The 113,052-nt window shown below is 69.0% G+C and carries 104 protein-coding genes (2 of these 104 cut by a window edge); 57 read left to right on the forward strand and 47 right to left on the reverse strand.

Annotated features, from left to right (window positions below; genetic code table 11):
* The 9 genes from purF to ACO073_RS13520 form a co-directional block, all read right to left on the reverse strand.
* Positions 1-818: the 5' portion of an amidophosphoribosyltransferase gene (gene purF / locus ACO073_RS13480; RefSeq protein ID WP_421997967.1), read on the reverse strand. It extends 643 nt beyond the left edge of the window; the window shows 818 of its 1,461 coding nt (coding positions 1-818); it begins with the start codon at positions 816-818; its stop codon lies beyond the left edge, outside the window.
* Between the two features lie 46 nt (positions 819-864).
* On the reverse strand, positions 865-1,566 hold the full coding sequence (locus ACO073_RS13485) for a CvpA family protein (RefSeq protein ID WP_421997968.1): 702 nt from the start codon (positions 1,564-1,566) through the stop codon (positions 865-867).
* A gap of 17 nt (positions 1,567-1,583) precedes the next feature.
* Positions 1,584-3,050, reverse strand: a complete 1,467-nt coding sequence (gene radA, locus ACO073_RS13490; RefSeq protein WP_421997969.1) for a DNA repair protein RadA — start codon at positions 3,048-3,050, stop codon at positions 1,584-1,586.
* A gap of 1 nt (position 3,051) precedes the next feature.
* Positions 3,052-3,909 carry a protein-L-isoaspartate O-methyltransferase family protein gene (locus tag ACO073_RS13495; protein ID WP_421997970.1) on the reverse strand — a complete coding sequence of 286 codons (858 nt, stop codon included), beginning with the start codon at positions 3,907-3,909 and terminating at the stop codon, positions 3,052-3,054.
* Positions 3,910-3,911: 2 nt separating this feature from the next.
* Positions 3,912-4,685: an ABC transporter ATP-binding protein gene (locus ACO073_RS13500; RefSeq protein ID WP_421997971.1), complete on the reverse strand. Its 774-nt coding sequence runs from the start codon at positions 4,683-4,685 to the stop codon at positions 3,912-3,914.
* Positions 4,685-5,464 (reverse strand): MlaE family ABC transporter permease, encoded by a 780-nt coding sequence (locus ACO073_RS13505; RefSeq protein WP_421997972.1) that lies wholly within the window; start codon positions 5,462-5,464, stop codon positions 4,685-4,687. The genes ACO073_RS13500 and ACO073_RS13505 overlap by 1 nt, the downstream gene beginning before the upstream one ends.
* On the reverse strand, positions 5,461-6,600 hold the full coding sequence (gene alr / locus ACO073_RS13510; protein ID WP_421997973.1) for an alanine racemase: 1,140 nt from the start codon (positions 6,598-6,600) through the stop codon (positions 5,461-5,463). The genes ACO073_RS13505 and alr overlap by 4 nt, the downstream gene beginning before the upstream one ends.
* 77 nt (positions 6,601-6,677) lie before the next feature.
* Entirely contained in the window at positions 6,678-8,210 is a 1,533-nt protein-coding gene (locus tag ACO073_RS13515) for a replicative DNA helicase (protein ID WP_421997974.1), read from the reverse strand.
* Positions 8,211-8,312: 102 nt separating this feature from the next.
* On the reverse strand, positions 8,313-9,554 hold the full coding sequence (locus tag ACO073_RS13520) for a class I SAM-dependent methyltransferase (protein ID WP_421997975.1): 1,242 nt from the start codon (positions 9,552-9,554) through the stop codon (positions 8,313-8,315).
* Between the two features lie 178 nt (positions 9,555-9,732).
* On the opposite strand from ACO073_RS13520, the gene ACO073_RS13525 reads away from it, so the two are divergent.
* Positions 9,733-10,767 (forward strand): Fe(3+) ABC transporter substrate-binding protein, encoded by a 1,035-nt coding sequence (locus ACO073_RS13525; protein ID WP_421997976.1) that lies wholly within the window; start codon positions 9,733-9,735, stop codon positions 10,765-10,767.
* Here the strand turns inward: ACO073_RS13525 and ACO073_RS13530 are convergent.
* From ACO073_RS13530 to rpsF, 4 genes are all read right to left on the reverse strand, one after another.
* Complete coding sequence (locus ACO073_RS13530; protein WP_421997978.1) at positions 10,742-12,382, reverse strand: ABC transporter permease; 1,641 nt, start codon at positions 12,380-12,382, stop codon at positions 10,742-10,744. The genes ACO073_RS13525 and ACO073_RS13530 overlap by 26 nt on opposite strands.
* An 84-nt stretch (positions 12,383-12,466) precedes the next feature.
* Entirely contained in the window at positions 12,467-13,102 is a 636-nt protein-coding gene (rplI, locus tag ACO073_RS13535) for a 50S ribosomal protein L9 (RefSeq protein ID WP_421997979.1), read from the reverse strand.
* Positions 13,103-13,117: 15 nt separating this feature from the next.
* The gene (rpsR, locus tag ACO073_RS13540; protein WP_085933286.1) at positions 13,118-13,351 is read right to left on the reverse strand and encodes a 30S ribosomal protein S18; all 234 of its coding nucleotides are present in this window, start codon (positions 13,349-13,351) and stop codon (positions 13,118-13,120) included.
* Complete coding sequence (gene rpsF / locus ACO073_RS13545; protein WP_421997980.1) at positions 13,348-13,800, reverse strand: 30S ribosomal protein S6; 453 nt, start codon at positions 13,798-13,800, stop codon at positions 13,348-13,350. Before rpsF ends, rpsR begins: the two co-directional genes overlap by 4 nt.
* A gap of 255 nt (positions 13,801-14,055) precedes the next feature.
* Between rpsF and fabD the strand changes: the two genes are divergently transcribed.
* The 10 genes from fabD (at position 14,056) to ACO073_RS13595 (ending at position 23,308) form a co-directional block, all read left to right on the forward strand.
* Positions 14,056-14,997 (forward strand): ACP S-malonyltransferase, encoded by a 942-nt coding sequence (fabD, locus tag ACO073_RS13550; RefSeq protein ID WP_421997981.1) that lies wholly within the window; start codon positions 14,056-14,058, stop codon positions 14,995-14,997.
* Between the two features lie 11 nt (positions 14,998-15,008).
* Positions 15,009-15,746 carry a 3-oxoacyl-[acyl-carrier-protein] reductase gene (gene fabG, locus ACO073_RS13555; RefSeq protein ID WP_421997982.1) on the forward strand — a complete coding sequence of 246 codons (738 nt, stop codon included), beginning with the start codon at positions 15,009-15,011 and terminating at the stop codon, positions 15,744-15,746.
* 132 nt (positions 15,747-15,878) lie between these two features.
* The gene (locus tag ACO073_RS13560) at positions 15,879-16,118 is read left to right on the forward strand and encodes an acyl carrier protein (RefSeq protein WP_092820995.1); all 240 of its coding nucleotides are present in this window, start codon (positions 15,879-15,881) and stop codon (positions 16,116-16,118) included.
* Positions 16,119-16,145: 27 nt separating this feature from the next.
* Positions 16,146-17,402 carry a beta-ketoacyl-ACP synthase II gene (fabF, locus tag ACO073_RS13565; RefSeq protein ID WP_421997983.1) on the forward strand — a complete coding sequence of 419 codons (1,257 nt, stop codon included), beginning with the start codon at positions 16,146-16,148 and terminating at the stop codon, positions 17,400-17,402.
* Positions 17,403-17,415: 13 nt separating this feature from the next.
* Positions 17,416-18,441 (forward strand): endolytic transglycosylase MltG, encoded by a 1,026-nt coding sequence (gene mltG, locus ACO073_RS13570; RefSeq protein WP_421997985.1) that lies wholly within the window; start codon positions 17,416-17,418, stop codon positions 18,439-18,441.
* Positions 18,442-18,444: 3 nt separating this feature from the next.
* Positions 18,445-19,155: a molecular chaperone DnaJ gene (locus ACO073_RS13575; RefSeq protein WP_421997987.1), complete on the forward strand. Its 711-nt coding sequence runs from the start codon at positions 18,445-18,447 to the stop codon at positions 19,153-19,155.
* A gap of 73 nt (positions 19,156-19,228) precedes the next feature.
* Positions 19,229-20,104 carry a UTP--glucose-1-phosphate uridylyltransferase GalU gene (gene galU, locus ACO073_RS13580; RefSeq protein ID WP_421997988.1) on the forward strand — a complete coding sequence of 292 codons (876 nt, stop codon included), beginning with the start codon at positions 19,229-19,231 and terminating at the stop codon, positions 20,102-20,104.
* Between the two features lie 4 nt (positions 20,105-20,108).
* Positions 20,109-21,425 carry a UDP-glucose dehydrogenase family protein gene (locus tag ACO073_RS13585; RefSeq protein ID WP_421997989.1) on the forward strand — a complete coding sequence of 439 codons (1,317 nt, stop codon included), beginning with the start codon at positions 20,109-20,111 and terminating at the stop codon, positions 21,423-21,425.
* Positions 21,426-21,449: 24 nt separating this feature from the next.
* A complete protein-coding gene (pgmG, locus tag ACO073_RS13590) occupies positions 21,450-22,856 on the forward strand; it encodes a phosphoglucomutase/phosphomannomutase PgmG (protein ID WP_421997990.1) in 1,407 nt (468 codons plus the stop codon).
* A gap of 14 nt (positions 22,857-22,870) precedes the next feature.
* The gene (locus ACO073_RS13595; protein WP_421997991.1) at positions 22,871-23,308 is read left to right on the forward strand and encodes a gamma-glutamylcyclotransferase family protein; all 438 of its coding nucleotides are present in this window, start codon (positions 22,871-22,873) and stop codon (positions 23,306-23,308) included.
* Here the strand turns inward: ACO073_RS13595 and ACO073_RS13600 are convergent.
* A complete protein-coding gene (locus ACO073_RS13600) occupies positions 23,277-24,677 on the reverse strand; it encodes a serine hydrolase (protein ID WP_421997993.1) in 1,401 nt (466 codons plus the stop codon). The genes ACO073_RS13595 and ACO073_RS13600 overlap by 32 nt on opposite strands.
* 190 nt (positions 24,678-24,867) lie before the next feature.
* Between ACO073_RS13600 and ACO073_RS13605 the strand changes: the two genes are divergently transcribed.
* The 4 genes from ACO073_RS13605 (at position 24,868) to ACO073_RS13620 (ending at position 28,831) form a co-directional block, all read left to right on the forward strand.
* Complete coding sequence (locus tag ACO073_RS13605) at positions 24,868-25,578, forward strand: hypothetical protein (RefSeq protein ID WP_421997995.1); 711 nt, start codon at positions 24,868-24,870, stop codon at positions 25,576-25,578.
* Between the two features lie 297 nt (positions 25,579-25,875).
* Complete coding sequence (clpS, locus tag ACO073_RS13610) at positions 25,876-26,292, forward strand: ATP-dependent Clp protease adapter ClpS (protein WP_421997996.1); 417 nt, start codon at positions 25,876-25,878, stop codon at positions 26,290-26,292.
* 38 nt (positions 26,293-26,330) lie between these two features.
* The gene (clpA, locus tag ACO073_RS13615; protein ID WP_421997997.1) at positions 26,331-28,655 is read left to right on the forward strand and encodes an ATP-dependent Clp protease ATP-binding subunit ClpA; all 2,325 of its coding nucleotides are present in this window, start codon (positions 26,331-26,333) and stop codon (positions 28,653-28,655) included.
* Positions 28,652-28,831, forward strand: coding sequence for a hypothetical protein (locus ACO073_RS13620; protein ID WP_421997998.1), 180 nt, complete (start codon positions 28,652-28,654; stop codon positions 28,829-28,831). The genes clpA and ACO073_RS13620 overlap by 4 nt, the downstream gene beginning before the upstream one ends.
* Positions 28,832-28,925: 94 nt before the next feature.
* On the opposite strand, the gene ACO073_RS13625 is transcribed toward ACO073_RS13620, so the two are convergent.
* The 5 genes from ACO073_RS13625 to ACO073_RS13645 all read right to left on the reverse strand — a co-directional run bounded on the left by ACO073_RS13625 (position 28,926) and on the right by ACO073_RS13645 (position 39,166).
* Positions 28,926-30,101 (reverse strand): GNAT family N-acetyltransferase, encoded by a 1,176-nt coding sequence (locus ACO073_RS13625; protein WP_421997999.1) that lies wholly within the window; start codon positions 30,099-30,101, stop codon positions 28,926-28,928.
* An 88-nt stretch (positions 30,102-30,189) separates the two neighbouring features.
* Entirely contained in the window at positions 30,190-33,303 is a 3,114-nt protein-coding gene (locus tag ACO073_RS13630; RefSeq protein ID WP_421998000.1) for an efflux RND transporter permease subunit, read from the reverse strand.
* Positions 33,304-33,309: 6 nt separating this feature from the next.
* Positions 33,310-34,452 (reverse strand): efflux RND transporter periplasmic adaptor subunit, encoded by a 1,143-nt coding sequence (locus ACO073_RS13635; RefSeq protein WP_421998001.1) that lies wholly within the window; start codon positions 34,450-34,452, stop codon positions 33,310-33,312.
* The gene (locus tag ACO073_RS13640; RefSeq protein WP_421998002.1) at positions 34,449-35,096 is read right to left on the reverse strand and encodes a TetR/AcrR family transcriptional regulator; all 648 of its coding nucleotides are present in this window, start codon (positions 35,094-35,096) and stop codon (positions 34,449-34,451) included. Before ACO073_RS13640 ends, ACO073_RS13635 begins: the two co-directional genes overlap by 4 nt.
* 380 nt (positions 35,097-35,476) lie before the next feature.
* The gene (locus ACO073_RS13645; protein ID WP_421998003.1) at positions 35,477-39,166 is read right to left on the reverse strand and encodes a vitamin B12-dependent ribonucleotide reductase; all 3,690 of its coding nucleotides are present in this window, start codon (positions 39,164-39,166) and stop codon (positions 35,477-35,479) included.
* Positions 39,167-39,467: 301 nt separating this feature from the next.
* Between ACO073_RS13645 and ACO073_RS13650 the strand changes: the two genes are divergently transcribed.
* The 4 genes from ACO073_RS13650 to ACO073_RS13665 are packed head-to-tail and all read left to right on the forward strand — an operon-like array spanning position 39,468 to position 40,969.
* A complete protein-coding gene (locus ACO073_RS13650; RefSeq protein WP_421998005.1) occupies positions 39,468-39,818 on the forward strand; it encodes an NADH:ubiquinone oxidoreductase subunit NDUFA12 in 351 nt (116 codons plus the stop codon).
* 10 nt (positions 39,819-39,828) lie between these two features.
* A complete protein-coding gene (gene mlaD, locus ACO073_RS13655) occupies positions 39,829-40,278 on the forward strand; it encodes an outer membrane lipid asymmetry maintenance protein MlaD (protein WP_421998006.1) in 450 nt (149 codons plus the stop codon).
* Complete coding sequence (locus ACO073_RS13660; RefSeq protein WP_421998007.1) at positions 40,278-40,508, forward strand: hypothetical protein; 231 nt, start codon at positions 40,278-40,280, stop codon at positions 40,506-40,508. The genes mlaD and ACO073_RS13660 overlap by 1 nt, the downstream gene beginning before the upstream one ends.
* Positions 40,505-40,969 carry a DUF2155 domain-containing protein gene (locus ACO073_RS13665; RefSeq protein WP_421998008.1) on the forward strand — a complete coding sequence of 155 codons (465 nt, stop codon included), beginning with the start codon at positions 40,505-40,507 and terminating at the stop codon, positions 40,967-40,969. Before ACO073_RS13660 ends, ACO073_RS13665 begins: the two co-directional genes overlap by 4 nt.
* On the opposite strand, the gene aat is transcribed toward ACO073_RS13665, so the two are convergent.
* The 5 genes from aat to ACO073_RS13690 all read right to left on the reverse strand — a co-directional run bounded on the left by aat (position 40,906) and on the right by ACO073_RS13690 (position 44,552).
* Positions 40,906-41,553, reverse strand: coding sequence for a leucyl/phenylalanyl-tRNA--protein transferase (gene aat / locus ACO073_RS13670; RefSeq protein WP_421998010.1), 648 nt, complete (start codon positions 41,551-41,553; stop codon positions 40,906-40,908). The two genes, ACO073_RS13665 and aat, sit on opposite strands and share 64 nt — an antisense overlap.
* Before the next feature lie 156 nt (positions 41,554-41,709).
* On the reverse strand, positions 41,710-43,053 hold the full coding sequence (gene accC, locus ACO073_RS13675; RefSeq protein ID WP_421998011.1) for an acetyl-CoA carboxylase biotin carboxylase subunit: 1,344 nt from the start codon (positions 43,051-43,053) through the stop codon (positions 41,710-41,712).
* A 12-nt stretch (positions 43,054-43,065) separates the two neighbouring features.
* The gene (gene accB, locus ACO073_RS13680; RefSeq protein WP_421998012.1) at positions 43,066-43,521 is read right to left on the reverse strand and encodes an acetyl-CoA carboxylase biotin carboxyl carrier protein; all 456 of its coding nucleotides are present in this window, start codon (positions 43,519-43,521) and stop codon (positions 43,066-43,068) included.
* Between the two features lie 21 nt (positions 43,522-43,542).
* On the reverse strand, positions 43,543-44,013 hold the full coding sequence (aroQ, locus tag ACO073_RS13685; protein ID WP_421998013.1) for a type II 3-dehydroquinate dehydratase: 471 nt from the start codon (positions 44,011-44,013) through the stop codon (positions 43,543-43,545).
* A 77-nt stretch (positions 44,014-44,090) separates the two neighbouring features.
* Positions 44,091-44,552 (reverse strand): MarR family winged helix-turn-helix transcriptional regulator, encoded by a 462-nt coding sequence (locus ACO073_RS13690; protein WP_421998014.1) that lies wholly within the window; start codon positions 44,550-44,552, stop codon positions 44,091-44,093.
* A 70-nt stretch (positions 44,553-44,622) separates the two neighbouring features.
* Between ACO073_RS13690 and hppD the strand changes: the two genes are divergently transcribed.
* The 5 genes from hppD (at position 44,623) to ACO073_RS13715 (ending at position 50,127) form a co-directional block, all read left to right on the forward strand.
* The gene (gene hppD, locus ACO073_RS13695) at positions 44,623-45,708 is read left to right on the forward strand and encodes a 4-hydroxyphenylpyruvate dioxygenase (RefSeq protein ID WP_421998015.1); all 1,086 of its coding nucleotides are present in this window, start codon (positions 44,623-44,625) and stop codon (positions 45,706-45,708) included.
* Between the two features lie 16 nt (positions 45,709-45,724).
* Complete coding sequence (locus ACO073_RS13700; protein WP_421998016.1) at positions 45,725-46,873, forward strand: homogentisate 1,2-dioxygenase; 1,149 nt, start codon at positions 45,725-45,727, stop codon at positions 46,871-46,873.
* Between the two features lie 106 nt (positions 46,874-46,979).
* Complete coding sequence (locus ACO073_RS13705; protein ID WP_421998018.1) at positions 46,980-47,972, forward strand: fumarylacetoacetate hydrolase family protein; 993 nt, start codon at positions 46,980-46,982, stop codon at positions 47,970-47,972.
* Between the two features lie 29 nt (positions 47,973-48,001).
* Positions 48,002-48,646: a maleylacetoacetate isomerase gene (maiA, locus tag ACO073_RS13710; RefSeq protein ID WP_421998019.1), complete on the forward strand. Its 645-nt coding sequence runs from the start codon at positions 48,002-48,004 to the stop codon at positions 48,644-48,646.
* Positions 48,643-50,127 carry a hypothetical protein gene (locus ACO073_RS13715; RefSeq protein WP_421998020.1) on the forward strand — a complete coding sequence of 495 codons (1,485 nt, stop codon included), beginning with the start codon at positions 48,643-48,645 and terminating at the stop codon, positions 50,125-50,127. Before maiA ends, ACO073_RS13715 begins: the two co-directional genes overlap by 4 nt.
* 27 nt (positions 50,128-50,154) lie before the next feature.
* Here ACO073_RS13715 and ACO073_RS13720 read toward each other — a convergent pair whose 3' ends face one another.
* Complete coding sequence (locus ACO073_RS13720) at positions 50,155-50,925, reverse strand: DsbA family protein (protein WP_421998021.1); 771 nt, start codon at positions 50,923-50,925, stop codon at positions 50,155-50,157.
* 15 nt (positions 50,926-50,940) lie between these two features.
* A complete protein-coding gene (locus ACO073_RS13725; RefSeq protein WP_421998022.1) occupies positions 50,941-52,320 on the reverse strand; it encodes a M48 family metalloprotease in 1,380 nt (459 codons plus the stop codon).
* Positions 52,321-52,369: 49 nt separating this feature from the next.
* On the opposite strand from ACO073_RS13725, the gene ACO073_RS13730 reads away from it, so the two are divergent.
* From ACO073_RS13730 to ACO073_RS13745, 4 genes are read left to right on the forward strand one after another with little or no spacing between them, the layout of a single operon-like run.
* Complete coding sequence (locus tag ACO073_RS13730; protein ID WP_421998023.1) at positions 52,370-53,689, forward strand: gamma-glutamyltransferase; 1,320 nt, start codon at positions 52,370-52,372, stop codon at positions 53,687-53,689.
* A gap of 3 nt (positions 53,690-53,692) precedes the next feature.
* Positions 53,693-54,844 carry a pyridoxal phosphate-dependent aminotransferase gene (locus ACO073_RS13735; protein WP_421998025.1) on the forward strand — a complete coding sequence of 384 codons (1,152 nt, stop codon included), beginning with the start codon at positions 53,693-53,695 and terminating at the stop codon, positions 54,842-54,844.
* A complete protein-coding gene (locus ACO073_RS13740; protein ID WP_421998027.1) occupies positions 54,841-55,824 on the forward strand; it encodes a DUF3298 domain-containing protein in 984 nt (327 codons plus the stop codon). The genes ACO073_RS13735 and ACO073_RS13740 overlap by 4 nt, the downstream gene beginning before the upstream one ends.
* Complete coding sequence (locus ACO073_RS13745) at positions 55,805-56,776, forward strand: lysozyme inhibitor LprI family protein (RefSeq protein WP_421998028.1); 972 nt, start codon at positions 55,805-55,807, stop codon at positions 56,774-56,776. The genes ACO073_RS13740 and ACO073_RS13745 overlap by 20 nt, the downstream gene beginning before the upstream one ends.
* 135 nt (positions 56,777-56,911) lie before the next feature.
* On the opposite strand, the gene ACO073_RS13750 is transcribed toward ACO073_RS13745, so the two are convergent.
* Complete coding sequence (locus ACO073_RS13750) at positions 56,912-57,391, reverse strand: nuclear transport factor 2 family protein (RefSeq protein ID WP_421998029.1); 480 nt, start codon at positions 57,389-57,391, stop codon at positions 56,912-56,914.
* Between the two features lie 76 nt (positions 57,392-57,467).
* Between ACO073_RS13750 and ACO073_RS13755 the strand changes: the two genes are divergently transcribed.
* The gene (locus ACO073_RS13755) at positions 57,468-58,628 is read left to right on the forward strand and encodes an acyl-CoA dehydrogenase family protein (protein ID WP_421998030.1); all 1,161 of its coding nucleotides are present in this window, start codon (positions 57,468-57,470) and stop codon (positions 58,626-58,628) included.
* 11 nt (positions 58,629-58,639) lie between these two features.
* The gene (locus ACO073_RS13760) at positions 58,640-59,683 is read left to right on the forward strand and encodes an acyl-CoA dehydrogenase family protein (protein ID WP_421998032.1); all 1,044 of its coding nucleotides are present in this window, start codon (positions 58,640-58,642) and stop codon (positions 59,681-59,683) included.
* A gap of 11 nt (positions 59,684-59,694) precedes the next feature.
* Here the strand turns inward: ACO073_RS13760 and ACO073_RS13765 are convergent, their stop codons facing one another.
* The 7 genes from ACO073_RS13765 to ACO073_RS13795 all read right to left on the reverse strand — a co-directional run bounded on the left by ACO073_RS13765 (position 59,695) and on the right by ACO073_RS13795 (position 67,136).
* On the reverse strand, positions 59,695-61,674 hold the full coding sequence (locus ACO073_RS13765) for a response regulator (RefSeq protein ID WP_421998033.1): 1,980 nt from the start codon (positions 61,672-61,674) through the stop codon (positions 59,695-59,697).
* The gene (locus ACO073_RS13770) at positions 61,671-63,422 is read right to left on the reverse strand and encodes an ATP-binding protein (protein ID WP_421998035.1); all 1,752 of its coding nucleotides are present in this window, start codon (positions 63,420-63,422) and stop codon (positions 61,671-61,673) included. The genes ACO073_RS13765 and ACO073_RS13770 overlap by 4 nt, the downstream gene beginning before the upstream one ends.
* Positions 63,419-64,405, reverse strand: coding sequence for an ATP-binding protein (locus tag ACO073_RS13775; protein ID WP_421998036.1), 987 nt, complete (start codon positions 64,403-64,405; stop codon positions 63,419-63,421). The genes ACO073_RS13770 and ACO073_RS13775 overlap by 4 nt, the downstream gene beginning before the upstream one ends.
* Positions 64,406-64,413: 8 nt before the next feature.
* The gene (locus ACO073_RS13780; RefSeq protein WP_421998037.1) at positions 64,414-64,815 is read right to left on the reverse strand and encodes an ATP-binding protein; all 402 of its coding nucleotides are present in this window, start codon (positions 64,813-64,815) and stop codon (positions 64,414-64,416) included.
* Complete coding sequence (locus tag ACO073_RS13785; RefSeq protein ID WP_421998038.1) at positions 64,799-65,188, reverse strand: STAS domain-containing protein; 390 nt, start codon at positions 65,186-65,188, stop codon at positions 64,799-64,801. Before ACO073_RS13785 ends, ACO073_RS13780 begins: the two co-directional genes overlap by 17 nt.
* A 2-nt stretch (positions 65,189-65,190) precedes the next feature.
* Positions 65,191-66,054, reverse strand: coding sequence for an STAS domain-containing protein (locus ACO073_RS13790; protein ID WP_421998039.1), 864 nt, complete (start codon positions 66,052-66,054; stop codon positions 65,191-65,193).
* Between the two features lie 188 nt (positions 66,055-66,242).
* Positions 66,243-67,136: an NAD(P)-dependent oxidoreductase gene (locus ACO073_RS13795; protein WP_421998040.1), complete on the reverse strand. Its 894-nt coding sequence runs from the start codon at positions 67,134-67,136 to the stop codon at positions 66,243-66,245.
* A gap of 69 nt (positions 67,137-67,205) precedes the next feature.
* Between ACO073_RS13795 and ACO073_RS13800 the strand changes: the two genes are divergently transcribed.
* The 3 genes from ACO073_RS13800 to ACO073_RS13810 are packed head-to-tail and all read left to right on the forward strand — an operon-like array spanning position 67,206 to position 70,159.
* Positions 67,206-68,225, forward strand: a complete 1,020-nt coding sequence (locus ACO073_RS13800; protein WP_421998041.1) for a LacI family DNA-binding transcriptional regulator — start codon at positions 67,206-67,208, stop codon at positions 68,223-68,225.
* Between the two features lie 9 nt (positions 68,226-68,234).
* Positions 68,235-69,014 carry an SDR family NAD(P)-dependent oxidoreductase gene (locus ACO073_RS13805; protein WP_421998042.1) on the forward strand — a complete coding sequence of 260 codons (780 nt, stop codon included), beginning with the start codon at positions 68,235-68,237 and terminating at the stop codon, positions 69,012-69,014.
* Between the two features lie 59 nt (positions 69,015-69,073).
* The gene (locus ACO073_RS13810) at positions 69,074-70,159 is read left to right on the forward strand and encodes a TRAP transporter substrate-binding protein (protein ID WP_421998043.1); all 1,086 of its coding nucleotides are present in this window, start codon (positions 69,074-69,076) and stop codon (positions 70,157-70,159) included.
* Positions 70,160-70,346: 187 nt separating this feature from the next.
* Here the strand turns inward: ACO073_RS13810 and ACO073_RS13815 are convergent, their stop codons facing one another.
* Complete coding sequence (locus ACO073_RS13815; protein ID WP_421998045.1) at positions 70,347-73,211, reverse strand: Rne/Rng family ribonuclease; 2,865 nt, start codon at positions 73,209-73,211, stop codon at positions 70,347-70,349.
* 528 nt (positions 73,212-73,739) lie between these two features.
* Here ACO073_RS13815 and ACO073_RS13820 point away from each other — a divergent pair.
* The 3 genes from ACO073_RS13820 (at position 73,740) to prfB (ending at position 78,308) form a co-directional block, all read left to right on the forward strand.
* A complete protein-coding gene (locus ACO073_RS13820) occupies positions 73,740-74,582 on the forward strand; it encodes an N-acetylmuramoyl-L-alanine amidase family protein (RefSeq protein ID WP_421998046.1) in 843 nt (280 codons plus the stop codon).
* A 49-nt stretch (positions 74,583-74,631) separates the two neighbouring features.
* Complete coding sequence (locus tag ACO073_RS13825) at positions 74,632-77,082, forward strand: penicillin-binding protein 1A (RefSeq protein WP_421998047.1); 2,451 nt, start codon at positions 74,632-74,634, stop codon at positions 77,080-77,082.
* A gap of 103 nt (positions 77,083-77,185) precedes the next feature.
* A protein-coding gene (gene prfB, locus ACO073_RS13830; RefSeq protein WP_421998048.1) for a peptide chain release factor 2 occupies positions 77,186-78,308 on the forward strand; the annotation gives its coding sequence in 2 pieces (ribosomal slippage) (positions 77,186-77,254 and positions 77,256-78,308; 1,122 coding nt in all).
* A 38-nt stretch (positions 78,309-78,346) separates the two neighbouring features.
* Here the strand turns inward: prfB and ACO073_RS13835 are convergent.
* Genes ACO073_RS13835 through ACO073_RS13845 form a run of 3 tightly spaced genes read right to left on the reverse strand, consistent with a single transcriptional unit; the run spans position 78,347 to position 80,261 of the window.
* Positions 78,347-78,832 carry a hypothetical protein gene (locus ACO073_RS13835; protein WP_421998050.1) on the reverse strand — a complete coding sequence of 162 codons (486 nt, stop codon included), beginning with the start codon at positions 78,830-78,832 and terminating at the stop codon, positions 78,347-78,349.
* Between the two features lie 41 nt (positions 78,833-78,873).
* A complete protein-coding gene (locus ACO073_RS13840) occupies positions 78,874-79,959 on the reverse strand; it encodes an LLM class flavin-dependent oxidoreductase (RefSeq protein ID WP_421998051.1) in 1,086 nt (361 codons plus the stop codon).
* Positions 79,956-80,261 (reverse strand): hypothetical protein, encoded by a 306-nt coding sequence (locus ACO073_RS13845; protein WP_421998052.1) that lies wholly within the window; start codon positions 80,259-80,261, stop codon positions 79,956-79,958. Before ACO073_RS13845 ends, ACO073_RS13840 begins: the two co-directional genes overlap by 4 nt.
* Positions 80,262-80,357: 96 nt before the next feature.
* Here ACO073_RS13845 and ACO073_RS13850 point away from each other — a divergent pair, with 96 nt between their 5' ends.
* A complete protein-coding gene (locus ACO073_RS13850; protein ID WP_421998053.1) occupies positions 80,358-80,987 on the forward strand; it encodes a MarC family protein in 630 nt (209 codons plus the stop codon).
* Between the two features lie 14 nt (positions 80,988-81,001).
* On the opposite strand, the gene ACO073_RS13855 is transcribed toward ACO073_RS13850, so the two are convergent.
* Both ACO073_RS13855 and ACO073_RS13860 read right to left on the reverse strand, forming a co-directional pair.
* Entirely contained in the window at positions 81,002-81,394 is a 393-nt protein-coding gene (locus ACO073_RS13855; protein ID WP_421998054.1) for an avidin/streptavidin family protein, read from the reverse strand.
* 136 nt (positions 81,395-81,530) lie between these two features.
* On the reverse strand, positions 81,531-83,141 hold the full coding sequence (locus ACO073_RS13860; protein WP_421998055.1) for a GMC family oxidoreductase: 1,611 nt from the start codon (positions 83,139-83,141) through the stop codon (positions 81,531-81,533).
* A gap of 138 nt (positions 83,142-83,279) precedes the next feature.
* Between ACO073_RS13860 and ACO073_RS13865 the strand changes: the two genes are divergently transcribed.
* From ACO073_RS13865 to ACO073_RS13905, 9 genes are all read left to right on the forward strand, one after another.
* Complete coding sequence (locus tag ACO073_RS13865; RefSeq protein WP_421998056.1) at positions 83,280-84,479, forward strand: MFS transporter; 1,200 nt, start codon at positions 83,280-83,282, stop codon at positions 84,477-84,479.
* The gene (locus ACO073_RS13870) at positions 84,476-85,450 is read left to right on the forward strand and encodes an aldo/keto reductase (RefSeq protein ID WP_421998057.1); all 975 of its coding nucleotides are present in this window, start codon (positions 84,476-84,478) and stop codon (positions 85,448-85,450) included. The genes ACO073_RS13865 and ACO073_RS13870 overlap by 4 nt, the downstream gene beginning before the upstream one ends.
* 73 nt (positions 85,451-85,523) lie before the next feature.
* Positions 85,524-86,366 carry an amidohydrolase family protein gene (locus tag ACO073_RS13875; protein WP_421998058.1) on the forward strand — a complete coding sequence of 281 codons (843 nt, stop codon included), beginning with the start codon at positions 85,524-85,526 and terminating at the stop codon, positions 86,364-86,366.
* A 181-nt stretch (positions 86,367-86,547) separates the two neighbouring features.
* Positions 86,548-87,393 (forward strand): GntR family transcriptional regulator, encoded by an 846-nt coding sequence (locus ACO073_RS13880; protein ID WP_421998060.1) that lies wholly within the window; start codon positions 86,548-86,550, stop codon positions 87,391-87,393.
* The gene (locus ACO073_RS13885) at positions 87,359-88,141 is read left to right on the forward strand and encodes an ABC transporter permease (RefSeq protein WP_421998062.1); all 783 of its coding nucleotides are present in this window, start codon (positions 87,359-87,361) and stop codon (positions 88,139-88,141) included. Before ACO073_RS13880 ends, ACO073_RS13885 begins: the two co-directional genes overlap by 35 nt.
* Before the next feature lie 2 nt (positions 88,142-88,143).
* Positions 88,144-88,959 (forward strand): ABC transporter ATP-binding protein, encoded by an 816-nt coding sequence (locus ACO073_RS13890; RefSeq protein WP_421998064.1) that lies wholly within the window; start codon positions 88,144-88,146, stop codon positions 88,957-88,959.
* Between the two features lie 28 nt (positions 88,960-88,987).
* Entirely contained in the window at positions 88,988-89,995 is a 1,008-nt protein-coding gene (locus tag ACO073_RS13895) for an ABC transporter substrate-binding protein (protein WP_421998066.1), read from the forward strand.
* Between the two features lie 18 nt (positions 89,996-90,013).
* Positions 90,014-91,636, forward strand: a complete 1,623-nt coding sequence (locus tag ACO073_RS13900) for a GMC family oxidoreductase (protein ID WP_421998068.1) — start codon at positions 90,014-90,016, stop codon at positions 91,634-91,636.
* Between the two features lies 1 nt (position 91,637).
* A complete protein-coding gene (locus ACO073_RS13905; RefSeq protein ID WP_421998070.1) occupies positions 91,638-92,777 on the forward strand; it encodes a mandelate racemase/muconate lactonizing enzyme family protein in 1,140 nt (379 codons plus the stop codon).
* Positions 92,778-92,787: 10 nt separating this feature from the next.
* On the opposite strand, the gene ACO073_RS13910 is transcribed toward ACO073_RS13905, so the two are convergent.
* The 5 genes from ACO073_RS13910 to ACO073_RS13930 all read right to left on the reverse strand — a co-directional run bounded on the left by ACO073_RS13910 (position 92,788) and on the right by ACO073_RS13930 (position 99,515).
* Positions 92,788-94,203 carry an amidase gene (locus ACO073_RS13910; RefSeq protein WP_421998072.1) on the reverse strand — a complete coding sequence of 472 codons (1,416 nt, stop codon included), beginning with the start codon at positions 94,201-94,203 and terminating at the stop codon, positions 92,788-92,790.
* Between the two features lie 4 nt (positions 94,204-94,207).
* Positions 94,208-94,402 carry a hypothetical protein gene (locus ACO073_RS13915; protein ID WP_421998074.1) on the reverse strand — a complete coding sequence of 65 codons (195 nt, stop codon included), beginning with the start codon at positions 94,400-94,402 and terminating at the stop codon, positions 94,208-94,210.
* Positions 94,403-94,624: 222 nt separating this feature from the next.
* Positions 94,625-96,079: an FAD-dependent monooxygenase gene (locus ACO073_RS13920; RefSeq protein ID WP_421998076.1), complete on the reverse strand. Its 1,455-nt coding sequence runs from the start codon at positions 96,077-96,079 to the stop codon at positions 94,625-94,627.
* A 17-nt stretch (positions 96,080-96,096) separates the two neighbouring features.
* On the reverse strand, positions 96,097-96,561 hold the full coding sequence (gene bcp, locus ACO073_RS13925) for a thioredoxin-dependent thiol peroxidase (RefSeq protein WP_421998078.1): 465 nt from the start codon (positions 96,559-96,561) through the stop codon (positions 96,097-96,099).
* Positions 96,558-99,515 carry a bifunctional [glutamine synthetase] adenylyltransferase/[glutamine synthetase]-adenylyl-L-tyrosine phosphorylase gene (locus ACO073_RS13930; RefSeq protein ID WP_421998080.1) on the reverse strand — a complete coding sequence of 986 codons (2,958 nt, stop codon included), beginning with the start codon at positions 99,513-99,515 and terminating at the stop codon, positions 96,558-96,560. Before ACO073_RS13930 ends, bcp begins: the two co-directional genes overlap by 4 nt.
* 88 nt (positions 99,516-99,603) lie before the next feature.
* On the opposite strand from ACO073_RS13930, the gene ACO073_RS13935 reads away from it, so the two are divergent.
* The gene (locus tag ACO073_RS13935; RefSeq protein ID WP_421998082.1) at positions 99,604-102,768 is read left to right on the forward strand and encodes a DUF3971 domain-containing protein; all 3,165 of its coding nucleotides are present in this window, start codon (positions 99,604-99,606) and stop codon (positions 102,766-102,768) included.
* A gap of 18 nt (positions 102,769-102,786) precedes the next feature.
* Here the strand turns inward: ACO073_RS13935 and tyrS are convergent, their stop codons facing one another.
* On the reverse strand, positions 102,787-104,040 hold the full coding sequence (gene tyrS / locus ACO073_RS13940; RefSeq protein WP_421998084.1) for a tyrosine--tRNA ligase: 1,254 nt from the start codon (positions 104,038-104,040) through the stop codon (positions 102,787-102,789).
* Positions 104,041-104,131: 91 nt separating this feature from the next.
* Between tyrS and ACO073_RS13945 the strand changes: the two genes are divergently transcribed.
* On the forward strand, positions 104,132-105,214 hold the full coding sequence (locus tag ACO073_RS13945) for an anhydro-N-acetylmuramic acid kinase (protein WP_421998086.1): 1,083 nt from the start codon (positions 104,132-104,134) through the stop codon (positions 105,212-105,214).
* A gap of 400 nt (positions 105,215-105,614) precedes the next feature.
* Here ACO073_RS13945 and ACO073_RS13950 read toward each other — a convergent pair whose 3' ends face one another.
* Positions 105,615-106,289, reverse strand: coding sequence for an alpha/beta hydrolase (locus ACO073_RS13950; protein ID WP_421998088.1), 675 nt, complete (start codon positions 106,287-106,289; stop codon positions 105,615-105,617).
* Positions 106,290-106,541: 252 nt separating this feature from the next.
* Between ACO073_RS13950 and ACO073_RS13955 the strand changes: the two genes are divergently transcribed.
* The 9 genes in view from ACO073_RS13955 to iscX are tightly spaced (at most 25 nt apart) and all read left to right on the forward strand, a layout consistent with a single transcriptional unit that may run on beyond the window.
* A complete protein-coding gene (locus tag ACO073_RS13955; protein ID WP_421998090.1) occupies positions 106,542-107,027 on the forward strand; it encodes an Rrf2 family transcriptional regulator in 486 nt (161 codons plus the stop codon).
* 11 nt (positions 107,028-107,038) lie between these two features.
* Positions 107,039-108,154, forward strand: a complete 1,116-nt coding sequence (locus ACO073_RS13960; protein ID WP_421998092.1) for a cysteine desulfurase family protein — start codon at positions 107,039-107,041, stop codon at positions 108,152-108,154.
* Between the two features lie 18 nt (positions 108,155-108,172).
* Entirely contained in the window at positions 108,173-109,411 is a 1,239-nt protein-coding gene (locus ACO073_RS13965; protein WP_421998093.1) for an IscS subfamily cysteine desulfurase, read from the forward strand.
* Between the two features lie 25 nt (positions 109,412-109,436).
* A complete protein-coding gene (iscU, locus tag ACO073_RS13970) occupies positions 109,437-109,838 on the forward strand; it encodes a Fe-S cluster assembly scaffold IscU (RefSeq protein WP_421998094.1) in 402 nt (133 codons plus the stop codon).
* A 6-nt stretch (positions 109,839-109,844) separates the two neighbouring features.
* Entirely contained in the window at positions 109,845-110,252 is a 408-nt protein-coding gene (locus ACO073_RS13975; protein ID WP_421998095.1) for a HesB/IscA family protein, read from the forward strand.
* A gap of 5 nt (positions 110,253-110,257) precedes the next feature.
* Positions 110,258-110,776 carry a Fe-S protein assembly co-chaperone HscB gene (hscB, locus tag ACO073_RS13980; protein ID WP_421998096.1) on the forward strand — a complete coding sequence of 173 codons (519 nt, stop codon included), beginning with the start codon at positions 110,258-110,260 and terminating at the stop codon, positions 110,774-110,776.
* Between the two features lie 3 nt (positions 110,777-110,779).
* Positions 110,780-112,687 (forward strand): Fe-S protein assembly chaperone HscA, encoded by a 1,908-nt coding sequence (gene hscA, locus ACO073_RS13985; protein WP_421998097.1) that lies wholly within the window; start codon positions 110,780-110,782, stop codon positions 112,685-112,687.
* Positions 112,688-112,701: 14 nt separating this feature from the next.
* Positions 112,702-113,037: a ferredoxin family 2Fe-2S iron-sulfur cluster binding protein gene (locus tag ACO073_RS13990; protein ID WP_421998098.1), complete on the forward strand. Its 336-nt coding sequence runs from the start codon at positions 112,702-112,704 to the stop codon at positions 113,035-113,037.
* 9 nt (positions 113,038-113,046) lie between these two features.
* Positions 113,047-113,052, forward strand: the beginning of a protein-coding gene (iscX, locus tag ACO073_RS13995) for a Fe-S cluster assembly protein IscX (RefSeq protein ID WP_421998100.1). 201 nt of this gene lie beyond the right edge of the window; 6 of the gene's 207 nt are visible here — the first part of the coding sequence; the start codon lies at positions 113,047-113,049; the stop codon falls past the right edge of the window.

Genomic DNA, 113,052 nt, shown 5'->3' on the forward strand with positions numbered 1-113,052 from the left:
ACGCCGATGCCCTCGACCCGCGAATCCGGACGGGCGAAGTAGATGTGCTCGAACACGCAGAAGCGGTGCTTCTGGCGGGTGAACGGCTTGATCGAGCGCAGGCCCGTCCCGTCGACGATCACGATCTCGCCGGGCTCGACGTCGCGCACGAAGCGGGCGCCGATGATGTCCAGCGCGCAGCTCTCCGAGGTCAGGATCCAGGCGTCCTCGAGGCGGCCGATGACGAGCGGCCGGATGCCCATCGGGTCGCGCACGCCCAGCAGCTCGTCGTTGGTCAGCAGCAGCAGGGAGTAGGCGCCCTTGACCCGCCCCAGCGCGTCGATCACGCGATCGACCACGGTCGAGTAGTCGGAGCGGGCGATCAGGTGGTTGATGACTTCGGTGTCGGTCGTCGACTGGAACAGGCAGCCGATCCGCACCAGCTCCTTTCGCAGCAGGTAGGCGTTGGTGAGGTTGCCGTTGTGGGCGAGGGCCAGGCCGCCGAAGTCGAAGTCGGCGAAGATCGGCTGGATATTGCGGTCGGACGAGCCGCCGGTCGTGGCGTAGCGGTTGTGGCCGATCGCCGAGTAGCCGGGCAGCTTGGCGATGACCGACTGCTCGCCGAAAATGTCGCCGACCAGGCCGGCGGCGCGGTGATTGTGGAATTTCTTGCCGTCGAAGGTGACGATGCCCGCGGCTTCCTGGCCGCGGTGCTGCAGGGCGTGCAGGCCCAGCGCCGTATGGGCGGCAGCATCTGACGTCCCGAAGATGCCGAACAACGCACATTCCTCGTGAAACTTGTCGAGGTCGTGGTCGAGGCGTTTGGGGGCACTGGACACGGCGGGGTTATAACTGGTGACTTCCCGCTGCGCCATCAAGGATAACTCACTGCGGCGGTTTGGTGCCCGGCGGCGTCCCGGAGGCCGGCGGAGCAGTCGTGGCCGGCGGCGTCGCGGAGGCAGGGGGCGTCGCGGAGGCAGGGGGGGGGCTGCTCTCGGTCTTTTCCGTGGTCGGCGGGGTCACCGTGTCGGTGGGAGCGGCGGGGGAAGTGCCGGGAATCGTCGCGGGTTCGGCCCCTCCCCGACCTTGAAGCCGCGTGCGGAAGCCGGGCGGCAGATACGGCTCCACAAAGTTCGCCATCTCCTTGATCATGGGGAACGTCGCGGCCCCCTCGACGACCGGCGGCAGCGTCCGCGGTCCGAGATAGCCCCAGAACAGGAAGGCCGTGCCGATGGCGACCCAGGCGCAGAGGACACCGAAGCCGGCCCCCAGGATGCGATCGGGCTTGCCGAGAGGGCTCGCCCGCACCGATCGTGACAGGGCGTTCGTCAGCATGACGAGCACGATCAGGGCGCCGACGAAAACCGCCAGCATCGACAGGAAATAAGCAAGGTCGGGGCTGCCCACGAGCTTCTCGATCTCGGGCTGCACGACCTTGCCGAAGCGCCAGGCTGCCCAGCCAGCTGCGATCCATGAGGCGATGAACAGGACGGCATGCGCGAAGCCTGTGGAAAGGCCGATCATGGCCCCAAAGAACGCGACCGCGATGACGGCCACGTCGAAGACGGTGATTCCCAGCTGCTCCATTGCCCCCGAACGCTCCGTTACCCGACGGTTCCCGCTTCGCCACGGCCCCCGCCGCGACCTCGATCCGATGCGCCTTCGCGGCGCGTCCGCCTGGGAGCCCTGTCCGCCGGCTGAAATCGCGCCACAAGGTCTGACAGATGCTCGATTTCGTCAATGGCGATGCCCTCGGCCGGCCGTGCCGGCGTCGATCCGGCGCGGCCGCGCGGCACGAGCGCGCTGCGGAACCCGAGCTTGGCGGCCTCGCGGAGGCGTGCCTCGCGCTGGCCGACCGGGCGGACCTCGCCGCCCAGGCCGATCTCGCCAAATACCACCATGTCCGCCGGGACGGGCTCGTCCGCCAGCGAGGAGACGACGGCGGCCGCGACGGCGAGGTCCGCCGCCGGCTCGCCGATGCGCAGGCCGCCGGCGACGTTCAGGTAGACGTCGTTGGCGCCGACCGCGAAGCCGCAGCGCGCCTCCAGCACCGCCAGCACCATGGCCAGGCGGTTGCTGTCCCAGCCGACCACCGCATGGCGCGGGGTCGCGAAGGAGGTCGGGGCGACGAGGGCCTGGATCTCGACCAGCAGCGGACGAGTGCCCTCGATGCCGGCGAAGACGCAGGCACCGGAGACATGGCCGCGCCGCTCTCCGAGGAACAGCGCCGAGGGGTTGGCGACGTCGGCGAGGCCCCGGTCCGACATCTCGAACACGCCGATCTCGTCGGTCGGGCCGAAGCGGTTCTTCACCGTGCGCAGGATGCGGAACTGATGCCCGCGCTCGCCCTCGAAATAGAGCACCGTGTCGACCATGTGCTCGAGCACGCGCGGGCCGGCGATGGCGCCGTCCTTGGTCACATGCCCGACCAGCAGGACGGCGATGCCGCGGCGCTTGGCGAGCTCGACGAGGGCCTGGGCCGAGGCGCGCACCTGGCTCACCGTGCCCGGCGTGCTGTCGATCGTGTCCAGCCACATGGTCTGGATGGAATCGATCACCGCCACCTTCGGTGCGTCCGGCCGCTCCAGCGTCGCTACGATGTCGCGCACCGACGTGGCGGCGGTGAGCTGCACCGGCGCGTCGCCCAGCCCCAGCCGCTCGCCGCGCAGGCGCACCTGGTCGAGCGCTTCCTCGCCGGAGATGTAGGCGCAGGACGTGTTCTGGCGGGCCAGCGCCGCCGCGACCTGCAGCAGCAGCGTCGACTTGCCGATGCCCGGATCGCCGCCGATCAGCAGCGCCGAGCCCACGACCAGGCCGCCGCCGCAGACCCGGTCGAACTCGGCGATGCCGCTGCGGTAGCGTTCCGGTTGCGGCGTGCTGCCGCGCAGGCCGGCGAACTCGAGCAGCCGGCCCTTGCCGGCCCGCGCCAGCCCGCCGCCGGCCGGTCCCGGCGCGGGGGCCGCCTCCTCGACGATCGTGTTCCATTCGCCGCAGGATTCGCAGCGGCCGTTCCACTTGCTCGTGACGGAGCCGCACGACTGGCAGACGAAGCGCTTGAGCGGGCGCGCCATGTCAATGGAGGTCGCGCTTGGACAGGCACCAGCCCACCCGGTGCAGCCAGCACGACTCGTCCGCCTCGTGGGCATCGCGGCGCAGGCTGCGCACGGCAGCCTGTCCGGCAGGGTCCTCGAGGGCCGCGTCCAGCGCCGCCTCGTCCTGGAGGTTGCGGGCGCCGGCGCAAGGATAGAATCCCACCCAGCCGGCCGACTGCGCGTGCAGAAGGTCGCCCTGCCGTTCGACCCGCAGCATGAAGCCGCCGCCCCGTCCCAGGTTTCCGGCTGTCAGCGGCAGCAGCAGGTGGCCGCCGTCGGCCAGGGCATCGAGCCACCAGGCATGCGGCGCGGTCGCTCCGGCGAAAGCCACGACGAGGTCCCATCGGCCCGAAAGGGGGGTGGCGGCGTCGCCCAGGGCAACCTTCGCCGCCGGCCATCCCTCCAGGTTACGGGTCGCGGCCGAGGCGAGTGGCGCATCGATCTCGATCGCGTCGACGCGTCCCGTCGATCCGACCAGCTCGCTCAGGATCGCCGTGTAGTAGCCCGAACCGGTGCCGATCTGCAGGACCCGATCGCCCTCCTCGAGGCCGGTCCGGTCGAAGTGGGTCGCCCACAGCAGCGGCTCGCCGATGTTCAGGCCGCGCGTCTCGTCGAGGGCCACCAGCACGTTGTGGTAGAGCTGGCGTGGATCGTCGTCGGGTGTCGTCCAGTAGCCGTCGACCGAATGCCGGATGCGCCACGGACCGGGGCCGGCGAAAAGCTCGCGCGGCACCGCGGCGAAGGCGTCGATCACGCGTTCATCGGAGAGATGGCCGAGCATGCGCAGATCCTCGGCGAACCAGCGACGGGCCTGCTCGAGGCTGAGCGGGCTCGCCATCGTCAGAGGCTCCGGACCTGCATCTTGATCGGGCCTTCGGCGCGGCCGTGGATGAACTGGTCGACATGGGCGTTGCCCGACCGGTCGATCTCCGCCGTCGATCCCTGCCAGATCAGCCGACCTTCGTAGAGCATGCCGATACGGTGCCCGATCTTGCGCGCCGACGCCATGTCGTGGGTGATCGAGATGGCGGTGGCGCCGAGGTCGCTGACGCACTTCACGATGAGGTCGTTGATGACGTCGGCCATGATCGGGTCGAGGCCGGTCGTGGGCTCGTCGAAGAAGATGATCTCCGGCTCGCGGGCGATGGCCCGGGCCAGCGCCACGCGCTTCTGCATGCCGCCACTCAGCTCCGCCGGATGGAGGTCGCCGATCTCCGGAGTCAGCCCGACCGCACCCAGCTTGGCGATCGCCACCTTGTGGGCCTCCGCGGCCGGCATACCGTCGCTCTGGATGGGGCCGAAGGCCACGTTCTCCCAGACGCGCAACGAATCGAACAGGGCGCCGCCCTGGAACAGCATGCCGAACTTGTGCATGACGCGGGCGCGCTCGCGGTCGCTCAGGCCGACCGTCTCCTCGCCGTCGATCTTGATCGAGCCCGAGTCGGGGCGGATCAGGCCGAGGATGCACTTGAGGAGGACGGACTTGCCGCTGCCCGAGCCGCCGATCACCACCATCGACTGGCCGGTCTCGACGTCGAGGTCGATGCCGCGCAGCACCTGCTTGGCGCCGAAGGCCTTGGTGACGCCGCGGACGGAGATCTTCGGGAGGGCCATCAGATCGAGAAGAAGGCTTCGGTGATGAAGTAGTTGAAGGTCAGGATGAGGATCGATGCCGAGACGACGGCGTTGGTGGTCGCCAGGCCGACGCCCTGCGCGCCGCCGCGCGAATTGTAGCCGTGGTAGCAGCCCATCAGGGTGATCAGGAAGCCGAACACCGCGGCCTTGACCAGGCCGGAGAACACGTCCTGGAACTCGAGGAAGTCCAGCGTGTTGCGCAGATAGGCGACGTCGTTGAAGTCGAGCTTGTAGACGCCGACCAGGAAGCCGCCCAGCACGCCGATGATGTCGGCGATCAGCACCAGGATCGGCAGCGTCACGATGCCGGCGATCAGGCGCGGCACGACGAGGTACTTGAAGGGGTTCGTCGACAGCGTCTTCAGCGCGTCGATCTGCTCGGTCACCCGCATGGTGCCGATCTCGGCCGCCATGGCGGCGCCGACCCGGCCGGCCACCATCAGGCCGGCGAGGACAGGACCCAGCTCCCGGGTCAGCGACACCACCACCACGTTCGGGATGGCGCTTTCGGCCGAGAAACGGGCGAAGCCGGTATAGCTCTGCAGCGCCAGGACCATGCCGGTGAAGATGGCGGTCAGGCCGACGACGGGCAGGGAGTAATAGCCGATCTCCATCATCTGGCGGAGAATCTGGCGGTGGTACCAGGGCGGCTGCAGCACGCAGCGGACAGCCTCGAAGGCGAAGGCACTGACCGAGCCGATGGCCTCGAGGAAGGCCAGCGTCATGCGTCCCAGCAGGGTCACGAGCGGAACGTTCACGCGTCGGGCTCCGCGCGGTCGACATAGACGCGGGCGTAGCGCCGGCCGAGCGACGTCATGACCTCGTAGGCATTGGTGCGTCCGTGGTCGGCGAGGTCGTCGGGCGTGAGATGCGGACCCAGCACCTCGACCAGGCTGCCGACGTCGCAGACCTGCTCCGGCACTTCGGTCACGTCGAGGGTCACGAGATCCATCGAGATGCGGCCGATCACGGGAACCCGGTGTCCCGCGACGTGCACGTGCGTGCGGTTGATGAGGATCCGGAAGTAGCCGTCGGCATATCCAAGAGCGATCGTTGCCACGCGACTCGGCCGCGCCGAACGCCAGGCGCCACCGTAGCCAACGGTCTGGAAAGCGTCAATTTGGCGGGTCTGCAGGACCCGCGCATGCAGGGTGACCACCGGCAGCATCGGGTTGTCGCGCCCGGGCAGCGGGTTGATGCCGTAGAGCGCGGCGCCCGGCCGCAGCAGGTCGAAGTGGAAGTCGGGGCCGAGGAAGATGCCGGACGAATTGGCGAGCGAGGCCGGCGCGCCCGGCATCGCCCGCACGAAGTTGCGGAAGCGCGACAGCTGCTCGACGTTGATGGCGTTGTTGGGCTCCTCGGAGGCCACGAGGTGGCTCATGATCAGCGCCAGCCGCAGCCCGCGCAGCCGGCCGCGCTCGTTGATCAGCGCCTGCGCGTCCTCCGCGTCGAATCCGAGCCGGTGCATGCCTGTATCGATGTGGATCACGGCGTCGAGCGGCCGGTTGAAGCGCTGGGCCGTGGCGCGCCAGGCGTTGAGCTGGCCCAGGTGGTTGAGGACGGGCGTCAGCCCGTGTTCGACCAGATCGCCCTCGGTGCCGGGCAGGAGGCCATTCAGGACGTAGATCGGATGCTCGGGCAGCACCGCGCGCAGCGCGATGCCCTCGTCGATATGGGCGACGAAGAACTGTCGGCAGCCCTCGGCCGCCAGCCGCGGACCCACCATCGCCGCGCCGGTCCCGTAGGCGTCGGCCTTGAGCACGGCGGCGCAGTCGATCGGCCGGCCGGCGGCGCGGCCGGCATCGCGCAGCCCGCGCCAGTTGGCGGCGATGGCTCCGACATTGACCGTGAGGATGGCGCCGGCCCGGCGCGTGGAGTCGTCCGACGCAGACATGTCCTATCGTATCTCACGCCGGCGTTTCGCGAAGCCCGTGATGGAGGGGGGGCCGCGGTCGTGCGGGGAGGGGGCGCTCATTCGAAGATCGGGCTCGGCCCGTCGCCGTCGGCCGGCAGGTTGCCGAACTTCGTGAACTGGCCCTCGAAGGCCAGGCGCACGATCCCGGTGGGGCCGTGGCGCTGCTTGGCCACGATCACCTCGGCCTTGCCGTAGGTCTGCTCGCAGCGCTGCTTCCACGCGTCGTGGCGCTCGTTGAAGCGCTGGTCGTTCTCCTCGGCGCGCCGCGCCGGCTCGGAACGGGTGAGATAGTATTCCTCGCGGTAGACGAACATGACGACGTCGGCATCCTGCTCGATCGACCCGGATTCGCGCAGGTCGGCGAGCTGCGGCCGCTTGTCCTCGCGCTGCTCGACGGCGCGGCTGAGCTGCGACAGCGCCAGCACCGGCACGTCTAGCTCCTTGGCCAGCGTCTTCAGGCCGCGCGTGATCTCCGAGACTTCCTGGACGCGGTTGTCCTGGCGGTTCTTGCCCGACGGGGCGAGGAGCTGCAGATAGTCGACGACCAGCAGGCCGAGCCCGTGGGTCCGCTTCAGGCGGCGGGCGCGGGTGCGCAGGGCGGCGATCGACAGGGCCGGCGTGTCGTCGATGAAGAAGTTCAGGTGCTCGAGTTCCTGGCTGACCGAGAGCACGCGGTCGAAGTCGGCGCTGATCAGCTCGCCCTTGCGGATCTTCTCCGAAGGCACCTCGGCCTGCTCGGCGAGCATGCGCGTGGCGAGCTGCTCGGACGACATTTCCAGGGAGAAGAAGCCGACCACGGCGCCGTCGACCGCCTTCGGCCGGCCGTCGACGATCTCCTCGCGATAGGCGCGGGCGGCGTTGAAGGCGATGTTGGTGGCGAGCGCCGTCTTTCCCATCGAGGGACGGCCGGCCAGGATGATGAGATCCGAGCGGTGCAGGCCGCCCAGGAGCTGGTCGAGCTGGAACAGGCCGGACGCCACGCCGGTCAGCTGGCCGACGCGGTGGTAGGCCGCCTCGGCGGCCACCGTGGCTTCGGTGAGGGCCACCCGGAAGGCCTTGAAGCCGCCCTCGGTCTGGCCGGTGCTCGCGAGGTCGTAGAGCTTCTTCTCGGCCACCTCGATCTGCAACAGGGCCGTCTCGTCGACGTCGCCGCTGCCGAAGGCGCCGTTGACCACGCCTTCGCCGATGTCGATGAGCTGGCGGCGCAGGTAGAGGTCGTGCACCGACTGTCCGAAGGCCGCGGCGTCGATCACGTGCACGGACGCGGCGGCGAGACGCGCCAGGTAGGTCGCGCCGCCGGCGGCCTTCATGTCCTCGTCCTGCTCGACATAGGTCTTGAGGGTGACGGCGCTCACGATCTGGCCGCGCTCGATCAGGCGCGACAGGGAATCGTAGAGCTTGCCGTGCAGCGGATCGGCGAAATGCTCGGGCCGCAGGAACTCGGCCACGCGCTGGTAGGCGGCGTTGTTGACGAGGATCGCGCCCAGCAGCGCCTGCTCCGCCTCGAAATTGTGCGGCGGCTCGCGCAGGCGCATGTCTTCGGCGCCGGGCAGGCGCGTGACGTTCGACGAGTCTTTCAATGGCTCCATGGCAGAGCCTTCTTAGGAACCTGAGGGGAGGGCCACCATCCCAAAAGGGGCGGCGTTGATCAACACCGCCGCCAATCGAAGGATTGCGGGGAAAACCCGGTTCTACTCGGCCGCCATGGATCGGGCGGTCGCGATGCCCTTTTCTGCGTCCAGCATGTAGTCGCGCGTGAACGGCACGGCATCCTGCCGGCGGGCCAGCTGGATCTGGAAGACCATCTGGTTCATGTACCGGAACGAGATCTCGCAGCCAGCGAGGTAGAACTCCCACATGCGGCAGAACCGGTCGTCGTAGCCGGCCATCTGCTTGATGCGGTCGCGATTGGCCAGGAAGCGCTCGCGCCAATGGCGCAGCGTCTCTGCATAGTGCAGGCGCAGGACCTCGATGTCGGTGACCCACAGGCCGACCTTCTCGATGGCGGCCAGCACTTCGGACAGGGCAGGCGTATAGCCGCCCGGGAAGATGTACTTGCGCAGCCAGGTGTTGGTGCCACCAGGAGGCTCCATGCGCCCGATCGAGTGCAGAAGCATCACGCCGTCATCGGCCAGCAGTTCCTTGGCCTTGCTGAAGAACTCGAGGTAGTGGGCGGCGCCGACATGCTCGAACATCCCCACCGACACGATGCGGTCGAACCGGTCCGGCTCCTGGCGGTAGTCCAGGAGCTTGAAGCGGACGCGGTCGGCGACGCCGCCTTCGAGCGCGCGGCGGCTGGAGACGGCATGCTGCTCGCGGGACAGGGTGACGCCGGTTACGTCGACCCCGAACTCCTGCGCAAGGAACAGCGCCAGGCCGCCCCATCCCGAGCCGATGTCGAGGACCTTCTGGCCCGGCTTCAATAGCATCTTGGCCGCGATGTGCCGCTTCTTGTCGAGCTGGGCCTCTTCCAGGGGCTCGTCGCCGTTGCGGAAGTAGGCACAGGAGTACTGGCGGTCGCGGTCGAGGAAGAAGTCGTAGAGCTGGTCCTTCAGGTCGTAGTGATGGGCGACGTTGCGCTGGGCGGTGCCGATCGGATTGTACTGCTCGATCGCCCGCAGCCAGCGCTGGATGGTGTAGGACCAGCGCAGGACGGGCGTGCTCTCGAGCGCCGCCATGTTGCGCCCCAGCAGGTCGAGCAGGTCGTAGATGTCGCCGCCGTCCTCGATGGTGAGCGTGCCGTCCATGTAGGCCTCCCCCAGGGCCAGGCGCGGACGAAGGGCGAGGCGCATGCCCGTCCATCGGTCGTGGAGGCGTATCGTCACCGCGGGACCGGCCCGGTGCGCCTGCACGCGGTGGGTCACGCCGGCGTGATCGATGATCGTAAGCTGGCCTTCGCCCATAACGCGGGCAAGTACCTGGGCTAGCAGCATTGCCGTTCCTTTGCGGCGGGGTCGGTTGGCCAAATGTTAGTCCAGATGGCAATTTCAAGGCAAAGGCCTGCGCACCCCCAGTTCGGAATGCCTGTGAAAATCACTCTCGCTTGAATTGCGAGGCTGCACTTCGAGTGATAAACGCGGGAATGCGATGCAATCGCAAGGGAGGGTGATCGTGAACAGACGCGGCTTGATGAAGACCGGCGTGGCCTTCGGCGCCGGGATCATGATATTTCGACGTGCGGAAGCTCAGGCGGGGACGCTCAATCTCTACTCGGCCCGGCACTACAACACCGACGAAGCCCTCTACGGCAATTTCTCCGACCTGACCGGCGTCAAGATCAACCGCGTCGATGCCGAGCCTGATCCGCTGGTCCAGCGCCTCAAGACCGAAGGCGACAAGAGTCCGTGCGACGTGCTGATCACGACCGATGCGGGCCGCATCGAGCGCGCCCGCCAGATGGACCTTCTCCAACCCGTGACGTCCGAGGTCCTGCTCAAGGCCGTGCCGGCTCATCTTCGCGACCCGGACAACAGCTGGTTCGGCTTCTCGAAGCGCGCCCGCGTGATCTTCTACAACAAGGAGATGGTGACCGCGGCGGATGCGCCCAAGAACTACGAGGATCTCGCCGATCCCAAGTGGAAGGGCAAGCTGCTGATCCGTCCCTCCGGTCACATCTACAACCAGTCGCTGGTGGGTTCCCTGCTGGCGGCCGACGGGGCGGACAAGACGGAGGCCTGGTGCCGGGGCGTGGCGGCGAACCTCGCGCGTCCGCCGCGCGGCGGCGACACCGATCAGATCAAGGCAGCCGCCGCGGGCGAGGGCGTGATCGCCATCGCCAACACGTACTACTACGTCAATCTGCTGCGCTCGAAGAAGCCCGCAGACAATGAAGTCGCGTCGAAGGTGGGCGTGGTGTTCCCGAACCAGTCCAACCGGGGCGCGCACGTCAACATCAGTGCGGGCGCCGTGGCGCGGCACGCTCCGAACAAGGCCGCGGCCGTGAAGTTCCTGGAGTATCTCGTGTCGCCGCAGGCGCAGAAGTACTTCGCCGAGGGCAACTCCGAGTATCCGGTCGTGGCCGGCGTCGAACTGTCCCCCCAGCTGAAGTCGCTGGGCAGCTTCAAGGAGGATCAGCTCAACGCGCGCGTGTTCGCGCAGAACAACGCCGAGGCCCTGAAGCTCATGGATAAGGCTGGCTGGAAGTAGTCCTTCCGGCCGCGCCGGTGATCGCGCGGCTGAGCATGATCACCGGCGCCAGGGAGACGAGCACGATCAGCAGGGAGCCGACGGCGGCCTGCGCCAGCCGTTCGTCGGAGGCGAAGCGGTAGACGCCGATCGCGAGCGTGTCGAGGTTGAAGGGCCGGATGATCAGGGTCGCCGGCAGCTCCTTCATCACTTCCACGAAGGCCACGATGGCTGCGGTCAGGAGAGGCACCCGCAGCATCGGCAGGTGAATCCGGCGCAGCACCTGGCGCGGCGCCGCCCCCAGCACGCGCGCGCTCGCATCCATCGACGGATCGATCGCGGCGAGACCGGGGCCGATATTGGCGAGGCCGACCGCGAGAAAGCGCACGGTGTAGGCCAGCAGGAGCGCGAAGGCCGAGCCGCTGAGCATCAGCCCGGTCGGAGCGTCGAACAGGATGCGGCTCAGCAGGTCGATGCCGCGGTCGGCGAGGGCGAGCGGCAGGAGCACGCCGACGGCGATGACCGAGCCGGGGATCGCGTAGCCCAGCGCGGAGAACTGGATCAGGCGGTTGAGATTGCGCCGCCGAATCAGCCTGCCGGCATAGCTCAGGAACAGCGCGAGGCCGACGATGATGGCGGCGGCGACGGCCGCCAGGGTCAGGCTGTTCAGCGTGTCGTGGAGGAAACGCGGGTCGAGCAGGGTCGCGCCGGAGTTCCAGGCGAGCTGGGCCAGGTGCACCGTCGGCACCACGAAGCCGAGGAGCAGCGGCAGGGCGCAGGCGGTGGTCGCCCCGACGGCCCTCCAGCCCGACAGGACCGGGGCTTCGTGGCGCGCCCGCAGGTTGGCGGGGGCATGGAAGCGCGCCCGCCCGCGGGACCGGCGCTCCGCCAGGACGAGGAGGATGGCGATGGCGATCAGGACGAGGGAGATCTGCGCCGCGCCCTCGCGGTTTCCGAGCCCGTACCACGTCCGGTAGATCGCCGTCGTGAAGGTCTGGACGCCGTAGTACTGGACCGTGCCGAAATCGGCGAGCGCCTCCAGCAGGGCAAGCACGGCGCCGGCGGCGATGGCGGGACGCGCCAGCGGCAGGCCGATGACCGCGAAAGCGCGCCATGGACCGCTTCCCAGGATGCGGGCCGCCTCGATGAAGGCCTGCGACTGGGTCAGGAAGGCCGCGCGCGCCGCGAGGTAGACGTAGGCGTAGAGGACGAGGGTGAAGAGCAGGCCGACGCCCGCGGCCGAACCCAGGTCGGGAAACCAGTAGTCGCCGTGCCTCCAGCCGGTGGCGCTGCGCAGCGCCGACTGGACCGGGCCGGCGAAAGCGAGCAGGTCCGCGTATGCGTAGCCGATGATGTAGGTCGGCAGGACGAGCGGCAGCAGCAGCGCCCACTGGAGCAGGCGCGCGCCGGGAAACCGGCACATCGTGACGAGCCAGGCTGTCCCCGTGCCGATGGCGACGGTGCCGCAACCGACCACGACGAGCAGGACCAGCGTGTTGGCGGTGATGGCGGCGAGCTGGGTATCGGCGAGGTGCCGCCAGAGCTCACCCTGCGCCGTGAACAGGCCCGATGCGACACCGAGCAGGGGCAGGGCCATGACGCACGCGACCGCCACGGTTCCGAGACGCCAGATCATCGACCGGCCGGCGGTCCGGACAAGAAAAAGCGCATGCCACCCGCCGGGGGTGGCATGCGCTGCGTGTCGTGCACGAGGTCCGGGCTACTGCTTCTCGGCAGGAGCTTCCTCGGCGGCGGGCTCGCCGGCCGTTTCCTCGGCAGCGGGCTTGTCCTCGAAAAGAGCCGCCGCCTGCTCCGCGGCGCGCTGGGCGGCTTCCGCGGCTTCCATCGCGGCGCGCTCGGTCTCGGCGATCAGGGTGCCGCCGCCGGCGAGGAATTCGGCCTCGTCCTGCGAGCGGGCGATGAGTGCCGTGATCTCGATCGTGACCTCGGGGTGGAGGTGGACCTTGATCTTGTGGGCGCCCAGCATCTTGATCGGCTTGTCGAGCTCGACCTGGCTGCGGGCGATCGAGACGCCGGCCTGGGCTGCCGCCTCGGCGATGTCGCGCGACGTGACCGAGCCGTAGAGCTGCAGCGACTCCGAGGCCTGGCGGATGAGCGTGACCTTGAGGTCGGCCATCTTGGTGCCCGCCGCCTCGGCGTCCTTGCGGCGCTCGAGGTTCTGGGCCTCCAGCGTCTTCCGCTGCGATTCGAAGTAGGTGATGTTGTCCTTGGTCGCGCGCAGCGCCTTCTTCTGCGGCAGCAGGTAGTTGCGGGCGAAGCCGGGCTTCACCTTCACAACATCGCCCATCTGGCCGAGCTTGGGCACGCGCTCAAGCAGGATGACGTTCATCGGCATGATCGTGTCCTCTCGTCAGGAGATGACGTAGGGCAGCAACGCCAGGAAGCGGGCGCGCTTGATCGCCTGGGCGAGCTCGCGCTGCTTCTTGGACGAGACCGCGGAGATACGGCTGGGCACGATCTTGCCGCGCTCCGAGATGAAGCGCTGCAGGAGACGCACGTCCTTGTAGTCGATCTTCGGCGCGTTGGCGCCGGAGAAGGGGCAGCTCTTGCGGCGGCGGGTAAAGGGACGACGCTGGGCGCTCATTCTTCTTCTCCCGTCGTGGGCGCGGGGGCGGGTTCATCGCCGAAGCGCGGACGCTCGCGGCGGGGGCGATCGCCCCAGCGGTCGCCGCGGTCACCCCGGTCGCCGCCCGGGCGGTCGGCCTTCTCGGCGCTGCGCAGCATCACGGCCGACGGCGATTCGTCGAGCGCGTCGACGCGGACCGTCAGGTAGCGAATGATGTCCTCGTTGATGGACATCGTGCGCTCGAGCTCCTTGAGGGCGGCCGGCGGCGCGTCGATGTTCAGGAGCGTGTAGTGCCCCTTGCGGTTCTTCTTGATGCGGTAGGTGAGGGAGCGAAGCCCCCAGTATTCCTTCTTGGAGACGGTGCCACCCAGCCCGGCGACGAGCTCGGAGAATTGGGTGGTCAGCGCCTCCACCTGCGTCGTCGGGACGTCCTGACGCGCAATGAAGACGTTTTCGTAGAGTGCCATGAAACGAACGGCTCCTTATGGCTGTTAGCGACCCGGCGTTCGTCGCGTCCCCCGCTGGAGGCCGACCGGCAACCGCCCGGGCCTAGCCGGCGCTTCGCGTGATTGCTTGCGCCGGCAAGGAGATCGGGGCCGACTCAGGTCCCGAAGAGCGGCGGTTATACAGGCAAATCCCCCCAAATCAAGGCGTTCCGGCTGCGACCCGACTGCTGTATGGAGGAGGCCGCTTCAGGCCAAGAACCAAGGGGGAACCGGCCCATGAGTCGCGCTTTCGTGTTTCCGGGGCAGGGATCCCAGGCTGTCGGCATGGGGACGGACCTGTCCCAGGCCTTTGCGGCGGCCCGCGAGGTCTTCCAGGAGGTCGACGAGTCGCTGAAGCAGAACCTCTCCAAGCTGATGCGGGAAGGGCCGGAATCCGACCTCGTGCTGACCGAGAATGCCCAGCCGGCGCTGATGGCCGTCAGCATGGCGGTGGTGGCGGTCCTCGAGAAGGAAGGCGGCCGGCCGCTGGCCAGCCTGGCGAGCCACGTCGCCGGACACTCCCTGGGCGAGTATTCCGCCCTGGCCGCTGCCGGCGCCTTGAAAATTGCAGATGCCGCGCGACTTCTCAAGTTGCGCGGGCAGTCGATGCAGAAGGCCGTGCCGGTCGGCGAGGGGGCGATGGCCGCCCTGCTGGGGATCGAGCTGGAGCCGGCTCAGGAGGCCTGCAAGGAGGCCGCCCAGGGCGAAGTCGTGGCGGTGGCCAACGACAATGGCGGCGGCCAGGTCGTGGTGAGCGGCCACAAGGCGGCCGTCGAAAGGGCGATCGAGGCGGCCAAGGCGCGGGGCTGCAAGCGCGGCATGCTGCTGCCGGTCAGTGCCCCCTTCCATTGCCGGCTGATGCAGCCGGCGGCCGACGCCATGGCCAGGGCGCTCGAGACCGTGCCGCTCGCGACCCCGCGCGTGCCGCTGATCGCCAACGTACTCGCGGCCGAGATCACCGAGCCGGGCGCCATCAAGCAGCGCCTGGTGGAACAGGTCACCGGCCTGGTGCGTTGGCGCGAAAGCGTGCAGTACATGAAGTCCCAGGGCGTCGAGACGCTGGCGGAGTGCGGGGCCGGCAAGGTCCTGTCCGGGCTGGTCCGCCGCATCGACAAGGACATGAACGGCCTCGCGCTCAACACGCCGGCCGACATCGAAGCCTTCCTCAAGACTGCCTAGGGAATTCCGCCATGTTCGATCTGACCGGCAAAGCCGCCCTGGTCACCGGAGCGTCCGGCGGCATCGGTGGTGCGATCGCCCGGGCGCTCCATGGCCAAGGCGCCACGGTCACCCTGTCCGGCACCCGCGCCGAGGCGCTGGAGGCGCTGAAGGCCGAGCTCGGGGAGCGCACGCACGTCGTCGCCGCCCGCATGGACGATGCCGCCGACATCGAGCGCCTGGCCAAGGAGGCCGAGGCGGCGATGGGCAAGATCGACATCCTGGTCAACAATGCCGGCATCACGCGCGACAACATCTCGATGCGCATGAAGGACGAGGAGTGGGAGAAGGTGCTGCAGGTGAACCTCACCGGCACCTTCCGGCTCACGCGCGCCGCGATGCGCGGCATGATGCGGCGGCGCTTCGGCCGCGTGATCAACATCACCTCGATCGTCGGCGTGACCGGCAACCCCGGCCAGGCCAACTATGCGGCTGCGAAGGCCGGCCTGATCGGCATGTCGAAGTCGCTGGCCCAGGAGCTGGCATCGCGCGCCATCACCGTGAACTGCATCGCCCCGGGTTTCATCGCCACGCCGATGACCGACGTCCTGACGGACGACCAGAAGAAGTCGATCCTGGGCCGCGTCCCCGCCGACCGGCTCGGGACGGCCGAGGAAATCGCGGCCGGCGCGGTCTACCTGGCCAGCGACGAAGCCGCCTATGTCACCGGACAGACTCTTCACATCAACGGCGGGATGGCGATGATCTGAGATCGGCGGCCCCCAAGTGCCTGATTCTGTGGGCTTTCTGCCGCTAGCCAATGCAGGGGCAGCTATGTATAAGAGCCGGAAATCGTGACCCCTCGGGCGCCCTAGGGAACTGGATCACTGGAAGGACAAGACATGAGCGACATTGCCGAGCGCGTTAAGAAGATCGTGGTGGAGCATCTGGGCGTCGAAGCGGCGCAGGTTAAGGAAGATGCCAAGTTCATCGACGATCTGGGCGCCGACAGCCTCGATACCGTCGAACTGGTGATGGCGTTCGAGGAAGAGTTCGGCATCGAGATCCCCGACGACGCGGCGGAGAAGATCCAGACGGTCGGCGACGCGATCGGCTTCATCAAGAGCAACGCCAAGTCCTGATCGTCTCCGCGGCGAGGAAAGCGGCAGATGAGGCGTGTTGTCGTAACCGGCATGGGGATGGTGACGCCGCTGGGTGACGGTGTCGACACCAACTGGCGCCGCCTGATGGCGTCCGAGTCCGGCATTCGGTCGATCCAGGCGTTCGACACGACGGACCTCGCGACCAAGATCGCGGGCGAAGTGCCGCTCGGCGACAAGGCCAACGGCCACTTCAACGTCGACGCCTACATGCCGCCGAAGGATCAGCGGAAGCTCGACCGGTTCCTGGTCTTCGCCCTCGCGGCGGCGGAGCAGGCGGTCGAGGATTCCGGCTGGAAGCCGCAGGACGACGAGGGCCGCAACGCCACCGGCGTCATGATCGGCGCCGGCATCGGCGGCTTGCAGACGATCTACGAGACCTCGCTGGTCCTGAAGGAGCGCGGCCCGCGGCGCGTCAGCCCGTTCTTCATCCCGTCGGCGCTGATCAACCTCGCCTCGGGGCAGGTCTCGATCAAGTACGGCTTCAAGGGCCCCAACCATTCCGTCGTGACGGCCTGCGCCACCGGCGCCCATGCAATGGGCGACGCGGCGCGCCTCATCCAGCTCGAGGATGCCGACGTCATGGTGGCGGGCGGTGCCGAAGCCGCGATCTGCCGCATCGGCATCGCCGGCTTCAACGCCTGCAAGGCGCTGTCGACGGACTTCAACGACACGCCCACCCAGGCGTCGCGGCCGTGGGACAAGCGGCGCGACGGCTTCGTGATGGGCGAGGGCGCCGGCGTCGTCGTGCTCGAGGAGTACGAGCACGCGAAGAAGCGCGGCGCCAAGATCTACGGCGAGATCCTGGGCTACGGCCTGTCGGGCGACGCCTACCACATCACTGCCCCTGCCGAGGACGGCGACGGCGCCATGCGCGCCATGAGGGCGGCACTGAAGCGGGCGAAGCTCAACGTCGACGAGATCGACTACGTCAACGCGCACGGCACGTCGACCATGGCCGACACGATCGAGCTCGGTGCGGTCAAGAAGACGTTCGGCGATGCGGCCTACAAGCTGTCCATGTCGTCGACCAAGTCGGCCACCGGCCATCTGCTGGGCGCGGCGGGTGCGATCGAGGCGATCTACTCTATCAAGTCGATTCAGGACCAGGCTGTGCCGCCGACGCTCAATCTCGACGAACCCGACGAGGGCTGCGACATCGACCTGGTGCCCAAGCAGGCAAAGCAGCGCAAGGTCCGGCATGCGCTCAGCAACTCGTTCGGCTTCGGGGGCACCAACGCCTCGCTGATCTTCGGCCCCGTCTGAGCGTGAGCTGGGCGTGCTCAGCTATTTTCGGTGGGTCCTTTTCTTCGTCGCCCTGCTGGTCACGGTGATCGGCGGGGGGCTGTGGCTCGGCAGCCGCCTGCTGGCGACGCCCGGACCGCTGGCCCAGACCAAGAACATCGTCATTCCGCGCGGCGCCGGGCCGGCCACCATGGCCAAGGTGCTGCAGGAAGAGGGCGTGATCGACCACGGCCGGCTGTTCCGGATCGCGGTGATGATCGATCCGACGCCGAAGCCCATCAAGGCCGGCGAGTACGAGATCCCGGCGCATATCTCCATGTGGGGGCTGCTCGAGCTCCTGCAGGCGGGCAAGCAGGTGCAGCGGCGCCTGACGATCCCGGAGGGCATGACCACCGCCGAGGTCCTCGACCTCGTGCGCAAGACCGATGCCCTGAGCGGCGACATCACGCTCGACGTCAAGGAAGGCGACCTGCTGCCCGAGACCTACTTCTACTCGCGCGACGACACCCGCGACGGGCTGCTGCTGCGCATGAAGGAGGCGATGGAGAAGACGCTCGACGAGGCCTGGCGCAAGCGCGCGGCCGGCCTGCCGCTGGCCAATCGCAAGGATGCGCTGACGCTCGCCTCGATCATCGAGAAGGAGACAGCGGTGCCGGCGGAGCGGGCCAAGGTGGCCGCCGTCTACATCAACCGGCTGCGCCGCCGGATGAGGCTCGAGAGCGATCCGACGACGATCTACGGGCTGACCGAGGGCAAGAAGCCGCTGAACCGCGAGCTGACGCGGGCCGACCTCGCGTCGAACTCGCCCTACAACACATACATGGTCGCCGGCCTGCCGCCAGGTCCGATCTGCAATCCGGGCCGCGCCTCGATCCTTGCCGCGACCAATCCGACCCGCAACGACCGCTCCCTCTACTTCGTGGCCGATGGCCAGGGCGGCCACGCGTTCGCGACCAACCTTCAGCAGCACAACCGGAACGTCGAGCGCTGGCGCCAGATCCAGCGTGAGCGGCAGGAACAGACGCCGTCCGAGCCGGCGCCCGCACCGGCGCGACAGTGAGACATGGCGGCCATCTTCCTGGCCGTCGTCCTTCTCGCGGTCCTGCTGCTGGGCATCGGCTGGTTCCTGCGCGGCAATCCGACCGCCCTGGCGCGGACGGCGCGCAAGGCGCTGGTGATCGCCGGCCTGGTCGCCGGCGGGCTGCTGCTGTTCTTCGGCTTTCGCTTCGTCCCGGCGCTGCTGATCGAGCTGCTGCCGGTCCTCGGCCTGGTCGTCGCCGGCCTGGTCGTCCGGGCCCTCACCCGGAGGGCGCCTGGCCCGTTCTCGGCGCCGGGCAGTGGGCAGCGCACGGAGGCGCGCACGGCGTTCCTCGAGGCCTGGATCGATCACGCCACCGGCGACGTCGGCGGGCGGGTGTTGGCGGGACGCTTCGCCGGACGGATGCTCGACGATCTTGACGATCCCGAGCTGCTCGAGCTGCACGGCGAGTGCGCGGGCGACGCCGATTCCCGCCGCGTGCTCGAGGCCTATCTCGACCGCCGACTCGGCGGCGACTGGCGGAACCGGCAGCAGGCGAAGCCGCCACCGCCATCCCGGGGCGACATGAGCCGCGGCGAGGCGCTGGCCGTGCTGGGCCTCGCCGAAGGCGCCAGCGACGACGCCATAAAGGCGGCCCACAGGCGGCTGATCCTGCGCGCCCATCCCGACCATGGCGGGACGGCCGACCTCGCCGCGCGCATCAACCGGGCCAAGGATGTGCTGCTCGGCGGATGACCTTGCCAGAGCCGGCGGGGGCATGGCATCAAGCGCAACCCCGACAATGCACCACGAACCAAGGTCGACCAGCATGACGCAGCGTGTCCGAAAAGCCGTCCTGCCCGTTGCCGGTCTGGGGACAAGGTTCCTGCCGGCGACGAAGGCGATGCCGAAGGAGATGCTGACCGTCGTCGACCGCCCGCTGATCCAGTACGCCGTCGAGGAATGCCTGGCTGCGGGGATCGAGGAGTTCGTGTTCGTGACCGGGCGCAACAAGAGCGCGCTCGAGGATCACTTCGACGCCGCCTACGAGCTCGAGGCGACGCTGCAGCAGCGCGGCAAGTCGCGCGAGCTGCAGCAGACGCAGGACGCCACCATCAAGCCCGGCAACGCGATCTTCACCCGCCAGCAGAAGCCGCTGGGGCTCGGGCACGCGGTGTGGTGCGCCCGCGACTGGGTCGGGCGGGAGCCGTTCGCGGTGCTGCTGCCGGACGAGCTCACGATCGATGCGCCCTCGTGCACGGCGCAGCTCGTGGCGGCCCACGAGAAGACCGACGGCAACGTGGTCGCCGTGATGGACGTGCCGCGCGAGCAGACCAAGAGCTACGGCATCGCGGCCGTGAAGGGCGCGAAGGACGGCCTGGCCGAGATCACGGGCCTGGTCGAGAAGCCCCAGCCGCAGGAGGCGCCGTCGACGCTCGCCATCATCGGCCGCTATGTGCTGCTGCCCGACGTTTTCGATCATCTCGACAGGCACGAGACCGGGGCCGGCGGCGAGATCCAGCTGACCGACGCCATGGCCAAGATGATTGGCAACCGGCCGTTCCACGCCCTGACCTACGCCGGCCAGCGCTACGACTGCGGCAGCCGCATCGGCTTCCTCGAAGCCAACGTGGCGGTCGCCCTTCATCGCGAGGACACCGCCTCGGAAACCCGGTCCGTCCTCAACCGGCTGCTGAAAGGCTGAACCCATGCGCATCGCCATGATCGGCTCGGGCTACGTCGGACTGGTGTCCGGCGCCTGCTTCGCCCAGTTCGGTCATGACGTCGTGTGCGTCGACAAGGAAGCCGCGAAGATCGCCCGCCTGCGCCAGGGCGAGATGCCGATCTACGAGCCCGGCCTCGACAAGCTGGTGGCCGACAACGTCCGGGCGGGTCGCCTGTCGTTCGGCACCGACCTCGCGGCGGCGGTCGGCGACGTCGATACGGTGTTCATCGCCGTCGGGACGCCGACGCGCCGCGGTGACGGCCATGCCGACCTGACCTACGTCTATGCCGCGGCCGCCGAGATCGCCGAGGCGATCCGTGGCTACACCGTGGTGGTGACCAAGTCGACCGTGCCGGTCGGGACAGGCCGCGAGGTCGCGCGGATCATCCGCGAGACCCAGCCGGGCGCGGCGTTCGACGTCTGCTCGAACCCGGAGTTCCTGCGCGAGGGCGCGGCGATCGAGGACTTCATGAAGCCCGACCGCGTCGTCATCGGGGTCGAAAGCGAGCGTGCCCGCGAGGTCATGTCGGCGATCTACCGGCCGCTCAACCTGATCCAGACGCCGATGGTGTTCACGAATATCGAGACCGCCGAGGTCACGAAGTACGCCGGCAACGCCTTCCTGGCGACCAAGATCACCTTCATCAACGAGATCGCCGACCTCTGCGAGAAGGTCGGCGCCGACGTCCACGACGTGGCGCGCGGCATTGGCCTCGACGGGCGGATCGGCCGCAAGTTCCTGCATCCAGGACCGGGCTTCGGCGGCTCGTGCTTTCCCAAGGACACGCTGGCGCTCGCCTACACGGCGCGCGAGGCCAACGCGCCCCAGACGATCGTCGAGCAGGTCATCGAGGTGAACAACGCCCGCAAGCGGCGGATGGCGCGCAAGGTCATCGACTTCTGCGGCGGCTCGGTCGCCGGGCTCACGGTCGGCGTGCTCGGGCTCACCTTCAAGCCGAACACGGACGACATGCGCGACGCGCCCTCGCTCGACATCGTGCCGGCCCTGCAGACGGCCGGCGCGAGGATCGTCGCCTTCGACCCCGAGGGCATGGAGGAGGCGGCGCGCATGCTGCCGGGCATGACCTTCGCCAGGACCGCCTACGAGGCGGCGACCGACGCCGACGTGCTGGTGGTGATCACCGAGTGGCACGAGTTCCGCGGTCTCGATCCCCGCCGCATCCGGCAGCTGATGCGCCAGCCGCGCATCGTCGACCTGCGCAACATCTTCAATCCCGAGGAGATGCGCGGACTCGGCTTCGCCTACGAGGGCGTCGGCCGCCCGGCACCGCGCACCTGATCTTCCGTCAACGGAGCCTTCCGAATGAGCCAGACGGCGCACAAGTTCGACCCCACCATCCTGCGCGAGTACGACATTCGCGGCATCGTCGGGAAGCAGGTCCACGCGGCCGACGCCCGTGCGATAGGCCGCAGCTTCGGCACCATCGTGCGACGCAAGGGCGGCAAGCGCGTGGCGCTCGGCTACGACGGCCGCCTGAGTTCGCCGGAACTGGCGGCCGCCTGCATCGAGGGGCTGACGGCGGCCGGGGTCGACGTGCTGGACATCGGCCTCGCCGCCACCCCGATGCTCTATTTCGCCGTCTACCATCTCGACGCCGACGGCGGCATCCAGATCACCGGCTCGCACAACCCGCCCGACTACAACGGCTTCAAGATGATGCTGGGCAAGAAGTCGTTCTTCGGCGAGGAGATCCAGAAGCTCGGCGCCATGGCCGGCAAGGGCGACTGGGAGAGCGGCCAGGGCAAGACGGAGAAGAAGGACGTCCTGGCCGACTACGCGGCGCGCCTGCTGCGCGACGTGGATCTGGGAGACCGCAAGCTCAAGGTCGCCTGGGACACCGGCAACGGCGCGGTCGGCGTGTCCATCCGTGCCGTCGTCGACAGGCTTCCGGGTGAGCATTTCGTGCTGAACGAGAAGGTCGACGGCACCTTCCCGGCGCATCATCCCGATCCGACCGTGCCGGCGAACCTCCAGCAGCTCATCGCCGAGGTGAAGAAGCGCGGCTGCGATCTCGGCATCGCCTTCGACGGCGACGGCGATCGCATCGGCGCGGTGGACGGGCAGGGGCGCGTGCTGTGGGGCGACCAGCTCCTGGTCCTGTGGGCGCGCGACGTTCTGAAGAAGAAGCCCGGCGCCACCATCATCGCCGACGTCAAGGCGAGCCAGGTCCTGTTCGACGAGATCGCCAAGGCCGGCGGCAAGCCGATGATGTTCAAGACCGGCCATTCGCTGATCAAGAGCAAGATGGCCGAGATCGGCTCGCCGCTGGCCGGCGAGATGAGCGGCCACGTGTTCTTCGCCGACACGTTCTACGGCTTCGACGACGCGCTCTACTGCGCGCTGCGGCTGCTGAACATCGTGGCGCACGCCGGCGAGAGCCTGGCTGCGATGCGCGACGGGCTACCCCAGCCGGTCAATACGCCCGAGCTGCGCTTCGACTGTCCCGACGAGCGCAAGTTCGCGGTGGTCCACGAGGTGAAGGCGAGGCTCGAGAAGGCGGGCGCCACCTTCTCCGGCATCGACGGCGTGCGCGTCACCACGCCCGACGGATGGTGGCTGCTGCGGGCTTCCAATACCCAGCCGGTGCTGGTCGCCCGTTGCGAAGGCCCCGACCAGGCGGCGCTCGATCGCCTCATGGCCGACCTCAAGGCGGCGCTGTCGGCGAGCGGGGTCAGCCTGCCCGACGGCGCCGACGCCGGGCACCACTAGCCGCCGTTGCCGGGATGAGGCGCTTCTTCTTCTACGGGACGTTGCTCGATCACGACGTCATGGCGCTGGTGATCGGCCGGCGCCTGCCGCCTGCGGCCTTCACGCCGGCGGTCCTGGCGGGCCATGCGCGGCGGCGGGCCAAGGGCATGACCTATCCCGTCGTGGTGCCCTCGCCGGCCGAATCGGTGCTGGGAGCGGTCGTCGGCGGCCTCGCCGCGCGCGACGTCGCGCGCCTCGCCGCCTACGAGGGGCCGGGCTACCGGATCGCCCGCCTGAAGGTCCGGATCGCCGGCGCGCTGGAAACGGTGTCGGTCTTCGAACCGGTGGCGATGCGGCTGCAGCCCTCGGCGTCGGCCTGGGACTATGCGCTGTGGAAGGGCCGCCACAAGCGGCCGTTCGTGGCCCGGCTGAGGAAGGCCCTCAGCGGACGTTCGGCGTATTCCAGGCCGTGACCTCGAGAGCCGAGCAATAGATCTTCTTCTTCTCGAGGCGCTTGCAGCCGTCGATCGCCTGGGCCTGTGACAGGTTCACCAGGCGGGCGCGATGGAACGTCTTGTTGGCCATCTGCACCTCGTCGATGGTCGCGGCGGCGTTCGATCGGATCGGCGCCGTCAGGGCCGAGGAGGCCCGCTCCAGGGCGAGCTGGGCGGCCTGGGAGTCCCCGAACGAGCCGACCTGGATCACCCAGCTGCCGATCGGCAGGGTGGTCGCGGCGGGGGCGCTTCCCTCGGCCTGGACAGGAGCGGCGGTCGCGGCCACGGCCTGGACCGGGGGCGGCGCCGGCGCCTTGGGCGCCGCAAGCTTGGGCGCGCTCTCGGGGATGATGAGGCTGGGATCGAAGCTGGCGGCCGTGTAGCGCGCCGAGGCCGGCTTGCGGATCGAGGTCCACGCCGACAGGCGCATCGATTCGGCGCTGGCGAAACCCTGGTCCATCAGCATCGCCATCAGGCGATCGCGCTGGCTGGCGCTGTTGCCGCCCATCACGACGCCGATGAGGCGGCGGTTGTCGCGCACCGCCGACATCACGAGGTTGAAGCCGGAGGCGTTGGTGTAGCCCGTCTTCAGGCCATCGGCTCCATCGTACGAGCCCAGCATGCGATTGTGGTTCTCGAGCACGCGGCCGCGATACGGATAGCTCTGCACCGAGAAGATCGGATAGTAGTGCGGGAAATCCCGCATCAGCGCGAAGGCGAGCCGGGAGAGGTCGCGGGCCGTGGTGACCTGATCGCGGTTGGGCAGGCCGGAGGCGTTGCGGTAGACGGTCGAGTTCATCCCCAGCTGGCGGGCCTTGCGCGTCATCATCTGGGCGAAGCTCGCCTCGTCGCCGCCCAGCGCCTCGGCCAGCACGACCGCGGCGTCGTTGGCGGAACGGGTGATCAGCGCCATGATCGCGTCGCGGACGCTGACGGTGCCGCCCGGCGGCAGGCCCATCTTGGTGGGCGGCGCGTTGAGGGCGTTGACCGAGACGGGCAGCCCGTCGCCCAGCGACAGGCGGCCCGAATCGAGCGCCGACAGGGCGAGGTAGATGGTCATCAGCTTGGTCAGCGACGCCGGGTGACGCAGGTCGTCGGCATGCTCGGAGGAGAGCGGCCGCCCGCTCGTGGCGTCGAGGATGAGGTAGGCATCCTTGCCGTTCACCGCCGGATTGGCGACCCAGGTCGACGAGGCGGCAACCGGGCGGGCGCGCGACTTCCCGCGCGCCTTGCTGGGCGGCACGGCCCGCTTCACCGATTTGGACTTGGCTTCCGCACCGGCATTGAACGGTGCCACGCTGGTGGTCACGAAAGCGATGCCGACGACAAGCCAGGAAAGGCCGGTCACGACGCGACGGAAAGGGGAAATCATCGCGGTATTGCCATTCGCTGAAGTCTGAATTCTTTTGCCTGGACAAAGACTTACAGGCAATTTCGGAGACAATACTGAAATTCGGGATCGCATGCAACGCCTTCGCCGCCGCCGTTGTGCCCCAGTTGGTCCGGAAAATGCCGGAATGAGGATCAGGAGAGTCCGAATGAGATGGGCGACCGCCGTGGCAGCCTTGCTGGCCCTGGTCTCGATTCCGGCGACGGCCTGGGCGCAGCGCGCCGACCGCTACGTCGCCCCGCCCATCGTGCGCAGCTTCAACTGGTTCGCCTATGTCGGCGGCGACGATATCCGGGAGGCCTGCGGCAAGGACGGCCGCAACCGGCTACGGCTCGTCTACAATGCCATCTACACCGAGCAGGTCAGGACCTACGAGATCTTCCTTCAGCCCGACGGCACCGCGGGAATGGCCATCGGCGTCCTGGCAGAGCAGGGCGTGGTGTCGAATCTCCTGCTGAAGGACGGCGGCGATGTCCTGAAGCCGTGGAGCATGCGCCGGGGCGAGCGGATCCTGTCGGCGCCCGAGACCAGCGAGCTGGTCGGACTGCTCGAGGCGAGCGCCGCCTTCGGCCCGCCGAGGGACGGGCTGCGCCTGCCGGACGTGGACTTCTGGTGGACGGTGGCCTCCTGCCGCAACGGCCGGTGGGGCTTCCAAGCCTACCACTACCCGACCGACGGCTTTGCCGACGTGAAGTTCGCGGCGCGCCTCTTCTCGTGGGACACCGTGCCCGTTCCGGTCAATCCGCCGCGCAAGCTGTTGCCCGCCGAGCTGCGTCGCGACTGGAACGCGCCGGTCGACCATATGAGGTCCAACCAGTGGACGCTGACGGTCGGAAGAGACGGGTTGCGTCCCCGCTAGCGGGCGGCCGCGTTTCAAGCGCCGGCAGGTCCGGTCGTCGCGGGAATTTGCCGGGCTGATGTACAATGGAGCGCGCGGTGGGTCACGAAGGTACGGATCCCTGTCCGCCGAGGCGACCGGCAAGGCGGCACTGCTGCGGCGACGCGTAGCGAAACGCGCGGTTCGTGTCGCGGTCTCGCGGGATCGGCGTGATCCTTGCTCGGTGTCATGAGCAGGGACAGGCCGAGGTAGCGGAATCGCCGAGCCTGCCTATATACTCATCGTGGCTCGGTCTTCTTGGGGAGTATGATCTGGACGATGGCCCTCGTGCGTAGTGACAGTGATTGGCGCCTCCACGGCGAGACGCTCGGCGGTCCCAAAGAACCGCCCGCCGGTCCGCCGCAGCCCCCGCGCCGTGAGGACGGGGAGGGGGACGGAGACGGTCGCAGCGGATCGCTCACGCTTACGCGGACACGTACGAAGAAGCCCTCGATGTACAAGGTTCTGATGCTGAACGACGACTACACGCCCATGGAGTTCGTCGTCGACGTCCTGGAGCACATCTTCCAGAAGAACCGCGAGGAAGCCACCCAGATCATGCTGCATGTCCACCAGAAGGGTGTGGGCGTCTGCGGCGTGTACACGTACGAGATCGCCGAGACCAAGGTCACCCAGACCGTGGATTACGCGCGCAAGAATCAGCATCCTCTCCAATGCACATTGGAGAAAGAATAGTCGGGGCGACGCAGCCCCTTTCCAGTCGAGGTGGTCCGATGTCGATGCTTTCCAAGAACCTCGAGAGATCCCTCCACCGCGCTTTCGGGCTCGCCGGCGAGCGCCGTCACGAATACGCCACGCTCGAGCATCTGCTCCTCGCGATGACCGAGGACGAGGATGCGGTGCCCGTGCTCAAGGCGTGCGGCGTCGACATCGACCGTCTGCGGCACGATCTCGAGACCTTCATCGACAATCGGCTGAAGGGCATCATCACCCAGAATGCCAGCGAGCCGCTGCCGACGGCGGGCTTCCAGCGCGTCGTGCAGCGCGCCGCCGTCCACGTCCAGTCCTCGGGCCGCAAGGAGGTGACCGGCGCCAACGTGCTGGTGGCGCTCTTCTCCGAGCGCGACAGCCATGCCGTGTCGTTCCTGGAGAACCAGGGAATGACCCGTCTCGACGCCGTCGACTACATCAGCCACGGCAAGGCCAAGGTGCCGGGACGCGCCCGCACCCGGCGCGTCACCGGCTCCGAGGAGGAGAATGGCGGCGAGTCCACGGTCAAGCAGGGCAACGAGGCGCTCGCCGCCTACTGCGTCGACCTCAACCAGAAGGCGCGCGAGGGCCGGGTCGACCCGCTGATCGGCCGCGAGCACGAGGTCGAGCGCACCATCCAGGTCCTGTGCCGGCGCACCAAGAACAATCCGCTCTATGTCGGCGAGCCCGGCGTCGGCAAGACGGCGATCGCCGAGGGCCTGGCGCGCAAGATCGTCGAGGGCGAGGTGCCCGACGTCCTGAAGGAATCGGTGATCTACGCGCTCGACATGGGCGCGCTGCTGGCCGGCACGCGCTACCGCGGCGACTTCGAGGAGCGCCTGAAGGCGGTGCTGGGCGAGCTCAAGAAGAAGCCCAACTCGGTGTTGTTCATCGACGAGATCCACACGATCATCGGCGCCGGCGCCACGTCGGGCGGCTCGATGGACGCGTCGAACCTGCTGAAGCCGTCGCTGCAGTCGGGCGACCTGCGCTGCATCGGCTCGACCACCTACAAGGAATATCGCAACTACTTCGAGAAGGACCGCGCCCTGGTGCGGCGCTTCCAGAAGATCGACGTGCCGGAGCCCACGATCGGCGACGCCGTGCAGATCATGCAGGGCCTGAAGCCGGTCTACGAGAAGCATCATCACGTCGCCTACACCGACGACGCCATCAAGGCAGCCGTCGAACTGTCGGCGCGCTACATCCACGACCGCAAGCTGCCCGACAAGGCGATCGACGTGATCGACGAGGTCGGCGCCGCCCAGATGCTCCGCACGCCCGACCTGCGCAAGTCGACCATCGACGTGCCCGACATCGAGGAGATCGTCGCCAAGATCGCGCGCATCCCGCCCAAGAGCGTGTCCAAGGACGACACCGAGATGCTGCGCAACATCGACCGAGACCTCAAGACGGTGGTGTTCGGCCAGGATCGGGCGATCGACCAGCTCGCCGTCGCGATCAAGCTGGCGCGCGCCGGCCTGCGCTCGCCGGAGAAGCCGATCGGCTCCTACCTGCTGGCCGGCCCGACCGGCGTCGGCAAGACCGAGGTGACGCGCCAGCTCGCGCGCCTGCTCGGCCTCGAGCTGATCCGCTTCGACATGTCGGAGTACATGGAGCGCCATTCGGTGTCGCGCCTGATCGGCGCGCCGCCGGGCTATGTCGGCTTCGACCAGGGCGGCCTGCTCACCGACCAGGTCAACCAGCATCCGCACTGTGTCATCCTGCTCGACGAGATCGAGAAGGCGCATCCGGACGTTTTCAACGTGCTGCTGCAGGTGATGGACTACGGCAAGCTCACCGACCACAACGGCCGGACCGTCGACTTCCGCAACGTCATCCTGTGCATGACGACCAATGCCGGCGCCGCCGATCTCGCCAAGCCGGCCCTGGGCTTCGGCCGCGAGGCGCGGCACGACGAGGACGACGACGCGATCAATCGCATGTTTGCGCCCGAGTTCCGCAACCGTCTCGACGCGGTGATCAAGTTCGCCAACCTCGGGCCGGACAGCATGGGCAAGGTTGTCGACAAGTTCGTCGCCGAGCTCGAGGTCCAGCTGGCCGACCGCAAGGTCTTCATCGAGCTGTCGGACGGCGCGCGCCGCTGGCTGGCCGAGAAGGGGTACGACCGCCTGTTCGGCGCGCGGCCCCTGGGGCGTGTCATCCAGGAGCACCTCAAGAAGCCGCTGGCCGAGGAGGTGCTGTTCGGCAAGCTGTCGAACGGCGGCGGCACGGTCCGCGTCGACGTCAAGGGCGAGGGCGAGGGCGCCGAGCTCGACTTCACGTTCTTGCCGCCGGAGCGCGACGCGCTGCCGCCGGCCAGCCAAGAACCCGTCCTGGCTGAGTGAGGTTCCTCCGGCCCCTGTGGGTCGCTCTCCGGGCCGCGGTGCTCGCCACCGCGGTTTTCTGGGTGGCGTTGTTCATCATCGACAAGTCGGGCTGGCAGGCGCCGCTTGGCGCCACCGAACCGCTGGTCTTTTTCGTCGTCTTCTTCCTCGGCCTACTCATGGTCGGCAGGAGCTGAAGGCCGCGCGATCGTAAGCTGCGCGGAATCCTCGAAGGCCGGCAGACCTCCTCGGGGACGGCCGATTCTTCGCGGCGCGCTCCGGCCCGCCGCGCTACTCGTTTTCCTTGCGGAAGGGCGAATACTGCATCAGCCCTTCGATCTCCTGCTCGACCATCGGCCGTTCGCGGCCGAGGAAGTCGTCGACGGCGCGGCGGAAGCCCGGGTCGACGATCCAGTGGGCCGAATAGGTCGGCACCGGCAGGTAGCCGCGCTGGATCTTGTGGTCTCCCTGGGCGCCGGCCTCGACGCGCTGCAGGCCGTGGGCGATGGCGTAGTCGATCGCCTGGTAGTAGCAGGCCTCGAAATGCAGGAAGGCGTGGCTCTCCAGGCAGCCCCAGTAGCGGCCGTAGAGCGTGTCGTCGCCCTTGAGGTTGAGCGCGCCGCCGACCGGCCGGCCGTCGGCCTCGGCCAGGACCAGCACGACCTTGTCGGCCATCGTGTCGCCCAGGATGTCGAAGAACGACCGGGTCAGGTAGGGCGATCCCCACTTGCGGCCGCCTGTATCCATGTAGAAGGCGAAGAAGGCATCCCAATGGGCGGGCTTGATGTCGTCGCCGCTCAACTGCCGGATCGACAGCCCCTCGCGGCGCACCGATTCCCGCTCCTTCCGGATCGCCTTGCGCTTGCGCGACGCCAGGGCGGCGAGGAAATCGTCGAAGGTGCGGTAGCCTTCGTTGTGCCAGTGATACTGGCGTCCCAGGCGCAGCAGCCAGCCATGCTCGCCGAAGCGCTTCCAGTCGGCCTCGGTGCAGAAGGTGGCGTGGACCGAGCTGATTCCGTTATCGCCGGCGAGCTTGGCCATCATGTCGATCAGCGCGTCGCGGACGCCGTCGGCATAGGGCCCCGGCCGTGCGAACAGGCGCGGACCGGGGACCGGGGTGAAGGGGACGGCGACCTGCAGCTTCGGATAGTAGCGGCGCCCCGCCCGCTCCAGCGCCTGGGCCCAGCCATGGTCGAAGACGTATTCGCCCTGGCTGTGGCCCTTCACGTAGAGCGGCACGGCACCCTGCAGCGTACCGTCCTCGGCCTCGGCCAGGAGATACTGCGGCTGCCATCCCGTGCGCCGCCCGACCGACTTCGAATCCTCCAGCGCCTTCAGGAAGCGGTGGCTCAGGAAGGGATTACCGGCGGCACCGGGCGCCAGCGCGCATGCATCCCACTCCTGCTCGTCTATGCCCGCGAGGGATTCGACGACACGCAGGCCGATGGTCGGGGAAGCGTCCGGCATGACGCGAGCATAGCGCGAATCGTGCCAGGAATTGCGTCCTGATTGAGACGCGCGGCCCGGGAAGGCGGGATCCGCGCGCTGCCGCGCGCTACTCCGCCGGCTTGTGGGCGCGCGCCGCCTCGTCGGCCGAATGGCTGAAGCGGCGCTTGGCCCAGGCGCTCGCACGGTCGATGTAGACCAGGACCACGGGGACCACGACCAGCGTGAGCAGGGTCGAGCTGATCAGGCCGCCGATCACGGCGTGGGCCATCGGCGCGCGCTGGCTGGCGCCCTCGCCGAGTCCCAGCGCCAGCGGCAGCATGCCGAACACCATGGCCAGCGTGGTCATCAGGATAGGCCGCAGGCGGATCGTGCCGGCCTCGAGCAGGGCGTCGTGGACCGCGTCGCCGCGCGCCCTCGCCTGGTTGAAGAAATCGACCAGCAGGATGGCGTTCTTCGTCACCAGGCCCATCAGCATGATGAAGCCGATGGCGCTGAAGATGTTGAGCGTCGTGCCGGCGATCAGCAGGCCGAGGAACACGCCGATCAGCGACATCGGCAGCGACATCATGATGGCGATGGGCTGCAGGAAGCTGCCGAACTGCGAGGCGAGGATCAGGTAGATCAGGATCACCGCCATCAGCAGCGCCTGGCCGGCATAGGCCGCGCTCTCGGCCATGTCCTTCGTCGAGCCGCCGAACACGAAGCGGTAGCCGGTCGGCAGCACCGTGTCGGCCAGGATCTTCTGCAGGTCGCTCGAGACCTCGCCGGCGGACCGGCCCGAGACGTTGGCCGTGATCTGGACCTCGCGGTTGAGGTCGCGGCGGTTGATCTGGGAGGCGCCGACGTCGTTCACGATGTCGGCGATCTGGGTGATGTGCACCATGCGCGGAAGGCCGTTCGCCTCGGTTCCGGCGGTGAGCCAGATGCGCTGGAGGTCGGCGACGCCCGTCCGGTCGTCGACCGGCAGCCGCACCATGACCGTGTAGTTCTCGCCGTCGGGCGCCCGCCACAGGCTGGTCTCGTCGCCGGCGAAGAGGGGACGCAGCGAGTGCGCGACAGGGGCCGAGCCGAGACCGAGGTCGGACGCCGCGTCGCGGCGCAGCCGCACCGACAGGACCGGTTTGGCGGCTTTCAGGTTGCGGTCGAGGTCGACCATGCCGCGGATCGAGGCGGCGCGCGCCATGACCTCCTGCGAGATGCGGTCGAGGACGGCAGTGTCGGGTCCCTGCAGCGACAGCTGGATCTGCTTCTGCACGCCGCCGCCCGGTCCGCCCGGCACGTTGATCGACACGAGAAGGCCCGGGATGCGGGAAAGGCGGTCGCGGATCGGCTGGGCGAGCTGGTTGGGCGAGCGCTTGCGCTCTTTCAGGGGCTTGAGCTTGAGGTAGATGCTGCCCTGGTTCTTGCCCAGCGCATAGCCGGTGTTGACCGTCCCGTAGGTGTAGGCGACCTCCGGGAACTCGCGCACGGCGGCGTCGACTTGGCGCAGCTTGGCCTCGGTGTATTCAAGCGACGAGCCGACCGGCGTCTCGATCGAGACGACCTGCTCGCCGAGATCGGCCTCGGGCACGAACTCGAAGCCGATGTAGCGGGGGAGGGCGAAGCTGCCGACGAAGGCCAGGAGGGCGATCAGCAGCGTGACCTTCGGCCAGCGCAGCGCCCAGCCCAGAACGGCGCGATAGACCGCATTGGCGCGCTCCTGCGCGGCGTTGACGAGGCGGGCGAAACGGCCGGTGCCGTGAGCCTGGGGGTCGTACCAGACCGACGACAGCATGGGGTCGAGCGTGAAGGACACGAACAGCGAGATCAGCACGGCGGCCGAGACCATGACGCCGAACTGAAAGAAGAACCGGCCGATGATGCCGCCCATGAAGGCCACCGGCAGGAAGACCGCGACGATGCAGAAGGTCGTCGCCAGCACCGCCAGGCCGATCTCCTCGGTGCCGTCGATCGCCGCTTGGCGATGCGACTTCCCGAAGCCGATGTGGCGCGTGATGTTCTCGCGCACTACGATCGCGTCGTCGATCAGGATGCCGATGGCGAGGCTGAGGGCCATCAGGGTGAGGACGTTCAGCGAGAAGCCGAAGGCCGCCATCACCATGAAGGCGCCGAACACCGAGATCGGCAGGGCGAGGCCGGTGATCACCGTGCTGCGCCAGGAGTGCAGGAAAAGGAAGACGATGGCGATGGTCAGCACGCCGCCCTCGATCATCGTCTGCTGGACATTGTCGACCGAGTTCTGGATGCCGCGCGAGCTGTCGCGCACGATCTCGAGCTTCACGTCGGGCGGCAGCGTCTTCTGCAGCGCCTCCACGGCGTGGCGCACGTCGCGCGCCACCGAGATGGTGTTGGCACCCTGGGTCTTGACGACCTCGACGGCGACCGCGCGCTCGCCGTTGAGGAGGGCGACGTTCTCCAGCTCCTGCTGGCCGTCGACGACGGTCGCGACCTGGCGGAGATAGACGGGAGCGGGACCGCGCCGGGCCACGATCAGGTCGGCGAAGGCGCCGGGCTCGGCGATGCGGCCCGTGACCTCGATCAGCCGGTCGTTGTTGCCGCGCTGGACGCTGCCGGCCGGGAAATTCTGGTTCTCGTCCCGGATGGCCGCCATGATGTCGTTGACCCCGACGCGCAGCGCATGCATGCGGCCGGGATCGAGCTCGATGTTGATCTGGCGCTTCACGCCGCCGGCGATGGTGACCTTGCCGACGTCGCGGACGGTCTGCAGGCGCTTCACGATGACCTGGTCGGCGAGCGTGGTCAGGGCGCGCACCGAGCGGATGTCGGATTTCACCGCGATCGACACGACCGGCTGGTCGTCGGGATTGAAGCGCTGGATCAGCGGCTCCTTGACCTCCGGCTTGAAGCCGACGCGGACCTGCTGGACCTTCTCGCGCACGTCCTGGACGGCGATCGCGGAGGGCACCGAGAGCTCGAACTCGGCGATCACGATCGACTGGCCCTCGAGCGAGCGCGAGGACAGGGTCTTGATGCCGGCGATGGCGTTGACCGATTCCTCGACCTTGCGGCTGATCTCGTTCTCGACCGTCTCGGGCGAGGCGCCCGGATAGTTGGTCGTGACCACCACGATCGGGAAGTCGACGTTGGGGAACTGATCGATGCCGAGCTGGCGATAGGAGAAAAGGCCCATGACCAGCAACGCCACCATCATCATGGTGGCGAAGACCGGGTTGTCGACGGCGATGCGGGTGAGCTTCATGGCCGCCTAGCGCGTCTCGAGGACCTTGACGGCCTGGCCGGCCTTGAGGCCGGGCAGGGGCGCCGACACGACCGTCATGCCCGATTCGAGCCCCTTCACCTCGGCGAGCTCGCCGCGCGACCAGGTACGCACCACGCCCACCGGCTTGCGCACCAGCCTGCCGTTCTCGACGGCGAGCACGAAATCGCCCTCGTCGTCCTTCCGCAGGGCCGAGACGGGGACGGCCAGCGCGTGGCCTTTCTCCATGACCACCACCGTGCCGGTGGCGAACAGGCCGCCGCGCAGCGCCTCGTGGCGGTCTGTGATCTCGACATAGACGGGGATCGAGCGCGAGCCGGACTGGGTGGTCGGGCTGATACGGGTGATCGTGCCGTTGAACTCGTGCTCGCCGAAGCCCTCGAGGGTGATCCTGGCGGTCTGGCCGACCTTTAGCCGCACGACGTCGGCGGCCGGCATCTGGGCGGCGACCTCGACGTGGCTGGTGTCGAGCAGGGTCAGGATCTTGCCGTCGATGGGCAGGGATTCGCCCTGGTTGGCGATGCGGTCGCCGACCACGCCGTCGAACGGGGCGCGCACCTGGGCGTCGGCGAGGTTCTTCTGGGCGATCTGGAGCTGCGCCTCGGCGACGTTCGCCATCGATTCCTTGTTCTGCGCCGCCGAGCGGGCGGCATCGAGGGCGGACTGGGCGACGATGTTGCGCTTGGCGAGCGTCTCCTTGTCGGCGAGGTCGCGCGCGGTCCAGCGCGCGTCGGCGCGGGCGGCCTCGAGGGCCGCCTGGCGCTCGTTGACGCGGACCTGGAGCTCATGGTTCTCGAAGCGCGCCACGACCTGGTCCTTGGTCACGCGGTCGCCCTCGCGCACCAGCACGTCGGCCAGCCGGCCGGCGACCCGGGCCTTCACGATCGTCTGCTCGATCGGCTGGGTCGTGCCGGTGAAACGGACGACGTCGACGAGGCCGCGCGGCTTGATGGTGTGCAGCTCCGGCTCGATCAGCTCGAGGGTGCGTTCGGCCGGCTGGGCGGCGGCGGTGCGGGCGGCGGGCGTATTCCCGGTATCGGGCGCGATGCCGCTCTTCCACGCGAAGGCCGCGGCAGCCATCACGACGAGCGCGGCGACGCCGGCGAGCACCAGTTTGCGCTTGAGGGTCATGGGCGGAGACTCCGCAGGATGAAGTCGAGGTAGGCGGCGTAGTAGCGCTCGCTGTCGGCAGGATGGGTCTCGTCGAAGGGCGCCAGCGAGCGCAGCCAGACGGAATGCATGGCGATCGGCTGGGCGAGCAGGATCGCCGTCATCTCGATGTCGGCGATGGGCCGGACTTCGCCGCGCGCGACGCCGCGGCGCAGCACCTTGGCAAAGAGCTCGCGACCGCGCAGGTCGAAGTTCGAGCAGTAGAAGCGCGCGACGTCCGGGAAGTTGCCGGCCTCGGCCAGGATCAGCTTGATGACACCGCCCATCGGGCTCTCGGCGAAGGCCCGGAACTTGTCGATCAGCTCGCAGAGCAGCGCCTCGGTCGAGCCTTCGAAGGCGTCGACCATCTCGTTGGCCCGGACCAGCGGCTCGCCGATCGCCTCGACGATCACCGCCTTGAAGAGCTCTTCCTTGCTCTTGAAGTAGAGGTAGGGGAGGCCCTTGCTGACGCCGGCGGCCTTGGCCACCTCCTCGAGCTTGGTGGCCGAGAAACCCTTGGTGACGAACAGTTCGAGCGCCGCCCGGGTGATCTCGCGGGCACGGTCCTCGGGACGCCGGGTCCGTGGGGGCTCGGCAATCTCAATGACTGACTGGTCAGTATCCATGTTCCGCTATGTAACGGTTGGATGCCGACCCTTCAAGGCGCGCGGACAGAAAAAAGTCCGGCAGACCAAGGTCGCCGGACCGGTAAAGTGACGCCTTTCCACCCCCAGAGGCGGGGTGTCACTTTTGGCTTAGAGCATTTCGTTGGAAGGTGGCTTCCGGTGGGGCCATGAGGGCACCCACGCGGAAGCCGAAAGGCGTTCGGTTAGAGGGGCCAAAGTTCAGCTTTGGCCTACGCCCTTTCCTTTTTACTGCTTCTTCTTCTTAGCAGCCTTCTTCTTAGCAGCCTTCTTCTTAGCAGCCATGACTGTCTCCTATGGTTAGCTTTGAGGCACCCAACCGCGGGAACCCCGGGGTACGCAGGGACGCTTGCCGCGCATGCTCAACTGCAGCCGGTGGTGCCGCCGCAGGTCGTGCACTTGAGGCACGTTCCGTTGCGGACCATGGTGAAGTTGCCGCATTCCGGACAGGCATCCCCTTCGAAACCCTTGAGCTTCGCCTCGAGGGCGACGCCGAGGGCGGAGGAGGATGCCTCTCCGAGCGCGACACTGTGGACGGCCGCCTGGGCGCGAGGCGCCCGGGCGACGGTTGAACCGTCCAGCAGTTCGGTGGGCCTCGTGCCGGCGTCCATCGCCTCCTGGGCGATCGCGACATTGCCGGCGGTCAGGCCGTTCAGGACATAGAGGTTGCTGCGCACATAGCCGACGCTGGCGATCCGGTTGACCGCCAGCGCAGCGGCCTGGGCGGCATCGGTTCCGGGCGCCGGGAGCGCGCCTTCGAGCTGGCCGCGACCGACGCTGTCGGGCCGCAGGTCCGACTGCTCGACATGGGCGAGGTCGCCGCGGCCGAGATAGGAGATCGCGAGCTCGCGGAAGATGTAGTCGAGCACCGAGGTCGACATCTTGATGGCGTCGTTGCCTTCGACCAGGCCGGAGGGGTCGAAGCGGGTGAACGTGTAGGCTTCGACGAACTCCTCGAGCGGCACGCCGTACTGCAGGCCGATCGAGATCGCGATGGCGAAGTTGTTCATCAGGCTGCGGAAGGCAGCCCCCTCCTTGTGCATGTCGACGAAGATCTCGCCGACGCGACCGTCCTCGTACTCGCCGGTTCGCAGATAGACCTTGTGACCGCCGACGATCGCCTTCTGGGTGTAGCCCTTGCGGCGCTGCGGCAGGCGTTCGCGCCCGGCGCGAACTTCGCGCTCGACGATGCGTTCCACGATCCGCTCGGCGATGATCGGCGCGCGGGCTGCCGGCGCGAGTTCCGCGAGATCGTCGTTCGCCGCCTCGTCGCCCAGCACCATGGCCGACAGCGGCTGCGACAGTTTCGAGCCGTCGCGATAGAGCGCATTGGCCTTCAGACCCAGCTTCCACGAGAGTTCGTAGGCCTCGCGGCAATCCTCGACCGTGGCGGCGTTCGGCATGTTGATGGTCTTGGAGATCGCGCCTGAAACGAAAGGTTGAGCTGCAGCCATCATGCGGATGTGACTTTCCGCAGACAAGCAGCGCGTCCCATCCCGTCCACAGGGATTTGCGCAATCGAACACCGCGAGATGCTTCGGCGCGAGGTCGTGTGCGCCTTCGATGCTCATCGTCCCGCACGCATGCGCGTTGGCCGCGGCGATGTCGCCCTTCGAGAAGCCGAGCCGCGTCAGCACGTCGAGGCGCGGATCGGCGAGCGCCTCGTCGTCGAGGCCGAGGACGTCGCGGCAGAACGTGTCACCGAGCGTGTAGCGGGAGAAGGCGAAGCGGATGTCGAAGGCGGTGGCGAGGGCCTTCTCGACCCGTGCGAGCGTCGCGGCGTCGAAGCCGCGCGCCGCAAGGGTCTCGGGATTGATCGCCGGCGCGCCCGCCAGGGATCCGTGACCAACGGCATGCGAGACGATGCGCTCGATCGCCTCGTCATCGTAGCCCAGCGTGGCAAGCGCCAGCGGCACCGTGCGGTTGATGATCTTGAAATGGCCGCCGCCCGCCAGCTTCTTGAACTTGACCAGCGCGAAGTCGGGCTCGATGCCGGTCGTGTCGCAGTCCATCACGAGGCCGATCGTGCCGGTCGGCGCGATCACCGAGACCTGCGCATTGCGGAAACCGTGCTCGGTGCCCAGCGCCAGCGCCTTGTCCCACGCCTCCCGTGCCGCCGCCGCGAGAGCGGGCGGGCAGGCCGCGACGTCGAGCGGCTGGGGCGCGATCGACAGGCTCTCGTAGCCTGCCGTCTCGCCTCGGGCAGCCCGGCGATGGTTGCGGATCACCCGCAGCATGGCGTCGCTATTGGCGGCATGACCCGGGAAGGCGCCCATCAGGCCGGCCATCTCGGCCGACGTGGCATAGGCGATGCCGGTCATGATCGCCGTGAGCCCGCCGGCGATCGCCCGGCCGGCGCGGCTGTCGTAGCCCAGGCCCGACGACATCAGCAGCGCGCCGAGGTTGGCGTAGCCCAGGCCCAGGGTGCGGTACCGGTAGGAGAGCTCGGCGATCCGGCGCGAGGGATACTGCGCCATCATCACCGAGATCTCGAGCACGACTGTCCACAGGCGCGTCGCATGCTCGAAGGCCGCGATGTCGACCGATCCGTCGGCCCGGCGGAACCGCATCAGGTTGAGCGACGCGAGATTGCAGGCCGTGTCGTCGAGGAACATGTACTCGGAGCACGGGTTCGACGCATTGATGCGTCCCGACTCGGGGCAGGTGTGCCAGTCGTTGATCGTCGTGTCGTACTGCACGCCGGGATCGGCGGAATGCCATGCCGCCTCGGCGATGGCCTCCCACAGGCCGCGCGCGCTGACGGTCCTCGAGACCCGTCCGGTGGTGCGCTCGGTCAGTGCCCATTCCCGGTCGGCCTCGACCGCGCGCAGGAAGGAATCGGTGACCCGCACTGAGTTGTTGGCGTTCTGGCCCGAGACGGTGAGATAGGCCGCCGACTGCCAGTCGGTGTCGAAGGCGGGGAACTCGATGTGCCCGTAGCCCTGGCGGGCGAACTGGATCACCCGCTGGATGTAGTTCTCCGGCAGCTCGGCCCGGCGGGCGGCGACGATCTCGCGGCGCAGGCGCTGGTTCTGGCGCGGGTCGAAGGCTGCGTCGCCTTCGGCGTCGCTTTCGAGGCAGGCCTGCATCACCGCGTTGAGGTGGCGGTTGGCGAGGCGCGAGCCGGCGACGAGGGCCGCCACCTTCTGCTCCTCGAGCATCTTCCAGGCGACGAATTCCTCGATGTCGGGATGGTCGACGTCGACGCACACCATCTTGGCGGCGCGGCGCGTGGTGCCGCCCGACTTGATGGCGCCCGCGGCGCGATCGCCGATCTTGAGGAAGGACATCAGGCCCGACGACCGGCCGCCGCCGGACAGGCGCTCGCCGTCGCCGCGCAGGCTGGAGAAGTTGGAGCCGGTCCCCGACCCGTACTTGAACAGCCGGGCTTCGCGCACCCAGAGGTCCATGATGCCGCCGTCGCCCACGAGATCGTCGGCGACGCTCTGGATGAAGCAGGCATGCGGCTGCGGCCGCTCGTAGGCGGAGGAGGAGGGCCGGGACTCGCCGTCGCGATGGTCGACGAACCAGTGGCCTTGGCCCGGTCCGTCGATGCCATAGGCCCAGTGCAGGCCGGTGTTGAACCACTGCGGCGAGTTCGGCGCGCAGATCTGCGCCGCCAGCATGTGGCAATGCTCGTCGTAGAAGGCGCGGGCGTCGTCCTCGCTGTCGAAGTAGCCGCCCTTCCAGCCCCAGTAGGTCCACGCGCCGGCCATGCGATGGAAGACCTGGCGGGCACTGCGCTCGCCGCCGAAGCGCTCGGCTTCGGGGAGCGCGGCGAGTGCGTCGGCGTCGGGCGCCGAGCGCCACAGCCACTCCGGCACGTCGGCTTCGGCGACGCGCGTCAGGCGGGCCGGAACACCGGCGCGGCGGAAATACTTCTGGGCGAGGACGTCGGCGGCGACCTGCGACCAGTCGGCCGGCACGTCGATGCCCTTCATGCTGAAGACGACCGAACCGTCGGGATTGCGGATCTCGGAATCGACGGCACGAAACGCCACTCCTTCGAATGGCGACGTTCCTGCCTCCGTATACCGACGCTCAAGACGCATCGACGATCCCCCGTGCCCGTTCCCGTCGTTCGACCCTGTGCGGGATGTGTTCGATCTATCCCGTCGAACACGCACATGTGGGCACCGAGTGATAGTAAATTACAAAATCTTGTGTGCGCAACTATATTTTGTGGACTGCCCTGTTGATGGCACTAGATGATGCAAGAGAGCAACACATCGTGAATCAGGAGAGTTGAATGGCCTTGATCGACATGAAATCCGGCAGCGAGCGCGTCGCGTTGCGCGTCGTCGAGCGCGCGCGTACAAGCGGCGCGGTGACTCCCGCAGCGTGGTTATCTTCATGACGATCGGCACCTGGCTCTTCACAAAGATGCGCGGCGAACTCGTCGGCACGGATGCCGAGGGCAATCGCTATTTCCAGGACAAGCGCGTCGTGGCTGGCCGCCGGCGCAAGCGCTGGGTGATGTACAATGGTCCCGTGGAGGCCTCGCGCGTGCCGCCGGAGTGGCACGGCTGGCTGCACTACACGACCGACATGGTGCCGCTGGCGGGCGGCCCCGTGCGCCAGCCGTGGGAGAAGGAGCATCTTCCCAACCTCACCGGCACGGCGGCTGCCTATCGCCCGCCTGGCCACACGTTGATGATCGGCGACAAGCCCAAGCCGCCGTACGAGGCCTGGCGCCCGGGCTAGGAGAGGTCTCGTGGGTCGCAACATCGTCGAGACGATCGTCGGCGCGCTCGTGCTGGCGGTCGCCGCCGTCTTCGTCTTCTATGCCTTCTCGAAGTCCGATCGCGGCGGTCCCGCCGGCTACGAGGTGGTCGCGCGCTTCGACCGCATCGACGGGCTGAAGCGCGGTGCCGACGTCACCCTGAGCGGGGTCAAGGTCGGAACGGTCACGGGCTTCGACCTCGATCGCAAGACCTATCAGGCAGTGGTGCGCATGATGGTATCGGCCAATGTCGGGCTGCCGATCGACACCTTCGCCAAGATCGTGGGCGAGTCGCTGCTGGGCGGCATGGTCGTCGTGCTCGAGCCCGGTGGCGACACCAAGATGATCGCCCCCGGTGGCGACATCGAGAAGACCCAGGGGGCGGTGCCGCTGGCGGAGCTGATCGCCAAGTTCATGTTCGGCGGCACGGGGTCGAAGTGATGACCGCCCGCTCCCCCAAGGCGCCCCCGGTGTGGCGGCAACCCGACGGCAAGCCGGTGTCCTGCCTCGAAAAGATCAAAGTGCTCAACCAGAACATCCAGGAAATCGAGAGCCTCTGCGCCGACGCGCTGGAGGACGGAGTCCTGATGGGATGCGATGCCGACCAGATAAAGGCCGCCCTGCACGAGCTGATCGAAGCGCTCGACGCACCACACACCGGCAAGAAGTGAGACTGTCGATCGCATCGCTCGCCACGGCCCTGCTGGCCGTCGCGGGCGCGGCCTGGGCCCAGGGGCAGCAGCAGAAGCCGCCGCCCCCGCCGCCCGGCGCCAACTCCAATCTGAGGCCGGTTCCCGACGGGCCGGGACGGCGCGTCGCCGAGCTTCAGGGACTGGACAAGGTGACGGCGCGGACCCGGCGGTTCTATGCGCCGGTCGGCGAGAAGACCCAGTTCGGTACTCTCTCGATCACGGTCGGCGACTGCCTGGTCAACGTGCCCGAGGCGCCGCCGGAATCGGTCGCCTACCTCACCATCGTCGACAACAAGCCGGGCCAGGCCGAGGAGAAGCTGTTCGCCGGCTGGATGTTCGCCTCGACGCCCTCGCTGTCGGCGCTCGACCACGGCGTCTACGACGTGCGCGTGCTCTCCTGCACGATGGCACAGGGATCCGAGCCGCCCAGCTCGCGCTGAAACGAGGCCGGACGGTCGATCGCATCGGCCAGCAGTCGGCGGAACTCGTCGCGCGGCACCTCGATCGCACCGAACGAGCGCAGATGCTCGGTCATGAACTGGCAGTCGAGCAGGCGGAAGCCGCCGCGGATCAGCCGCGCCATCAGGTGGACCAGCGCCACCTTCGAGGCATCGCGCTCGCGGCTGAACATGCTCTCGCCGAAGAAGGCGGCTCCAACCGATACGCCGTAGAGGCCGCCGACCAGGTCTCCGTCGCGGCGGCATTCGACGCTGTGCGCGTGGCCGCGCCGGTGCAGTTCCGAGTAGAGCGCGACGATGGGCTCGTTGATCCAGCTCTCCGGATGGCCGGGCCTCGGCTCGGCGCAGGCGCGCACGATCTCGGCGAAGGAGGTGTCGGCGCTGACCTCGAAGCGATTCGAGCGAACGGTGCGTCGCAGTCGCTGCGGCAGGTGAAAGCCGTCGAGCGGCAGGATGGCCCGCAGCCGGGGATCGAGCCAGTAGAGCTTGGGATCGTCGCGGCGCTCGCCCATGGGGAACACGCCGATTCGGTAAGCTTGCAGCAGGAGTTCAGGCGTTATTTCCATGACTCATGCGACCCCGGCCCGGCCGGGGAGGGCCCCCGCAGGGGCGGAAGGGGCATGGCCTGGATCGGCGTTCGCGGCCGCCCTCTTCGCTTCGCGCGCACCTTCCCGCGCGATGCGCGGGGAGGAAATCGAAGGATACGCGCGCCGCATGCCCGCCTACTTCTTCAGGCCGACCAGCTTCTCCAGCCAGTGGATGTCGTAGTCGCCGTCGATGAAGGCCTGTTCGCCGATGATGCGCTGGTGGAGCGGTATCGTGGTGTCGATGCCACCGATCACGAATTCCTCCAGCGAACGGCGCAGCCGCATCAGGCACTCGTTGCGGCTGGTGCCATTGACGATCAGCTTGGCGACCATCGAATCGTAGTAGGGCGGGATCGAATAGCCGGTGTAGAGACCGGAATCGACCCGCACGCCGAGGCCGCCGGGAGGGTGGTAGTCGGCGATGCGGCCGGGACTGGGCGTGAAGGTCTCGGGATTCTCCGCATTGATGCGGCATTCGATGGCGTGGCCCTGGATCTTGATGTCCTCTTGGCGGAGGCCGAGCTCGCCACCGGCGGCGATGCGGATCTGCTCGCGCACCAGGTCGATCCCGGTCACCGCCTCGGTGATGGGATGCTCGACCTGCAGGCGCGTGTTCATCTCGATGAAGTAGAATTCGCCGTCCTGGAACAGGAATTCCAGGGTGCCGGCGCCGCGGTACTTGAGCGTCCGCACCGCGGCGGCGGCGAGCTCGCCGATGCGGCGGCGCTGTTCGGGATTGAGCGCGGGCGAGGGGGCTTCCTCGAGCACCTTCTGGTGCCGGCGCTGCAGGGAGCAATCGCGTTCGCCGAGATGGATGCCGCCGCCCTTGCCGTCGCCCAGCACCTGGATCTCGATGTGGCGCGGCCGGCCGAGATACTTCTCGACGTAGACGGAGTCGTTGCCGAATGCCGCCTTGGCCTCGGCGCGCGCCAGCGAGAATGCCTCGGCGGCGGACTCTTCGTCGTTCACCACCTTCATGCCGCGGCCGCCGCCGCCGGCGACGGCCTTGATCAGGACCGGCCAGCCGATCGAAACGCCAAGCGCCTGCACCTCTTCCAGGGAGCCGACCGGGCCGGGCGAGCCCGGCACCAGCGGCAGGCCCAGCTCCTTGGCGGTCTGCTTGGCGACGATCTTGTCGCCCATCATGCTGATGTGCTGCGGCGTCGGGCCGATGAAGGTGAAGCCATGCGCCTCTACCGCCTCGGCGAACCGCGCGTTCTCGGACAGGAAGCCGTAGCCGGGGTGGATGGCATCGGCGCCGGCGATGGTCGCCGCCGACAGGATGGCGGGAATGTTGAGGTAGCTGTCGCGTGCCGGCGGCGGTCCGATGCAGACCGATTCGTCGGCCAGGCGGACGTGCATGGCGTCGCTGTCGGCCGTCGAATGGACGGCCACGGTCTCGATGCCCATCTCGCGGCAGGCGCGATGGATGCGCAGTGCGATCTCGCCCCGGTTGGCGATCAGGACCTTGTCGAACATCCGCGCGAGGCCCTATTCGACGATCATCAGCGGCTCGCCGAACTCCACCGGCTGGGCATTGTCGACCAGGATCTGGGCCACCGTGCCCGCCTTGGGCGCCTTGATGGGATTGAAGGTCTTCATCGCCTCGATGATCAGAAGCGTCTGGCCGGCCGCCACCTTGTCGCCGATCGACACGAAGGCGGGCTTGCCGGGTTCCGGAGCGAGGTAGGCGGTGCCCACCATGGGCGAGGTGACCGCGCCGGGATGCTTGGCGACGTCGCCGGATGCGGGCGCGGCGGCGGTCGCTGCCGCCGCCGGCGGGGGAGCCGCCGCGGCCATCGCTGCCGGGGCCGCCACCGTCACGGCGGGGCGCGCCACGCGGATGCGCCTGTCGCCCTCGGCCAACTCGATCTCCCCGAGGTCGGTCTCGTGGAGGATCTGAGCCAGCTTGCGGACGAACTCGGTATCCATCTCGAATTTTGCCATGAACGGAAGCCCCGATTGATGTCAGCGTTTCAGGAGGCGCGACAGCGCCTGCAGCGCCAGGAGATAGCCCTGGCTGCCGAGGCCGGCGATCACGCCGACTGCCGCCGGGCTGATGTAGGAATGATGGCGGAAGCTCTCGCGCTTGTAGATGTTGGAAAGGTGCACCTCGACGACGGGCAGCTCGGCCGCGTTCAGGGCGTCGAGGATCGCCACCGACGTATGGGTATAGGCGCCGGCGTTGATGACGATCCCGGCATTGCCGTCGCGCGCGGCCTGGATGCGATCGACCAGCACGCCCTCGTGGTTGCTCTGCGCGAATTCGACATTTATCCCCAGGCGCAGGGCTTCGGCGCGGCAGGCCTTCTCGATGTCGGCCAGTGTCTCGCTTCCATAGATTTCCGGCTGCCGCTTGCCGAGCATGTTGAGATTGGGCCCGTTGAGCACCAGCACCGGCTTTTGCGCGGGTGCGGGGCGGGCGGCCTTTGCGGCCAAATCTGGTTCTCCCTCGCCTGACAGAGCGGGCGTTATAGCATGGCGACTTCGCGCCACAAGGCGCGCGCAAAGCCGCCTCAGGGGGGCTGCCGCAGCGTCCGGGCGCGGGCCATCAGGCGGTCGATCGCGGCATCGAGGCTGCGCCGGTCCTCGTCCGACAGGGCCTCGGCCAGGCGGCCCTCGTAGTCGAGGGCCAGCGGCACGATGCGGGCATACATGGCCTGCCCGCGGGCGCTCAGCCGCAGCGAGGCGCGCCGCCGGTCGGTGCGATCGGTCGCCCGCTCGACGAGGCCGCGCTCCTCGAGCCCGGCGACGGCCCGGCTCACGGCCACCTTGTCCATGGCGATGCGCTGCCCCACATCCGAGGCGGTGAGCGGCGCATACCGGCCCAGCGCCGCCATGACCCGCCACTGCGTGACCGACAGGCCGAAGGTCTCGGCATAGCGATCGTGCAGGGCCTGTGAAACGAGCTGGGCCAGCACGGACAGGCGGTACGGGAGAAAATTCTCCAGTTCGAGGGCTTGCGCGGCCTTCGGCATGATAGTTACATATGAAACTAATTACCCGCTTGGGTCAATTCGACCCGCAGGGTCCGTTCGGGAGGTCGACATGGCCAGCGTCATGCAATCCGCCGAGATCGAAGAGATCAATCCGATGGGGACCGACGGCTTCGAGTTCGTCGAGTACGCCGCGCCCGATCCGGCGGCGCTCGGCGCGCTGTTCGAGAGCATGGGCTTCGTGAAGGTCGCCAAGCACCGCTCCAAGGACGTCTCGCTCTATCGCCAGGGCGACGTGAACTTCATCGTCAATGCCGAGAAGGACAGCTTCGCCCAGGGCTTCGCGCGGGTGCACGGCCCGTCGATCTGCGCCATCGCGCTGCGCGTCCGCAACTCCGCCTACGCCTACAAGCGGGCGCAGTCGCTGGGCGCCTGGGGCGTCGAGGGCAAGGTCGGGCCGATGGAGCTCAACATCCCGGCGATCAAGGGGATCGGCGATTCGCTGATCTACCTGGTCGACCGCTACGGCGAGCGCGGCACGATCTACGACGTCGACTTCGAGTACCTGCCCGGCGTCGAGCGCCACCCGAAGGGCGTCGGCCTCACCTACATCGATCACCTGACGCACAACGTCCATCGCGGGCGCATGGCGGAATGGGCCGAGTTCTACGAGCGCCTCTTCAATTTCCGCGAGATCCGCTACTTCGACATCGAGGGCAAGCTCACCGGCCTCAAGTCGAAGGCGATGACCAGCCCGTGCGGCAAGATCCGCATCCCGATCAACGAGAGCACCGACGACAAGTCGCAGATCCAGGAATATCTGTCGGCCTATCACGGCGAGGGCATCCAGCACATCGCGCTCGGCACCGACGACATCTACGAGACCGTGGAGACGCTGAAGGGCAAGGGCGTGCCGTTCCAGACCGTGCCCGACACCTACTACGAGCAGATCGATGCGCGCCTGCCGGGCCATGGCGAGGATCTCGACCGGCTCGCCGCCGACCGCATCCTGATCGACGGCGCCCCGACCAAGGGCGGCGGGCTCCTGCTGCAGATCTTCACCCAGACGGTGATCGGCCCGATCTTCTTCGAGATCATCCAGCGCCGCGGCAACGAGGGCTTCGGCGAGGGCAACTTCCGCGCCCTGTTCGAATCGATCGAGCTCGACCAGATCCGCCGCGGCGTGCTGAAGGCATAGGAAGCAGGAGGAAACGATGGCGAGGAACTGGATTCCACTGCGCCAGGTCGAGGGAACGGCCTCGCGCCAGGCGCACGTCCGGCTGCCCGAGGGCACCTACGAGCGCGAGATCAGCAAGGAGGGTTTCTTCGGCCCCTCCGCGCAGTTCCATCACAGGCACAAGCCGACCGACTGGGTGGAGTTCGACGGGGCGATCCGGCCGCGCGCCTTCGACATGAACAAGCTCGCGACGGCGACCGGCAATCCCTGGACGTCCGAGCTGGTGATGAGCAACCCGCACATCCAGATGCGCGTCTGGAAGCTCGACCGGGCGATGTCCGATCTGGCGCGCAACAGCGACGGCGACCAGATCCTGTTCGTCCACGAGGGCGAGGGCGCGCTCTACTGCGACTACGGCCATCTCGACTATCGCGACGGCGACTACCTCGTCATCCCGCGCGGCACGATGTGGCGCCTGGAACCGGCGAAGCCCACGATGATCCTCATGATCGAGGCGACCAACGACCATTTCACGCTGCCCGACAAGGGGCTGGTCGGCCGCCACGCCATCTTCGACCCGGCGATGCTGGACGCGCCCGTCATCGACGACGCCTTCCGCGCCCAACAGGACGAGCGGCCGTGGAAAGTCTCCGTGAAGCGCCGCAACCAGCTCTCGACCGTGACCTATCCGTTCAATCCGCTCGACGCGGTGGGATGGCACGGCGACCTCAGCGTCGTGCGGATCAACTGGCGCGACCTGCGGCCGCTGATGAGCCACCGGTTCCACCTGCCGCCCTCGGCCCATTCGACCTTCGTGACCGGCCGCTTCGTGGTCTGCACCTTCGTGCCGCGCCCGCTGGAGAGCGATCCCGAGGCGCTGCGTCTGCCGTTCTTCCACAACAACGACGATTTCGAGGAAGTGATCTTCTATCACCGGGGCAGCTTCTTCAGCCGCGACAACATCCATCCCGGCATGATGACGGTGCATCCGTCCGGCTTCACCCACGGTCCGCATCCCAAGGCGTTCAACGCCGCGACAAAGGGCGGCAAGACCGAGACCGACGAGGTCGCCGTCATGATCGACACGCGCGACGCTGTCGACATCGCCGCCATGCCGGCCGGCGTCGAGTTCGAGGGCTACGTGAAGTCGTGGCGCGCGCCCGACCTCAAGCAGGCGGCGGAGTAGGGCGGCAAGGGCTCCGCACTCCTCGCCTGCTTCTCTTTCATGTTCCTCTCCCCCTAGCGGGGGAGAGGAACATGAGAGGCATGTGGCTCTGTAAGGGAAGGAACCAATGAAACTCGCTTCACTGAAGGAAGGCGGCCGCGACGGCACGCTGATCGTGGTCGACCGCGCGGTGAAGCGCGCGGTGCGCGCGGCCGGGGTCGCGCCGACCCTGCAGACGGCGCTGGAGGACTGGCCGGCGGCTGCGCCGCGGCTGCGCGCCCTGGCCGGCGAGCTGGAGGAGGGCAAGGCGGCGGGGGCCTTCGATCTCGACACGAGGGCGCTGGCGGCGCCGCTGCCGCGCGCCTACCAGTGGGCCGACGGCTCGGCCTACGTCGTCCACGTCGAGCTGGTGCGCAGGGCGCGCGGCGTGGAGATGCCGCCGTCCTTCTGGACCGATCCGCTGATGTACCAGGGCGGGTCTGATTCGTTCATCGGACCCAACGACGACATCGAGGCGGTGGACGAGGCGCACGGCATCGACTTCGAAGGCGAGATCGGCGTCATCGTCGACGATGTCCCGATGGGCATCACGCCCGAGGCCGCGCGCGGCCACATCCGGCTGGTCACCATCCTGAACGACGTATCGCTGCGCAACGTCATCGTCGGCGAGCTGGCGAAGGGTTTCGGCTTCTTCCACGGCAAGCCCGCCACCGCCTTCGCGCCGGTGGCGGTGACGCCCGACGAGCTCGGCAAGGCCTGGGACGGCGCCCGCCTCGACCGGCCGCTGATCTCGACGCTCAACGGCAAGGAGTTCGGCCATCCCAATGCCGCCACGGACCTGACCTTCGACTTCGGCCAGCTCATCGCGCATGCCGCGACGACGCGGCATCTCGAGGCCGGGACCGTCGTCGGCTCCGGAACGGTCGCGAACCGCGATGCCGGCGTCGGCTGCTCCTGCATCGCCGAGCGGCGGGTGCGCGAGACGATCGAGGGCGGCAAGCCGGTGACGCCCTTCATGTCGTTCGGCGACCGCATCCGGATCGAGATGCTCGACGACGACGGCCGGTCGATCTTCGGCGCCATCGATCAGAAGGTCGTTCGCTACGCGCCGCCCCGCTGAGCCGTGCTAAGGTCGCTGCGGAGGCTTTCATGAAGCTCATCGGGTACTTTCGCTCCTCGGCGGCGTTCCGCGTACGCATCGCCCTCAACCTCAAGGGGCTCGCGGTGGAGCACGCGTCGCGGCATCTGCGGAAGGGCGAGCAGTTCTCCGCCGACTACGTGGCGCTGAACCCGCAGAAGCTGGTGCCGGCGCTCGTGCTCGATTCGGGTGAGGTCCTCACCCAGTCCATGGCCATCCTCGAATACCTCGAGGAGACCCATCCCGAGCCGCCGATCCTGCCGAAGGTTCCCGCGGACCGGGCGCGGGTGCGCGCGCTGGCGCTGATCTGCGCCGCCGACATCCATCCGATCCAGAACCTTCGGGTCATGTCCTACCTGCGGCAGAAGTTCGGGCAGACCGAGGAAAGCGCCTTCGCCTGGTCGCGACACTGGATCGAGACCGGCTTCGAGGCCTACGAGGCCACGGTCAAGGACGACCCCAGGACGGGAGCCTTCAGCCACGGCGACCAGCCGACCATGGCCGATCTCTGCCTCGCGCCGCAGGTCTTCAACGCCTGCCGCTTCAAGGTGGACATGGAGCGGTTCCCGACCATCCGGCGCATCCATGCCGCCTGCATGGCGCACCCGGCCTTCGCCGCCGCCGAGCCGTCGCGCCAGCCGGATGCCGAACCATGAGGAAGATCGTCGTCGCCCTCGCCATCGTCGTGGTGCTGGCCGCCGCGGCGGTCGCGGCGGTCCCGTTCCTCGAGCGCCAGGCCGCGGCCGAGATCAAGCGCGGCCTCGAGCGCAACGGCACGACCAAGGTGGAGGAGGTCGAGGTCGGTCTCTTCGATCGGCGCGTCCGCCTGTCGAACCTCTCGTCATCCAACAGGGGTACGACGCTCACCGTCGCACGCTGGGAAGCCTCGGGGCTGGCATGGCCGCTCGACGAACTGCTGCGCGGCCACACGCCGCTCGACGGCTTCCAGCTCGGCGATCCGCTCCGCGCCGAGCAGGTCGAGATGGCGAACGTCCGCGTCGTCGAGTCCTCGGGGCAAGCCGACTGGAGCATCGAGCTCGTCAAGATCGACGGCTTCGATCTCGCGCGCTTCGACGCCCTCGGCGTGCCGGAGGGTTACTTCCGCCCGGCCGTACAGATGGCGCGGGCGATGGGGGCCCTTACCGTGCGACGCCTCGAGGAAAGGAACGCCGTCTTCACCCTGCCCACCGGCGACACGGTCGGCGTGGGGTCTGTTGTCGTCGACGGATACGACCGCGGCCGGATCGCCGCCGTCTCGGTCACCGCGCTCGAGGCGACGGCCCGGGACGGTCGGGCGCCGCTCTATCGCGTGGCCGAGATCAAGGCCGGTGACGTCGACCTCACCCGCACGATCGCCGCCCTGTCGGCGGAGGACTGGGTGCCGGGCGCGCCGGTCGGCCGGGTGACGGCGGACAATGCGAGCGCCACCGGATTCAGTGGCCAGACGCTCGAGACCTACGGCATCGCCTTGGGCGGCGCGAACTTCGCCACCACACGCGAGAGCGACAAGATCCGGCGCACCCGCCTTCGCGTCGAGGGCTTCGTGCTGGCGCCGCCGCTCCGCGGCCTGGAGGCGCTCAAGGTGCGTCTGGCCCTGCAGACGATGGGTCTGAAGGAAGTGAGGGCGGACTTCGATTGCAACTTCGGCGAGGACCGCGGCAGCGGCGAAGCCACCCTCGGCCCCTGCGAGCTGGTCGGCCCCGGCCTCGGCGAGATCAAGCTGTCGGGCCGGATCGTCGATGCCGACGCGGCCTTCTGGGAGGCCACCGACACCGGAAGCATGCTGTCCCTGGCCGATTCGACGGCGGCGCTCGGCATGGCGCAGCTGGCCGTGGTCGACAGGAGCCTGCTCGAGCGGGGATTGCGGGCGCTGGCCACCGCCACGGGCCAGCCGCTGGCGACGGCGCGGGCCAACCTCGCGCGCGAGATCCGTCGCTACCAGCCCACGGGCGTGCTGATCTCACAGGCGATGACCCAGCTGATGGACACCGTCGCGAGGTTCATCGAGCAGGGCGGCACGCTGGTGATCGACGCCAAGCCCCAGCCGCCGCTCACCTTCGAGAGCATGGAGAGGCTGGGCCGGCCCGGCGCCGATTTCGTCTCGCTTCTCGGCCTGTCCGCCACGCTCGGTCGCTGACCGGGCGGGCAGACCGGCGCGCGGTTCTCAGCCCTGGCCCTTGCGGGCGTCGGCGATGAGCTGCTTCAGGGTCGCGGCGTCGACGGCGCCCGGGACGAACTGCTTGCCGACCACGAACGCCGGCGTGCCGCGGACGCCGAGCGCGCTCGCCAGCGCGAGGTTGCGGTCGATGAGCTTCTTGAGCGCCGGATCTTCCATGTCCTTCTCGAGCCTTGCCTGGTCGAGGCCGACCGATGCGGCGATCTCGAGGATCTTGGCGCGGTCGAGCTTGCCGGAATACTCCATCAGCGCGTCGTGCATCGCCTTGTGCTTGCCCTGCTTCGCCGACGCCAGGGCGGCAAGGGCGGCGATGCGCGAGGCTTCGCCCAGGATCGGCAGGTCCTTGTAGATCACCTTGACCTTGCCGTCGGCGCCGACCACCGACTTCATCGCCTGGTGGGCACGCTTGCAGTAGGGGCACTGGTAGTCGCTGAACTCCACGATGGTGACGTCGCCGTCGGGGTTGCCCGCCACGGGGCTTTCCGGATCGCCATAGAGCTCAGCCTGGTTCTCCTGCACGCCCTTCTGGGCGACCGCATCGCGCTGGCTGTCCTGCTTGCGCTCGAGCTCCTGCATGGCCTCGACCAGGACTTCGGGATTGGCCATCAGGTAGGCGCGGATGTCGCGCCCCAGGGTGGCCTTGTCGCCGGTCGGGGCCGGACCGTCCTGGGCGACGGCGAGAGGCGCCCGCGTGCCGGCCGCCGCGAGCAGGCCGGCGAGCACGAGGCCGCCGCAGAGAACGAGGAGGACGGCGCGCATGGATGAACTCCGGAATTAGCGGCGGCCCGCGGGCCGCGTGTTGATGTATGCCTTGATGTCCTGGGCCCGCTGCCATGCCGGCGTATTCGGCTGGAGCTGGCGTGTCGCGGCGTCGGCATGGGACTGCGCTTCGGCGCGCTGGCCACGGACGACGGCCATCTCGGCACGGGCGAGCGACGTCATGCCGGGATTGTTGAGCTTCGAGTAGCCGGCCGCCATCAGCCGCCACAGCTCGAAGGAATCGCTTTCGCCCTGTTGCGCGGCCAGCTCGAGATTTCGCACCGCCTCGCGGTCATTGGCCGGATTGTTCGACTCGATCAGCGTGCGGGCAAAATCGATCTTGAGCAGGCCGGAGGAGGGAAGGAGCTGCACGGCGCGCCGATAGTAGGTGACGGCCTCGGCGACCCGGCCGTTCTCGAACAGCATCTGGCCGCGGACCTCGTTGAAATACGGGTCGTTGGGATACTCCTTGAGCAGCCCGTCGATGGTCAGCAGGGCCGAGCCCAGCGCCCCCTTGCGGTACCAGGCGATCGCCCGGGCGTAGCGGGCGGGCACCGAGCGGTCGGCCTCGCGGAAGCGCTGCAGCGCCATGTCGGGAGCAACGAAGCCCATCAGCTTGGCCACCATGCGGTGATGCAGGTCGAGCGCCTGCGGCGTGTCGGGCTTGTTGACGTAGGGCGAGCGCGCCGCTGCCTGCTCGAAGGCCGAGATGCGCTCGGGCGTGAGCGGGTGGGTGGTGAGGTAGGGATCGCGGCGGTTGATCTGCAGCCGCTCCTCCCGCTGCAGCTGGTTCAGGAACTCGATGGTGCCCTTGGGCGACTGGCCGGTGCGCTGCAGGTAGGTCATCGCGGCCTGGTCGGCCGAGCTTTCCTGGGTCTGCGTGTAGTGCAGGAACGACAGGAGGGAGCCGGGCGCACGCGGCCCGCCGATGCCCGTCGTCGGGCCGCCACGGCCCACCGAGCTGCCGGAGACGGCGCCGCCGGCCATTGCACCCGCGCCCAGCAACGCTTCCAGGATCTGCAGCGTCGACAGGTTGCGCAGCTCTTCCTGCATGCGCGCGAGGTGGCCGCCGGCGATATGGCCGCTTTCGTGCGCCAGCACGCCGACCAGCTGGTTCGGCGTCTCGGTCCGCATGATCAGGCCGGTGTTGATGAAGATCCGCTGGCCGCCCGCCACGAAGGCGTTGAGCGCGTTGTCTTGGACGATCATGATCTCGACGGCATTGGGATCGAGTCCCGCGGCCCGCCAGATCGGCACGGCGAAGGTGCGGATGGTGTTCTCGATCTCGGCGTCGCGGATCAGATTGAGTCGTTGACCTTGCTGCGCGCGCGCGGCACCAAGCGGCGCCAGCGCGACGAGGGCGAGAGAGAAGAGGGTGATGATGCGTCGAAACACGGGCAGCACGGTCTCTGGGCAGGCTAAGAACGCCAGGCGGTCGCGTCAATTGCGCAGCCTGGCCCTGGCGGGGCTGTTCTTGCTGGCAGCATGTGGCAGAAGTGAGACGGACCGCGAGAGCGACCGCACGGCCAACGCCGCCAATCCGGCGGGCCGGGCGCCCAACCGTGCCGGCCTCTCGAATCTGATCCGTACACAGGCCGGCTTCGCCGCCGTGTCCGCCGGCGAGAGCCGGGCGGCCGAGGTTGGCCGCGACATCCTCCAGGCGGGCGGCAACGCGACCGATGCCGCGGTCGCCATGTACTTCGCGACCGCCGTCACCCTGCCGTCGGCCGCCGGGCTCGGCGCCTCGGGGGCCTGTATCGTGCACGACGAAAAGTCGAAGACCGCCGAGGCCTTCGTGTTCCCGCCGATCGCGGCGCCGGGCTCGGTCCATGGCCAGCCGTTCGCCGTGCCGTCGGGGGTGCGGGCGATCACGCTGATGCACGTGCGGCACGGCCAGCTTCGCTGGGAGCAGACGGTGGCGCCGGCCGAGCGCCTGGCGCGGTTCGGCGTACCGGTCTCGCACGCGCTGGGGCGCGACCTGCTGGCGGGCGCGTCCTTCCTGAGCGCCGATCGCGAGGCGCAGCGGCTGTTCGGCAGCCTGCGGGAAGGCAGCACGCTCGTGCAGCCCGAACTGGCGGGCACGCTTGGCTCGATCCGCCAGCGCGGTGGCGGCGAGTTCTTCCAGGGCCGGCTTGCCCGGACGCTGTCGGAACAGATCTCGGCCATCGGCGGCAGCCTGCCGGTGGAGGCGCTGCGCAACGCCGTCCCACAGGCCAGCGCGCCGACCACCGAGACCTATGGCCGTCGCCGCGTCTACGTCGCGCCGCCGCCCGCCGCCGGGGCCCTCGCGGTGGCCGGCTGGAAGGGCCAGCAGCCGGCCGGCCCGACGCCGACCAGCTCCAACGGGTTTTCGGGCTTCGTCGCGGTCGATGCCAAGGCCGGAGCGACCGCCTGCGCCCTGTCTATGGGCCAGTTGTTCGGTGCACGCGCCGTCGTCCCCGGGCTCGGCGTGATGCTGGGCGCGCCGACTCCCGAGGCGGGCTCGGTGAGCCCGCTGATCGTCGCCAACCCGCACAATGGCGAGTTCACCTTCGCCGGCGCCGGCGGTGGCGCGCCGACGGCCGCGCAGGCGACCGGCTCGGTGGCCCGCGCGACGGTCGAGGACGACCAGCCGCTCGCCAACGTGCTGTCGGCCCGCGGCGGACGGGGCGGCTGGGTCAACGCCCTCGTCTGCCCGAACGGCCTGCGCAGCGACAGCGCCGCCTGTCGCGCCGCCATCGACCCGACCGGTGCCGGGCTGGCCCTCATCGCGTCCGACCGCTAGCCCATGTCGGGCAAGCTCTCGCGGCGCGGCGGCGCCGTCGATCCGTTCATCGTCATGGACGTCATGGCGGCGGCGGCCGAGAAGGAAGCGGCGGGCGACACGGTGATCCATCTCGAAGTGGGACAGCCGAGCACGCCGGCGCCCCGCGGCGCGCTCGCCGCGGCCCACGCTGCCCTCGACGCCGACCGCATCGGCTATGTCGCGGCGCTCGGCCTGCCGGCCCTGCGCGAGCGCATCGCGCGACACTACCGGGAAGAGTACGGCGCCGACGTCGCGGCCGAACGGGTGATCGTGACCACCGGCTCCTCGGGCGGCTTTCCGCTGGCCTTCCTGGCGAGCTTCGATGCCGGCGATCGCGTGGCGCTCGCGGCCCCCGGCTATCCGGCCTATCGCAACATCCTGGCGGCGCTCAATCTCGAGGCCGTCGACCTGCCGACCTCGGCAGCCGACCGGTTCCAGCCGACGGTCGAGGCGCTCCGGAAGGCCGGCCGCCTCGACGGGCTGATCGTGGCCAGCCCCTCCAATCCGACCGGCACCATGGTGGGCCATGGCGAGATGAAGGCGCTGGCCGACTGGTGCACGCAGAACGGCGTGCGCCTGATCTCCGACGAGATCTATCACGGCATCGTCTACGAAGGAGACACGGTGTCGGCGGTCGAGGTGTCCGACACCGCGATCGTCGTCAACAGCTTCTCGAAGTATTTCTCCATGACGGGATGGCGGGTCGGCTGGCTGGTCGTGCCGCCCGACCTCGTGCGGCCGATCGAGCGTCTGGCGCAGAACTTCTTCATTTCCGTGCCGACGCTCAGCCAGCATGCGGCGCTGGCGGCCTTCGACTGCCGCGAGGAACTCGACGGCCATGTCCGCCGCTACCGCGCCAACCGTGACCTGCTGCTGGCCAGCCTGCCGGCTGCCGGCTTCGACCGCTTCGCTCCGGCCGAGGGGGCGTTCTACCTCTATTGCGACGTCGCCCATCTCACCAACGACAGCCGCGACTTCTGCCGGCGCATGCTGGCCGAAGCCGGCGTCGCGGCGACCCCGGGCGTGGACTTCGATCGCTCTCGCGGGGCGGGCACGCTGCGCCTATCCTTCGCCGGCTCGACCGCCGAGATGGAAGAGGCGGTGCGCAGGCTCAAGGCCTGGAGGCGCGCGTGAGACCCATCGTGTTTGCCGTCGCCATGTTTCTTGCCGGTCCTGCGCTGGCGCAAGGCGGACCGAGCTTCGATTGCAGCAAGGCCTCGAACGCCGTCGAGCGGGCGGTCTGTCGCGATCCCGCGCTGGCGAAGGCCGATCGGGATCTGGCCGCCGCCTACGCCGCGCTCTCGGCGAAGCTCACGGCCGCGGGCAAGGAACAGCTCGAGAAGGACCAGGTCCGCTGGATCATCGAGCGCAACCGTCGCTGCACGGGCGAGGCCGATGCCGTCGCCTACTGTCTCAAGGAGCAATATGCCGGCCGGCTCGGCACGCTGCGCGCGCTTTCGGTCGGACCCACGCCGGCGATCAGCACCGAGCGGCTGGCCAACAAGGGCAAGGTTGGCAAGATCACCTGGTCCTACGACATCGCCTATCCGAGGTTCGATGGCGCCAATGCCGACTTTTCGGCGCTCAACGCGGGCTTTGCCGACGCCTCCAGGAAGGCGGCGGCCGACGCCACGCCCGAATCGGGTCCCGACGATTCCCGCGAGCAGGAATGGACGTACGAGCAGAGCTACACGCTCGCCCGGCCGGATGCCGACGCCATGACCGTCGTGTGGCAATACTACGGGTTCACGGGGGGCGCGCACGGCTACGGCGCCACCGTCTGCACGCTGGTCGACCTGCGGACCGGCGCGGCCGTCGGACCCGAGGGCGTGTTCTCGGACGGTCCGCAATGGCTCAGCGCCATGAGCGAGATCGTCGCCCGCGATCTCGAGAAGCAGTTCAAGCAGAAGCCCGGCTTCGAGGACGCCCTCGAGCCCAGGAACCTCGCCAAGCTGCTCAAGGAGCCCGAGCATTATTGCTGGCGCGCCGACCGGCTGGAGCTGATCTTCAATGCCTACGAGGTCGGACCCTACGTGTCGGGCCCCTTCGAGGTCGACGTTCCCTACCAGCGGCTGAAGCCGCTGCTGCGCGCCGATGGCCCGATCCGCCGCTAGGACCTGCACCCTCGCGGCCCTGCTGGCGCTGGGCGGCGCGGGCGGAGCCGGTGCCCAGACGGGGCTCGATTGCGCCCGCGCGGCGACGCCGGTCGAGCGCGCGATCTGCGGCAATGCCGAGCTGCTGGCGGCGGACCGTGCCGTGTCGGCGTCCTATGCCGCGCTCCGGCGCAAGCTGGGCGGCGCGGCGCGCGAGCATCTGGCCGCCGACCAGGCGCGATGGCTGGCGAACCGCGAACGGGCCTGCGTCGGCGAACCGGCGGATGTCGAGGATTGCCTCATGGGGCGCGATCGCGATCGTGCCGCGCTGTTGGTCCTGTTGGCCGACGGCGACTATCCGTTCGTCAGCGAGCAGGCGATCGTCCGGTCGGGCGAGGCGCGGGGCATTCCCTACGGCATAGACGCCAGCTACCCGCAGTTCGACGGAACGCAGGCCGATTTCACCGCCGTCAATCGCAAGCTCGCGACGGCGACGGCCCAGGCGGTTGCCCGCGTCGTGCCGGGGCCCGATGCCGACAATGGTGGCGGAACTCCCCCCGAATGGCGATACGAGCAGGCCTTCACGCTCTATCGTCCCAGCGACTGGACGATCTCCGTCGCCCTCGTGTGGGAGAGCTATACCGGGGGCACGCACAGCACGATCGGCATGAGCGGTACGCTGGTCGACCTGCGCACCGGCGCCGCGGTGCTGCCCGCCGACGTCTTCAAGCCGGGCGACGCCTGGCTGCGCGAGCTGGCGCGGCTGGCGCGCGCCGACCTCAAGGTGCCCAAGCTCGCCGACATGCTGAAGGACACCGGCCGCTACATCTTCCTCGACGACCGGCTGGAACTTTCCTTCAACCAGTACGAGGGCGGTCCGTTCACGCTCACCGTGCCCTACGAGCAGCTGAAGACGTTCCTGCGCCCCGACGGCCCGATCCCGCCGGAGGCGATCGCGAAGGAGACGCCGTGAGGGAGGTGCATGTTCCAGTGGGCGTCTTCGACAGCCGCCCCTTCGGCTTCGCCCAGGTCGCGACCGTGAGTGGCCAGACCGGCCGGGTCGTTCATGTCTCGGGCCTTCCTCGATCTGTGACGGAAGCGGCAAACGTCAGTGGAGCTTGCGCCGGTCGCGCGCTGGCGCGGCTGCCGTTGCAGCCGCGGTTGCCTTCTCGGGCTCGACCGGAGGAACCGGTCCGGAATGATGGCCGATCATCCGCCAGCCGTCGCTCTGGCGGACGAAGGTGTTTGTCGCCATGAGCTGGCCCTCGGGAAGAATCTCGCGACAGACGACGATCGCGAGCCCCGGACGGCCGGTCACCCATTCGCCCATGCAGCGCACGCGCGGCGCCTCGGGATGGCCCAGGATGGCGCGCCAGCTTGCCATGATCTCGGGGCGTGCGTGCAGTGGCGGGCGACCGGGATGGAGGCACACCATGGCGCCGCTGGTCGCCCATACCTGGTCCATCGCATCGGCGTCGCGCGCGGCGAAGGCACGATAGAAGGCGCGGTTCGCCGCCAGGACGGCTTCTCTTTCCTCGTCGTCGAAATCCGCCAGCAAGGGGGGCAGGCGGGGTGGCCGTCGCGCCATTCGTCCCTCGAAACTACCGGGTTGCGTGGCCTAGCATTAGCCGACAGAGATGAGGCATCCAACCGCCGAGACAACAATGTCAATTCCCAAGCTCGAGTTCCCGCCTTTCCATCTGCCGCCCGAGGCCGAGGCGCTGCGCGGCGAGGTGCGGGCCTTCCTGAAGAAGACCCTGCCGTCGATCAAGACGGAGGATGGCCCATTCGCGAGCTGGAACACGCGCTCGTCGGATTTCAGCAAGGCGCTCGGCAAGCAGGGCTGGATCGGCGTCACCTGGCCGAAGCAGTACGGCGGCGGCGAGAAGAGCTTCCTCGAGCGCTACGTCATCACCGAGGAGCTGCTGGGCAACAGCGCGCCGGCGGGCGCCCACTGGGTTGCCGACCGCCAGTCCGGGCCGCTGCTGCTGCGCTTCGGCAGCGAGGAGCAGCGCGAGGCGATCCTGCCCCGCATCACGGCCGGCGAGTGCTACTTCTCGATCGGCATGAGCGAGCCCGATTCGGGATCCGACCTCGCCTCGGTCCGCACCCGCGCCGAACCTGTCCCGGGCGGCTTCCGCGTCAACGGCACCAAGGTCTGGACCTCCGGCGCACACCACAATCACTACTGCATCACGCTCGTCCGCACCTCGGGTCAGCACGGCGACCGCCACAAGGGGCTGAGCCAGCTTCTCGTCGATCTCAAGACGCCGGGCATCACGATCCGTCCCATCATCAACCTGGCGGGCCGTCACGACTGGAACGAAGTCACGTTCAGCGACGCCTTCATCCCGGAGAGCTGTCTGATCGGCAACGAGGGCGACGGCTGGCTGCAGGTAACGAGCGAGCTGGCCTTCGAGCGCAGCGGGCCCGAGCGGTTCATGCAGAATTTCTACGTCCTGCGCGAGCTGGTGCGCGTGCTCGGCCGCCAGCCGGCGAAGCGCGCCTCGTCGATCCTGGGCCGCCTGGTCGCCCGCCTGTGGACGTTGCGCCAGATGTCGGTCGCCGTCGCCGGCATGATGCAGGGCGGCAAGTCGCCCGCCATCGAGGCCGCGCTGGTGAAGGACCTGGGCACGATCTACCAGCAGGACTTGCCGGAGATCGCCCGCGCGATCGCCGAATCCGACGCCACGACCGAGGAGGATCTCGCCGACTTTCTCGATGTGGCGCAGTTCGCGACCATGATGGCGCCGAGTTACACGATCCAGGGCGGCACGACGCAGGTCCTGCGCGGCATCGTCGCGCGCGGCCTCGGCCTGCGCTGAAGGAGGGGACGATGGACCGCGAAACGCGCGACATGCTGCTGGAGACCGCCGACCGCTTCTTCACCGAGCGCTGCGGCCGGGCCGTCGTGAACGACGTCGAGAAGGGCGTCTGGCCGTCCGATCTCTGGAAGGAGATCGAGGAGATGGGCCTGCCGCTGGTCGCCGTCCCCGAGGACAAGGACGGGGCGGGCGGTACGCTCGCCGACATGCTGGCCCTGATGAGGCTGGCGGGCTCCCACGCCGTGCCGGTGCCGCTGGCGGAGACCGCGCTGGCCAACCTGCTGGTCGCGGCGGCCGGCGGCACGCCGGCGGCCGGACCCGCAACGCTGGCGCTGGGCGCCGTGACCCTGTCGGGCGGCCGCGTCAGCGGCACCGTGAAGCGCGTGCCCTTTGCCTCGGTGGCCGAGCGTTTCGTGGTGGTCGCGGGCGACACGCTCGCCGTCGTTCCGGCCGCCGCGGTGACGGTAACCGACACGCCGAGCCATGCCGGCGAGCCCTACGGCACGGTGAGCTTCGACAATGCCGCGGCGTCGTTCAGCGGCAAGTCGGCCGTGACCGCCGACCGCGCCTTCGAGCTGGCCGCCCTGATGCGCGCGATGCAGATGGCGGGGGCGGCGGACCGGGTCCTCGCCACCGCCGTCGAGTACTGCAAGCAGCGCGTCCAGTTCGGCCGGCCGATCTCGACCTTCCAGGCCATCCAGCAGATGCTGGCCGAGCTGGCGAGCTACGCGGCCGCAATCATCGCCTCGGCCGAAACGGCGACGCGCGACGCCGACGAGGGCGGCCTGGCCGATGGCGGGCGCTTCTCGATCGCGGCGGCCAAGACCCAGGCTTCCGACTTCGCCCAGCGCATGGCCGCGATCGCCCACCAGTCGATGGGCGCCATGGGCTTCACCCACGAGCATGTCCTGCACCACTACACGCGGCGGCTCTGGGTATGGCGCCGCGATTTCGGCAGCGAGACGTTCTGGGGCGAGAAGATCGGCGCGGCCTACGCCAAGGCCGGCCCCGAGGCGCTGTGGCCGGCGCTCAGCGCGAGCAGGTTCGCGGCCTGACGGCCGCAGACTCAGCCGCCGAACAGGCGTGACAGTCGCGCTTCGAGGGCGGAGCGGATGAACGGCTTCATCAGGAGCTCGCTGTCGGGCCCGAGCGGCTCGAGGTTGCTCTGGGCGTAGCCCGTCATCAGGACGATCTTGACGCCCCGCATCCGCTCGCGCGCAGTCGCTGCCAGCGCCCAGCCGTCGGTGCCGCCAGGCAGGCCGATGTCGGTCATCAGCAGGTCGATTCCCGGATCGCCGGCGAGGAGCGCCAGTGCGGCGGCGGCATCGCCGGCAGCCATGACCTCGAAGCCGAGCTGGCTCAGGGTCTCGACCGCGTGCTCGCGCACCCCCGGCTGGTCCTCGACGACCAGTGCGCGCCGTCCCGCCCCGTTGAAGCCGGCTGCGGCGGCATCGTGGCCGGAGGCCGTTTCGGCCAGGCGGCCTTCCAGGCGCGGAAAGCGCAGTTCGACCAGCGTCCCGAGGCCTTCGGTGCTATCGATGCGGAGGCTGCCGCCCGCTTGCTTCATGAATCCGTAGACCTGGCTCAGGCCGAGACCGGTGCCCTCGCCCAGGCGCTTGGTCGTGAAAAAGGGCTCGAACGCCCGCTCCACGACGTGCGGCGGCATGCCCGAGCCCGTGTCGAGCACGCCGAGCGTGATCCATCCATCGCCGTCGATGGCGGTGCGCAGGGTGAGGGCGCCGCCGCTCGACATGGCGTCGCGGGCGTTGACGACCAGGTTCAGGACGGCGTTCTCGAGCTGGTTCGCGTCGACCTGCACGAGGGGCAGGTTGGGGGTCAGCTCGGTCTCCAGCGTGATCGATTCGCCGATCGTGCGTCGCAGCATGTCGACCAGGCCGCCGATCAGGGCGTTGAGGTTGCTCGGTTTGGGATCGGCCGGCTGCGGCCGCGAGAAGGCGAGCAGTCGATGGGTCAGGGCGGACGCCTGCGTGGCGGCCTGCATGACGAGATCGGCGCGGCGGTGCTGGGCTTTCAGTTCTCCAGGCAGCGCGGCTTTGAGCGCCTCCGTGGCGCCCAGCACGACCGTCAGCATGTTGTTGAAGTCGTGGGCGATGCCGCCGGTGAGCAGGCCGACCGCTTCCATCTTCTGCGCCTGGCGCAACGCCTGCTCGGCGCGCTCGCGTTCCTCGATCTCGCGCCGCAGCAGCGCGTTGGTCTCGAGCAGCGCGCCCGTGCGGGCCGCGACCTCGCTCTCGAGCCAGCTATTGGCGCGCTGCATCGCGTCCTGTTCGGACTTCTCCGTCGTGCGGTCGCGCAGCACGTAGATGAAGCCGCCGACCTCGTTGCGGTCGCCGCGCAACGGCACCAGGCTGGCGCTGGCCCACAGCCGGCTGCCGTCCTTGGCGACCTGCCAGCGGTTGGTATTGGCCCCCGAGTCGCGGGCGGCGACAGTGCGGTCGGTTGCGGGCACGCCCGCCGCCGCGTCTTCCGCGGTGAACAGCCGGTCGATCGGCTGGCCCGCCATCTCTTCCTCCGACCAGCCCAGCACCCTCTGGGCGCCGGCGCTCCAGGTGCGGACCCGTCCGTCGAGGTCGAGGGTGACGATCGCGTAATCGACCGCGCTCTGCACGATGACCCGGTAGAGCTCGTTGCTCTCCCGCGCCGCCTGCTCCGCCTTCTTGAGCCGCAGCAGGGCGCGCACCGTCGCCAGGAGTTCCGAAGGCTCGACCGGCTGGCTCAGATAGGCGTCGGCGCCGCTGTCGAGGCCTGTCGCGCGGTCGCCGGGCGCCACGAAGGACGCCGAGATCTGCAGCACCAGGAGCTTGGGCGTGTGCTCCTTGATGAGGCGGCAGACCTCGAAGCCCGAGACGTCGGGCAGCTTGACGTCGAGTAGCACCAGGTCGGGCTCGGCCTGTCTCGCCGTCTCCAGCGCCTCGACGCCGGTGCGGGCCTCGATGACCTCGTAGCCGCCCTGGCGCAGGACGCGGGTCTTGATGTAGCGCCCCGATTCGTTGTCGTCGACGTTGAGGATCAGCGACGGCTTCATGGTTCATTCGTCCGTCGGATGGCCTGGGTCACGTGGGCCGACAGGATCGAGCGGGACAGATTGGACTTCGAGAGCACGCCCACGGCGCTCTTCAGGCGGTCGAGATGCTCAGGCCCGAGGATCGCCGAGGTCAGGACCAGGATGGGGATCGACGCGGTCGCCGGATCGCCCTTGAGCGAGCGGAACACCTCGAAGCCGCTCAGCCCTGGCAGGTGGAGGTCGAGCAAGAGCATGTCGGGGGATTCGGCCTGGGCGAGACGCAGCCCTTCGGTGCCGTCGGCGGCTTCGATCAGGGCCCAGGGGCCTTCCGACCTCAGCATGTGCCGCAGCACGTAGCGGGTCGATTCCTCGTCGTCGACGATCAGGATCTTGCCGGCGGCCTCGCTGGCGATCGTTTCCTCGAGCGAGGCGCCCGGCAGCTCGGCGGGAATGTCGAGGATGAAGGTCGAGCCGCGGCCCGGCTCGCTCTCGATCGCGATCGTCCCTCCCAGCAGCTCCGCGAACTTGCGCGACAGCGGCAGGCCTAGGCCGGACCCCTTGGTGCGGGTCTGCAGCGGATTTCGCACCTGGACGAATTCTTCGAAGATTCGGGTATGCTCTTCGGGCGGGATGCCGATGCCGCTGTCGCGGACGACGAACGCGACCCGTGCCGGCGACAGCATGGAAACACTTACCCGTACCTCGCCGCGCTCGGTGTACTTGAGCGCGTTGGAGATCAGGTTGCGCAGGATCTGCGACAGCTTGCCCTCATCGGTGAAGAGCAGGGCGCCTTGTGTGTGGTCCTCGAAGACCAGCTGGACTTCGTCGCTCGCCTGGAGCGGCCGCATGATGCCGCGCAGCGCCGAGAGGAGATCGCCGATGGCGATCTTCGAAGCATGCAGGTCGATGCGGCCCGCTTCCACCTTGGCGAGGTCGAGCAGATCGTTGACCAGGCGGCTCAGCGTATCCGTGGCCTGGCGGATATAGGAGACTTGGCGCTGCTGTTCGTCGTTCAGCGGCCCGTCGCTCTGGTCGGCCAGCATACGCGACAGTGCGCTGATGGAATTCAGCGGCGTTCGCAGTTCGTGGCTGACCGCCGACAGGAACTGGCTCTTGACCTCGCTGGCGCGCCGCAATTCTTCGGCGCGCTGGTCGAGCTCGGCATAGAGGGCGACGACGCCGCGATTGGTGCTTTCCAGCTCGCTGTTGGCTTCCGACAGCTCGCCGCGGGCCGTCTCGAGCTCCGCCATGCTGGCAAGCAAGTCGCGATTCTGGACGAGCACCTCCTCGATCAGCGCCTGCGGCTTGGCTCGCGACAGTTCCGCCGCCACGGTACCAGCGCCAAGGAGGGGGTCCGATCCCGGCGGAAGATACTTCCCGAAGGTCAGCACCGTGCCCCTGCCGGGCGCGCTCTCGACGTCGAACGTGTCCATAAGCCGGCGGGTGCCGATCATCCCCACGCCCATGCCGGTGGGAGACACGTAGGTGCCGTCGAGGATGTTCTGCAACTCGCCGATCCCGGGACCCTGATCGCGGAATGTCATGGTGAGGAGGTGGCGCTGCTGGCGGCTGTCGAGGCTGAAGGCCAGCGTGCCGCCGCCGCCATAGGTCACGGTGTTGCGGGCGATCTCGGAAACGGCGGTGGCAATCGACGTCTGGGCCTGGCCGGCAAACCCCACGAGCCGCGCCACCTGCCGTGCCTTCTGGCGGGCGAGGACGATGTCCTGCTCGGTCTCCAGCCTCACCGACAGTAGGGGCCGGACCGTCATCGCGGCCTCTTGATGACCAGCACGGTGGCGTCGTCGCGGCCGCGGCCGTGGTCGCGCAACAGGACTGCGGCAATCAGGCTGGGATGCCGTGCGGTCAGGCCGGAATACCTGTCGAACGACCAGTTCGACGAGATGCCGTCCGAATGCAGCACGATCACCAGCCCGGCGCCCTCGCAGGGATAGACGAATTCCCGCGTCTGCCCGGCCGTATGGCCGGCGATGCCGTTCATCGAGACGAACCGGCGCACGTCGCCTCCGGCCGCGGCGAGGCCGGCGATGTTGCCGATGCCGCAGAAGGTCGCCCGGCTCGTCGCGAGGTCGAGCGTGACGATGCCGACCGCGGCGCCGCGCGTGGCGCGCAGTCCGGCATGGATCTTCTGGACGGCTGCGGCGGGCGAAGGCGGGAAGGCGGCGCAGAACAGGCGCCGCGCCGCCTCCGCTGCGTCGTTGGCGAGCACGCCGTGGCCCAGCCCATCGACGACCATGGCCGAGATGCTGTTGCTCGAGCGCTGGACGCCAAGTGAGTCGCCGCACACGACCTCTCCGAGCTTGGGCACGGACACGGAACCGATCTGCATATCGCCGTGAGGCGGAGCGTGATGGCTGGGCCACAGGCAGGAGAGGATCACCGTGCCGTGGCCCGGCACGGAATGGATGTCGAACTCGTCGGACTGTCGGCGGATCGCGCCGAGGCCGGTGCCCGCTGTACCGGCCGTCGAGATGCCGTCGCGCAGGCTCTCGCGGATATTGGCGATGCCGGGGCCGCGGTCGACGGCAATCACCTCGATGCCGCTCATCTCCTCGCGGCTCACGATCCGCGCCAGGATCTCGCCGCCGCCGGCGTGACGGGCGAGGTTGGTCGCCAGCTCGGTGACGACGAGACTTGTCCGCCCGCGATCCTCCTCGGACAAGCCGATCCCGCGGGCCATCCCGTCGACTTCGCGACGAACGCCGGCGACATAGCTGGCGTCGTTTACGGGCATTACGGTATTCAACGCTTCCACCGTGCGATGGTTACCGTCGTGCCTTCGCCCACCTTGGTCTGGATGTCGAAGTCGTCGACCAGGCGCTTGGCGCCGCCCAGCCCGTGGCCCAGCCCGTTGCCCGACGTGAAACCGTCCGTCAGCGCCTGCTGAATGTCGGGAATTCCAGGCCCCTGGTCGCGAAAGACGATGCGGACGCCGCGCCTCAGCTCGGCGATGGTCTCGATATCGGCATGGCCGCCCTTGCCGTAGTCGAGAGCATTCCGGGCGAGCTCGCTGGCGGCGGTGATCAACTTGGTCTGGTCGACCAGGGACAGGCCGACCTCCACGGCGCGCGTGCGCACCCTCTGGCGGACCCGGACGATATCGTCACCGTTCTTGATCGGAAGCGTCTCAGTCGTCGTGGGCATCGTCGCCCGTCGGCTCATCGCTGACCACGCCTCCGATCATGGCGAGGCCCCGTTCGGCGTTCAGGGCCGTCTTGACGCCGGGGAGGCCGAGGCCGAGCTCGACGAGGGTGATCGCCACCTCGGGGCGCATGCCGACCACGACCGTGTCGGCGTCCAGCAGGCGGGAAACGCTGGCGATGTTGGCCAGCATGCGGCCGATGAAACTGTCGACGATCTCGAGGGCCGAGATGTCGATCAGCACGCCGCGGGCGCGGTGTTCGACGATCTTGGTGGTGAGATCCTCCTGCAGCTGGGTCGCCAGGCGATCGTGCATGTCGACCTGGATGGTGACCAGGAGGGCCGTGCCGATCTTGAGGATGGGGATGCTGTCCATGCTCAGTCGCGCTTCTCGGTGGTGTCGTCGCCCAGCGCCTTGCTGGTCCGTCTCGCCTTCTCGATGGTGCGACCCGTGCGGCGAAGGGCGAGCGCCAGCGCGTCGGCGAGGGTGGCCTTCGAGATCACATTGAGCTCGACGCCGAGCTGCACGATCGTCTGGGCGATCTGCGGACGGATGCCGCTGATGATGCAGTCCGCACCCATCAGGCGGGCGGCCGACACGGTCTTGAGCAGGTGCTGCGCGACCAGCGTGTCGACGGTTGGCACGCCGGTGATGTCGAGAATGGCGATCTCCGCACCCGTCTGCACGATCGTCTCGAGCAGGTTCTGCATCACGACCTGGGTACGGGCGCTGTCGAGGGTTCCGATCAGGGGCAGGGCAACGATGCCATCCCACAACTTCACGACCGGGGTCGAGAGTTCCTCGATCTCCTGGCGCTGCCGCTCGATCAGCTCGTCGCGGGTCTTCTGGAAGCTTTCGATCGTGAAGAGCCCGAGTCTGTCCAGGAGGTCGCTGAACGCCCAGACGATGTCGGCGGCCTCGCGCGGATCCTTGATGCTGGCACGGGCCCGATCGAACAGGGCCTGTTTGAGGGAGAACACGAAAATGGCGGTCTCCGACGGGGAGAAGCCCTGGATCGCCCGCGTCCGCGAAACACCTGCCAGGAGGTCGCGCACCTCGGCGAAATTGGCGGCATTGATGTCCGAGATGCCGCCGCTGGCGACCGCCTGCCCCAGCGTATGCAGGAAATCCGTCGCCTGTGCGCGTCCTTCCTGCGGCGAGAGCCGGCTCTCCCGGGTGGCGAGAAACTGAACCCAGTCCGCCAGGATGGCGGATTCGTTCTCCGAGATCAGGCGGGTCAACGCCGCTTGGCTAGCCGATTGTCCCATGACCGAAGAATCCCCATCTTGATGCAGTGGCGAGCGTTACACTGTCCCGGCTCCCGCCTCAAACGCGCTATTGCCGAGCTCTCGAAAATGTTGACCCGGACGTGCTGCAGTCCCTGTGCATGGCGGTCCGGGTGGCCGGCAGGCCGCTTCAGGCGCTGGGATCAGCCCTTGATCTCGACGCCCGCCCACTCCTCGAGCAGCTTGGCGATGTGGGTGAAGTCGGACGCCGCGCCGAAGCGGGCGCGGGTGACGGCGAGCATCTCGCGCACGGTGCCGCCCAGCACCATCGGGACGCCCATCGCCTCGGCCTCCTCGACGCACAGCCGGACATCCTTGTAGGACAGCCCGGTCGCGAAGCCGAAGTCGAAGCTACGGGTGAGCACGGCGCGCGGGAACTTGTCCATCGTGGCGGTGTTGCGGCCGCTCGAAGCGTTGATGATGTCGAGGAGCACCTTGGGATCGAGCCCGGCCTTGACCCCCATCGCCATGGCCTCCGCCGTGGCCACCATGGCGGCGGCGGCGAGGATGTTGTTGGCGAGCTTGGCCGACTGGGCGAGACCGGGCTTCTCCCCGGTGTGGAACAGCCTGCCGAAGGTGCCGAGCAGGGGCTCTACCTTCGCGTAGGTGGCCCGCGGGCACGACACCATCACGGCGAGCGTGCCGGCCGTGGCGCCGGTGACGCCGCCGCTCACCGGCGCGTCGACCCAGCCGATGCGCCGCTCGGCCAGCGCGGCGGCGACCTCGGTCGCGACGCCCGGCCCGGTGGTCGAGAGGTCGATCACCGTGCGCACGCTGGAGCCGTTGACCAGGCCGGCATTGCCGCCGAGCGCCACCTGGCGCACGACGTCCGGGGTCGGCAGGCTCATGAACACGATCTCCGCCGTCGAGGCGACCTCGGCCGGGGAGGCCGCGACGAGCGCCCCGCGGGCCGCCAGCGGCCGCGTCGCTTCCTCCGAGACGTCGTAGACGCACAGGCGGTGGCCGGCGTCCAGCAGGCGGGACGCCATCGGCCCGCCCATCCGGCCGACCCCGACGAAGCCCACTAGGTCAGCCATGTCGTTCCTCCATTCCGTTTTGTGGTATCGCTACCACGCTATAAGGGAGGCATCGGAGGGGGACAAGAGATGGCCGGCAAGGCCAGGCGCGGCAACGACATCACGATGAGCGACATCGCGCGCCATGCCGGCGTCTCGCCGATGACGGTGTCGCGCGCCCTCAGCGACCCGGCGAGCGTCTCGGAGGAGATGCGCAAGAAGGTCGACGCCGCGGTGCGCCGCTTCGGCTACCTGCCCAACCGCATCGCCGGCAGCCTGTCGTCCAAGCGCAGCAACGTGGTCGGGCTGGTGATTCCGTCGATCCGCAACTCGCTCTACGCCGCGATGATCCAGGCGATCTCCAACGTGCTGCGGGCCAACGGCCTGCACCTGATGATCGCCGACAGCGGCCATCGCCTCGACGACGAGGAGTCGCTGGTCTCGGCGCTGCTGGCCCAGCGGGTCTGCGGGCTGATCCTGCACAACACCAAGCACAGCCAGCGCCTGCGCGAGCTGGTCGCCCGCAGCGACGTGCCCGTGGTCGAGACCGGCAGCCTGCCGGCGCGGCCGCTCGACATGGTGGTGAGCTACTCCAACTTCGACGCGGCGCGCGGCATGACGGCCCATCTCGGCCGGCTCGGCTATCGCAAGATCGGCTTCGTCACCTTGCCCCTGCGCGACAACGACCGCTCCCGGGAGCGTCGGCGCGGCTACTTCGCGGCCCTGAAGGATCTCGGCCTGTCGGCCGACGAGGGACTCGTGCTCGAGGCGGACGGAGGCTTCAGCGCGGGTGCCGATGCGCTTGTGCGGCTGGTCCAGACCCATCCCGCCATCGATGCCGTCTTCTTCGCCGGCGATGTGCTGGCGGTCGGCGCCCTGTTCGAGTGCCAGCGCCGCGGCTGGGCGGTCCCGGGCCGGGTCGCCATCGCGAGCTTCGACGACCTCGACCTGCTGCGCCATGCCGTGCCGGCCGTGACGACGCTGCACATTCCGCGCGAGGAGATCGGCCGGCGCAGCGCCGAACTGCTGGTCAACCGCCTGCGCGGCGCTCCGCGCGAGAAGGTCAGGATCGATGTCGGCTTCGAGATCGTGCAGCGCGAGAGCAGCTGAGGAGACGAGATGAAGGGCAGATGCGCGTTGATCACCGGCTCGACCCAGGGCCTCGGCCATGCCGTGGCCGAACGGCTGGCGGCGGAAGGCTGCCACATCGTGATGAACGGCCTGGGCGAGGCGGCCGAGATCGAGCGCCGCCGCAGCACGCTGGAGGCCGCGCACGGGGTGCGTGTCCTGTATCACGGAGCCGATGTCGGCGACGCCGGCCAGGTGGCGGCCCTGGTGGAGGCAGCTCTGGCGGCCTTTGGCGGCGTCGACATCCTCGTCAACAACGCCGTCGTCCGTCACTTCGCGCCGCTCGAGTCCTTCCGGGCGCAGGACTGGGACCGCGCTCTGGCGGTCAATCTGTCCTCGGCCTTCCACGCCAGCCGGCTCGTCCTGCCGGGGATGCGCCAGCGCGACTTCGGCCGCATCGTCAACGTCTCGTCGGTCTACGGCCTGTTCGGCGCCGCCAACCGCATCGACTACGTCACCACCAAGACGGCGCTGATCGGCTTCACCCGGGCGCTCGCGCTCGAGACCGCGGGCCAGAACATCACCTGCAACGCGATCTGCCCCGGCACCGTGCCGACGCCCAATATCGAGGCGCGGCTGGCCGACGAGATGGCGAGGACCGGGTTGGCGAGGCCGGAAGCGGAGCGCGCCTTCCTCGCCACACGCCAGCCGTCGGGCCGGTTCGTGGCGCCGGAGCGCGTGGCGGGCCTGGTGGCGCTGCTCTGCGGGGAGGGCGGGTCCGACATCACCGGGTCGGCGATTCCCATCGACGGCGGCTGGAGCGCCAGCTGAATTTGGTAGCGATACCACGAAGGCCGGCCTAGACTTTCCGCCAACTACAGGAGGAAACGATGACCGTCACCCGTCGACAATTCGCGCCTGCCGCCGCATCGCTCGCCGCCCTCGCGGCCTCGCCGGCCTTCGGGCAGCAGACCAACGAGGTGGTGAAGTGGCGCCTGACGTCGAGCTTCCCCAAGAGCCTCGACACGCTGTTCGGCGCCGCGCAGACCATCGCGCGCCTGACCGGCGAGATGACCGACGGCAAGTTCGAGCTGCGGCCGTTCGCGGCCGGCGAGCTGGTGCCCGGCCTGCAGGTGCTGGACGCGGTGGCCAACGCGACCGTCGAGTGCGGCCACACCTACATGGGCTACTACATCGGCAAGAATCCCGCCTTCATCTTCGACGGGTCGCTGCCCTTCGGCCTGACGCCGCGCATGCAGAACGCCTGGATGCTGTTCGGTGACGGCCGCAAGCTGATGGACGAGCTCTACGACGGGTTCGGCGTGGTCGCCCTGCCGGCCGGCCAGACCGGCGGCCAGATGTTCGGCTGGTTCCGCAAGGAGCTGAAGACGCCCAAGGATTTCGAGGGGCTGAAGATCCGCACGGCCGGATTCGGCGGCAAGGTGATGTCCAAGCTCGGCGCGGTGCCGCAGCAGATCGCCGGCGGCGACATCTACCCGGCGCTGGAGCGTGGCACGATCGACGCCTGCGAGTGGGTGGGGCCCTACGACGACGAGAAGCTCGGCTTCAACAAGGTCGCCCAGTACTACTACGCGCCGGGCGTCATGGAGCTCGAGGCGGTCAACCAGGTCCTGGTGAACAAGGCGGCCTGGGCGTCGCTGCCGCCGCGCTACCAGGCGGTTCTCCGCTACGCCTGCAACTACGCGATGACCGAGATGCTGGCGTCCTACGATGCCAAGAACGCGGTGGCGATCGCCAAGCTCGTCGCCGCCGGCACCAAGCTGTCGTTCCTGCCGGACGACATCGTCAAGGCCCTGCGCGGTGCGCTGGAGACGGTGCTCGACGAGGAGGCGGCCAACAACGCCCAGTTCAAGAAGATCCTCGAGAACTGGCGCCAGTTCCGCGCCGAGCAGCACCGCTGGTTCTCGATCGCCGACACCCGGGCGGAGCTGGCGGTCTTCCGTTCCGACCGCTGACGAAAGCGCCCGGGGAGGGCCAAAGCAGGATGGGATTGGCTGGAAACAGCCAATCCCATCATGCCCTCTCGCAACCTATGACGCTGGTGGGCGCGGATGAGAAGAGGTGGAATCGCATGCGATTCCACCTCTTCTCATCCCGCTCTGGGCGATCAGGGGAACCGTACGCGGTTCCCCTGGTTGCCGGTCAGCGCCGCCACCAGCCGCGCTTGGGCTTCTCGGGCGGTGCCGTGATCGCCGGCACGACCGGAGCCGGCTCGGGCTGCGGCGCAGACGCCGCGACCGGCGGCTCGGGCGCCAGCGCGACGACCGGCGCCTCCGCTGCCATGGCGGCCGGGGCGATCGGGATTCCATTGCTCAAAGGAGCTTCGTCGACCGGCGGCTGATCGCCGGAAAGCACCTCGGCGGGCATCGCTTCCATAGGAGTCGCGACGGACGGCGCGGGCTCGGCCGCGGCGGGCCGCTCGGCGGCCGGCGCGTCGTCGCCCGTCGCCTCTTCACCCGCCGGTCCTTCACCCGTCGGCTCTTCGCCAGTCGACCCCTCACCGGCATGGTCGTCGCCGGCCTCGTGGGCCACGTGGTCGCTCATGTCGCCTTCGCCGTTCTCGCGACGGCGGCGGCGTCCGCCGCGCCGGCCGCGACGACGACGGCGGTCGCCGCGCTCGCCATCGGCCTCGGCGTCGAGGTCGGACTTCTCGCCGTCGGCCGCAGCCGCCTCGCCGGCCTCCTCGGCCGGCTCGCGGTCCTCGTCCCCGGTGTCCTCGGAGGCGGGCTCGGGGCCGCCTTCGGCGAACGAATCCTCGGCACCCATGGCCTGCGGCTGCTCGCCCGGCTCCTCGCCGTCGCGCCGGCCGCGCCGCCGCCGACGGCGCCGGCGCCGGCGACCGCCGTCGCGATCGCCGTCCTCGCCCTCGGCGCGCTCGCCGCCGGCCTCGGTGTCCTCGGCCTCGATCTCCTCGGCGGCCGCCTCGTCGGAGACCTCGTCGTAGGTCGCACGCGCCAGCTCCTGCGCGGGTCGCTCGCGGTCGTCGCGGCGCGACCGGACGCGCTCGATCTCGCAGTCGGCGGCATGCAGCTCGTCGTCGGCCTCGACGGCGACGTTGAAGCCATAGCGCTTCTCGATCTCCGACAGGGTGTGGCGCTTCTGGTTGAGCAGGTAGAGCGCGACGGTGGGCGGCACGCTGACCACGATCTCGCTGGCCCGGCGGCGGACGCCTTCCTCCTCGATGGCGCGCAGCGCATGCAGCGCCGCCGATTCGATCGAGCGCACGCGGCCGGTGCCGGCGCAATGAGGGCAGGTCTCGGTCGAGTGCTCGAGCAGGCTGGGGCGGAGCCGCTGGCGCGACATCTCCAGCAGGCCGAAGGCCGAGATGCGGCCGATCTGGATGCGCGCCCGGTCGTGGCGCATCGCATCCTTGACCTTGTGCTCGACCTGGCGCTGGTGGCGCGTCTCCTCCATGTCGATGAAGTCGATCACGATCAGGCCGGCGAGGTCGCGCAGGCGCACCTGGCGGGCGATCTCCTCGGCCGCCTCGACGTTGGTGCGGACCGCGGTCTCCTCGATGTTCCGCTCCTTCGTCGAGCGGCCCGAGTTGACGTCGATGGCGACCAGCGCCTCGGTCGGGTTGATGACGATGTAGCCGCCGGAGCGCAGCTGCACGACCGGCGAGTGCATGGCGTCGAACTGGCTTTCCACCTGGTAGCGGTGGAAGAGGGGGATCGGCTCCTTGTAGAGCTCGACCTTGGCGGCCTGGTGCGGCACCAGCTGGCGCATGAAGGCCGCGGCGGCCTCGTAGCCGTCCTCGCCCTCGACCAGCACCTGGGCGATGTCGGTGTCGTAGACGTCGCGCAGCGAGCGCTTGATCAGGTCGCCTTCCTCGTAGATCAGCGCCGGCGCCGTCGAGCGCATGGTGATCTCGCGAATCGAATCCCACAGCCGCGACAGGTACTCGTAGTCGCGCTTGATGTCGGTCGTGGCGCGCTCCAGGCCGGCGGTGCGCAGGATCACGCCCATGCCCTGCGGCACGGCGAGCTCGCCCAGCACTTCCTTCATGCGCTTGCGGTCGGCCGGGTTGGAGATCTTGCGCGAGATGCCGCCGCCCCGTCCGGCGTTGGGCATCAGCACGCTGTAGCGGCCGGCCAGCGACAGGTAGGTGGTGAGGGCCGCGCCCTTGTTGCCGCGCTCCTCCTTGACGACCTGGACCAGCAGAATCTGGCGGCGCTTGATGACTTCCTGGATCTTGTACTGGCGGATCGGGTTGCGGCGGCGGCGCTCGCGCGTCTCGCGCTGCTCGATCACGTCGTCGCCGCCCAGCGTCTCGACCGTCACCTCGGGCTGCGGCGCCTCGGCGGCATCGCCGGCCGGCAGCTCGACCGGGGTCTCGGCGGCCGCCTCGGCATAGACGGTGGCGGGCTGGTCGGCCGACGGCTCGGCCGGCTCTTCGGCGGCGGTTTCCTCGACCGGTCCGTCGAGCCGCTCGCTGACGATCGCGGCGGGCTGGGCCGGGGGCGCGAACGGCTCGGGTTCGCCGGCCGCCGTCTCGGCAGCCGGGGAGGCCAGGGGATCGGGCGCCGTGGAGGGGGCTTCCGCCGCGGCTTCCGTCGGCAACGCATCGGCCGGTTCGTCGGCGACCGGCTTGTCGCCGGTGTCCTCGGTACCGGCCACGGCCTCGGCGGCCGCCTCGACCGGCGGCGCCTCCGCCTCTGCCTCCGCCAGGCCGATCTCGGCACGCTTCTCCTCGCGCACCTCCTCGATGTCGGTGCGGTCGATGCGATCGGGACGGCGCGGCTCGTCCTCGTCGGCCTCAGCGTTCAGCCGCTGCTGCTCGGCGATCAGCCGTTCGCGATCGGCGACGGGAATCTGGTAGTAGTCGGGGTGGATTTCCGAGAAGGCCAGGAAGCCGTGGCGGTTGCCGCCGTATTCCACGAAGGCCGCCTGGAGGGACGGCTCGATGCGGATGACCTTGGCCAGATAGATGTTGCCCTTCAGGGGCTTGCGGCTGGCGGTCTCGAAATCGAATTCTTCAAGTCGTGTTCCATCGACCACGACCACCCGTGTTTCTTCGGGGTGGCTCGCATCAATGAGCATCCGGCGTGCCATGGGCTCGCTCCGAAGCGTCCGTGTCCAGCCGGCGCGAGCGACCGGCGGTCGTGCCGCCTCCGTGGGGCGAGGGAGACGGAGCGCCATCGACCCGCCGAACGGCCAACACTGGCCAAGACGGGGAAGCATCGCGCCGCCGGGTCAAGACTCGACCCTGCCGACCTCGGGTTTTCCATAGCCACCGCCTGCCTGACAGTCCCTCCGCAGGTCCGCCGCTCCCGTCCAAAGGGGGCGCGCCAACCCGGCTTAGAAGACTGCCGTCGGAGCGCGCCGGCCCGTTACAGGAGGGCGCTTCGAACGACGGCGACTGCTCGCGGGCGCAACATACGGGGTTCGTTTCCGGGCGACAATCAAAACATTGATGTGGTTGAAATTTGCATCTTAAGTAATTGGAAAATCTTGCAATTATCAGCCTTCTTTGGTAATTGGTTGAAGATATCACAACAATAATTCGCTCCCTCCAATAGATTTGGCACTTCCATGGCCGCTCCCAATCGTCGAACCGTGCTGGCCGGCCTGACCGCCGGATGGGCCGTCTTCGGCCTCGGCATTGCCGAGGCGTGCGCCACGCCGTCCAAGCGCAAGGCGCCCAGGAAATCCATGGCCAAGCCCACGCCCATGTTGCGGCCGAAGCTGGTGGCGCTGGATCCCGGCCATGGCGGGCGCGATCCCGGCGCCATGGGCGTCCGCGGGACCAAGGAAAAGACGGTCGTTATGGCGGTGGCGCGCGAGCTCCAGAAGGAGCTGCTGGCCCGCCGCTATCGGGTCATGCTGACCCGGACGACCGACGTCTATGTGCCCCTGCGCGAGCGCGTGGCGCGTGCGCAGGCGGCCAAGGCCGACCTCTTCCTGTCCCTGCATGCCGATGCCTGCGCCGATTCCGGCGTCCGCGGCGCCTCCGTCTACACCCTGTCCGAGGCGGCGAGCGACCGCGAGGCCGAGGCGCTGGCGGCCCGCGAGAACCGAGCCGACCTGGTCGTTTCGGGCACGCGCATGGCCAACCAGTCCGACAGCGTCGCCCGCACCCTGGTGGCGATGAGCCAGCGCGGCACGGTCAACGATTCCCGGCGCCTGGCCGCCACGATCGTCCAGACCTTCGCCAGCAACGGCGTCCGGCTGTTGCCCCGGACCCATCGGCAGGCGGGGTTCGCCGTGCTGACCTCGCCCGAGATTCCGGCCTGCCTCGTCGAGCTGGGCTACCTTTCGAATGCGCGGGACGAGCGGCTCCTGACCGTCCGGCAGCACCAGATTGCCCTTGCCCGCGCGCTCCGGGCGTCGGTCGATGCTCATTTCGGCGCCGGAACTGCCACAAGAAAGGCGTAACTTTCTTCCAGGCTGAGCGTTGCTGCCCCCGGGGATGCCCGCGTAGAAGATGAGCGTGTTGAACTTCGTGAAGATCCTGCTGGCCTTCGTGACGGCCGCCCTGATCGTCGGCACGGGCACCGTCGCCGGCCTCTTCTGGCATTTCAGCCACGGCTTGCCGGATCACAAGCAGCTCGCCGACTACCAGCCGGCGATCTCCTCCCGCCTTTATGCCTCCGACGGCCGGCTTCTCGCCGAGTACGCCCGCGAAAAGCGGGTGTTCGTGCCGGTGCCGGCGATGCCGCGGCGGGTGCTCGAAGCCTTCGTGGCGGCCGAGGACCAGCGCTTCTTCTCCCATCCGGGCGTCGATTTCGTCGGCGTCATGCGCGCCGTGATCGCCAACCTCGCCAATCCGGGCCGTCGTCCGGAGGGCGCCTCGGGCATCACCCAGCAGGTCGCCAAGAACTTCCTCCTGACGAACCAGGCGACGCTCGCCCGCAAGATCCGGGAGGCGATCCTCGCCTTCCGGATCGAGGACGCCTATTCCAAGGAGCGCATCCTCGAGCTCTATCTCAACGAGATTTACCTCGGCGCGGGCAACTATGGCGTCGCCCAAGCGGCCCTGAACTATTTCGACAAGTCGCTCGACGAGCTCAGCCTGTCCGAGATCGCCTATCTCGCCGGGCTGCCCAAGGCGCCGAACCGCTACAACCTCTCGCGCAACGAGAAGGAAGCCTACGCTCGCCGCGACTATGTGCTCGGCCGCATGGCGGAGGACGGCTACATCACGCCGGCCGAGCTTCAGAAGGCGAAGTCGGAGAGGCTGCAGTATCGTCGCCGCGGCGCCACCGAGGTGGTGCAGGCCGATTTCTTCGCCGAGGAAGTGCGCCGCAACCTGATGGCGGCCTATGGCGAGAAGGGCCTCTACGAAGGCGGCCTCACCGTCAGCACCACCCTCGATCCGGCCATCCAGGCGATCGCGGACAATGCGCTGCGCCAGGGTCTGATCACCTACGACCGGCGCCACGGCTGGCGCGGCGCCTATGCCAAGATCGCCGACATGGGTGTGTGGGAAGAGGAGTTCGCCCGCATCGCGCAGCGCCGGCCCGTGACCGGTCCGTCGAGCTGGCAGCTTGCCGTGGTCGCCAAGGTCGAGCCGAAGGAAGTCCAGCTCGTCGGTCTGCCCGACGGCGAGGGCACCATCCCGTTCGCCGAGATGACCTGGGCGCGGCCGACGCTGCACGACCAGCAAGTCGGCGCACCGCCGCGCCGCCCCGCCGACGTGGTGGGCGTGGGCGACGTGGTCGTGGTCGAGAAGGTGACGGCGCCCGCCGGCAACAACGCCAAGCCCTATCCGCCGAACACCTATGCGCTGCGCCAGATCCCCAACGTCGAGGGCGGCGTGGTGATCATGGACACCCAGACCGGCCGCGTGCTCGCCATGACGGGTGGCTGGTCCTATGGCCGCAGCCAGTTCAACCGCGCCGTCCAGGCCGCGCGCCAGCCCGGCTCGGCATTCAAGCCCTTCGTCTATCTCGCCGCCATGGACGCGGGCTTCACGCCGGCCTCGATCGTGCTCGACGCGCCGTTCTCCTACGATCCGGGCTATGGCCAGCCGATCTGGTCGCCGAAGAACTACGGCGGCGACTTCCTCGGTCCCACCACGATCCGCCGCGGCCTCGAACTGTCGCGCAACCTCATGACCGTCCGTGTCGCCCAGCAGGTCGGCATGAAGAAGGTGGTCGATGTCGCCAAGGAGTTCGGCGTCACCGACCAGATGGGCGCCTATCTGCCGATGTCGCTCGGCGCCGGCGAAACCACGCTTCTCCGCATGACGATGGCCTATGCGATGCTGGCCAACGGCGCGCTCGAGATCACGCCGAGCCTCGTCGACCGCGTCCAGGACCGCAACGGCAAGACCGTGTACCGGCACGAGCCGCGGGCCTGCACGGGCTGCGGCGAGCAGGCGTCGGGCAAGCCCACGGCGCCCGAAATCGTCGATCCGCGCCGGCCCTTCCACGATCCGGCCTCGGTGTACCAGGTCGTTCACATGATGCTGGGCGTGACGACGCGCGGCACGGCCGGCCGGCTGGCCAAGCTCGGCCGGCCGATCGCCGGCAAGACCGGCACGACCAACGATGCGCGCGACAACTGGTTCCTCGGCGCGACCCCGGACATCACGGTCGGCGTCTATATCGGCTTCGACGAGCCGCGCACGCTCGGCTCGGGCAACCTCGAGACCGGCGGCGGCAACGCCGCGCCGATCTACGAGGCGATCGCGCAGGAGATCTTCAAGGGCAAGCCGCCGACGCCCTTCCGCATCCCGCCGGGCCTGCGCCTCGTCCACACCTCGTACGAGGGCGGCGCCATCGACGAGGTCTTCAAGCCCGGCACCGAGCCCGGCAGCGACGGCTACAATCAGACGCTGCTTGACGGGTCGACCCCCTATGCCGGTATAGACCCCGGCGGCTCGCAGGGGGGCCGCCGTCCCGGCCTCACCGGAACCGGCGAGACGTACTAGGTCTCGCCGCGGGGCGCGCCGCTCCAGCGGCGTCCGGGAAAACATATCGTGGAGCACGGAACGGGCGGCCCTGGAGGGCGGCGCTTCCGGCAAAGAGTGGAACATGCGCGCCGAAGCACAGGCCATGGTGACCGAGATCGAGGAGTCGCTGGAACTCCTGAGGAGGCGTCTTTGACTACGACCGGGCAGTCGTACGTCTCGACGAGCTGAACGCGCGCGCCGAGGATCCGGCGCTCTGGAACGACCAGAAGCAGGCCCAGGCCGTGATGCAGGAGCGCACCCGGCTCGAGGGCGCGATCTCGACCATCAAGCGCCTGCGCGCGGCGGTCGACGACAATGTCGGGCTGATCGAGATGGCCGAGGCCGAGAAGGACGAGGCCATGATCGCCGACGCCGAGAAGGCGCTGGCCGAGGCGCGCGTCGAGGCCGCGCAGGCGCGGCTGGAGACGCTGCTGGCGGGCGAGGCCGACGGCAACAATGCCTATGTCGAGATCAATGCCGGCGCCGGCGGCACCGAGGCGCAGGACTGGGCCGAGATGCTGGCGCGCATGTACACGCGCTGGGCCGAACGGCGCGGCTTCAAGGTGAGCTGGCTCGAAGAGAGCGCGGGCGAGGAGGCGGGCATCAAGTCGTGCGCCTTCAAGGTCGAGGGGCGAAACGCCTATGGCTGGCTGAAGACCGAGTCGGGCGTGCACCGGCTGGTGCGCATCAGCCCCTTCGACGGCAATGCGCGGCGCCAGACCTCCTTCGCCAGCGTCTGGGTCTATCCCGAGGTCGACGAGGACATCGACATCGAGGTCCTCGACAAGGACCTGCGCGTCGACACCTATCGCGCCTCGGGCGCCGGCGGCCAGCACGTCAACAAGACCGATTCGGCGGTGCGCATCACGCACATCCCGACCGGCATCGCCGTCGCCGTGCAGCAGGAGCGCAGCCAGCATCAGAACCGCGCCAAGGCCATGCAGATGCTGAAGGCGCGGCTCTACGAGGCGGAGCTGCAGAAGCGCGAGGCCGAACGGCTGGCGGCTGAGGCGAACAAGACCGACATCGGCTGGGGCCACCAGATCCGGTCCTACGTGCTGCAGCCCTACCAGATGGTGAAGGACCTGCGGACGAACGTCGAACGCTCGGATCCGCAGAAGGTCCTCGACGGCGATCTCGACGAGTTCATGGCGGCGTCCCTCGCCGCGCGCGTGGGTGAGGGCAACGACAAGGAGGCCGCCTGAGGCAGGCGCCCACTGCGGCGCCTCCTTTGGTGGCCCGATTATTTCGCCCGCTCGATCACCGTCTCCGCCTTGCTCAGGTCCTGGAGGCACTGGGCTTCCATGCCGCGCTCGGCCTGGGCGCGCGCCGCGATCAGCGCGGCCTGGAGGGTCGCGGTCTCGGCCGCGCCGAGCGTCTTCGCGGCCGGCCGGTCTTCCGACTTGGGGCGCGGCGGGGTGATGTCCGGCAGGGTCGACATGCCGTAGCGGGCATCGCGCGGCGGTTCGATGACCGAGCGATCGGAAGTCGGCGGCGGCTGCACCACGCCGCCCGACTGCGCCAGCTTCTGGCTGTCGAGCGGCTTCGAGGTCTGGTCCGGCGTAACCGTCGGCGGATCGGTCGACAGGCCATAGGTCGCCGCGATCTCCCGGACCCGGTCGAGGCAGTTGTTGGCTTGCGCTTCCGATGCCAGCAGGAGCACCGCGCTGGCGCCGCACAGCGCCAGCCCAGCCGTGGCGAGGGCGCGAAGGGTCGTTCGGCCTTCCATGTCGGATCAACGGCCGAGCGGTGCGCCGGGTTGCCGCCCGATCAGTAGCGGGCGATCACCTTGTCGGCGAATTCCTCGAGATTGCGCCGCGCCGTGTCCATCGCCGGCAGCAGGGTGATCTCGTTCAGGCCCATGGCCTCGCGTTCGCGCAGCATGGCGATGATCTCGTCCGGGGGGCCGACCAGCCCGCCGGTCGAGCGGATGAGGTCCTCGGTGATGAAGCGCCTTTCCTCGGGCGGCAGGAAGGCGCAATGGCCGTAATGGACCTGCTGGTAGCGCTTGGCGGCGGGCGTCTCCATCTTCTCCGTGAAGGCGAGATACTCGTCCCACAGGTTGAGGCAGCGCTGGGCGACCGTGCTCGTGTCTCCGTCCTTGAGATAGAGCTCCCACCAGTAGTGCAGCGTGGCCGCCGCCATCGAGCCGACCTCGTCGATCACGCGGTCCGACGTCGGGCTTTCGCCGGGCTGCAGCACGCAGGCGTAGCTGAGCGCCGCCGTGTGGAACGTGTCGGGCAGGGTACGGCCCACGCCGCGCGCGCCCTCGCGCATCGTCTCCAGGCTCTTCTGCAGCCGGGTGCGCGTCTGGTTGTGCGAGCAGACGCGCCCGTCGCCATAGGCGCCGGCGGACTTCAGCGCCAGAGGCCCGTCGGCCGCGACGTAGATCGGCACGGGATGCTCGACGTCGATGAAGCCCCGGTCGGGGTGCAGGAAGCGGATGTCGGTCTTCTCGCCGTCGCCGAGCGCATAGTCGACTTCCTGGCCGTGCAGCAGGGCACGCAGCACCCGAAGGTATTCGCGGAACTCGCGCGCGCGGACGGGATCCTTGCCCATCACCCGCATCGCCGTATGCCCGGTGCCGATGCCCAGGAAGGTGCGGCCGGGCGCGAGCTTGTTGATGGTGGCGATCGAATGGGCCGTGACCGGCGCCAGCCTGACGCCGGCCACCGACACGCCGGTGCCGAGCCGGATGCGCGTGGTGTTGGCGGCGGCCAGCGCCAGCGTGGCGTAGGCGTCCGAATAGAGCATCTGCGAATCCGCCGCCCAGGCGGCGTCGTAGCCCATCGCCTCGAGATCGACGAAGAGCTTCCAGTCCGAGATGCGCGGGACGACGGTGACTCCGAATTTCATGACGCGCTCCCGGACAGAAGGGTGCCGGCGATCTCCGACCATTCGTCCGGCAGAGATGCGCTCGACGGCGGGCGCTTGGCCCGGCGGTACCAGTAACCGGCGTTGGAGAGGTCGCCCTCCTGCCGGTGGAGATGGGCATGGACCCAGTCGCAATCGGCGGTGCCCTCGTGCTGCTGGACGCACTCATGGGCCTGGTTCCAGTCGCCCTTGCGCAGCCACCACAGGGCCTGCAGCGCGGGGCCAAGGTCGGAGGGCGGGTGGTTGGCGGCGACGCTGCCGCGAAATTCGTCGATGCTCGTCATGGTGTTTCCCCTCGAGCGGACCGTCGTCCTTTTGGGATATTGCCGCGGTTCGGCGGCTCGTGCTGTATAGTCGTTCCGACAAGCGAGAGGAGTCGCGTGGCGCCGCAATTTGCCAATCACCTGTTTTCGGAAGTCGTCACGCTCTTCGTCATCCTCGACCCGGTCGCCACGCTCCCGATCTTCCTGGCGGTGACGGCCGGCCTCGATCGCCGCAAGTCGCTGCTCGTGGCCTTCTATGCGCTCGCCGTCGCCTTCCTCGTGCTGCTGTTCTTCATCGTCGTCGGGCATGGCCTGCTGAACGCGCTCCACATCCCGATGGAGTCCTTCCAGATGGCGGGGTCGCTGGTGCTGCTGCTGTTCGGCCTGCGCATGGTGCTGGGCAAGGTGATGGAGGATGCCGCCTCGCTGCCGCCCGAGACTTCGCTGCTGCATCGCGCGGTGTTTCCCCTGGCGCTCCCCGGCGTCGCCGGCGCCGGCGCCATCCTCACGGTCGTCATGCTGACCGACAATCGCGTGCGGACCCTCACGGAGCAGGCGACCACGACGGGAATCCTGCTCTTCTGCATGGTCCTGCTGTTCGGGCTGTTCGCGGCTGCCGGCCTGATCTTTCGCTTCCTCGGCAAGCCGGGCGTCGAGATCGTTAGCCGCGTCTTCGGCCTCATCCTGACCAGCATCGCCGTCACCGGGATGGTGACGGCGATCAAGCTGAGCTTCGGCCTGGCCTGAGGCGGAGCGCCGCGTCACTGCTTGCGGTAACGGTCCTCGCCCTTGATCAGCCGGGTGCTGCCGTTCTCGGTGTAGAGGGCCATGAACTCGACCAGGAGCTCGCCGTCGCGCTGGAAGCCGGAGAAGGACTGGATCGGCGTGCAGTTCGCCGGATCCTGCCGATGCACGACATAGGCGACCTTGTCGCCGTCGACCCAGCCGGTGATCGGGAAGGCCCGGTTGGCGCAGCCGAAGCCGGCGCCTGTGTTGGTGTAGGTGCCGGACAGCCGGCCCGTCGCATCGATCGACTGGATGACGAGCTTCGCATGGTCGTTGCCCCAGGTGGACGCGCCCGAGAACGTCTGCGCCTGGGCGGCGAGGGGCAGGCAAAGCAGCGCGCAGGCGCCGGCAAGACGTCGGCTCGACATGGGCGGGATCCTCCAGTGTCAACGGAACCGGCGGCGGCTGCGACCGGAGGGGGAGGCTACTTCAGGCGCGGCGACCGCTCAATTTGCGGCAGTGCAATTTGTGCGGCCGTCAGCGGGGCGGCGCGGGCCTTCGCTCTCAGCGCGCGGCGGCGCGCACCATGTCGGCGCACTTCTCGCCGATCATGATCGAGGGCGCGTTGGTGTTGCCCGCCACGATGCTCGGCATGATCGATGCGTCGGCCACGCGCAGCCGCTCGACGCCGTGCACGCGCAGCTCCGGATCGACGACGGCATCGACCTCGCGGCCCATGCGGCAGGTCCCCACCGGATGCAGGTTGGAGACGCCGGTGGCGCGGATGTAGTCGCGCAGCCCGGCATCGTCCTCGACCGATGCGCCGGGGAGGATCTCCTCGACGACGAACGGCCGCAGCGCCGGCTGGCGGGCGATGTCGCGGCAGATGCGCAGGCCCTGGAGCATGGCGTTCCAGTCGTTGACGCTCTTCAGGAAATTGAAGCGGATCTCGGGCGCCGCCAGCGGGTCGGGCGATTTCAGGCGCACCGTGCCGCGCCCGTCCGGTCGCAGATGGACCGGCGACAGGCCGAAGGCGGAGAAGGGCTGGGGAACCACGCCGTGGCGGTTCCGCTCCTTGATCGCCCAGGCGAACATGTTGATCTGCAGGTCCGGCCGCTCGAGGCGGCGGTCGCTGCGCACCATTGCCCCGACATAGAGGCCCATGCTGGCCAGCGGGCCGGTCCGGCCGAAGGCGTACTGCATGCCCGCCAGGATGCGGCGCGGCAGGCTGTTGGCGAGATCGTTCATCGTCACCGGCTGGGCGCAGCGGAAGGCGACGTAGGTGTTGAAATGGTCGTGCAGGTGGCTGCCGACGCCCGGCATGTCGCGCACCACCGGGACGCCGTGCTGCTGCAGGTGCGCCGCCGGCCCCAGTCCCGACAGCATCAGGAGCTGCGGCGAGCCGTAGACGCCGCCGGAGACGATGATCTCGCCGCGGGCCCGTGCCGTGACGATACCGTCGGGCGTGCGGTACTCGACGCCGACGGCGCGCCCGTCCTCGATCAGCAGCCGCGTCGCATGCGCCGCGGTGGCGATCGTCAGGTTCCGCCGGCCCTTCGCCGCGCCGAGATAGGCCCGTGCGCTCGACCAGCGGCGGGCCCGGCTGATCGTGGTCTGGTAGTAGCCCACGCCTTCCTGGGTGCGGCCGTTGAAGTCGGGATTGGCGGGAATGCCGGCCTCGACCGCGGCGTCGTGCATCGCCCGGGCGAGGGTGGGCTTCCAGCGATGGTCGCTCACCTTGAGCGGTCCGCCGACGCCGTGGAACTCGTCGGCGCCGCGTTCCTGGTCCTCGGCCTTCCGGAAGTAGGGCAGCACCGAATCGTAATCCCAGCCCTCGCAGCCGCGCTGGCGCCACTCGTCGTAGTCGGCGGCGTTGCCGCGCATGTAGACCATGCCGTTGATCGAGCTGGTGCCGCCGAGCACCTTGCCGCGCGGCTGGTACATGATGCGGTTGTTGAGCTCGGGCTCCGGCTCGCTGTCGAACATCCAGTTGACGCGCGGGTTGTTGAACGTCTTGTGGTAGCCGAGCGGCACGTGGATCCAAGGGTACCGATCCTTGGGCCCCGCCTCGAGCAGCAGCACGCGATGGCGGCCGTCCTCCGAGAGCCGGCCGGCGACCGCGCAGCCGGCCGAGCCCGCACCGGTGACGATGAAGTCGTAGGCCTCGACCTGCACGGGCTTCCTCCTTGTTGCTTGCGCACGAGCCTAGAGCCAAACGCGGGCGCGCGCGAGCCGGCCTGTTTCTTCTCGCGGAAGGGGCAGGTTGCCTTGCCGGCATGCGTCTTGCGCCGGACCGGACGAGCGGCAAGAACCTTGGACGAAGGGAGCCTCGCCATCGCCATCCTCCACGTCGCGCTCGGCGCCATGACGGTGCAGCAGACCTTCGCCACGCTCGGCCGTTCGACCGTGCCGCTGATCGCCGCGGCCATCGTGGCGGATCTCGGCGTCGACCCGGCGCTGGTCGGCGTCTACGTGGCGATCGGCGCCGTCGCCGGCTTCCTCACCACGATGGGCTGCGGCGGGCTGATCGTGCGCTACGGCGCGCTGCGCATGACCCAGGCCGGCATGCTGGCGCTGGCGGTCGGACTCGCCCTGCCGAGTGGCGGCTGGCTGCCGCTGTTCGCGCTCGGCGCCTTCGTCGGCGGGCTGGGACAGGCGATCTCCACGCCGTCGAGCTCGCACGTGCTCGGCCGCCTGTCGCCGCCGCGCCTGGCCCCGCTCGTCTTCTCGATCAAGCAGACCGGGGTGCCGGCCGGCCTGATGGTGGCGGGCGTGATCGCGCCCTGGCTGGCGACCGAGGCGGGCTGGCGCGTGGCGCTGCTCGTCATCGCCGCGGTCTGCGCCGTCACCGCGGTCGCGCTGCAGCCGCTCCGGGAGCGGCTCGACGACGACCGCATCCCCGGGCGGCCGCTGTCGCCGGCCGACATCCGGGCCAATGTCGCGGCGGTGCTGCGCGATCCCGCCCTGCGCGCGCTCTGCCTCGCCATGTTCAGCTTCGTCGGACTGCAGTCGCTGTTCACCGGCTTCTTCGTGCTCTACCTCGCGCGCGGCCTGGGCTACGAGCTCGAGCGCGCGGGCCTGGTGTTCGCGATCGCCGTCGCTGTCGCGGTGCCGGCGCGCATCGGCTGGGGATGGCTGGCCGCGCGTCTCGTCCGGCCGGACCTGCTGCTGTCGCTGCTGGGCATCGGCATGGCGGCGGCCGCGGTGGCGACGGCGAGCATCGGCGCCGCCTGGCCGACCTGGCTCGCGGCCGCGGCGGCGATCGGGCTCAGCGTCACGGCCGTGAGCTGGCACGGCGTGCTGCTGGCCGAGGTGGCGCGCCTGTCGCCGGCCGGCCGGATCGGTCCGACCACGGGGGCGGTGCTGGCCTTCGGCGACGCCGGCGCGCTCGTCCTGCCGCTGCTGTTCAGCGCCGCGCTGGCGATCACCGAAGACTATGCCCCCGGCTTCCTGATCGGCGGCGCGCTGGCGCTGGGAGTGGGGCTGCGCGGCATGCTAAGAAAACGGCGATGAAGACCAAGCTCCTCGGCCGCACCGGCATCTCCGTCTCCCAGCTCTGCTTCGGCACCATGTCGTTCGGCGGCGACGCCGACGAGGCGACGGCCGGCGCGATGTACAAGGCCTGCCGCGACGCCGGCATCAACTTCTTCGACACGGCCAACGAGTACAACAAGGGGCGCTCCGAGGAGATCCTCGGCCGCCTGATCAAGGACCATCGCGACGACCTCGTGCTGGCCACCAAGTGCTTCAATCCCACCGGACCCGACGTCAATGCGCGCGGCGCCTCGCGCCGCCACGTCGTGCGGGCGGTCGAGGACAGCCTGCGCCGCCTGCAGACCGACCGCGTCGAGGTCCTGTTCCTCCACCGCTTCGACGCGGTGACGCCGATCGACGAGATGATGCGGGCGCTCGAGGACGTGGTGCGGGCCGGCAAGGTGATCTATCCCGCCGTCAGCAACTGGTCGGCCTGGCAGACCCAGCGCGCACTCGATATCCAGGAGCGCGCCGACTGGGCCCGGCTCCAGGTCATCCAGCCGATGTACAACCTTGTGAAGCGGCAGGCCGAGGTCGAGATCCTGCCGATGGCGGCGGCCAACGGGCTGGGCGTCATCCCCTACAGCCCGGGCGCGGCCGGCCTGCTGTCGGGCAAGTATCTCGGCCAGGCGACGGGCCGGCTCAAGACCAACAGGATGTACGAGGCGCGCTATGGCGACGGCTGGATGTTCGAGGTCGCCGAGTCCTATGTCGCCTTCTGCCGCGAGCGCGGCCTGCATCCCGTCGGCACCGCGGTCGCCTGGGTCGGCGCCCATCCGTCGGTGACGGCGCCGATCATCGGTGCGCGCAACACCGACCAGCTCAAGGACTCGCTGGCCGCCGTCGACATCGACATGACGCCGTCGCTGCGTGCCGAGATCGCCGACCTGTCGCGCACGCCGCCGCCGGCGACGGACCGCTCGGAGGAATTGAAGGCGCCGCGGCCCTAGCGGCGCGCTGGCGAGCGCGACGGCGACCGGCTAGCCTCCGCCGCCGGGTAACGGGTTCAGGGGAGAGCGGCTCATGGCGACGATCGACGTCCAGGTTCATTGCTACGAGCGCGACCATCCGGGCCGGCCGTGGCACTCGGTGCTGGCCGGTCCGCCCGAGGTGACGGGCGCCGACATGATCAAGGCGATGGACGAGGTCGGCGTCGACGGCGCGCTGCTGATCTCGGTGTTCGCCATGTACCGCTTCGATGCCAGCTACGCGGTGTCGGTGCACAAGCAGTTCCCCGACCGCTTCGCGCTGATCAAGCCGGTCAATCCCAACGATCCCAAGGTCGGCGAGGTGATCGAGGAGTGGGCGAAGATGGACGGCACCGTCGCCGTGCGCATCATGATGAACTCCGACGTCTCGACCGATCCGGCCGATCCCGGCATCAACAAGGTCCTGTCGACGGCGGGCAGGGACGGCCTGCCGGTGAACCTGATGTGCCGCGGCCGGCTCCCGCAGGTCGCCGAGCTCGCCAAGCGCAATCCCGGCACGACGCTGGTGGTCGACCATCTCGGCCTCGAGCAGCCGTTTCATCCGCCGGCGCCCAAGGAGCCGTGGGTGGAGCTGCCGCTGCTGCTGTCGCTGGCGGCGCAGCCCAACATCGTGGTCAAGATCAGCGGCGCCTGCACGCTCAGCCACGAGCCGTTTCCCTACAAGGACATCCGCGCGCCGATCGACAGGATCATCGGCACGTTCGGCCTCGACCGCTGCATGTGGGGCACCGACTGGACGCGCGCCGTGAACCTGCTGACCTATCGCGAGGGCGTCGACGCCTTCCGCGCCAAGGACTGGCTGTCGGACAGCGACCGCGCCACGCTGATGGGCGGCACGCTGACCAAGGTCTACGGCTGGGCACCGAAGAAGGCCTGAACGGCAGGCGCCGGGCCGTCGATCGGCGGCCGGCGGCGGAACATCGGACAATCGACTCGATGAAGGGCGCGCCGGCGGCGATGGCGTCACGTCCCGCTGTCGCGCGTCCCAGGAGTCGCGGCATTCCACAGCCTCGATGGCGGATATTGCGGATGTCCTAACGTCCGTATATAGGGACTTTATGACTTTCGATCCGGCCCTCTTCCAGCGCAGCCGGGCGCCGATCTACCTGCAGATCGCCAAGCTGCTGCGGCAGCGGATCGAGCAGGGCGAATGGCCGGTGGGCAGCCGCATGCCCTCGCTGGAGGATCTGATGGCGACCTACGGAGTCGCCCGGGCCACCCTGCGGGAAGCCGTGGCCCAGCTCGAGCGCGAGGGCGTGATCCGCCGCTCGCGGGGCTCGGGCACCTTCGTGACCAAGGACCTGTCGGCGCAGCGCTGGTTCAAGCTGCCGACCGACTGGGACGGCATGCTGGAATCGCTCGCCGACCTGCGGGTGCGCCTGCTGCCGATCGCGGCGACGGAAGGCGGTCCGCCGCTGCCCGAGCTCGACTTCATCGAGGGCGTGCCGGCCGAGCGCTACCGCTACCTGCGGCGCGTGCACTATCGGCAGGATCTCGCCTACTGCCTGATCGACGTCCATCTCGAGCGTGCGATCTTCGATCGCGATCCCGAGGCCTTCACCACCGCGCCGGTCCTGACCCGGCTGGCGAGCCTCGACGGTCTCGAGATCGCGGCGGCACGTCAGGTCGTGCGCATCGCCGTGTCGGACGCCGACACCGCGTCCTACCTCGACATCGGCGTCGGCGACCCGGTCGCCGAGGTGCGCCGTGCCGTGACCGACGTGGCGGGCCGCATCGTCTACTACGCGCATATCCGCTATCCGGCCGAGCTCATCGAGATCGACATCGATCTCATGCGCAATCGCTCCGCCGGCAAGGAAAAGACCATCATGACACCCGCCCCCGGGCGGACACGGGAAGGAAAGCACAATGGACGGCGCAGGACCGTGGCGTCGCCTCGCTAGCATCGCGCTCACGGCGCTGCCCTTCGCGGCGCTGGTGCTGCTGTGGTGGCTCTTGCGGGAGACCGGCCTCATCAATCCCGGGCTCTTGCCCTCGCCCTGGGCCGTGTTCGGCAAGTTCTGGACCGGCCTGACGCAGGGCGAACTCGGCCTCAACATCCTGATGTCGCTCCAGCGCGTGCTGGCGGGCCTTCTGCTCGGCACGGCGGCGGCAGTGCCGGTCGGCTTCCTGATCGGCTGGTACCGGCCGGTCGGCCGGCTCGTCGATCCGCTGATCAACTTCTTCCGCGCCCTGCCGCCGATCGCGCTGATCCCGCTGGTCATCGTCTATCTCGGCATCGGCGAGATCGCCAAGGTGGCGATCCTGTTCTACGCCTCGTTCTTCGCGGCGGTGATCGTGATGTACGAGGGCATGGCGGCGATCAGCCCGATCTACGTCCGCGTCGCCCGCACGCTGGGCGCCACCGACCTCGAGATCTTCTGGCGCGTGATGGTGCCGCTCACGGTGCCGCACATGCTGGTGGCGCTGCGGGTGGCGCTGGGCGTCTGCTGGGCGACGCTGGTGGCGGCCGAGCTGGTCGCCGCCCAGGAAGGGCTCGGCGCGATGATCCAGAACGCCTCGTCCTTCTTCGACCTTACCACGATCTACCTCGGCATCATCTGCATCGGCACCCTGGCCCTGCTGATGGACATGGCGCTGCGCCGGCTGTCGGCGCGCCTCGTCGCCTGGCAGGACAAGGTGGGAGCGTGACCATGGCGGAGACCGTCGCGCCCGAGCGCATCCGCTTCGACGACATCTCCATGCGCTTCGCCACGCCGCGCGGCGTGCTGGAGGTCGTCGACCACGTCTCGCTGTCGATCCGCCAGGGCGAGTTCGTCTCCCTCGTGGGGCCGTCGGGCTGCGGCAAGACGACGATGATGAACATGGCGGCGGGCTTCCTGCAGCCGACCACCGGCCGCGTCACGCTCGACGGCCGGCCGATCACCGGCCCGGGGCCGGACCGCGGCGTGATGTTCCAGGACTACGGCGTCTTCCCGTGGCTCACGGTCGAGGACAATGTCGCCTTCGGCCTCAGGCTCGCCGCCAACCGCAGGCCGGCCGCCGAGCGCGCCGCCATCGTCGAGCGCTATCTCGGCCTGATGGGCCTGCTGGATTTCCGCAAGGCATGGCCCAAGACCCTGTCGGGCGGGATGCGCCAGCGCCTGGCGCTGGCCCGCGCCTATGCGGTCAACCCGGACTTCCTGCTGATGGACGAGCCGTTCGGCGCCCTCGACGCCCAGACGCGCAGCGCCATGCACGACCTGCTGCTCGACGTGCTGCATGCCGAGGGCAAGACGGTGATGCTGATCACCCATTCGGTCGAGGAGGCGATCTACCTCTCGACCAGGGTGGTGGTGATCTCGGCCCGGCCCTCGCGCATCCGCGCGGTGATCGACATCCCCTTCGCCTATCCGCGCCGCCACGCGCTGCAGGAGACGCCGGAGTTCGGCGCGCTGCGGGCGCACATCCACGATCTCGTCATGCGCGAGTACGCCGCGCAGGAAGCCCTGCGCAAACCGGCCGCCTGAAGCGGCCATACTGGGAGGAGGACTGTCCATGAATCGTCGCAAGATCCTGAAGCTGGCCGGCGCCGCGTCGCTCGTACCGGCGGTGGCGCCGCTGCTCGGCGCGCCCGCCATCGCCGCGGGCCCGACCAAGGTGAAGGTCGGCTACCTGCACACGCTGGCGGTCGACGGCCAGATGTGGCTGGCCGACTCGCAGGGCCTGTGGAAGCAGCACGGGCTCGACATGGAGTTCATCCAGTTCCAGACCGGCCTCGAGGTCTTCCAGGCGATGACCGGCGGCAGCATCGACGTGCTGACCACCGGCGCGGTGCTGTCGAACTTCCCGGCGCGCGGCCAGGGTAAGGTGTTCCTGATCAACGACGTCGAGTTCGCGACCGCCCAGCTCTGGGTCCACCCCGACATGGGCATCAAGAGCTTCGCCGACCTCAAGGGCAAGAAGATCGCCACGACGCTCGGCACCACCGCCCACGTGTTCCTGGACACGGCGCTGCGGGCCAACGGCGTCGATCCCAAGGACGTGAACATGGTCAACCAGCGCATGCCCGACGCGGTGACGGCCTTCATCTCCAAGGCGGTCGCCGGCGTGGCGCTCTGGGTGCCCTTCAACATCGCGGTGAAGCAGAAGTCGCCCGACGCAAAAATGCTGGTCGATGCCTCGGCCTTCTACCCGAAGGCGGCGATCGTGGGCGGCTGGGTGGCCGGCAACGGCTACCACGAGAAGAACAAGGACGTGCTGACGCGCATCATCCAGGCCTGGGCGGTCGCCAACGACTACATGGTCAAGAACCCGGACAAGGCGATCGCCACCCTGCAGCAGACCAAGTACCAGAACGTGCCGCTGCCCGAGCTGATGGACCAGTTCAAGGCGGAGAAGGTCTTCACCTCGACCGAATGGCGCCAGAAGTATGCCGACGGCACGGTGACCAAGTGGCTGCAGCAGGTCACCGACTTCTTCACGGCCTTCGCCAAGATCGACAATCCCGTGCCGGCGTCGAAGTACTTCGACACGTCGCTCTATCTCTCGGCCATCAAGGCCTAGGAGCGGGGGCGGGGACGGATGGCCGAGTACGACTACGTCATCGTCGGCGCCGGCTCGGCCGGCTGCGTCCTCGCCAACCGCCTGTCGGCCGATCCCGCCGTCCGCGTCCTGGTCCTGGAGGCGGGCGGCTGGGACCGCAATCTGTGGCTGCGGCTTCCGGTCGGCTACTTCAAGACGATCTACGACGAGCGCTTCTCCCGCCTGTTCGCGACGGAGCCCAGCCCTCAGACGGCGGGACGGTCCATCGTCTGGCCGCGCGGCCGGATCGTCGGCGGCTCGAGCTCGATCAACGGCCTGCTCTATATCCGCGGCCAGCATCAGGACTACGACGACTGGGCGGCGAAGGGTGCGACCGGCTGGGACTACGCGTCGGTCCTGCCGTACTTCAAGCGCTCCGAACGCTACGAGGGCGGCGAGAACGCCTATCACGGCGCCGGCGGCGAGCTCGGCGTCTCGGAGCTGCGCAACGATCATCCCTGGTGCCGGGCCTGGCTCGAGGCGGCCCAGCAGTACGGCCTGCCGTACAACCCCGACATGAACGGGCGGACGGAGTACGGGGTCGGCTCCTACCAGCTCTCGATCCGGCGGGGATGGCGCTCGAGCGCGGCCCGCGCGTTCCTCCACCCGGTGCGGCAGCGGCCCAATCTCGAGATCCGGCCGCGCGCGCTGGTCGCCCGCGTGCTGTTCGACGGCACGCGCGCCACCGGTGTCGAGTATCGCACCGCCGGGACGCGCGACCCGGTCCAGGTGCGCGCCGCCCGCGAGGTCGTGCTCGCCGCCGGCTCGTTGCAGTCGCCGCAGATCCTGCAGCTTTCCGGCGTCGGGCCGGCCGACCTGCTGCGGCGCCACGGCATCCCCGTCGTGGCCGAATCTCCCGAGGTCGGCGAGAACCTCAAGGATCACTACCAGGCCCGCACAATCGTGCGCCTCAAGGAGCGTCGCTCGCTGAACGACGACGTGCGCAACCCGCTGAAGCTGGCCGAGATGGGCCTGCAGTGGCTGCTGCGCAACCGCGGGCCGCTGACCGTGGGCGCGGGGCAGGTGGGCGGCTTCGCCTGCACCGAGCATGCGGTGGGCGGACGGGCCGACATGCAGTTCAACGTCATGCCGCTGTCGGTCGACAAGCCGGGCGATCCGCTGCACGACTATTCGGGCTTCACGGCCTCGGCCTGCCAGTGCCGGCCGCGCTCGCGCGGCCGCCTCGTCATCCGCTCGACCGATCCGGCCGACAGTCCCCTGATCGATCCGAACTATCTCGGCGAGGAGATCGACCGCAAGACGCTGGTCGCCGGCGTCCGCATGCTGCGCGAGATCTACGCCCAGCCGGCCTTCCGCGACCTGATCGCGGCCGAGGTCCTGCCGGGTGCCGGCCGCCGCAGCGACGACGAGCTGCTGGACTTCGCGCGCACCGCCGGCGGGACCGTCTTCCACCCGATCGGGACCTGCCGCATGGGTAGCGACGCGCGCGCCGTGCTCGACCCGCAGCTACGGGTGCGCGGCGTCGTCGGGCTGCGCGTGATCGACGCCTCGGCGATGCCCGACATGATCTCGTCGAACACCAACGCCGCTTCCATCATGATCGGGGAGAAAGGCGCCGCCCTCGTCCTCGAGGACGGCGCCCGCCGCAACGATGGAGCCTGACGTGGAGCTTCCCGCCTTTCCGACCCTTGCCGTCGCCCGGGTCGAAGCGATGGTGTTCCGCGTGCCCATCGAAAGGCCCGTGATCACGTCGTTCGGCACGATGCACAGCCGCCCCGCCGTGATCGTTCGCGTGGAGGATGCCGAGGGCGCCGTGGGCTGGGGCGAGGTCTGGTGCAACTTCCCGGATGTCGGCGCCGAGCATCGGGCGCGCCTGCTGCGCAGCGCGGCCGCGCCGCTGCTGCTGGAGCGGCCGTGGCGCGGCCCCCAGGAGGCCTTCGACGCCCTGACGCGCCGGCTGCAGGTTCTGGCGATCCAGAGCGGCGAGGAGGGGCCGGTGGCCCAGGTGATCGCCGGTATCGACATGGCGCTGTGGGACCTCGGTGCCCGTCGCCTCGGCCAGCCGCTGTGGCGGCTGCTGGGCGGCTCGGCAGAGGTCGCCGTCTACGCCTCCGGGCTGAACCCGGTCGAGCCGGAGGCGCTCGCGGCGCGCAAGCGGGCCGAGGGCTATCGCGCCTTCAAGCTCAAGGTCGGCTTCGGGCTGGACCGCGACAGCGCGAACCTGAAGGCGTTGCGCGACCTCGTCGGGTCGGAGACGCCGCTGATGGTCGACGCCAACCAGGCCTGGGACGCGGACACGGCCATCGACATGGCCGTTGCGTTCGAGCCGTTCGGGCTCGGCTGGCTGGAGGAGCCGCTGCGCGCCGATGCGCCGGCGGAGGACTGGCAGCGTGTGGCGGAGCGCTCGCCCGTGCCGCTGGCCGCCGGCGAGAACATCCGCGGCGAGGAAGCCTTTGCGCGCGCCATCGAAGGGCAGGTCCTGCGCGTTGTCCAGCCCGACCTCGGCAAGTGGGGCGGATTCAGCGGCTGCCTCGACGTCGGCCGTCGCGCGCGTGCAGCCGGCAAGCTTTTCTGCCCGCACTGGCTTGGGGGTGGCGTCGGGCTCGTCGCCTCGCTGCATCTCAAGGCGGCCGTCGGCGGCGCAGGCTATGTCGAGGTCGACGCCAACGACAATCCGCTGCGCGAGGCGCTTGGCCGGCCCCTGCCGCCGGTGCGCGAGGGCCTGATGTCCCTGGCGGACCGGCCGGGTCTGGGCGTCGAACCGGACCTCGCCGGCCTCGCGCCCTACCGCATCGAGGCCTGACGCCGCGCGCTCACGCCCGGCCGAGCGCGGGCGGCATGGCCTCGTGGAGGCGCGTCTCCATCTGGAAGCGATGGCCGATGCGGAACAGCAGCGCCTCGTCATGCGGCCGGCCGACGAGCTGGAACGAGGTCGGCAGCCCGTCGGGCGTGAAGCCGCAGGTGACGCTGAGCGCCGGCAGACCGAGGAAGTTGACGGGCCGCGTGTTGCGCGTCAGCGAGACGACCATGTCGAGATAGGCCGGCCCGTCGCGATAGGCCGTCTGCTCGAGCGTCGGCGTCGGGATCGGCAGGACGGCGGTATGGAGGACGTCGACCTTCGACAGCACGTTGTCGAGGAAATCCTCCAGAGCATAGGCGCGATACTGCAGGGCGTTGATGTAGTCGGTGGCGGGGATGAAGAAGCCGGCCTCGAGCCGCTTGCCGACCTCGTCGGAGTAGAGGTCGGTGCGGGTGCGCTTCCACACCTTGTGATTGGCGGCGCCTTCCGACTTCATGACCAGCGGATGCAGGCTCGACGCCAGCGCCACCGACGTCGGGATCTCCACCGGCACGATCGCCGCGCCGGCGCCGCGCAGCACGTCGAGGCTGGTCGACATCGCCGCCTCGACGCCGGGGTCGAGGCGCTCGTCGAAGTAGCCTTTGGGCACGCCGATGCGCAGGCCGGCCAGGCCGTCCTCGATCCCGGCCTCGTAGTCGGTGGTAGGCGCCGCACCCGGCGGACCCGCGATCGCGGTCAGCATGCGCGCCGCGTCGCGCACGGTGCGGGTGAGGGGACCGACGCAGTCCAGGGACCACGACATGGCCATGCTGCCGCGGCGGCTCACCAGCTCGCTGGTCGGCAGGCAGCCCACGATGCCGTTGGCGGCGGCGGGACAACGGATCGAGCCGCCGGTGTCCGACCCCAGCGAGGCGTAGGCCATGCGGCTCGACACCGCGACGCCCGAGCCGCTCGACGAGCCGCAGGGAACGCGGTCGTGTCCCCAGGGATTCAAGGCGCGCGGCAGGTTGGCGTTGAAGCCGTGCGGGCCCATGGCGAACTCGACCATGGCGAGGCCGCCGGTCTCGACGGCGCCCGCCGCGTCGAGCTTCTGCAACGCGGCCGATGTCGTCTTCGCCGGCTGATTGCCGGGGACACGCGAGCCGAAGGTCGAGAGGCGGCCGGCGCGGTAGTACATGTCCTTGTGCGCCAGGGGCACGCCGTGCAGCGGGCCCAGCGGCTTGCCGGCGGCCCGGTCGGCGTCGAGCGCCTTCGCCCGCGCGCGGGCCGCGTCGCGATCCTGCCAGACGAAGGCGTGATGGACGGGCTCGACGCGATCGATGTGCGCGAGCGTGGCCTCGAGCAGCTCGACCGCCGACACCTTGCCGGCCTTCACCAGGTCGGCGGCGTCGCAGAGCGACAGGTCGGTTGGCGCGGTGGGCGCGGTCATCGTCCTAGCCCTTCCCGGCGTCGAGAAGGGCGCGGAAGTCGGCCGGATCGCGATCGAAGTCGTGCACGGCCAGCGCTGCTTCGGCCGCGGCGCGCAGCTGGCCGAGCTCTATCGCCAGCTCGGCCGGGCGCCCCGGCGCGATGGGGACGGCCTGGACTTCCTGGTTGATGGTCTCGATCAGCGTCGGGCTTACCGGCATGGCGCATCCTCCTGATGCGCCCGCCAAGCAATATCCCTGCCGCCCGCGCCCGGCGTGCGGGCGGTGAGTTTTCGGGTCATGGTCTTCTGGACCGCGGGCCTCCAGGCCCGCTCATGATCATGAGCGGTCCAGAGGATCGCGGTCCGGAAGACGATGAGCACCTTTCCGTGCTCCGATGACGCGCCGCGGCGGCGAAGCCCCCGGCAGGATGACGCGCCGTCGCTAGACGGCGAGGTCCTTCAGGTAGGCTTCGGCGCCGTCCGTGTCCCCGGCCGCGCCGGCGTAGCCGACATAGCCGTCGGGACGCACCAGCACGAGATCGCGCGTGTCGGCGCGTTCGGACGAGGGCGCCGCCTCGACCAGCGTCGGGAACTTGGCGGCGAGGATGGCGGCCCCGGTGCCGACGGCGATGAAGCGCGACCGGCTCGTATCGGCGGGCAGCGGCTCGGGCCAGCGATGGCCGGGCTTGATGCCGTGCGGCGCGGGCTTGCCGGCGACTGACAGGGGGCTGTCGGGATAGGCGATGTTCAGTTCCGACAGCGTGTCGGCCATGATGTGCCCGATCTGCGGGAAGCTGAGCGCGAAGCTCACCATGGCGTTGCGCACGGTCTGGATCACCGGGTTGCGGGCGATCGCGGCCTCGGTCATGCGTCCGGCGTTGCGCAGGACCATGTCGCCGACGGCGCTGCGCTCGCTCGAATAGGTGTCGAGCAGCGACGGCTTGCACAGGCCGGCCATGACGAGGTTCAGCTTCCACGACAGGTTGAACGCGTCCTGCATGCCGGTGTTCATGCCCTGGCCGCCGGCCGGGCTGTGGATGTGGGCGGCATCGCCGGCCAGGAAGACCCGGCCGCGCGAATAGTCCTTCACCTTGCGCTCGTTGATGCGGAAGGCCGCCAGCCAGATCGGATCCTTCACCCGGATGCCCGGCGTGCCGCGATGGGCGATCATCGCCTGGATCTCCTCCAGGGTCGGATCGGGATGGTGGCCGCTGCCGGTCGCGGGACCGAGATCGGCGATGACGCGCCAGCGGCCCGGCGTGATCGGGAAGAAGGCCAGGATGCCGTCGCGGTGCCAGAAGATGTGCAGCCGGTCGGTCGGCTCCAGCCCCGTGACGTGGATGTCGGCGAGGTACCAGTCGCTGTCCTGCGTCGAGCCCTCGAACGAGAAGCCGAGCGCATGGCGGGTGACGGAATGGGCGCCGTCGCAGCCCAGCAGCCAGTCGGCCTGCGCGGTCTCGGTCGACCCGTCGGCGCGGCGCAGGACGGCCTCGATGCCGGTGCTCTTCTCCGCGAAGCTCTCCATCGTCGTGTTGCGCTCGACCGTGACGCCGCGCCCCGCCAGCGTCTCCTCCAGCACGCGCTCGGTCTCGCTCTGGGCGATCATCAGCGCATAGGGATAGGGCGTGTCGATGCCGTCCATCGTGACGCTGGCCACCACCTTCGTGCCGTCGGAGAGCTGCGCGCCGTGCGCGATGTTGCCGGCCTTCAGGAACGGCTCGACGTAGCCGCCGTGCGCCAGCAGCTCGAGCGTGCGCGGCCACAGGACCAGGGCCTTGGACTTGTCGGTGCGGGCGGCCGCCGTGTCGACGATGCGCACGGCATTGCCGAAGCGTGCGAGCTCGTTGGCCATGGTCAGGCCGACCGGTCCGCCGCCGGCGATCAGGACGCTTCCCATCGTTTCGTCTCCGTCCGCTACAGGGCCTTGAGCGCTTCCAGGACCTCGTCGACATGGCCCGGCACCTTCACCTTGTGCCAGACGCGGGCGACCGTGCCGGTCTTGTCGATCAGGAAGGTCGCGCGCTCGATGCCCATGTACTTGCGCCCGTAGAGGCTCTTCTCCACCCAGGTTCCATACTTCTCGCAGATCTTGCCGTCCTCGTCGGACACCAGCGGGAAGGTGAGCTCGTACTTCTTCTTGAACTTGTCGTGCTTCTCGACGCTGTCCTTGGAGATGCCGACGACCTGGGCCTTGAGCTTCCCGAAGGCGGGAAGGGAATCGCGGAAGCCGCAGGCCTCGGCGGTGCAGCCCGGCGTGTCGTCCTTCGGGTAGAAGTAGAGGACCACCGGCTTGCCCTTGAGGTCCGACAGTTTCAGCTTCTTGCCGCCATCGGTCCTGGCGGTGAAATCCGGAGCCTTCCGGCCCGCTTCGACGCTCATCTGTCGCTCCCCTGAAGCTCGCGTCGCGGCTTCCAGCCCGCCTCGCGCGCCGGTTCCTCGACAAGCCGCGCGTATATAGCACGCGCCGCGGCGGTTTCGGCATCGATCCGTAACCGCAGCTCCTCGAAGTCGGCGGCTCCCTCGGTGGCCGCCAGCAGGCGCCGCTGGCCCTCGGGCGCACGGCCGTCGTCGAAGGCGGCCTCGTCGCCGTCCAGGGTGAGGCGCAGCATGCTCTGCACGTCCGACAGGAGAGTGCGAACGGCGCGCAGCCGCTCGGCGTCGCCCTGCTCGATGACGCCGGCCGCCGCGGCGCGGCGCAGCATCTCGGCCGGATGCGGATCGAGCAGGTCCGGGCGCTGGGCGGCGTGGCGCAACGCCAGGTACTGGGCGACGAAGTCGATGTCGAACAGCCCGCCCGGCAGGTGCTTGAAATCCCAGCGGCTCTTGGCCGGCGCATGCTGGGCGATGCGGTCGCGCATGTCGGCCACGTCGCGAACCAGGGCGAGCGGATCGCGCGGCCGGCAGAGCGTGCTCCTGACGATGTCGGCCAGCCGCTCCACCAGGCCGGCCGGCCCGTGGATGACCCGAGCGCGCGTGAGGGCCATGTGCTCCCAGGTCCAGGCCGACTGGGCGTGATAGGTCTCGAACCCTTCGAGCGAGTTGGCCAGCGGGCCGGCACGACCGGAAGGGCGCAACCGCATGTCGACCTCGTAGAGCGGCCCCTCGTTGGTATGCGCGGTCAGCGCCGTGACGATCTTGGCGCTGAGGCGCGTGTAGTACTGGATCGGCGCCAGCGGCTGCTGGCCGTCCGACGCCTCCATGCCGGCCGGAATGTCGTAGACGAAGATGAGATCGAGGTCGGAGGTGGCCGACATCTCGCGGCTGCCGAGCTTGCCGAGGCCCAGGACCGCCAGCCGCTGGCCGCCGAACCCGCCATGGGCCTCGGCGAAGCGGCCCTCGATGCGCTCGCACAGGGCGGAAATCGTGGCGCCGGCGATATCGGCATAGGCTGTGCCGGCGCGGGCCGGCCGCACGATCGCCTTGAGCTGCTGGACGCCGACCTGGAAGCGGCGGTCGTTGGCCCACCGGCGGGCCGCGTCGAGAATGTCCTGCTCGTGGTCCACGCGGGCGAGCTGGGCCGCGAGGTCCCCCTGCATCTCGGGGGCGGGCGGCAGGGACCGGTAGAAGTCCGGCGACAGAACGGCGTCGAGCAGCAGGGTGCGGCGCGCGAGATGGGCGGCGAGGCCCGGCGCGCTGCCCATGATCGTCGCCACCAGCTCGAGCAGCGCCGGGTTGGCCTTGAACAGCGAGAAGAGCTGGATTCCCGCCGGGAGGTTGCCGAGGAAGAGGTCGAAGTTCAGCAGCGCCTGGTCGGGCGCGGCCGTCTCGCCCAGCGCCTTCAGCAGCCCCGGCATCAGCTCGGTCAGCAGCTCGCGCGCCCGCGCCGTCGCGGTGGCGCGGAACCGGCCGTGATGCCAGCGGCGGACGATGCCGGCGGCGGCCGACGGATCGCTGAAGCCGAGCGCGCGCAGGGTTGCCAGCGTGCCGGGATCGTCGTCGGTGCCGGTGAAGACGAGATTGCCGCCCGGGCCGGCGAGGCTCGGCGCCTCCTCGAACAGCCGCGCATAGTGGCCTTCGACGCAGCGCAGCCGCTCGAGCAGGTCGTCCTCGAAGGCGGCCCGGTCATCGTAGCCCAGGAAGGTCGCCAGAGCGGCGACGCCGGCCTCGTCGGCGGGCAGGCTGTGCGTCTGCCGGTCGTCGACCATCTGGAGCCGATGCTCGACCCGCCGGAGGAACCCGTAGGCCTCGATTAGTTCCTCCGCGGTGCCCGCCTCGACATGGCCGGCGGCGGCCAGCGCGCGCAGCGATTCGCAGGTGCCGCGCAGGCGCAGGGAAGGATCGCGGCCGCCGAAGATGAGCTGCTGGGTCTGGGCGAAGAACTCGATCTCGCGGATGCCGCCCCGTCCCAGCTTGACGTTGTGGCCCAGCACCTTGACCGTGGCGCCGCCGCGATGGGCGTTGATCTGCCGCTTGATCGAGTGGATGTCGTGGATGGCCGCAAAGTCCAGGTGCTTGCGCCAGATGTAGGGCGTGAGGTCGCGCAGGAAGGCTTCACCCACCGCCCGGTTCCCGGCTACCGGGCTCGCCTTGATCATCGCCGCCCGTTCCCAGTTCTGGCCCACGCTCTCGTAGTAGAGCTCGGCCGCCTGGACCGAGAGGGCCAGCGGCGTCGAGCCGGGGTCGGGTCGCAGGCGCAGGTCGGTGCGGAACACGTAGCCGTCGGCCGAGGTCTCCGACATGAGCTGGACCAGCATCCGCGCGGCCCGCACGAAATGTCGGGACAGCTGCTCGTTGTCGGCGAGGGCGGGGGCATCGCGGTCGTAGAGCAGGATGAGGTCGATGTCGCTCGAGTAGTTGAGCTCTCCGGCGCCGAGCTTGCCCATGCCGAGGACGGTGAAGGCGGCCGCCTCGGGGTCGTCGCCGATGGCGAGCTGGCCGTCGCGGGCGAGCTGCAGGAGGATCGCCTCGGTGAGGGCGGCGAGGCAGCCCGAGGCGAAGGCGCTGAGCTCGCCGGTGACGCGCTCCAGCGGCCAGACCCCGGCGATGTCGGCCACGGCGATCGCCAGCGCCGTCTGCCGCTTCAGCCGGCGCAGGCTGGTGGCGACGGCATCGGGCAGGGCGCCTGCGCGCGCGTCCCGGCGGACCCCGGCCAGCGCTTCGGCGAGGTCGGCCTGGACGGCGTCCGGGCCGCGACGCCACAGATCGGTCATAAAATTCGGGCTTTGTAAGGCAACCTCGGTGAGAAACGGGCTGTTGCCGAACAGGGCATCGAGCAAGGCCGTTTCCGTCGGGTCGCCGGACTTAGCCGCCGTCTCGTTCCAGCGCGTCCATGCCACGTCGCAGCGCGCCTTGTCGTGTGGCCGTGGCAGGCGGATGGTCGAGAGCCAAGACATGCGGCGAGAGCGTCAGTAAAGTTGTCGGGGTCCGGCGGCACGCTCGCCCAGGCGAGTCGCCAACGTCAAGAAGCGGAAGTACAGGTCCTTGGTCAAGCGAACGGTTCGGGTGATCTCGCGGGTCGTCGTCGTCCTCGTCCTCGCCGTGGTTGCGGTGGTCGTGGTGGCCGCCCTTCGCCTGATGGAAGGACCGGTCGACCTTGAGTTCCTGAAGGCGCGGATCCTGGCGGCCGCCGACGTGCCGGGGAACGACTACAGGCCAGATGCGGACCGCATAACGCTGGAATGGGGCGGCATCAGCCAGCCGATGCGCGTGGTCTTCACCGGCCTGCACTTCACGAATCCGCAGGGGCAGGTCGTTGCCGCCGCGCCCAGTGCCTCGCTCACCTTCGACGCCCGCAGCGTCTTCCAGGGCATGCTGCTGCCCACCTCGATCACCATCCAGCGGCCGACCATCGAAGCCGACCTGGCGCGCGAAGGCGGCATGCTGCAGCGGATCTTCACGCACTCCGACTCCGACACCGAGGGCAAGGCGGTCGCCATCCTGATGGAGCAGCTGCTGGCCGAGCCAAACTACAAGTCCCTGATCGGCCAGCTCGACGTCATCGAGATCCAGGATGCGAAGGTCACCCTGCGCGACCTCAAGAGCGGCATCACCTGGATGGCGCCGGCGGCCTGGGCCCAGCTCAAGCGCGATGAAGCCGGTGTCAGGATCAGGGCGCAGGCCCGCATCACCGGCGACGCCGGCAATTTCGTCGACGTCTCGCTGTCGGGGGTCTATGCGCGGGATCGCAGCCACATCAAGCTCGAGCTCGGGGTCGAGGGGTTCAAACCGTCGATGCTGGCCGACCTGTCGCCCGACGTGGCGCTGCTGCGCGGCTTCAATGTCGCGCTGTCCGGCCGGCTACGTATAGACGCCGACGGCGAGGGCGACGTTCGTCACGTCACGGTCGACGTCAGCGGACCCGACGGCACGGTGACCCTGCCGGGCGTCCTGCCGGCCAGCCATGCCGTGAAGGCCGTCAACTTCCAGGCAACGATGGATACCGCCAGCAACACCGCCAGGATCGAGCGGGCCGACTTCGAGTTCGGTGCGGCCAAGGTCAAGATCAGCGGCCTGGGCGAGCGGAAGCCGGAGGGCCAGACCTTCACCGGACGCGCCGAGGTCCGGCAAATCCCGGTCGACCATCTCGGCGACTACTGGCCGCTCGAGTTCGCGGCCGGCGGCCGGGACTGGGCGCTGGCCAATCTCAGCCTGGGCGAGATCGACGTCGCGGCCGATTTCGCCCTGAGTACCGCAGGAAACGACCTGGAGCAGACCAGGGTCGATCGCCTGGTCGGCATGATCGACTACCGGGGCCTGAAGGTCCACTACATGCCCCACATGCCCGAGCTCGAGGGCGTGTCCGGCACGGCGCGCTACGAGGGCGGGAGCCTGCACTTCGATGTCGCCACCGGCAGCGCGGTGGGGCTGACGGTCACCGGCGCCACCATCGATCTCAAGGATCTCAACGATCCGCCGCCGCAATACGCCAGCATCCGCATCCCGATCACGGGGGCGGCGCAGGATGTCGTCCGCTTCCTGGCCCGGCCCAAGCTCGGGTTGCCGAAGGAGGTCCTGTACGACTATCGCCGGCTGGGCGGCACCGTCGCGATCGACGTGTCCCTGCACTTTCCCCTGCTGAACGCGCTCGCCGTCGAGGACCTGGAGATCAAGGCCGACGCCACGCTGAGCCAGTTCTCGCTCAAGGGGGCGATCGGTGCCGTCGACCTCACGGACGCATCGGTGAAGATCAACTACGTCGAGTCGGAGCTCGCCGTCTCGGGGACGGGCAAGCTCGATGGCACGCCGGTCGAGATCGGCTGGCGCGAGATGTTCGGCGCCAAGGTGCCGTTCCGCCAGCGCTACGAGCTCAAGGGAACGCTGCCGGCGGCGCTGGTCGCGAAGGCGGGCTTTCCTCCGCTCGAACCCTACGTCACCGGCCCGATCGGCACCGCGATCTCCTACCAGGTGGCGACCAACGGCACCGGCGAGGTGGTCGGCCGCTTCGACCTCCGCGGGGCCCAGACCTCCCTCCCGCCGATCGACTGGTCCAAGCCAGCCGGCGCCGAGGGGACTGTCCAGGCGACGATGAAGCTCGCCGCCGGGGGCAAGCTCTCGACCGTGGACTTCGACGGCCGCGGCAGCGGGCTGACGGCCAAGGGCACGTTGCGTTTTGCCGGGGACAACGCCCTGCAGCAGGCCACCCTGCAGCAGTTTCGTCTCGGCCGGACCGACGTGGCCGGAAGCTGGACCCGCCAGCCGGGCGGCGTCGAGCTGTCGCTCCAGGGCGCGACGCTCGAGATGCCGCGCGTGCGCGCCCTCTTGAAGGAGCGGGACGCGATGGCGGCGCGCAATCCCGGGAGTGCGCCGGCGGCGGCGCAGGCCTTCACCCGCATGACGCTGAAGCTGCAGCAGGTCCTGACCGAGCGCGGCTCGGTGGGTTACGTCAACGGCCGGCTCGATCTTGCCGGCGACCGGATCAGCTTCGCCGACCTGTCGATCGGCGCCGGCAAGGGCTCGACGTTCCGCGTGTCGCCCGCCGGGCAGGGCCGCAAGCTCTTCTTCTACGTTGCCGATTTCGGCACCATGCTGCGCGAGGCCGGCTGGCTCGACGGCCTGGTCAACGGCTATCTGCACATCGAGGGCCAGTACGACGACGTGACGGCGGGCTCGCCGCTCGACGGCTTCCTCAAGCTCGGTCCCTACAGGCTGCAGAAGGTGGCGCCGCGCCCCAACATCGGCACCCTGAACTCGGCGATCGACGGGCTGAGCCGAGCCGGCAACGCGCTGCAGCAGTTCGACGGGCTCGACGCCAACATCTCCAGGCAGGGCGACCGGATCGCCATCAAGAACGGCCGGACGAGCGGACAGTCGATCGGCCTGACGGCGCAGGGCTACGTCGATCTCGGCAATGACACCGCGCGCCTGAACGGCGTCGTGGTGCCGGCCTTCGCGCTGAACAACCTCCTGTCGAACGTGCCGCTGCTCGGGCCGCTGCTGACCGGCGGAAAGGACGGCGGTGTCTTCGCCGTCTCCTACCAGTTGCATGGTCCGCTCGACGACCTGCAGACCGACGTCAACATGATGTCGGCGGTGACGCCGGGTGCTTTGCGCGAGATCTTCACCGGCGGAGGCGCGGCGTCCGGCCCCCCCGGCCCCTCCGGGCCGACCCAGCCGCCGACCACGCCGGAGTCGCAGCGCGCGCCTTAGCTTGGTCCGGCGACCTGCCTACGCCGCCTTCACCAGCACGTGGCGCTTGCGGCCGGCCGACAGCTTGAGCGTGCCCGACGTATCGAGGTCGCCATCGCCCACGACGGCCGTGTCGCTGGCGATCGGCCGGTCGTTGAGGCGGGCGCCGCCACCCTTGATCAGCTTGCGCGCCTCGTTGCGGCTCGCCGCCAGGCCGGCCTCGTGCAGGAGCTCGAAGGCCGGGATGCCGGCGGCCAGCCGCATGCGCGGAACGTTGACGGTCGGCAGCGAATCGGCACGGTCGCCTTCCTCGAATGTCCGACGGGCCGTCTCCGCCGCCTCGTCGGCCGCCTGCCTGCCATGGGCGAGGGCAGTGACCTCGGTTGCCAGGATCTTCTTGGCCTCGTTGATCTCCTGCCCGCTCAGAGCTTCCAGACGCGCGATCTCGTCCAGCGGCATCTCCGTGAACAGCTTGAGGAAGCGCCCGACATCGGCATCCTCGGTGTTGCGCCAGTACTGCCAGAAGTCATAGGGCGACACGCGCTCGGCGTTCAGCCAGACCGCGCCGGCCATCGACTTGCCCATCTTGGCGCCGGACGAGGTGGCGATCAGGGGGGTCGTCACCGCGAACAATTCGGCACTCTGGAGACGTCGCCCGAGGTCGACGCCCATGACGATGTTGCCCCACTGGTCCGATCCGCCCATCTGCATGATGCAGCCGTGGCGCTTGAACAGCTCCACGAAATCGTAGGACTGCAGGATCATGTAGTTGAACTCGAGGAAGCTGAATGGCTGGTCGCGTTCCAGCCTGAGCTTCACCGAATCCATGCTGAGCATCCGGTTGACCGAGAAATGCCGTCCGACCTCGCGCAGCATGGGGATGTAGAGCAGGGTGTCGAGCCAGTCGGCGTTGTTCACCATCATCGCGTCGGTCGGGCCGTCCCCGAACGTCAGGTACTTCGAGAAGACCTTTCGGATACCCGCCATGTTGACATCGATCTGATCGTCGGTGAGGAGCGGACGCGCCTCGTCGCGGAACGAAGGATCGCCGATCTTGGTCGTTCCGCCGCCCATCAGCGTGATCGGCTTGTGCCCCGTCTTCTGCCACCAGCGCAGCATCATGATCTGGAGGAGCGAGCCGACATGCAGCGAATCGGCCGTGCAGTCGAAGCCGATATAGGCCGTGCGCGATCCGCTCGCGAGCAGCTCGTCGAGCCGCGCCGCGTCGCTGCACTGATGCACCATGCCGCGCTCGTGCACGATCCGCATGAAATCCGACTTGAAGACCGTCATCGCCTAGCCTGTCGCGCCACCCGCGCCGTTTGTCCGTGAAGGGCCGGGGGTGTAACACGGGGCCGCCCGCCTCTCAACGGACCGCCGGCCCATGTCCTCACCCACCCTGCGTGCGCTCGGCCTGATGAGTGGCACCTCCGTCGACGGCGTCGACGTGGCCCTGATCGAGACCGACGGAGAGCGCGTGGCGGATTTCGGGCCCTTCCTCACCGTTGCCTATCCCGACGACGTCCGGCGGCGGATCCGGGCGGCGTTCGGCCGCGAGACCGCCGACGCCGTCACGGCCGATGCGGGGAGGGCGGTCACCGAGGCGCATGTCGAGGCCGTGCGGCAATGGTCGGCGGCCAACGGTGTCGACCTCGCGTCGCTCGATGTCGTGGGCTTCCACGGCCAGACCATCACCCATCGCCCCGAGCGCCGGTTCACCTGGCAGATCGGCGACGGCGCGGTCCTGGCCCGCACGATCGGCGTGAAGGTGGTGAGCGACCTGCGGTCGGCCGATGTCGCGGCGGGCGGGCAGGGCGCCCCGCTGGTGCCGGTCTATCATGCGGCGCTGGCCCACGACCTCGCCCGGCCGCTGGCGGTGGTGAATATCGGCGGCGTTGCCAATGTCACGTGGATCGGCGCCGACGGCACGCTGCTCGCCTTCGACACCGGACCCGGCAACGGGCCGCTCGACGACTGGTGCGCCCGCCGCGCCGGACAGCCCTTCGATCGCGACGGTGCGCTCGCGGCCGCCGGCAAGGTCGACCGGGCGCGCGTCGAGCGCTTCGGTGAGCACCGCTACTTCGGCCTGAAGCCGCCCAAGTCGCTCGACCGCGGCGACTTCAACGATTCCTGGGCCGACGGGCTCAGCGTCGCCGACGGTGCGGCGACGCTGACCCGCGGCACCGCGCGCGCGATCGCGCTCGGCGCAAGGCACTTTCCGGCGCCGGTGGCGCAATGGGTCGTCGCGGGTGGCGGCGCGCGCAATCCGACGCTGCTCGAGGACATCGCCGCGGAGACGCGGGGCCGCGTGCTGACGGCCGATGCCCTGGGATGGGATGGCGATGCGCTCGAGGCGCAGGCCTTCGCCTTCCTCGCCGTTCGCTCGCTGCGCGGCCTGCCGATCAGCTTTCCGGGAACGACCGGCGCGCCGCGTCCGCTGACCGGCGGCCGCCTCGACGAGCCTTGATCTCGGCGATCGGACCTGCCCGGCGGGCGCCTTCGTAGCCGATGAAAAAGAACTGCAGTTATGCTATGCTGCTCTAGCAGCATCCCCGTTCTATTCATCGTCGATCGGTCTTTTCAGCGCGCCCGTTCGCCAGGCTCCGGGACGCGCGCATCTTCGTTCGAACTGCGCCTCGGTCCGGCGATCCAAGGAACAGGTGATGTCGTCGTGTCGCTTTTCGAGCGACAGGGCATTCCCGCACCGACGTCGGAAAATGCAACGGCACCAATGGTTAAAGGGGCGTTCCGCGGAATCGTGGCGAACGCGATTCCGTTTTCGGATGACGCCCCGGAACGAGCCTCGAATCCTTGGGCTGCGAGAGGCCACGAAGAGATTGACTGTTTCCAGCCAATCTCATCATGCCTTAGGGCTCCTTGTTGCTCGTCGCGCGGCCGGGCGGATTGACCAGGCACTTAGCGACGTAGCGATCGACGTCGATCGCGAGCTTGTCGAGCGAATCGTGGAAGAAGTGGTTGGCGCCCTTGATGGTGCGCGATTCGACCGTGATGCCCTTCTGCAGCGACAGCCGCGCGACCAGCTTCTGGATGTCGGCCTGCGGCACGACCTCGTCGCGCTCGGCGCCGACGATCAGGCCGGACGACGGGCAGGGGGCGAGGAAGGCGAAGTCGTAGGAGTTGGCCGGCGGCGCCACCGAGACGAAGCAGTCGATCTCGGGCCGGCGCATCAGGAGCTGCATGCCGATCCAGGCGCCGAACGAGTAGCCCGCGATCCAGCAAGACTTGGCGTCCGCGTTCATGTTCTGCAGCCAGTCGAGCGCCGCGGCCGCGTCGCTCAGCTCGCCCAGCCCGTTGTCGAAGCGGCCCTGGCTGCGGCCCACGCCGCGCGTGTTGAAGCGCAGCACCGAGAAGCCCCGGTTGACGAACACGTGGAACAGCGAGAACACCACCTTGTGGTTCATCGTCCCGCCGTACTGGGGATGCGGATGGAGAATCAGCGCAATCGGCGCGTGTTCTTCCTTGCTCTGGTGATAGCGGCCTTCGAGGCGACCCTCCGGGCCGGTGAACATCACGTCAGGCATCTAGGCTCCGGATCTTTCCTTCATTATTGGCCAGCTTTCTGGGCCGCCGGCTAGCGGCTGGAGGACTGGTTTTCCTGGGGAATCTTGATACTTGACCAACCTGCTCGGGTTTACTAAACCTGAGCCAATTGGTTGGTTTTTCCCCAGATCCCTGTATGGGGGTTGGCAATATCGTAGTAACGCCTTGGTTTTCAAGACCTTTAGGCGGTGTGAACTGGAAGGGCCGGCATCTGCCGGCACGAGGAGGATGCTGTGAAGCTCAGCACCAAGGGTCGTTACGCCGTAATGGCGATGGTCGATCTGGCGCGGCATGCGCAGGCCAAGCCCGTTTCCCTGTCCGACATCGCGACGCGGCAGGAAATCTCTCTGTCCTATCTCGAGCAGCTTTTCGCCCGCCTGCGCCGGGCCGGCCTGGTCCGGAGCGTGCGCGGGCCTGGCGGCGGCTACCGGCTGGCCCGCGGCTCGGCCGAGACGCGGGTCTCCGAGATCATCCTGGCGGTCGACGAGCCGATCACCGCCACCCGCTGTACCGAGATGGGGGCCAGCGGCTGCCGGGCCGACCGCAGCAAGTGCCTCACCCACGACCTGTGGGAGGAGCTCGGCAACCAGATCCATGCCTTCCTGAGCTCGGTCACCCTGCTCGACGTGCTGGAGCGCCGCCTGGCGCCGCCCCTCAGCGAGGCGCCGAACGCGGCGAACCCGGCGACGTCCGACTCCTCCATGGCCGCGGCAAGCTGAGGCCGCCGGCGATGGCCGCCTTCGTCTACCTCGACCACAACGCCACCAGCCCGCTGCGGCCGGCGGCGTTCGACGCCATGGTCGAGGCGCTGAGGACGGGCGGCAATCCCTCGGCCGTGCATGCGGCCGGACGGCGCGCGCGCGGGCTGGTCGAGGCGGCGCGCCGCCAGGTGGCTGCCCTGGTCGGCGCCCTGCCGGCCGAGATCGTCTTCACCTCGGGCGGCACCGAGGCCAACAACATGGCGCTGGCCGGCGCCGGGCGCCGCCGCCTGCTGGTCTCCGCGATCGAGCATGAGAGCGTCCTGAAGGCAGCCCCCGAGGGCACGGTCGTGGCCGTCGACGGCGACGGCGTGGTCGACCTCGCGGCGCTCGAGCGGGCGCTTGCGGCTTCCGACGCGCCCACCCTGGTCTCGGTGATGTTCGCCAACAACGAGACGGGCGTCGTCCAGCCGATGGCCGAGATCGTCCGTCTGGCCCGCGCCGCGGGTGCGCTGGTCCATTGCGACGCCGTCCAGGCCGCGGGGAAGGTCGCCGTCGACCTGCACGGCATCGGCATCGATTATCTCAGCCTTGCTGCCCACAAGCTGGGCGGGCCGACCGGGGTCGGTGCCCTGGTCGTCCGGGCGGGCGCGCCGTTCACCGCCAGCCGCCTCGGCGGCGGACAGGAAGCGGGTCGCCGCGCCGGCACGGAAAACCTGTCGGGCATCGTGGGTTTCGGCGCGGCCGCGGAGGCGGCAGGAGCCGGGCTCGAAGTGACGCTGCGCGAGCACCTGGAGACGGCCCTGCGCGGTATCGCGCCGGCGGCGTGCATCCACGGTGCCGGCGTCCGGCGGCTGCCCAACACGACGTGCGTCTCGATGCCCGGCGTGACCGCGCAGACCCAGGTGATGGCACTCGACTTGGCCGGGATCGGCGTCAGCGCCGGCTCGGCCTGCTCCTCGGGCAAGGTCCACCGCTCGGCGGTGCTGGCCGCCATGGGGCTGGACGACGCGACGGCGGGCAGCGCCATCCGCGTCAGCTCGGGATGGAACTCGCAAGAGTCCGACATTGATCGCTTGATCGCGGCGTGGCGGGATCTATATATCCGAGTAGGAAAGTCGGATATGACGGAAGCCCGGGCAGCCTAGGAATTTCAAGGGGTTAGTATGACCATCCAGACCCAGATCCGGCGCAACGACCAGCCGATCTACCTCGACTACCAGGCCACGACGCCGATGGATCCGCGCGTCCTGGAAGCGATGATGCCGTACTTCACGCACCAGTTCGGCAATCCGCATTCGCGCAGCCACGCCTATGGCTGGGAGGCCGAGGAGGGGGTCGAGAAGGCGCGCGCGCAGGTCGCGAAGCTGATCGGGGCCGACGAGAAGGAAGTGATCTTCACCTCCGGCGCCACCGAGTCCAACAACCTCGCCATCCGCGGCGTCGCCGAGTTCTACAAGGACCGCAAGAACCACATCGTCACCACCGTGACCGAGCACAAGTGCGTGCTCGATACCTGCCGCCATCTCGAGCAGCAGGGCTTCGAGGTGACCTACCTGCCGGTGCAGAAGAACGGGCTGGTCGATCTCGACGCGCTGCGCGCGGCCATCACCGACAAGACGGTGGTCGTCTCGGTCATGGCGGTGAACAACGAGATCGGCGTCATCCAGCCGCTGGCCGAGATCGGCAAGATCTGCCGCGAGAAGAAGACCTTCTTCCACACCGACGCGGCCCAGGCGGTCGGCAAGATCGCGATCGACGTCGAGGCGATGAACATCGACCTGCTGAGCATCTCGGGCCACAAGATCTACGGTCCCAAGGGCATCGGCGCGCTCTACGTGCGGCGCAAGCCGCGGGTGCGGCTGGTGCCGCTGATCGTCGGTGGTGGTCAGGAGCGCGGCTTCCGCTCGGGCACGCTGCCGACGCCGCTCTGCGTCGGACTGGGCGCGGCGGCCGAGATCGCGATGAACGAGATGGAGGCCGAGGCCCAGCGCCTGGCCAAGCTGCAGGCACGGATGCTGAAGGGCCTGAAGGACAAGCTGCCGGAGATCTTCGTCAACGGCGACCTCGAGCACCGCATCCCGGGCAACCTCAACATCAGCTTCGCCTATGTCGAGGGCGAGTCGCTGATGATGGGCATCAAGAACCTCGCCGTGTCTTCGGGCTCGGCCTGCACCTCGGCGTCGCTGGAGCCGAGCTACGTGCTGCGGGCACTGGGCGTCGACGAGGAACTGGCGCACACCTCGCTGCGCATCGGGCTCGGCCGCTTCACGACCGAGCACGAGGTCGACACGGCGGTCGACGAACTGGTGCGCCACGTCAAGAAACTGCGCGAGATGAGCCCGCTCTGGGAAATGGCCCAGGAAGGCATCGACATCAAGTCCATCGAATGGGCGGCCCACTGAGCGGCCGGAAGAGTAGGAGAGAGCCATGGCTTACAGCGACAAGCTGATCGATCACTACGAGAACCCGCGCAACATCGGCTCGTTCGACAAGGGCGCCGAGGATGTCGGCACCGGCTTGGTCGGCGCGCCGGCCTGCGGCGACGTCATGAAGCTGCAGATCAAGGTCGGCGCCGACGGGCTGATCGAGGACGCCAAGTTCAAGACCTTCGGCTGCGGCTCGGCGATCGCGTCGAGTTCGCTCGTCACCGAATGGGTCAAGGGCAAGTCGATCGACGAGGCCGAGACCATCAAGAACACCGACATCGCCAAACACCTGGCGCTGCCGCCGGTGAAGATCCACTGCTCGGTGCTGGCCGAGGACGCCATCAAGGCGGCCATCGCCGACTACCGGGCCAAGGCCGCCAAGAAGTGCGAGGCCGCGGAGTAGTTGCCAATGAGCACGACGACCGACACGACGACGACCAAGCCTGCCGCGTCGCCGGCGCCCGCTCCGCGGGCCCGCCGTCCGCGCCCGCAGGTCATGACGGTGACGCCGGCGGCCGTCGAGCGCATCAAGGGGCTGATCGAGGGACGCGGCAAGCCGACGGCCGGCATCCGCATCGGTGTGCGCAGCAAGGGCTGCTCGGGCCTCTCCTACACGCTCGAGTTCGCCGATGCGCAGCAGCCGATGGACGAGATCGTCGAGGCGGGCGACGTCAAGCTGATGATCGATCCCAAGGCGTCGCTGTTCCTGATCGGCACCGAGATGGACTATGCCGAGGAGCAGATGAAGTCGGGCTTCGTGTTCAGGAATCCCAACGAGAAGGGACGCTGCGGCTGCGGCGAGTCCTTCCACGTCTGACGGTCATGGATCACTTCGCGCGGCTGGGCCTGCCGGCGGCGCTCGAGCTGGAGCCCGCCGCGCTCGACCGGGCCTATTTCGCGCTCCAGCGGCAGTGGCATCCCGACCGTTTCGTCGCCAGGCCGCCTGAGGAGCGGGCGCGGGCCTCCGTGGAGGCGGCGGCCCTGAACGATGCCTACCGCACCCTGAAGGATCCGCTGTCGCGGGCGGTCTATCTCGCGTCCCTCGAGGGCGTCGACCTGCCGGGCGACGGCAAGACGATCGACGACCCCGAGCTCCTGATGGAGGCGATGGAGCAGCGCGAGGCGCTGCACGAGGCGTCGTCGGCCGAGGCCGTCGATGCGCTGGCGGCCCAGGCGCGCGACGACAGGCGCGAGGCGCTCGCGGCCCTCGGCGGTTTGTTCTTGGCAGGCGACAAGCCTGCCATCAGAAAGGCGCTCCTGCGCCTGCGCTACCTCGACAAGTTCGTCGAGGAGGCGGGGGCGCGGCGGGCAAACATCGAACGGTCTCGGAGAACGGTCTAGGACATGACGCTGCTGGAGATCCACGAGCCGGGCGAGACGCCGCTGCCGCATGCCGGCGAGGGCTCGCTGGCGGTCGGCATCGATCTCGGCACGACCAACTCCGTGGTGGCGATCGCCCGCGAGGGCAAGCCCGCCGCCCTGCACGACGAAACCGGCAAGGCGATGGTGCCCTCCGTCGTGGCCTACCCGACGGCCGGCGGCGTGCTGGTGGGCGACGCGGCGCGTGGGCTGCTGGCCGAGGAGCCCGCCAACGTCGTGGCGTCGGTGAAGCGCCTGATGGGCCGCGGCGCCGAGGACGTCTCCGCCGTCGCCGGCGTGCTGCCCTACGCGATCGAGCCGGGCAGCGGCGCCACCGACATGGTGAAGCTGCGAATCGGCGGCCGGGCGCGCTCGCCGGTCGAGATCTCGGCCGAGATCCTGAAGACGCTGCGGCAGCGCGCCGAGGCGGCGCTGGACAAGCCCGTCGAGCGGGCCGTCATCACCGTGCCCGCCTATTTCGACGATGCCGCCCGCACCGCGACGCGCGACGCCGCCCGGGTTGCCGGGCTGGAGGTCCTCCGCCTTGTCAACGAGCCGACGGCGGCAGCGCTGGCCTACGGCCTCGACAAGGGTGCCGAGGGACTCTACGCGGTCTACGATCTGGGCGGTGGCACCTTCGACTTCTCCCTGCTGCGGCTGGAGAAGGGCGTGTTCCAGGTGCTGGCGACCGGCGGCGACACGGCGCTGGGCGGCGACGACTTCGACAAGGCGATCGCCGAGCGCATGCTGACGGAGCGGGAGAAGGACGGGCTGGCCGACCGGCTGGACGAGGGCGCGGTGAAGACTGCCCTTGCCCTCGGCCGGACCATGAAGGAGCAGCTCACGGAGCGCGACCAGGCCTCGGGCCGCCTCGAGATTGCCGGCGTGCCGTCGTTCCACGCGCTCACCCGGCCCGAGTTCGAGGCGATGATCGAGGCCCTCGTGCGGCGCACGATCGACATCGCGCGCGGCGTGCTGGCCGACGCCGGCATCACCGCGGCGGAGGTCCAGGGCATCGTGCTGGTCGGCGGCTCGACGCGCGTCCCGCTGGTGCGCCAGTCGGTGGCCGGCCTCGCCGGCAAGCCGCCGCTCACCGACATCGATCCCGACGAGGTCGTGGCGCTGGGCGCGGCGCTGCAGGCCGAGGCGCTGACCGGCGGCGGCGACACGCTGCTGCTCGACGTCACGCCGCTGTCGCTCGGCCTCGAGACGATGGGCGGCATCGTCGAGAAGATCGTGCCGCGCAATACGCCGATCCCGGTGCAGCTCGCGCAGGACTTCACCACCTACCAGGACGGCCAGACCGCGATGGCGATCCACGTCGTCCAGGGCGAGCGCGAGATGGTGGGCGACTGCCGCAGCCTGGCCCGCTTCGAGCTGCTGGGCATCCCGCCGATGACCGCCGGGGCCGCGCGCATCCGCGTCACCTTCGCCGTCGACGCCGACGGCCTGCTGACGGTGGCGGCCGAGGAGCGAACGACGGGCGTGCAGCAGCGCATCGAGGTGAAGCCGTCCTATGGGCTCAGCCACGAGGACATGGCGGACATGCTCTACGACAGCCTCGACCATGCCGAGGAGGACATGACACTGCGCCTCCTCACGGAGGCGCGGGTCGAGGCCCGGCGCAACCTGCTCGCGCTCGACGCCGCCCTTGCGCGCGATGGCGGCCTGCTGGACCAGGGCGAGCGCGCCGCGCTCGACGCCGGGCGGGCGCGGCTGGAGGAGGCGATGGCGGGCGAGGACCGCGAGGCGATCAACGCGGCGGCCGAAGCGCTCGAGACGCTGTCCAAGCCGTTCGCCGAACGGCGGATGGATCGTGGCATCCGCGAGGCGCTGTCGGGCCGGTCGGTGACGGAGCTGGAAGGCCGCGTGGCCGATCCGGCGGGCGAGTGACGGGAGTTGGCGGGATGCCGAAGATGACGTTCGTGCTGAAGGATGGCTCGCGCAAGGAGGTCGATGCGCCGCTTGGCTTGAGCGTGCTGGAGATCGCCCATCGCAACGGGATCGGCATCGAGGGCGCCTGCGAGGGCTCGCTGGCCTGCTCGACCTGCCACGTCATCGTCGAGCAGGACTGGTTCGACCAGCTCGGCCCGGCCAGCGAGGACGAGGAGGACATGCTCGATCTCGCCTTCGGGCTCACCCACACGTCGCGCCTGGGCTGCCAGATCCGCATGACCGACGCGCTCGACGGGCTGGTGGTGAGGCTGCCGGCGGCGACCCGCAACATGATGGTCGACAAGTAGGAGGGACCGATGCCG

Origin of the sequence: Reyranella sp. (assembly GCF_965229815.1) — a bacterium.
In the GTDB taxonomy this organism is placed as follows: Bacteria; Pseudomonadota; Alphaproteobacteria; order Reyranellales; family Reyranellaceae; genus Reyranella.

Bases quoted from the DNA above. Each gene is read 5' to 3' on its own strand.
- rpsF (WP_421997980.1), bottom strand. From the start codon at position 13,800: ATGGCACTCTACGAAAACGTCTTCATTGCGCGTCAGGACGTCCCGACG.
- bcp (WP_421998078.1), bottom strand. From the start codon at position 96,561: ATGAGCGTCGAAGCGGGCCGGAAGGCTCCGGATTTCACCGCCAGGACC.
- clpS (WP_421997996.1), top strand. From the start codon at position 25,876: ATGGCCCTCGTGCGTAGTGACAGTGATTGGCGCCTCCACGGCGAGACG.
- ACO073_RS13625 (WP_421997999.1), bottom strand. From the start codon at position 30,101: ATGCCGGACGCTTCCCCGACCATCGGCCTGCGTGTCGTCGAATCCCTC.
- alr (WP_421997973.1), bottom strand. From the start codon at position 6,600: ATGTCTGCGTCGGACGACTCCACGCGCCGGGCCGGCGCCATCCTCACG.
- ACO073_RS13485 (WP_421997968.1), bottom strand. From the start codon at position 1,566: ATGGAGCAGCTGGGAATCACCGTCTTCGACGTGGCCGTCATCGCGGTC.
- ACO073_RS13810 (WP_421998043.1), top strand. From the start codon at position 69,074: ATGACCGTCACCCGTCGACAATTCGCGCCTGCCGCCGCATCGCTCGCC.
- ACO073_RS13950 (WP_421998088.1), bottom strand. From the start codon at position 106,289: ATGCCTGACGTGATGTTCACCGGCCCGGAGGGTCGCCTCGAAGGCCGC.
- pgmG (WP_421997990.1), top strand. From the start codon at position 21,450: ATGAGCCAGACGGCGCACAAGTTCGACCCCACCATCCTGCGCGAGTAC.
- ACO073_RS13775 (WP_421998036.1), bottom strand. From the start codon at position 64,405: ATGCCCGTAAACGACGCCAGCTATGTCGCCGGCGTTCGTCGCGAAGTC.
- ACO073_RS13645 (WP_421998003.1), bottom strand. From the start codon at position 39,166: ATGCGTCTTGAGCGTCGGTATACGGAGGCAGGAACGTCGCCATTCGAA.
- ACO073_RS13915 (WP_421998074.1), bottom strand. From the start codon at position 94,402: ATGCCGGTAAGCCCGACGCTGATCGAGACCATCAACCAGGAAGTCCAG.
- ACO073_RS13520 (WP_421997975.1), bottom strand. From the start codon at position 9,554: ATGCTGCTAGCCCAGGTACTTGCCCGCGTTATGGGCGAAGGCCAGCTT.
- ACO073_RS13960 (WP_421998092.1), top strand. From the start codon at position 107,039: ATGGCCGCCTTCGTCTACCTCGACCACAACGCCACCAGCCCGCTGCGG.
- ACO073_RS13895 (WP_421998066.1), top strand. From the start codon at position 88,988: ATGAATCGTCGCAAGATCCTGAAGCTGGCCGGCGCCGCGTCGCTCGTA.
- ACO073_RS13500 (WP_421997971.1), bottom strand. From the start codon at position 4,685: ATGGCCCTCCCGAAGATCTCCGTCCGCGGCGTCACCAAGGCCTTCGGC.
- ACO073_RS13785 (WP_421998038.1), bottom strand. From the start codon at position 65,188: ATGGACAGCATCCCCATCCTCAAGATCGGCACGGCCCTCCTGGTCACC.
- ACO073_RS13700 (WP_421998016.1), top strand. From the start codon at position 45,725: ATGGCGAGGAACTGGATTCCACTGCGCCAGGTCGAGGGAACGGCCTCG.
- iscU (WP_421998094.1), top strand. From the start codon at position 109,437: ATGGCTTACAGCGACAAGCTGATCGATCACTACGAGAACCCGCGCAAC.
- ACO073_RS13910 (WP_421998072.1), bottom strand. From the start codon at position 94,203: ATGACCGCGCCCACCGCGCCAACCGACCTGTCGCTCTGCGACGCCGCC.
- ACO073_RS13605 (WP_421997995.1), top strand. From the start codon at position 24,868: ATGAGATGGGCGACCGCCGTGGCAGCCTTGCTGGCCCTGGTCTCGATT.
- ACO073_RS13900 (WP_421998068.1), top strand. From the start codon at position 90,014: ATGGCCGAGTACGACTACGTCATCGTCGGCGCCGGCTCGGCCGGCTGC.
- ACO073_RS13920 (WP_421998076.1), bottom strand. From the start codon at position 96,079: ATGGGAAGCGTCCTGATCGCCGGCGGCGGACCGGTCGGCCTGACCATG.
- ACO073_RS13890 (WP_421998064.1), top strand. From the start codon at position 88,144: ATGGCGGAGACCGTCGCGCCCGAGCGCATCCGCTTCGACGACATCTCC.
- ACO073_RS13755 (WP_421998030.1), top strand. From the start codon at position 57,468: ATGTCAATTCCCAAGCTCGAGTTCCCGCCTTTCCATCTGCCGCCCGAG.
- ACO073_RS13585 (WP_421997989.1), top strand. From the start codon at position 20,109: ATGCGCATCGCCATGATCGGCTCGGGCTACGTCGGACTGGTGTCCGGC.
- ACO073_RS13780 (WP_421998037.1), bottom strand. From the start codon at position 64,815: ATGCCCACGACGACTGAGACGCTTCCGATCAAGAACGGTGACGATATC.
- hscB (WP_421998096.1), top strand. From the start codon at position 110,258: ATGGATCACTTCGCGCGGCTGGGCCTGCCGGCGGCGCTCGAGCTGGAG.
- ACO073_RS13575 (WP_421997987.1), top strand. From the start codon at position 18,445: ATGGCGGCCATCTTCCTGGCCGTCGTCCTTCTCGCGGTCCTGCTGCTG.
- ACO073_RS13840 (WP_421998051.1), bottom strand. From the start codon at position 79,959: ATGAAATTCGGAGTCACCGTCGTCCCGCGCATCTCGGACTGGAAGCTC.
- ACO073_RS13660 (WP_421998007.1), top strand. From the start codon at position 40,278: ATGACCGCCCGCTCCCCCAAGGCGCCCCCGGTGTGGCGGCAACCCGAC.
- ACO073_RS13560 (WP_092820995.1), top strand. From the start codon at position 15,879: ATGAGCGACATTGCCGAGCGCGTTAAGAAGATCGTGGTGGAGCATCTG.
- ACO073_RS13800 (WP_421998041.1), top strand. From the start codon at position 67,206: ATGGCCGGCAAGGCCAGGCGCGGCAACGACATCACGATGAGCGACATC.
- ACO073_RS13930 (WP_421998080.1), bottom strand. From the start codon at position 99,515: ATGTCTTGGCTCTCGACCATCCGCCTGCCACGGCCACACGACAAGGCG.
- ACO073_RS13835 (WP_421998050.1), bottom strand. From the start codon at position 78,832: ATGGAAGGCCGAACGACCCTTCGCGCCCTCGCCACGGCTGGGCTGGCG.
- ACO073_RS13990 (WP_421998098.1), top strand. From the start codon at position 112,702: ATGCCGAAGATGACGTTCGTGCTGAAGGATGGCTCGCGCAAGGAGGTC.
- radA (WP_421997969.1), bottom strand. From the start codon at position 3,050: ATGGCGCGCCCGCTCAAGCGCTTCGTCTGCCAGTCGTGCGGCTCCGTC.
- ACO073_RS13595 (WP_421997991.1), top strand. From the start codon at position 22,871: ATGAGGCGCTTCTTCTTCTACGGGACGTTGCTCGATCACGACGTCATG.
- ACO073_RS13880 (WP_421998060.1), top strand. From the start codon at position 86,548: ATGACTTTCGATCCGGCCCTCTTCCAGCGCAGCCGGGCGCCGATCTAC.
- ACO073_RS13690 (WP_421998014.1), bottom strand. From the start codon at position 44,552: ATGCCGAAGGCCGCGCAAGCCCTCGAACTGGAGAATTTTCTCCCGTAC.
- accB (WP_421998012.1), bottom strand. From the start codon at position 43,521: ATGGCAAAATTCGAGATGGATACCGAGTTCGTCCGCAAGCTGGCTCAG.
- ACO073_RS13820 (WP_421998046.1), top strand. From the start codon at position 73,740: ATGGCCGCTCCCAATCGTCGAACCGTGCTGGCCGGCCTGACCGCCGGA.
- ACO073_RS13745 (WP_421998028.1), top strand. From the start codon at position 55,805: ATGGCCCGATCCGCCGCTAGGACCTGCACCCTCGCGGCCCTGCTGGCG.
- ACO073_RS13765 (WP_421998033.1), bottom strand. From the start codon at position 61,674: ATGAAGCCGTCGCTGATCCTCAACGTCGACGACAACGAATCGGGGCGC.
- ACO073_RS13870 (WP_421998057.1), top strand. From the start codon at position 84,476: ATGAAGACCAAGCTCCTCGGCCGCACCGGCATCTCCGTCTCCCAGCTC.
- fabG (WP_421997982.1), top strand. From the start codon at position 15,009: ATGTTCGATCTGACCGGCAAAGCCGCCCTGGTCACCGGAGCGTCCGGC.
- accC (WP_421998011.1), bottom strand. From the start codon at position 43,053: ATGTTCGACAAGGTCCTGATCGCCAACCGGGGCGAGATCGCACTGCGC.
- rpsR (WP_085933286.1), bottom strand. From the start codon at position 13,351: ATGAGCGCCCAGCGTCGTCCCTTTACCCGCCGCCGCAAGAGCTGCCCC.
- ACO073_RS13715 (WP_421998020.1), top strand. From the start codon at position 48,643: ATGAGGAAGATCGTCGTCGCCCTCGCCATCGTCGTGGTGCTGGCCGCC.
- ACO073_RS13885 (WP_421998062.1), top strand. From the start codon at position 87,359: ATGGACGGCGCAGGACCGTGGCGTCGCCTCGCTAGCATCGCGCTCACG.
- fabD (WP_421997981.1), top strand. From the start codon at position 14,056: ATGAGTCGCGCTTTCGTGTTTCCGGGGCAGGGATCCCAGGCTGTCGGC.
- ACO073_RS13770 (WP_421998035.1), bottom strand. From the start codon at position 63,422: ATGACGGTCCGGCCCCTACTGTCGGTGAGGCTGGAGACCGAGCAGGAC.
- ACO073_RS13855 (WP_421998054.1), bottom strand. From the start codon at position 81,394: ATGTCGAGCCGACGTCTTGCCGGCGCCTGCGCGCTGCTTTGCCTGCCC.
- fabF (WP_421997983.1), top strand. From the start codon at position 16,146: ATGAGGCGTGTTGTCGTAACCGGCATGGGGATGGTGACGCCGCTGGGT.
- ACO073_RS13735 (WP_421998025.1), top strand. From the start codon at position 53,693: ATGTCGGGCAAGCTCTCGCGGCGCGGCGGCGCCGTCGATCCGTTCATC.
- ACO073_RS13630 (WP_421998000.1), bottom strand. From the start codon at position 33,303: ATGAAGCTCACCCGCATCGCCGTCGACAACCCGGTCTTCGCCACCATG.
- maiA (WP_421998019.1), top strand. From the start codon at position 48,002: ATGAAGCTCATCGGGTACTTTCGCTCCTCGGCGGCGTTCCGCGTACGC.
- ACO073_RS13530 (WP_421997978.1), bottom strand. From the start codon at position 12,382: ATGATCTGGCGTCTCGGAACCGTGGCGGTCGCGTGCGTCATGGCCCTG.
- ACO073_RS13640 (WP_421998002.1), bottom strand. From the start codon at position 35,096: ATGGATACTGACCAGTCAGTCATTGAGATTGCCGAGCCCCCACGGACC.
- ACO073_RS13805 (WP_421998042.1), top strand. From the start codon at position 68,235: ATGAAGGGCAGATGCGCGTTGATCACCGGCTCGACCCAGGGCCTCGGC.
- ACO073_RS13845 (WP_421998052.1), bottom strand. From the start codon at position 80,261: ATGACGAGCATCGACGAATTTCGCGGCAGCGTCGCCGCCAACCACCCG.
- ACO073_RS13795 (WP_421998040.1), bottom strand. From the start codon at position 67,136: ATGGCTGACCTAGTGGGCTTCGTCGGGGTCGGCCGGATGGGCGGGCCG.
- rplI (WP_421997979.1), bottom strand. From the start codon at position 13,102: ATGCCGATGAACGTCATCCTGCTTGAGCGCGTGCCCAAGCTCGGCCAG.
- ACO073_RS13650 (WP_421998005.1), top strand. From the start codon at position 39,468: ATGACGATCGGCACCTGGCTCTTCACAAAGATGCGCGGCGAACTCGTC.
- ACO073_RS13515 (WP_421997974.1), bottom strand. From the start codon at position 8,210: ATGGAGCCATTGAAAGACTCGTCGAACGTCACGCGCCTGCCCGGCGCC.
- tyrS (WP_421998084.1), bottom strand. From the start codon at position 104,040: ATGACGGTCTTCAAGTCGGATTTCATGCGGATCGTGCACGAGCGCGGC.
- hppD (WP_421998015.1), top strand. From the start codon at position 44,623: ATGGCCAGCGTCATGCAATCCGCCGAGATCGAAGAGATCAATCCGATG.
- ACO073_RS13945 (WP_421998086.1), top strand. From the start codon at position 104,132: ATGTCCTCACCCACCCTGCGTGCGCTCGGCCTGATGAGTGGCACCTCC.
- ACO073_RS13495 (WP_421997970.1), bottom strand. From the start codon at position 3,909: ATGGCGAGCCCGCTCAGCCTCGAGCAGGCCCGTCGCTGGTTCGCCGAG.
- ACO073_RS13965 (WP_421998093.1), top strand. From the start codon at position 108,173: ATGACCATCCAGACCCAGATCCGGCGCAACGACCAGCCGATCTACCTC.
- clpA (WP_421997997.1), top strand. From the start codon at position 26,331: ATGTCGATGCTTTCCAAGAACCTCGAGAGATCCCTCCACCGCGCTTTC.
- ACO073_RS13635 (WP_421998001.1), bottom strand. From the start codon at position 34,452: ATGACCCTCAAGCGCAAACTGGTGCTCGCCGGCGTCGCCGCGCTCGTC.
- ACO073_RS13750 (WP_421998029.1), bottom strand. From the start codon at position 57,391: ATGGCGCGACGGCCACCCCGCCTGCCCCCCTTGCTGGCGGATTTCGAC.
- ACO073_RS13720 (WP_421998021.1), bottom strand. From the start codon at position 50,925: ATGCGCGCCGTCCTCCTCGTTCTCTGCGGCGGCCTCGTGCTCGCCGGC.
- ACO073_RS13825 (WP_421998047.1), top strand. From the start codon at position 74,632: ATGAGCGTGTTGAACTTCGTGAAGATCCTGCTGGCCTTCGTGACGGCC.
- ACO073_RS13705 (WP_421998018.1), top strand. From the start codon at position 46,980: ATGAAACTCGCTTCACTGAAGGAAGGCGGCCGCGACGGCACGCTGATC.
- aat (WP_421998010.1), bottom strand. From the start codon at position 41,553: ATGGAAATAACGCCTGAACTCCTGCTGCAAGCTTACCGAATCGGCGTG.
- ACO073_RS13875 (WP_421998058.1), top strand. From the start codon at position 85,524: ATGGCGACGATCGACGTCCAGGTTCATTGCTACGAGCGCGACCATCCG.
- hscA (WP_421998097.1), top strand. From the start codon at position 110,780: ATGACGCTGCTGGAGATCCACGAGCCGGGCGAGACGCCGCTGCCGCAT.
- galU (WP_421997988.1), top strand. From the start codon at position 19,229: ATGACGCAGCGTGTCCGAAAAGCCGTCCTGCCCGTTGCCGGTCTGGGG.
- ACO073_RS13760 (WP_421998032.1), top strand. From the start codon at position 58,640: ATGGACCGCGAAACGCGCGACATGCTGCTGGAGACCGCCGACCGCTTC.
- ACO073_RS13975 (WP_421998095.1), top strand. From the start codon at position 109,845: ATGAGCACGACGACCGACACGACGACGACCAAGCCTGCCGCGTCGCCG.